The organism is Psychrobacter sp. DAB_AL62B, assembly GCF_028895345.1.
Lineage (GTDB): Bacteria > Pseudomonadota > Gammaproteobacteria > Pseudomonadales > Moraxellaceae > Psychrobacter.
On record NZ_SAXC01000003.1, the window covers coordinates 173,015 to 288,357 of the forward strand.

Below are 115,343 nucleotides of genomic sequence, written 5' to 3' on the forward strand. Positions count from 1 at the left end.
TTGCACCATTGCTGGCTTGGCAGGATTAAAAATGGTGGCAGTGTCTTTTGGCATAGAAGCTGTTGACATAGAAGCTGGCTGTGAGGTAGTGATAGTCGTGTTAACGGACTCGGTAGAAGTTTTGGGCATGGCTGACCTTGCTAGAGATAAATTGGCTGTGCGCATTGTACGTTTTTTTTGTGATAATCACCAGTTTTGCCGCTCTATAGTGTTGATTTATGGTTAAATATTATATCGAGTATCTCGCTATCCTAGGCATCACTAATGACAGCTGATTTTGTAAGCGCAAAACCGACCCCTGACCTAGCATTTATATCACAGCATTTGTTTACGGCTATCTTATGGGTCAATGATGAGCTGTCTATTACTTGGCTAAACGCTCAAGCTGAGCAACTACTCGCTATCAGTAGTGGACGATTACTCAATCAATCTATATTGACACTGCTTGCACCCGATGAGTTAACGTTAAAAGAAAGCCCTAACATTGATAACAGCGATGGCGATGAGCAAATTCGCCCTTTAACGGAAAGATTTAATCAGGCGCAGCATTATCAACAACCCTTTATCGATCATGACCACCTCATAAACACCCCATTAAATGGTCATTCACCCCTCTCAGTCGACTATAGCGTCACGCCTGTCGTTTATCAGCAGCGAAGCTATTTTATTATCGAGATGTGGGGCAAAGATCGCCAAAGTCGTATTTCAGAGGAGCAGCGCCAGCAGCAGCAATATAGCGTTGCCCGTCATATGCTGCGCTCAGTCGCCCATGAAATTAAAAATCCGCTCGCTGGCATACGCGGCGCGGCGCAATTATTACAGCGGCAATTTATTAAATTCAGTGACACTTCTATTGTTAACAGCAAGCCTGCTACTCTTAATAGCAATTTTCCTGCTGTTATTAATAATGTAAACTCTGTTTTAAATCCTCTTTCAAACGCTAATAACGACTTGCAAAAAACTGCATCAAAACTACGTAGCTATACCGATATCATCATCTCGGAGACCGATCGCTTAACCCAACTTATCGGGCAATTCCTTGGCCCCAGTCAATTACCAAATTGGCAAACACTAAATATCCACGAGCCACTAGAGCATGTTTTGGCATTGATTATCCATCAGTATCCACGAGTGACGCTACAGCGTGATTATGACTTGTCGTTGCCTGAATTATGTGCCGATAAAGACCAGTTGATTCAAGTGTTTTTAAACCTGATTAATAACGCTTGTGAATCGATGACCGAATTTGAACAAGTACTTCAGCAGAATGCCTCTACTGAATTGAGCCACTTACCATCAAATATCACGCCATTGAGTACTAACGGTAACTATGGTAGCTATCAACCCAAACTACATATTCAAACACGAGTTGTCTTTCAGCATACGATTGGTGGACAGCAGCACAAACAAGTCCTGCAAGTCACTATCACCGATAACGGCTCAGGGATTGATCCAGCATTGATCAGACAAATATTTTTCCCCATGGTGACCAGCCGTGCTACAGGGACTGGTCTTGGCTTATCGATTGTGCAAGATATCATCAGCCGTCATCATGGTATGATTGATGTCAGCTCTAACCAATCACAAAACCCTAACTATAGTCGTCAGAATAACCATAACAATTATCATAACAATACCAATAGTCAGACGTGTTTTACACTTTACCTGCCTTTTCGTCAGCCCATAATTGATGCGTAAGTGACATTGCTATTTAACACTGCTCACTCGCAAAATGCTGAATCATAAATTGAACCAATACATTGCTCATTAGGCCTGATAAATGACTAAATATAACGACAACCATACACCTAAAAGCGATAATCAAACGTCAAACGATCAAATAATGAGTGACCAAGCTATTAATAATAAAACAATAAAAGTAACGGTCAATAATGCCACTGATGATAATACGGCGACTTTATGGTTGATCGATGACGATCCAGCACTGCGTTTGGTATTGGCGGACACTTTTGAAGATGCGGGTCTTATCGTTATCAGCTTTACCCAAGCGCAGGCAGCATGGACACGTCTCAATGATATATTGCAACAGCGAGAGTCAGCCGCGCAGTTACCTGATGTGATATTGACTGATATTCGTATGCCTCTAATGGATGGCTTGTCCTTTAGTGATTGGGTGAATCAACATTTTCCTAAGCTGCCAATTGTTATTATGACGGCACACTCAGACCTTACTTCTGCCATTAATAGCTATCAGACAGGCGCATTTGAATATCTGCCGAAGCCCTTTGATTTGGATGATGCCGTCGCAACGATTTATAAAGCGATTAATTATCAACCCAATATGGTTGTAGAAAATCATACAATTGGGTCTAATACTCATACAAAACCCGATGCCAAAACTAAGCATCAAAACCGTACTAACAAAGAAGCTGAAAATAAAGTTGAGGTTAAAACTGATACCAAAGCTAACGACAATCCCAGCGGTATCATTGGTCAATCGCAAGCGATGCAGACGGTATTTCGCGCCATTGGCAGATTGGCGCACTCGCCTATTACTGTCTTAATCACGGGTGAATCAGGTACGGGTAAAGAATTGGTCGCTGGCGCTTTGCATCAGCATTCACCGCGTCAGCAGCAGCCTTTTATTGCCCTCAATATGGCGGCAATTCCACATGATTTAATTGAGTCTGAGCTTTTTGGTCACGAAAAAGGGGCGTTTACTGGCGCGACGACGATGCGCCAAGGTCGTTTTGAGCAGGCGGATGGCGGCACGTTATTTTTGGATGAAATCGGTGATATGCCGTTTAGCACCCAAACACGGCTGCTAAGAGTACTGGCCAATGGAGAGTTTTATCGCGTGGGTGGGCAGCAGCCTGTCAAAGTAAATGTACGTATCATCGCCGCTACTCACCAAAATTTAGAAGCGCTGGTAAAACAAGGCAGATTTCGTGAGGATTTATTTTATCGGCTTAATGTCATACGTTTACCGCTGCCACCACTACGAACACGGCGCGAGGACATTCCAGCGTTAGCGACTTATTTTATGCAGCGCGCTGCTGAACAGATGAATACAGCACCAAAGCAGCTACATCCTACGGCACTAGAGATTATGCAGTTTTTTGAATGGCGCGGTAATATCCGTCAACTTGAAAATGTTTGCCTATGGTTGACGGTGATGACAACTGGCGATACGGTCATGATTGACGACTTACCACCAGAGCTGCTCGAAAATACCTCCTCTACTCTAGAGCCGCATCAAGAACAAAGCTTAGCGTCATTGCAACTTGCTCAAAACCATCAAATTCATGAAAGCCCAAGTTGGCAGCAAGCCTTGGCTGACTGGGCTGAGCAATCGCTAAAAACTGGAGAAACCGACATTTTGCAGACGGCAACACCTGAGTTTGAGCGTGTCTTAATTACGGCAGCGCTCAATCATAGTGGCGGAAAAAAGATAGCAGCAGCCAACTTGCTCGGTTGGGGGCGCAATACACTGACACGTAAGTTGCAGCAATTAGATATCTCTTCATTAGAACAACAAAGCAAATAAGAATTAAAGACGCAAAAATATCAAATGAAAATCATAGCAATATCAGCTATTTATAATAAATAGTAAAATTAATTGTTAAATAACTCAAAATAGTTGCAAATAGGGGTTGCCAAACTACTCAAACTCTATATAATAGCCAACCACTGAGACGCACTACCGAATCAGTTAACTGTCTAGATAGCATTTGAATTTAACTGCTTTTGATGATAGAGTAACGAAAATGGGGCTGTGGCGGAATTGGTAGACGCACTAGATTTAGGTTCTAGCGCCGCAAGGTGTGAGAGTTCGAGTCTCTCCAGCCCCACCATTTTCGGATAGTACATCTTAGATCAAATATCAAAACCTGCTTTTTAGCAGGTTTTTTTGTGTTTGGGGTTTATGTAAAATTCCTATTAGAGGCATAAAATGACTGGTTTAAAACGATGAATAAAGGATTTTGGCTAACGGTAGGTCTACTGGTGCTATTAGCAGCTAGTCTTTTTGGGCTTCGCAGCCTATATAAACCCGCTATTTCAGCTGACGTTTCAGCTGGTGCAGGTACAGACTCGAATACCAAGGTTATGATGAGCTTAGATAAATTTAGTGGCTTTCACCATGATGCAGAAATACTGTTAGAAAAACTAACCATTCTAAAGACAGGGATGGAAAGCGCGATTGCTACCCAAGATAGCAAACTATTAACAAGCACTATCAGCAACACTTATAGAATCATAGATAATGTGAATGTCAATCGTCTGCCAACCATTGCACCTTTTGAGGTTTGTGATGAGGCATTAAACACATTGAGCCTCTATGCTATTAGCGCCAAGACTTACTACTCTGGTACTAACAAAACGAATATAGATCAGGTTAATGAATTGAGAGATACGTTTAATATTCAGTTTGCTCAGTGTCAAAGCATCGTTAATGATAAGTCTGTTGAAGCGCTCTATCAAGACTATCAGTAGTACGCTTTACTTATTTTTCAATAATGTTAAATCCCTCAAAATCTCCTTCATATTTTGATATCGCCTTGCCATTTTCTTCGCCAATGCCTTATCAATAATACATTGATAACGACTGTATTCTGATGGCAATTTTGGTACAGGCTGTTGGCAATGCTGAGTTGCCCAATCAGTCATTAGTTCGCTACTTTCAACATTTACCTTAAATGGGCGCTTTCCCATTAATATCTCATACATCATTATTCCAAACGCATAGATATCACTTTGCAGTGTTGCACCCTGTCCTTGCCAGCGCTCAGGTGCAAGATAGGCGGGCGTACCGGCAAGATTTACCGCCATTGATTTATTAATTGACGCGGCTAAGGCAAAATCGGTCAATAATAAATTAGGCATGATGCTGCTATTATCAGCATCATTCGTCAAGAAACCATCGAGTAAAATATTACTCGGTTTAATATCATTATATAGCCAGCCCGCTTTATGTAGATTGGCTATCAGATGTGCAGTCTGCACGATGAAATGATGCTTTATTTTATCGGTTAATAATAAATGCTTTTGAGCGCTAAGCTGATTCGCCAAGCTACCGTTTGGATAATAAGGCATGACAATGATAGTCAGCTGCTGAGACTGCTCTAATATTTGAACTGTTAGGTTTTCATAAGCTAACATTAGCGGTGCGATAGCGGCATGGTTATTTTGATTTTGTGATAAAGCATTTAAAGATTTTAAAACGTCGGCTTCATGAATTAAATCAGATGCGCCTTGACTGACATCAGCACTTAACTGCCACTTAATCATCATGCAACCAAACTGCGGATGCTGAGCACGCGTTAACCCTTGATAAACGATTGATATCTTAGCGTCGATTTGGTTTTTTTGCTGACTATCTTGCTGACTAATACGCTGATGCGTTATTTCACGATACTGTAATGCTGACAGCGCTTGAGTAATGGCTGGCAATAGCAGCTGAGATTGCGCTTGTAACGCTTGTATAATAGACGGATTACTGGCACTATTTTTCATGGTACAGTGAAGCTCCTATTAAACAGCTATCGCCTAACTTAAACACAACCTTAACTGCTAGAGTCATTATGTCGCAACCATCTAATTCATCTCAGAATCCTGCTAATTATGCCCTGCCTGACCATTTATTGGATTTGCTCAGTCAATATTTGCAAGCGCAGGTCACGCCAACGATTGAGATTGATCCTACACAGTTGGCTTATCGCTGGGTCGGTGGTCACAACGGACATTTAGAGCCGCTGGTGGTCAACCTATTTTTAAGTTTAGATGACTTACATGGTATTGATACCCAAAAGTCAAAACTGGTACAAAACACGCGCCAATTCCTAAAAGGCTATCCAGCCAATCATGTCCTGATGACAGGAACACGCGGCGCTGGTAAGTCTTCATTGATTCGAGCATTGCTACAAGCCTATCATAATCAAGGTTTACGCATTATTGAAATTGCCCGTGATGATCTAAAAGTGCTGGATAAAATACGTGCAGCGATAAAGGCGCTACCAGCTGATTGTAAATGCCGCTACGTGGTGTACTGTGATGATTTGGCATTTAACGGTCAAGATGAAAGCTACCGTACGCTAAAAAGTGTCTTGGATGGTGCCCTTGATTCAGAGCAAGACAAATTATTGGTCTATGCCACTAGTAACCGCCGCCACTTATTGCCACAATTGATGAAAGACAACGTCAATATTTATAATGGTCAGACTGATGAGGTCAATCCTTACGAGACTATTGATGAGACGGTGTCGTTATCTGATCGCTTTGGCCTCTGGCTATCCTTTCATCCGATGGATCAAACGACTTATTTACAAATAGTTCACCATTACTTATCTATCCAGCAAACGCACACCATAGATGCTGCTAATGATGATAGCAATCTTGAAACACAGGACGTTGAAATAGCTAACATCGAGGTAACTAATAAAGCACTCCCTGATAATATTAGAGCAGCGGCACTACGCTGGGCAGCAGAGCGTGGTGGTCGCTCTGGTCGAGTGGCTTATCAGTTTAGCCGTTACTGGATAGGACAATCAAAGCTGGCTGCTGAAGACAGTCTTAACGTTTAATTATTTCTCATTTAGTTATTTCTCATTGTCGCGTGCAGATCCTACATACTGCACGCGGTTATTCTCTTTACCGTCTCCCAAATCAGCGGCACCATTGACCGCATATTGTGCAAAGTCTGCCGCTAGCCATAAATTACCTTTATAAGCACTCTCGGCATCTATACGGATATGCGCCATGTTTGGCGTACGGCTATTCGCATTATCAAAGCTCTGATAGCGAGCGCTAAAATGGGTCAAAATCAAATTTTTGAGTCCGACATTCTGAGCAAACTTGCCCAGCAATTGCGCACTGCTGTGCATGGGATCAAAGTCTGGGTTTTTACCCTGAATCTTAAGTAACACTTCATGAGTATAAGTGGCTTCATGCACCAATAAATCAGCATCTTTGACAACGTCGAATAGTAAATTTGGGCTGTCATTATCTCCAGCTATTACTACCCGTGTACGCTGTACATCATTATCAACGTAGTCTGCTGAAAGGATTTTACGTCCATCATCGGTCATCACATCTTCACCGTGTTGCAGCTTGCCCCACAGTGCGCTTGCTGGAATGCCATCTGCTGTCAACTTATCTTTATTAAGCGTGCGACGATTAATAGTTTGAGTAATACCAAAGCCATAAGAGGCGACTCGATGAGATAATGCCGTGATATCAATATCCAGCTGATGCTGTGAGTCCAGACAGAAACTAATCTTGCCATCTTGCTGAGACAATAAACCTTCTATCGCCATAAAGTTGATGGCAAAGGGTAAGTGTAATTCTGTGGTTAAAATAATAGCATCAAGCAGCGTAGCAATTGCTTTTGGCGCAATGAGTGTTAGCGGTGCGTGGCGGCCTGACATCGCCGCACTCGCCAGCAGCCCTGGCAGACCATAACAATGGTCGCCATGTACGTGGGTGATGCAAATCACGGCTAATTGATGTAAAGATAACTTGCTATGTAATAGCTGATGCTGGGTGCCTTCACCGCAATCAATCAATAACCACGGTCGTGACTTTTTATTTTGGCTAGCATTTTGGCTAGCATTTTGGCTGGTATGTTGGTTGTTATCCTGATCCTGCTGTCGACTCGAGCCAACCAAATATGGATTAAGACACTCAATCGCCAACGCCGTCACGTTACGCTGCTTGGTTGGCACACCTGCCGAGGTACCCAAAAAGGTTAACTTTAGCATCGACTATCTTCCTTACTTATTAATCTCACTATTTATGACAATTGACATAGCATGGTTCTTTGCCCTTCAACCATTTGCCCGCCATTAGCAGTGCACTCATTAATCATATTGGACTCATAGGATTTCCAACCGCCATAAAAGCTGGCCAGGCACAGCAAAACCACCAGTAATTTTTGTGACCATGCTTTGACAGATACCTGCTGACTCTTGGCATGTACAGCATCAATTTGTTGTTCAGCAGCACTATCTGTATGGATATTTTCGGAATTAGATTTATTAAGGTCTGTCATTACTTTATCCTAAAAAAGGTTTTGCTTAAGAATAAACAAAACCTTTTATTTTAATATTAAACTCAGTGTTTATCACTGATATGGTTAATTATATGCTAGTACTTAAAACTTAACACGACCACCTTTATCTTCTGCTCGCTTAAAGGCATCACGTTCTTCACAGCGTTTGAGCCAATTTAAGATATTGGCATATTTACTGCTATTTAAGCCTGAACCTGCATTGGCACCGACAACTGCAAGGTGCATCTGAATATCAGCGGCGCTAAATTCTGTACCAGCAAACCAATGATTATCTTGTAAATGCTGCTCCATCATCGTCAATATAGCATCCAAGCTATTGCTTATCATGCTTTTTTCGACTTGATTTCTAATGCTTTTACTCACAGGCTTGATGAGCATAGGCGACTGCTCAACCACTTTAGTAAAGACCAAACGCATGACCAATGGCGGCATCACTGACGCTTCAGCAAAGTGTAGCCAAAAAGTATAAGCTTCCCACGCAGCCTCATTGTCATCAGCTGGCTTAAATTGCTTTTCTGTATCATAGTGCTTTAATAAATACTCGATGATAAATCCTGATTCAATCAGCACACGGTCGTCTACTTCTAACATTGGTGCATGACCGAGCGGATGGATTTGCTTCAAACTGTCAGGTGCACGATACGCCTTATTGCGCTCATAACAAGTCAATTTATAATCGATGTTAAGCTCTTCTAACAGCCATAAGATGCGGAATGAGCGTGAGTTTGCTAAATGATGAAGGTGTAACATAAACAATCCTTGTAATAAGTTTTTGTAGTTCGCTATTATACTTTATAGATAGCTTTTAAACAGAAAATCCCGATTTAAGTCAATTATAACAGTGATTGATAATAATGTACTTAATTGCTGTTTTATCGCCTTGCCATATAGCCATATAGCCATATAGCCATATAGCCATATAGCCTTGTAGCTTAGTAGTTAGTAGCTTAGTAGCTTAGTAATAAAAAACAGTCATAAAAGCAGCGAGGGAAGATAATAACGAAAAGTGATGATAAACAATATTTCTTAAGTGAAGTTTAAATATTAATACCATATACAATTAACACTGATCTCAATACTTATTTTGAATCTAACGCTTCAATTTTACGAGTAATCTTATCTATTTTTTGTTGATACTTTCTGATTTTACGGAAACGACGCGCCTTTAATATACCCTCTATACGATAATTTTTTAAACGACGACGCGGTGGAAATCCGCCCACTTGCGGCTCTCGGTAGCCATGTAAATGATTGTCACGACGACGAATAAGATAGCCTTTGATACTATCAATAATCATGATACATAATGCCAAAGTAATCATGCCATACATAAATAAAGAACCACCTTCATCCAAACTTTGATTTAAGATGGTAATGGATAATACAAATAACAGCATGGGCTCTACATAGCTGAGCGCCCCAAATAGCGAAACAGGTAGCTTACTACTGGCAATCATGGTCAGCGACATGGCAAGCGCACTAAAAGCACCGAGCAGTGGCAATAAATACCAAAACTTGCTGGCTTGTGCCGCCATGCTAAAGCCGCCACTAACGTAAAGCATAATCAGTACCACAGGCGTGAGCAAGGTCAAATCTGATAACAAACCCGTAATTGGCGGTACAGCAAGCTTACGTCGTAAAAGATAATAAGGCGGATAACCCAAGCACACAAACAAAGTCACCCAAGATACGCTACCGTATTGAAATATATCATAGCCAATACCAAGCGCTGCACAGAGCGCTGCGAGCCACTGTAGTGTACTCATATCCTCATGATAAAAAAAACGTCCGACTATTATCATCACCAGCGGCAATAAAAAATAGCCCAACGTGACATCAAGACCGAAACCATTCACCGGTCCCCACATAAACAGCCAAATCTGCCCACCCAAAATCGGTGTTGGTAATATAAAGATAATCCACTCTTTTACGGACTTTAATGTTTTTAGATAATCAAAGACATGTTGCCACTGCTTGGTGAAGCTGACCAATATCACTAAGCTCAAGAGCATCATTAATATGCGCCATGAAGCTACTTGCGTACCCGATAACGGCAGCATAAATAGCCCAAATAAGAACATTAATGAGAATAAAAAACTTGATGATATCGAAGCTAAAGTTCCCTGAAAGGTTTGGTTGGTCGTAAGCATAACAACAGCCTTAATAAATAGAAAAAAACAAAAGCCTCCAACGATAACGTCAGAGGCTTTTTCTAGAACAGTGATGCAAAAACCAGATCAAAAAGCTAACTAATGAAAGCGTTATTCGTCAGTGTCAGTTTCTGAATGACTAGATTCATTGACATCTGTTTCTGCAGCATCAATATTTGCCGCATCAATATCGATCTGCTCTTGACCTTCTACATCAAACGTACCGTCTTCTCTCATCGCATCGATTAGCTCGTTGTCGCCTTCTTCGTGTTCAACACGCGCCATAGCGACCAGCTTCTCATCTTTTGACAGACGAATTAAGGTAACACCTTGAGTATTACGACCCGAACTGGCGACATGTTGCACTGGCGTACGGACTAGTGTGCCTTTATCTGATATTAAGATAATATCGTCTTCAGGCTCGACCTTGGTCGCACGAACTAGCGCACCATTACGCTCACTAGTTTTAATCGCGATAACACCGCCACCGCCACGTCCTTGCTTATTAAATTCTTCAATAAAGGTACGTTTACCAAAACCGTTTTCACAAGCGATTAGGATTTCGCGTACGTCATCTTCGATAACCACCAATGACTTAATAAACTCATCATTAACCAGACGCATACCACGAACGCCTTTTGCCGTACGACCCATAGCGCGCGCATCATTTTCATCAAAACGGATGGCTTTACCACTTGAGGCAAATAACATCACCTCTTGGCTACCATCAGTGATACGAGCGCTTACCAATTTATCGCCTTCTTCTAGACCAACGGCAATAAGACCGTTTGAGCGAATATTGGCAAACTGCTTGAGCTCTACACGCTTCACCGTACCATTGGCTGTCGCAAAGAATACAAACGGTGGCTGTGCTTCATTGCTGCTTTCTAATGAATCATCATCACTATCGCTATCTGTACGATCGGTAGCATCCACTATTGACATCTCGTCTTTTGCAGATAACTCTTCCACTATTTTTGGAATGGGCAATATCGTCGTGACTGTCTCATCAGCATTCAAGCCAATAAGATTGACTAATGGACGACCACGGGCGCCGCGACTGGCAATAGGTACTTCAAAACCGCGTAAGCTAAACACACGACCCGTATCTGTGAAGCACAGTACCGTCGAGTGAGTAGAGGTTACGACTAAATGGTCAATCACATCGTCTTCTTTCATGGCGGTCGCAGATTTACCTTTACCGCCACGTTTTTGCGCCACATAATCGTCGATAGGCTGCGTTTTAGCATAACCCGTACGCGATACGGTCATCACAACGGTTTGTTCAGGAATCAAATCTTCGCGGCTAAAGTCAGTACGCGAATCAACGATATCCGTACGGCGCTCATCACCAAAGTTGTCACGAATCTCAATCATCTCGTTAGAAATAATGGTCATTAGCTTCTCAAAGTCGCCAAGAATAGACTCTAAATTCGCGATTTCACGTAATAGATCCTGATATTCTTCAGTTAATTTATCTTGCTCAAGACCCGTTAGACGATGTAATTGCATGTCTAAAATCGCATTGACCTGCTCAAGTGATAAACGATAGCGCTGCTCACCTGCATTTTGATCATCAATGAGACCAAACGGTGCTTTTGGATCTTCACCTTCGATATAATCAGGTCGTACTGACTGGCTACCAGCCGCCTCTAGCATGGCGACTACACTGCCTGAGCCCCAGGTATTATCTAGTAAGTTTTCACGGGCCATAGCGCGACTAGCGGACGCTTTAATAGCCGCAATAATCTCGTCAATATTCGCCAGTGCAACGGTTAAGCCTTCGAGCAAATGACCACGAACGCGCGCTTTATTAAGCTCGTAAATAGTACGGCGGGTCACCACTTCTTGGCGATGGCGTACAAAGGCAGCAATCAGCTGACGTAAAGTTAGTAGCTTTGGCTGACCATTATCGAGCGCCACCATATTGATACTAAAGCTGGACTCAAGTGGCGTTTGCAAGAACAAGTTATTAACAATAACTTCGGCTGTTTCGCCGCGGCGCAAGTCAATAGCAATACGCATACCGTCTTTATCAGACTCATCACGTATTTCGCTAATGCCTTCAATTTTTTTATCGCGTACGAGTTCAGCAATACGTTCAATCATCTTAGCTTTATTAGATTGGTACGGTACTTCGGTGAAGACAATACGCTCACGATCACGGTTGACACCGGTGTCTGTCATTGGCTCAATATGATAGCGACCGCGAATATGTAAACGACCTTTACCCGTACGATAGGCGTCTAAAATACCCGCGCGACCATAAATAATACCGCCTGTAGGAAAGTCAGGACCTGAGATATGAGTCATCAGCTCTTCAGCAGAGATTTGCGGATTGTTGGCATAAGCCAAACACGCATTAATCACTTCGGTGAGGTTGTGCGGTGCCATATTGGTCGCCATGCCAACAGCAATACCGGTTGCACCATTGACCAGCAAGTTAGGAACACGTGCCGGCATGACGCTAGGCATACGCTCAGAACCATCGTAGTTATCTTCCCAATCGACGGTGTCTTTATCCAAATCTGCCAGCATTTGATGGGTCAACTTGGTCATACGCACTTCGGTATAACGCATTGCTGCCGGTGGATCATCATCGATCGAGCCAAAGTTACCTTGACCATCAACCATAGGATAACGCAAGCTAAAATCCTGCGCCATCCGCACAATCGCATCATAAACCGCACTATCGCCATGCGGGTGATATTTACCGATGACGTCCCCGACCACACGGGCTGATTTTTTGTATGGCTTGTTGTAGTCGTTAGATAGCACGTGCATAGCGTACATCACACGGCGGTGTACAGGCTTGAAGCCATCACGCACATCAGGCAGCGCACGTGAGACGATCACGCTCATCGCATAATCCAGATAGGATTGCTTTAGTTCATCTACGATGCCAATAGGACTGACCGATTCGCTCATATACACTCCCTCACTCATATTTTTTTCTAATGTTGACACTTTTTCTAGAGACTCTTTTTCTAGAGACACTTATAACTTATACAAAAATATAGCGACATAAATGCGCAGCTACTATCAAAATATAAACCATAAAAAAAGCACTGTTAAGCGTGCAAAACAATAGGAAAATGGCGATAGTTTTAATGTTTAATAAAAGAAGCTATTTTAGCACAAATTTGTTGATTTAGGGGCATCTAGATGCCATTAAAATCAAGCAAAACAGCTCATTAGCGGTCTTTTTTTAATCTAATCACAACTGTTAAAACGACTTTAACGCCATACTCGTTTGGACTGGCTGATTTTGCTATTTCTACAAGCAAATTGACCCTCTTTTAAACCGTTGAATACCTCGAGTATGGTGTAATAGCAAACATGCTGTATCTCTCAACCAACCCTAGCTTAGCCCCATGCTTTATTGTACGATACGCCACAATATGCAACTTGATAAAATATCACACTCTAAGACAGATAAACCTTATGCAAAATCACAATCAAGATATTAACCATAGCCAAAAAGTAGATGCAGAAGAAACTGCGCGCACCGATCGTAGCTTTGATGCGATTGCTGATCATTTTGAAAAAAAGGTCTATGGTGGCTTAAAAGGGGATATTCGGCTGGCAGTATTGCGCCGTGATATTTTTGAATATAGTGCGCAAATGAGTCAAACGCTTGGACGACCCTTACGTATTTTGGATGTAGGCGCAGGGCTTGCACAGATTGCGATTGAGCTTGCCACTCAAGGACATACGCTGGTTATTAATGATATCTCAGCCAATATGCTGGAAAAAGCAAAAGTAAGTGTCGATCAAAATAAGGGGAAATTGGATATCACTTGGTATGTTTGCCCGTATCAAGAACTCGAAGAGAAGCTTGCTGATAAAACGGAGAAATTCGACTTAATCATGTGCCACGCCCTGCTCGAATGGTTAGCAGAACCAGCAGCGGTGATGGATTTTTTTGACCGCCATCTGACTGAGAATGGTGCCATTTCACTGTGTTTTTATAATCCAGCCAGCTTTGATTATCGCAATCTTATTATGGGTAACTTTAACCTATTAGATAACACTGAATATAAAGCGGACAACAAAAAAAGCCTGACGCCAAATCATCCGGTCGCAAAAGAAGAAGTGGAATCTTGGTTAGAGGCGCATCATTATCATACGGTACTTACCAGTGGTCTGCGCGTATTTCATGATTATTCGCCGCTTAAACGTGGCGGTCATAACGATCCTGAAGCGGTGATACGCATGGAGCTACGCTACTCACAATTAGAGCCGTATAAATGGCTTGGTCGTTACTTACATATATTGGCAACTCGGCACAATTAACGGTGACAATGCTTTTTAATAATAGCTTTTAATAAGAACTGTTAAGAATAATTTTTGATAACCGCTATCTTATTTCTTCAATTCTCTCTGATCTATCATATTCTGACCAAGTCGTGGCATTGATATCTTTTTCATCAAACACCACGACATGCTCTAGTATGGGTAAGAGGCCAATTTGTGAGCCAATTTCGTGATTATGATGACTGGCCACTAATGACAAGACGGTTTGACCATCAGCGAGTTGCAAACGATACAAATAATTGGCACCACGAAATACCCGCCCAACTACTAATGCGGTTTGTATACTCTCGTCATCATGGACGATATCATCAGGGCGTACCAGTACTTTAATCGGCGTACCATTAGGATAATCATACTCGCAATATAGCGGCTGCCCTGATTCATCATAGACTTCCATACGTCGATAAATATCTCCAAGCGCCGTTTCAACGTGACCTTCTTTGATAATGCCATCTATCATCGCCCCTTCACCGACGAACTCAGCGACAAACGGACTGACCGGCTCATGATATAGCTCGCTTGGTGTCGCCCACTGTACCAGTTTGCCTTTATTCATCACCCCGACTTTATCTGCTAAGGCAAACGCTTCATTTTGATCATGAGTCACCAAAATAGCAGTGGTATTGGTACGTTTGAGAATATCACGGACGTTCATTGCCAGTGATTCACGCAGGACCACATCCAAATTAGAAAAGGGTTCATCGAGTAGCAAGAGTTTGGGCTTCGGTGCCAATGCACGGGCCAATGCTACCCGCTGCTGCTGGCCACCGGATAGCTCATTTGGACGCTTATCCGCATGTTCAGACAATTCAACAAGATCTAGCATCTCAGCGACACGCGCTTTTTTGTCGGCAGCAGACCATTTATTCAGACCAAAAGCAATATTTTTTGCCACGCTTAAATGCCCAAACAGCGCATAGTCTTGAAACACCATACCCATGCCACGTTTGGCTGGAACTACCGCAAATGAGGTACGCGCTGTCTGCTCGGTTAGACGCTGACCATTTAAGCTGATTTTTCCACCACGACTCTGCTCTAATCCGGCAATAGCTCTTAAAGCCGTGGTTTTTCCGCAGCCGCTATAACCTAAAAAGCAGCCAATCTCACCTTGCTGTAAGTCTAACGATAACCCATTGACGATTATCGTATCGCCATAACCGACAACCAAATCTTGTACACTAAAATAAGGCTGAATGGCTGCGGTCTCATTATATTGAGTGGAGGGGCTATCTGAATTGAGCGTCCCTTGTTGTAAGTCTCTATCCGCTAAAGCTTGCGACATTTGCGCCTTTGTTATGATGGTGACGGGTGACTTTTCCAAATGATGTTGTCGTGCGTTGCTCTGAGTCTTTACGGACTTAGAGTCTACTGGATTTATTGAATCGTTGATCAAGTCAGTATACATAAACGGTACCAGTGAGCTATTAGTGAATAAAACCCATAATTAAAACGCTAAAAATGACGATGGACATCAATTATCTAACTATTAGAAACCAGCGGGTTATTTAAAAAAATACCGCTTTTAATAAAAACATATTAACCTTGCTTGTCACTTTGACGCAGCAATATCCAAACAGGAATAAGACCTACCAGCACAATAAACAAACTTGGCAATGCTGCTCGTCCCCACATGCCTTCGCTGGTCATCTCAAACACGCGGACGGCTAGCGTATCCCAGCCTTGCCGCCGTGTCATCAAAGTAATCGGCATCTCTTTCATCACTTCGACAAAGCCCATCAATAACCCAGTCAGTATACCAGGGCTAAGAACTGGCAACATCACTTGCCGCCAACGCTGAAAAGGACTATCGCTAAGCAATTTAGCGGCCGCTTCTTGATTCGCCGTCAAGCGCTGTAGTTGACGGTCTACCGGCTGGAAGCTCACAGTCATAAAGCGTGTCGATAAGGCAAGGAGCATGACAATCACACTACCTGACAAAAACTGCGTGGAGGTAATACCAAAAGCAATCAGCTGATTATCAAGCCAAGCAATAGGAATAAAGATGCCGACTGCCAAGACTGTGCCCGGAACCACATAACCTAAATTGGCTAAAGTGGTCATTAGCTTGGTGGACTTATCAGGATATTGGCGCTTAACCCACGCAATAATAATCGCTAAAAAGGCGATAAATGCCGTGGTCATACTAGCAATCATGAGGCTATTGGTCACAAAATCAATATAGCGCGCATCAAAATCTTGTTGAAAATTTAATGCGGTCCAATAAATCAGCTGTAAAAACGGTATCAAAAACGCGATTAAAAACACCAATGTGCAGAGTAGTGTCATTGCCCATTTAGCGGGCTTACTGGCTTCAAAACGCTGATTACTCCCTTGAGTAACCGTATTGCCACGCTTTGCCTGCCAATACTGCTCAAACAAGACGACGATAAATATCACACCGATTAGCAAAGCTGCCAACTGAGCGGCAGTCGTCAAACTAAAAAAGCCAAACCATGCTTTATAAATGGCAGTGGTAAAGGTATCGACATTAAATACCGAAACCGCGCCAAAGTCCGCTAGCGTTTCCATAGTTGCCAGCAACAATCCACCGATAACCCACGGCAATGCCTGCGGTAACGCCAGCCGAAAAAACACTCGACTACGACTCAGACCAAGCATCTGCCCTGCTTCAATCGCCCGTCGACCCTGAGATAAAAAAGCTTGGCGCGCCAGCAAATATACATAAGGATAAAACGCCAACGATAATACCAAACCTGCGCCCCAAACATTACGCACCGATGGGATGGCAGCCGTAATTCCAAAATCCCTTAAAGCAGTTTGCAGTGGTCCACTAAAATCAACGATGCCGACTGTGACAAACGCCAGCACATAAGCTGGCATCGCCAGTGGTAACATCAATGCCCACGAAAAAAACCGCTGTCCAGGGAAGCGGTACATACTGGTGACCCAAGCCATTGCGGTGCCAATAGTGCCAGAAATTACCGTCACCATCATTAGTAGAATGGCGGTATTTTTGAGGACTTGTGGCAGCACGTACTCACGCATGTGCGTCCAAATATCGGCTACTGGCTGCGTCCACGACAATAATACTATTAAAATCGGTACCAGCATAAACAACGAAATCAGTCCTAAGACTGATTTCGAGATGATACGTTTACGGACGGCATGGTCTTGGCTAATAGCCCTATTGTCACTATTATCTTCGTTGACAGTATTGTCCTGATTAGCAGACGCTTCTGGCATTGTTATCATAGATTATTACCGTGTCATACGCATAATGACCCCATCAAATAACTGACCGCTAAATGACGGGTAGCCTTTTATTTATAACCTGCTTTATCCATCATTTGAATGGCTTGGGTTTGTCGTTCGCCAAATTTCTGTACACTGATATCGTCTTGTTTAAATGGACCCCATGATCTGAGCAGCTCTGACTCATCGATACCTACTTTTACCGGATATTCTTTATCAGAACTGGCGTAAATACCTTGCGCCTCATCAGATGACAACCATTCCATCAATTTAAGCGCGCCATCTGGGTTGTCTGAATTTGTTACTACACCGGCACCAGAGATGTTCACGTGCGTTCCTGTCGTACCTTGGTTTGCCCAAAATATCTTCACTGGGAAGTCAGGTTTTTCATCAAAGAGACGACCATAGTAATAGCTGTTGGCAACACCCACTTCACATTGACCTGCGGCGATAGCTTCTAGCATGCTGGTATCGTCACTGAACACATCGGTGGCTAAATTAGCAACCCAGCCGCGAATAACTGCTTCTGTTTTCTCTTCGCCCAAGTTTTCAATCATACTGGCAACCAGTGATTGATTATAAACTGCTTTCGAGGTACGTAGACACAGTTTGCCTTTCCATTTTGGATCAGCTAAATCTTCATAGGTGGACAACTGATCGGCTGTTACTTTACTCGGGTCATAAAAGATAGTGCGTGCACGCAGTGACAAACCAGTCCATTGACCTTTTGGATCACGATATTTAGCAGGCACATTTGCCTCTAAAACAGTCGACGCGACCGGTTGTAGTAACCCTTGTTCTGCTGCTTGCCATAAGTTACCAGCATCAACTGTTAACAGCATATCGGCTGGGGTATTTTTACCTTCAGCTTGCAGACGCGCCATAAGTGGACCGGTCTTATCGGTTACCAGCTCAATCTTGACACCCGTCTGTTCTGTATAGCGGTCTAACAAAGGTTTGATTAACTGCTCATTACGTGATGAGTAGATCGTCACCGTTTGTCCAGCAGCAGTAGTAGCGCCATCATTAGCCGCCTTTTGCTCAGTGCTAGGCGCTGGCGTTTCAGCATCAACGCTCTCTTCTGGAGTAGATGAGTTACTACAGCCAGCAAGCCCTAACATGATGCCAAATACAGTAACCGGTAAAGTAAGCTTAGTAGAAGATAAAGTTGCACTGATAGCAGTTAATGACATGGCTTTCCCCATAAGAGCGCGACGGATAAGTAGTATAAAACGACATTAAAAATCATGGATTGGTAGGATTAATAAGACCTTAATGTCTGGAAACCATATACTAATGGAAATGAGATTAATTATCAATACATTTGTTTAACTCAGTCATTCAGCCAAATAATGACGTATTAATGCTATTTAACAAGCTATTTTTGAGCCAATTTCCACGCCTAATAATATTAATTCAGCCTTGATTTGGCGTTGATTTTTTAACTATTATTTTATAACAGCCATTGACCCAACATGGCATTAACCGCCGCTTCCGTACGCAATATACGCGGGCCTATATGTACGGCTTGGCAACCTTGGGTGGCAAGTAACTCAATTTCATAATCAATCCAGCCACCTTCTGCACCGATGAATACCATACTTGGCAATATCGTTTTATTTGATGACTCAGACTCTGCAAGCAAACCCTCATTTTTTTCAGGGGTTACTAAGGTTTGCTGTTGTAGATATTGTGAAAATGACAAAGCACCATAAGGGTGCGCAACGATGGCACGATTGGTGATTAGATGTGCTAATTCGTCTTCGACAAAAGGTTTAAAGCGTTTTTGCAGACTAATACGCGGCGCGATAGTATCAACGCCTTGTTGCAACCCTTCTAGTACAAATTCATTAAGCCGACTAAGCATTGGGCTTTGCCAATAGCTCTTTTGGGTGCGATAGCTATTGATAAGAATAATATCGTGGACGCCAAGCGCGGTCATATCCATAATAAGACGGCGCAATACTTTTGGGCGTGGCAATGCTAATACTACAGTGATACCTAGCTTAGGCGGTGGCTTTATAGCCAGCTGTACATTACGCAGCTGAATACTTTCAGGCGTGATATGTTCAATGATAGCAGTGCCAAGATTGCCGCCAAGCTGTCCGATCTTTAAGGTATCACCCATTTTTGCTGCTAATACCTTATTGATATGAGCAATTTGCGCTACTGAGTTGATTTGGGCAGAGTCGTTTGAAAAATGAGCAGCCGGTAATAGAATACAGTTCATAGCGTCTCTTAGTTTAAATATTAGTTTAAATCTTGGCTTAAGGATTGGCTCAAAGTTTGCATCGAATGCTGCTCAATAATATCTTCAATCATCGATAACTGACGACTTAATACTGCCTGTTGCTGCTCTGTCATCTGTGCGCCCGCTTGCCCTGCTTGTTTGGCTAATGATGGATGGCTCAACCAGTGTTTTAGCTGTTGATAAAGAAGCGTCTCGCCATCTAAAGACTTTTTATCCGTCTCAGAGGGGTGCGGTTGCGCGCTTTGCTCATCATCACCAATGGGACAATAAAACTCGTTCTTTGGTTGATATAACGCCCCTACGCTAGCCAATTTATCCACGACATTTTGACAAGATTGCGTATAAATACCCATCAATACTGGCGTTGCCACACTCGCCGGCTCAACCGGATTATGTCCACCAATATTTACTAGTGAGCCACCGACAAGCGCCACATCCGCCAGCGCAAACCAATCCATCAGCTCGCCCATACTATCTGCCAGATAAACTTGTGTCTGCGCTGTGATGGTTTCATTGATACTGCGCCGCGCCATTACAAATCCTGACTTTTGGATAAGCTCTGCCACTTCATCGAAGCGTTCTGGATGTCTAGGAACGATAATGAGTAGCGCATCTGTCAGTGTAGGGTTTGACAGTATTTGCTGCTGCCACGCCAATGCCACTTCTTCCTCACCGCTATGAGTACTTGCTGCCACCCAAATCGGACGATTCATTATGCCTAAATCTGCGGCGATATTGCTCGTATGTGCTTGTATATTCGCACGCTCATCGTCTATATCGCCATCTATATCAGACACTTTATCCTTCAGTTTAGGCGTATTAATCACCCACTTCAGCGAGCCTGCCACACGGATTTGCGCACTATGCGCACCCAACTGCCGAAAGCGTTTGGCAGAGTCATTATCCTGCGCAATAATCAAGCTCAGGTTTTTCATCATACTGGCGCTCACCGCACCAATTTTTTGATAGCTCTTAAAAGAAGATGCTGACAATCGCCCATTGACCAAGATACTTGGAATATGATGCTCAGACAATTTGGTCAAGATATTTGCCCATAGCTCTGTTTCCACAAATAAAGCGGCCACAGGTTGCACATGAGCTAAAAACGTTTCAATCACAGCCGGACTGTCAACAGGCACATAACTATGACTCAATCGACCTTGAGCAATGTCTTCGGCAAACCGACTGGCTCCGCGTGCAAACCCTGTCTGCGTCGTATTGGTCAACCATATCCGATAACCACGAGCCAATAATGCATCTAATAATGGCGCGACTGTGTTGGTTTCACCTAAAGAGACGGCATGGCACCATATGACTTTTTTGCCATTGCCACTCACATCTGCTTTAGCATTTAGCGTATTCGCTGCCTCCACTACAGGAGGTAATGGATAACGCTTACCAAAACGCTGCTCAACTTCTTGTTGATAATTATCACGCTTGTGTGAGCGTCGCCATACTTGCAGGCGATATAGCGGCTTTAGTAAGCCAATGCTCAGTTGATAATACACAGGTGGCTTATGAACTGTTCGGCTCTGCATGGGCTGAACGGTTTTGGTAGAATATTTTGCTGAGGTATCAGAAGATGGCATGGAGAAACCCAGATTATTAATGGATCAGATAGTAGGATGCGCTCATGAAAAACGCGCCAATTCTACCTCAATTAAGCGCTTAACGATAAGCTTTTAAACGTAAATTTTGAGACAGAATTTTTTTAGACAAGAACGATGATGAGTAATGCGACAACGATAATCACTGCAAACAATATCTGATAGCGTTTGAGACTATGCTGCTCTTGTTTTTGCGTCGCGATTAACGCTTGTGCTTGCTGCCATTGATTTGCCAAACTGGCGGCTTCTGCATGACCGTTTTCTGCGGCTTGCGCGAGCCAATACTTACCAATATTTATGTCTTGCGGGAGACCTACCCCTTGGTAATACATCTTACTCAATAGGCGCTGGGCGCGACTGTCGTTCTTGCTGGCTGCTTGCTTAACCCATTCAACCCCAGACTCTGTGCTAGCAGCTTTATCCGCTTTTAGGCCTTCAGCAAGTAACTCATACATCGCTAAACGCAGCATCGCAGCAGTGTTACCAGCATTCGCAGCGTCTTGTAATATCAGCAGCGCTTGTTGTTTTGAATGTAAATGGGTCTCTGAGAATATGATTTTTGCGCGTGGTTTCTGTTGCTTAGCGATATGTTGTTCAAATTGATCTAGGATATTACGTGCTTGCTGATATTCACTGTTGCCAGCCGCTTGCAGTACCTCTATCTCATCTAGTTCTATTAGCAGTTGGCTAAAAATCTCTGGTGTAGGTGATATTTTTGCTGGGGTTTTTAAAGCTGCAACTGGGTTGGGTTTTGCCAATGCTATCGTTGATGCGACTGGCGACTCTGTTTTAGAAACCGCAGATTCAGAGAGTATCGATTTTGTTTGAATCTCAGTAGGAGGTAGATCCGTTTCAACCGGCTTATTTAAAATAGCGCGTTGAGAGGTTTCATCATTCAAAACCACAGTAGCTGTCGATGCGTCTTCCGTAGACTTATTTAATAACGGGTCGATACTACCAGTAATTTGGCTTGTATTAATAGACCTAGCTGAATCAGCACTTGGATGCATATTTTGACTGATGCTTGGAGTCGTCGTTACTAATGAGGCTTCATCATCAATAGAACTTGGCAGCTTTGCACTGACCGCTTGGTATAAACCACTGGCAACTTGCTCATCTTGTACCGATATAAACTGCCGGTCGATATGACCAAATAGACGCAACCCTATTGGTTCTAACGCAAAAAATAGAGGGGCTTTTACATTATCATTACTATTTTGATCGTTTTCATAGACAGTATTATCAGAGCCATAAAATACCGCCATGTGCTGATAAAAATCATCGGTTATCAGCGGTAATTGCGGATAACGCTTACGTAGCTCAAACCGACCAAGCCACTGCGGCGTATGCTGCCACTGCTGTGCCAATACTCGTCCTGCATAAAACGCCAAAAACACCATAAAATTACGGTAGCGCTCGTCCGTTAATAACGTCGCCTCATCCCACATGCCAGCCTTGATCATATCGCGGCGTATCTGCGACAATAAAGTGTCTACTCGTTGCAAACTTGCCAGCGATTCATCCAATGTGCAGTGGCGCAACTCTGCTTCATAGGCAATACCGCCAGCGATAGGACGTCCAGCTAAAAAATCTTGCCAATAGCCTGCTGCAATATAATCAAGTGGCGTTAAGGGCGATGCAGACATAATAAAAGCCTATCCTTTAAAAATATACAGTGATAATAGAAATGAGCAAGCAAACACGATAATAAAAAATGCGTCGTTACCTTAACCTAAAATCCAAATTGCTACAATCCGAACCCCTACAATAACGGACTAAATAAGCGTACCACATTATCAAACAACCGCTCAGCCCCATGTCGCTGTTGCCACTCATCTAAGCTTAAAAAACGACAGTTCTGTAGATATGACTCTTGACAGTCAGCCACTTGTGCGACCATTTCTGGGGTATAGATAGCCAAGCTGACCTCCATATTTAAATAAAAGCTGCGCATATCAATATTAACAGTACCAAATAAACAATAATCATCGTCAATGACCACGGTTTTGGCATGTAACAGACCGCCTTTAAACAAGGCAATGGTCACGCCAGCCTCCAACAATTCTTGATAATAAGCTTGCGAGGCGTGCTGAACTAGGAACGAATCGACCTTTTCAGGAATGATTAGCGTGACTTCAACCCCGCGCTTAGCTGCCGTTACCAACGCCCCTGACAATGCCTCATCAGGTACAAAGTATGGCGTCGTGATACGAATGCGCTGATTCGCCCGATGCAAAATAGTCACTAAGGTATTATAAATGACATGTGCCGTCACTTGCGGTGCTGAAGGAATCAGCTGTGCGACCACACCTTTTACCACGGGCATCTGTGGAATCACCGTTGACACTGCCCCAGTGCTAGGCTGTTCCAAAGGTTCTACCTCATCATCCAATACTTTTATCCGGCTATTGATATCATTGATAGTCGGATGGCGCACATACAATTTACGCGTATAGCTATTCACTCGTTGATGCAACGCATCTAAGTTATCGCTGTTTTCAGCGCCAATATCGGTGACCACTACCTTTGCCATCGCAGTGGCAATACTGATCTCGTTGTCACTGACACTGCGTATGGCCACATCAATCCATTCCCCGACCGCTTTATCTTGCTTAAAAAACTTAGGATCGACCAAGTTAAAGCTACCGATATAACCAATGTACTCATCAATAACCACGATTTTGCGATGATTGCGCAAATCTGAACGCTTAAATAACGTCTTAAAAAGCCCCACCGGCAGCGATTGGTGTACAAAAACCCCAGAGCGCTCTAACTTCTTATGTTCAGCACTATTAAAAAAGCTAAAACTACCCACACTATCGATCAGAATGTGGCACTCCACACCGCGCTGAGCAGCTGCCATCAACGCCTCTATCACATCTATCACTTGCCCTTTAGGGTAAATAATATAAAACTCCATCAAAATAGTGCGTTGAGCAGCATCAATATCATCAATCAAACGTTTAAAAATAATATTAGGATGCGTCAGTAGTTGCATGTCATGGTCTGAAAACACACCGAACCCTGTCCAGCGCGTCCCAATTTGACTGACACCACGGTAATGCTCAGCTAGTACCTCTTGACCTTTATCAAAAACCAAACGCTCACGCTGTGCCATCTCATTCATAAGCAGCCGTGCCTGATCCATGCGATTGCGATAACGGCGACCAATCATAGGCTCACCTACCAACACATAAGCAATCAACCCAAACAAAGGCAGCGTAAACAAAATGGCTATCCACGCAATGGTCACACCAATGTTTCGCTGCACCGAGACAATACGCAAAGTCATCACTATCATGAGAATAATATGGAATATCAGACCCAGTCCAGCAAAATCAGTCCATGACCATGCCGCAATCTGCTGCTCAGTAGTAGCTAAAGCTTCTATATTCGCCTCCAATCTTTAATAGTACAATACAATCAAATATAACCAATCAAGTATAGAGGCTTTTATCCGCCACGCAATAGGTAACTATGTAGTTGCTATATGGGCTGTCACATCATCTAGCTATACTCTCCAAAACTCTTTTCGCTATCATTTTATAAAAAATGTGAAATAGTATTTGACAGCCATGTGTAAATCTATATAATACACACCCACAGCAAGGGGCTTTAAAGAGCTTTGAGTTGTTAGAATTCTCAGTAAGAGATTTCGATTATTAATTAAAGTGTGACATCTTTAATTAATAAAGCTTTAGAAAATTCTATTTAAAGAATTTTCTCTTGCGAAGCTAAAATTGCAATGCAATTTTTTAACGCTTCTCAGGGTGATTAGCTCAGTTGGTAGAGCGTCTGCCTTACACGCAGAATGTCGGCGGTTCGAATCCGTCATCACCCACCACTCTTTTAGCGAAGTGGGCTCTATTTATAAGGGCAAGACGCTAAAAACGACCTAAGCAGCGGTAGTTCAGTTGGTTAGAATACCGGCCTGTCACGCCGGGGGTCGCGGGTTCGAGTCCCGTCCGCTGCGCCATATTTAAAACGAATTTAAACTTTCGAGTTTAAGCAAGTTTCGCCTCAAACATTAGATTGTTTGAGGTTTTTTTGTGTCTGTTAGTTTATCTAAGTGTTTGATTTATATCTGTTTAATTTTTTCATTTATATATGAAGTCTGAGTAGCCTATTCTTTTCTACGGCATCAGTAACGAGTTTATGCGCAGACAGTCTACCTTTTAGAAATCCGTGACCAAGTGCTCAGTGACCAAACAGTGACCATTTTGTGACAAAGGTTGTTAAATGTCGGAACTGAAGTCGGTCATGTTTGACAATATTTATAAAGTAGTCTAATTTCAAGAACAGCAATAATAATCGGTACTTTACAGAGCCTAGCAAAACTTTTAATTGATATGACGATCGTTAAACCTTTGCAGGAGTTCAAATTTTTCACCCGGATAAGTAGTATAAGCTACTAAACACACTGTCCTAAAATTAGGAAGAACCACCTATGTTAAAGAATGTCTATCTTAGCCTTGTGCTACCCTTACTTTTAATTGGATGCACACAGCAATTTGTTGGCGAGCAAGAGCCAATCAAAAATGAAGTTAAAACAGTATCTTGGGATACGCTTGTATCTACTGTCAATACAGGCGCTTATCAATCTGTTGGGCAGCAGCATGATAAAACGGTGAGGTTAGTACTCAATAACGGACAAGTGCTTCAGGCGAAAGAGCCTAATATTGATGATATCTATGAGGTCGTAAAAAACTGCAAAAAATGCGCGAATAAACCATTTCTAACAGAATAATAGCAGTCATCATCTTCCCAAGAGAACTTTATGCTCAACATAGCCAAAAATAATTTTTATAATGGTCAAACATCGCCTCTATTCACTGTAGAAATTGCAAAGCAAGTCCGTGAATTTCATCGTCAAATTGAGGGCCATCAACCGACACCTTTGGTCTCGTTACCATTATTGGCAAAAAGACTGGGTGTAAAATCAATTTTGATTAAGGATGAATCTCACCGCTTTGGACTCAATGCCTATAAGGCGCTCGGCGGCTCTTATGCCTTAGGACGTTTATTGGCAAAATATCTTAAAACTGATATGACAGACATCGATTTAACAACCGTTTCTGCTAAGCTAGATAAGCCTCTAGTATTTACTACGGCCACTGCGGGTAATCATGGTACTGGCGTGGCATGGGCGTCTTATAAAATGGGACAAAAAGCGGTTGTTTATATGCCAAAAGGGACTTCATTAGCGAGTGCTGAACGTATTCGCAGACTGGGCGCAGAATGCATCATAACGGATGTCAATTACGATGACACCGTGCGCCTAGCAAATAAAACCGCAGAAGAAAGTGGCTGGATGCTAGTGCAAGATACTGCTTGGGATGGCTACGAAGAAATACCCACTTGGATATCTCAAGGCTATATGACTATGCCAGATGAAGCGATTGAACAAGCCACTGCTCTAGGTAAAGGCATGCCAACCCATATAATGTTGCAAGCAGGTGTCGGTTCTATGGCTGGTGGCGTATTGGGTTATTTGGTAGACAAGCTTGGCGCGGGCAGCTTTCAGACGATTATTGCAGAGCCTACTGCTGCCGATTGTATTTTTCGCTCAGGTACGAGTGTGCAAGGCGATATAGTGAATGTCACAGGCGAGCTAAACACTATTATGGCAGGACTTGCTTGCGGTGAACCAAACCCAGTAACTTGGCCCGTATTAAAAGACAGCAGCAATTACTTTGCTCGCGTTGATGACAGTGTTTCGGCAGTCGGTATGCGAGTATTAGGCAACCCTCTATTAGGCGATACTCGGATTATTAGTGGTGAGTCGGGCGCAATCACACTAGGTTTGATTTATAAGGTTTGTAGCGATACCTCTAACCATGATGTACGTGAAAAACTGGGATTAAATCAAGATTCAGTAGTCATGATATTCAACACCGAAGGCGATACCAATCCGGCTAGATATAGAAATATCGTATGGGATTGCCAGAATCACTAAAGCCATCAAAGTCCTGTACGGAATAACGTACCGACCACCACAAACGTGACTGATAACAACGTCACCAAAATAATATTAATAGCAAATCCATTGAGATTGTTTGCTGTAAGTCGTGGTATTGCCCAAAAGCGTGCATGCATAGCAACAGCAGCCGTCATCAGCAAGAGTATTAACTTTATCCCAATCAAAATATTAATATCATTATCAAAAGTAAACCAAGCGCTCACATTGGGCAAAATGTTATGTGCCATCCATAAGCCTGTGATAATCTGAATGGCTAAAGCTGGCATTCCAATCTTTTCAAACTGCTGCTCAAATTGTAACAATGCGTCTAGGTTACGTGAAGATAGCACTTTAGGCAGTATCACTAATGCTAAGATTAAATGCCCGCCTGTCCAAATTGCTGCCCCAAGTAAATGCAGGATTAGTAGATAGTTGAACATACAGCATCCTTCCAAATAATTAACAAATCATGATTTCTCGAATCATTAAGGTATTGTATTATGAAGCGCGCCAATCAATTACAGCCATTATCACGCCAGCACCATCTTGGGCTTAACCTGTCTCGTCATGCTAAAGAATGCACTGATGAGCCTGAAGAAATTGCCAAACACTGGCTTAACCTCAGCTCTTATATCAGCGATATGCAACATCACTTCCAGATTGAAGACAATTTAATCGCTCATGCTTTAGAGCCTTACCGCACCTCGCACTCTGACGTTGCTTCGGTACTTGATACGCTTGATGGTCAGCATAAGCAGTTACATCAACTGATGGATGAAGTCGAGCAATCACAAAAAACTGCTGGCAAGAACATGACCGCTGCGCAAGTTCAAGAATTAGGTACTCTATTATACGACCATATTCGTTTCGAAGAGCGAGAGTTATACCCGACGGTAGAAAAATATCTAACAGAAGCTGAACTGGACGCTGTTTATGCAGCAAGTCCAGACAGTATTAAGCGTGCCGATGAAAATCGCTAGCTGCAATAATAAGATAGAACGTTGATAATATAGTCAGTCCCAAATAAAATAAGTACAAATATTATAACGCGCTACTGGTATAACTTTTCCTTGCTTGCTGTGCCTATGCAGACAGAGGCTGCGCAAAACTTATACCAGTAGCACTGTGTTTATTTTATAGTGGATTGATTATATCTTACTTTTAATTAATTCAAAAAAAGTCCTCAGACAAACCAGCCAAATATTGGCGCTCGGTTCATCTGAAGACTTTTTTCTTATCATGCTACAGGCTAGCTTATATTCTAAGGTATCAACTTAAAGAAATGCTGACGATAGTGTTTTAGCTCACGAATTGAATCACGAATATCATCTAACGCTAAATGACTACCGCCTTTTTCAAAGTTTTTAAGAATGTCAGGACGCCAGCGGAAGCACAGCTCTTTAACTGACGACACATCAAGATTACGATAATGGAAGAATCTTTCTAATTCTGGCATTTGACGCGCCATAAAGCGGCGGTCTTGGCAAATTGAATTACCACACATCGGTGACTTGCCGCTATCGACCCATTTATTTAAAAACTTAATCGTTTCAGCTTCGGCTTCAGCCAAGGTCACGGTGCTACGGCGCACACGATCGACCAATCCCGACTGTCCATGCTGCTTGGTATTCCAGTCATCCATTCCGTTTAGTTTACGGTCAGATACCTTAATGGCAAAAACAGGGCCTTCAGCAAGGACGTTTAAATCCTCATCGGTGACGACAGTCGCTATCTCGATAATCTCATCGTTTAAGGTATCGAGTCCGGTCATTTCTAAATCAATCCATACCAGCCCTTTTTTACCTTGATTTTTAATTTTAATCTTATTGGGATGGTCGCTGGTGCTCATAAAGTATCCTATATTTAATATGGTCAATCAATGTTGAGTAAATAAATCAAACAGGTTATAAACAATCATATAAATGGTCTAAGGTTTGCATCCACCACGATTAGAGCGTTACAAAACCACTGTCTAGCGCAGGCGCTTTAAGCTGTATGTTAGCAAATTTTCACGCTACACTGAGCAATATTTTTTTAATAGGTCACAAACCCATGGCATTAATCCGGCAACGCAAACTGACTAAACAACAGATTCGTCGCATCGACAAACAACAGCTGATCAGTCAAGACAGCATCGATGACAGTTTGATGAATGGCGTGGTCATGGCGCATTATGGCAAGCAATTAGAGGTGCAAGTGACCAGTTTGCCATCTGTCATCCCTGAGCAGCCTGAGTTTGCCCCTGATGATCCTGAGCCATTTTGGCAAACACTAGCATTGGGCGACATTTGGCGCTGTCATGTGCGTACTAACTTGCCGATGCTAGCCGCTGGCGATCAAGTACGTTGGAGCGCCGACTCAAATACGGGCTTTGGACGTATCGAATCGGTCAAACCACGTACCTCCCTTGTTTCACGTCCTGACCGTTATCATAAACTTAAGCCTGTCGCCGCCAATGTCGATATTTTGGCCATTGTGTTTGCGCCACTGCCTGCTGCTGCCCCGACGCTAATCGATCGCTATTTAGTCGTTTGCCATCATGCTGGCGTCAAGCCACTATTGGTGCTCAATAAAGCCGATTTACTGGCACAAGAAAACGGCGTCGATACCAATGAATTATTGGCACAGTATGCCTCGCTTGGTTATGAGAATGTATTAACCTCAGTCGATTGCCCTGAAAACGTCGCTGATAGCGATGAGCAAGAAGGACTTGATGAGTTAAAGCGCTACATAGATAAAAAGCTGGTTATTTTTGCAGGTCAATCTGGTGTCGGTAAAAGTAGCTTAATTAATGCCCTACTACCTGAATCGGCACAAAGCGTCAATGTTATCTCTGATAACTCAAAACTCGGTCAACATACCACCACGACCAGCCGCTTATTGCCCTTTAATCCTGATGACTTGACCCAAGGCGGCATCGTCGATACACCGGGTATTCGTGAGTACGGCATTTGGCATTTGACACCTGATGATATCATTTCAGGCTTTGTCGAGCTTGCACCGCTTGCTGGCGACTGCCAGTTCCGCGACTGCCGCCACACTCATAACAGTAAAGGCTGCGCGTTGTGGGAGGCCGTTGCTGATGGTAAGGTATTGCAGCGCCGCGTCGAAAACCTTATCACGCTAAGAGAAGAGGCTGACACTAAACCTTATTAAGTTTTATTCATTGTTAATCGCTAGGTTGACCATCACACGTTTACTATAGATGACCTTATCGGTATAATAACGCCTTGTTCAATTCGTTAGGCTGTTTTCTCAGCTTAATAGAACACTAATTTTTTGGAGGTATGGTTTGGATCGTGCGCTGGAATTTGTGGGCAACCACCCGTTTTTATTTGGTATATTAGCCGTACTTGCCGTGCTATTTTTTGCTATTGAAAACAAACGTAGTGGCAGAAAAATATCGCCCAATACCCTGGGTATGATGGTTAACTCGCAAAATGCGCAGCTTATCGATATTCGAGCCAAAAAGAAGTTTGCCACCGGTTATATACAAGGCAGCCGCAACATCCCTTTCACAGAGCTTAAAGACCGCATAGAAGAAATCCGTGCGATTGAGCAGCCAGTGATTATCATCTGTGATATGGGCGTACAAGCAGGCGCTGCGATACAAATGATCGGTAAAGACGACGTCTATCGTTTAGAAGGCGGTATTGGCGGCTGGCAAGGCGCTGGTATGCCGCTCGTTGGGCTAAAAGATGCCAAGCCCAAAACTAAAGTCAAAGCAAAACCGAGCTTGCATAAATAGTTTGATAAAGCGCTTTATCAAACGATGACTTGCTATCTATCGATAGTGAATAAAAAAGACACCTTTTAATAGGGTGTCTTTTTTTATGGGGCAATTCTGCGACGGCCAAGACTTTTCGACGGAAATAGCTTGAATTTATCCTACCTATCCCCACTTTATAGTGAGCATAATAGAATATAGGCTTGTGATTTACTTGATTGCAGCCTCTATGAGCACATTTTATAATATTATTCTCTATCCTATAACGATTGCTCTATAAATTTATAAATAAGGATTTACCATGACTGTATCTGTTAAAGTTTACACCACCCCTATCTGCCCATATTGCTCAAATGCTAAGCAACTGCTGAAATCTAAAGGCGTTGAATATGAAGAAATCGGCATGCATGACATGAGCAGCGATGATCGCCGTGCTTTAATGCAAAAAACCAATAACTATCGCACCGTGCCACAAATTTTCGTTGGCGAAACCTTTGTCGGTGGTTTTGATGAACTCAACCAAATGAACCAACAAGGTAAACTTGACGAGCTATTAGCGGGTTAATTTGTTATCTTGCTTTACTGCTTGTCTTTATCTATGTAAATAATGTCTGTAAGTCACGATAAAGACAGCAATAAAGAGTATTGCTAAAAAATATCGAGATTGAGTCTCGATTTATATTACAATCTTATTTTATTACAATGACAGTTTGCCCAATCATTTGATTAACTTTTAGAGGAATTATCATGGCTGAAGAACAAGTACAACCACAATTGGCACTAGAACGCATTTATGTAAAAGATATGTCACTTGAAGTCCCAGGCGCTGGCGTATTCACTAAAGAGTGGAACCCTGAGCTTGATATCAATTTATCTAGCAATGCCGAAAAACTTGATGACGATCACTATCAAGTCGTATTGACTGTTAGTGTCACGGCGAAAAATGCAGAAGAAGCGGCATTTATTGCGGAAGTTCATCAAGCGGGTATTTTCTTATTAAAAGATATCCCAGAGGATCAGATCGGTCAAATCTTAGGCGCATATTGCCCTAACGTTTTGTTCCCATATGCGCGTGAGGTCATCAGCGACATCGTGACACGTGGTAGCTTCCCGCAATTATTGCTAGCTCCAGTCAACTTTGATCAAGCCTATGCGCAAAGCCAACAGCAAGCTCAAGTCGATGCTGAAGGTAATGCGTAAGTATTAATTTAAACGCTACTGGCTTTATCAGTAGCACATTTTAATAAAAAAGCCGTTTACTTATGATAAGTGAACGGCTTTTTTACACCTACATTTTGCAGTATTTTTATACTAATAATTAACTATTAAGTATTAAAAAACCCTGCTGATTGGCAGGGTCTTCAATCACAATAATCAGTAAACAAATTCAACAAAATAACATTAGCCTTTTAGGGCTGATAATATTTGCTGCTTAACATCATCAATCCCTTGCGTACCATCAAATTTGTCATATTTAGGGGCATCGCCGCCTTCTTTGGCTTTATCTTGATAGAAACCAACCAAGGTTGATGTCTGCTCATGATAAGTGGCTAAACGGTCGCGAATGGTGGATTCTTTGTCGTCTTCACGCTGAATAAGCGCTTCACCAGTCACATCATCAATACCTTCTTGCTTTGGTGGATTATGATCAATGTGATACACGCGACCAGAACCCGCATGTTGGCGACGACCAGATAGACGCTTAACGATTTCATCATCAGGCACACTAATTTCAATTACATGGTCAATCGCAACATTCGCATCGGCAAGCGCTTGGGCTTGCGGAATGGTACGTGGGAAACCATCTAAAATACAGCCATTAATACAATCAGGCTTAGCGATGCGTTCTTGCACTAGGTTAATAATGAGGTCATCAGAAACCAAACCACCAGCATTCATCACGTCTTTGGCTTGTTTGCCAAGCTCGCTGCCTTCCTTGATTGCTGCACGCAGCATATCGCCCGTTGAGATCTGCGGAATATCATATTCTTTAGAAATGAACTGAGCTTGGGTGCCTTTACCGGCGCCTGGTGGACCTAGCAAAATAATACGCATCATTACACGACTCTCCTTAATAGATAGGATTTTGGGACTAGTAAAACTTAGGGATTGGTGGTTTGCAGAGCTTACCTTACCTTGTGGCTTTCAAAAGCTCAAGTATTTTTAGTCTTGATGCGGAAAGTTATGATGACTTATCTGTTCATGGGACAGGGTTGCGCGCCATAGAAAAGACGATGGCGCGCATTTATTACATACTGATATTTTTATATTTTGATATTGACTCATTAAGGAACTTGTTGATTAATCTCAACATTGACCTGATTTTGGTCTGCACTAATCACCACAGGATTACCTGATAGATCTCCTGATTCTGCCGTAGCAGTGCCGCTATGACTAATGCGAGCAATAACTGCTAATTGTACTTTTTCAGTACGAGCAGATGCCAGCGTACGCTCAGGCATCATGGCATCTAGATCGCTTAGGCTAATACTGGCTTCACCTTGTTTAATGACGCTAATCGGTAAACGCTTGGCGGCAAATGGTGGACCACCTTTCACATCACGTATCGCCACAAACAACACGTCATCAGCTTTTACTAACGGTAGCAGGCTCGCATTAATAGATACGGTCACGTCAATACCTTCAGAGGCTTGCTGCTGCTGAGCCGTTACGTTCGTGCTCAGCTCATCAAGACTGGCCAGCGCTTGGGTATGATCACCTGGTTTGGCGGCAATACTATCACGTAAACGCTTAATCCAACCTTGTGCTTCTTCAAAGTTATTACCACGCGCCTCACCCATTGCCATCAGCATCTGTGCACCTTCATGCTGCGGATTTTTAGCCAACACATCTTGGAGGACACGGCGACTATTGGCATCCAACTGACCTTTATTGGCAAAAAAGCTAATCTGCGCATAGGTGGTTGCAATCTCTTCGTTATCTGGCGATAAGCGATAAGCACGCGACAAGGCTTCGATTGCTGAGTCCGTGGCTTCTAATGATAAGAATAACTCCGATAGACGCATCCAACGATCAGGGTCATCGGCGTGACGATAGACGTTGGTCTGCATAGCACTGATTAATTGCGTCCCATCTTCAATCGCCCAAGCTGGTGGCTGATCAATCTTACCGGTCAATAAATCATCCGCCACTTGAGCAACTTTATCTTCTGCTGTCCACAGATTAAATACGGGTGTACGGTCGCTGACTAAGAAATAAGCCAATGCTGCGAGTACTGGTACCCATACTACGATAATCAGGCGACTTTTGATACCAGGCGCCACCATTGGCGTTACTGTACGCTGAGCATCCAATAACTGACGCTCAAGCTCAATCTTTTGATTTTGATAATGAGTGTCATCAATCGTGCCACTGTCTTTATCCGTTTGCAGTTCTGCTAGACGTTCACGAAATACCCCAATATTGATATCTAATAGTTGATTGTCAACTGGATTTTCTCGTAAGCGTGACGCTCGTAACCATGGCATGATAACGATGAGCGCCAATATGAGTGCAATCAGTAAGCTTAGGGCAATAAATAAGCCAAAAGTAGAAAATAGGGTCATTTTTTATCCTCGAGGCTTGTGATGTCATGATCGTTATTGTCATTACTATTACTATTGGCACGCGATAACAGACGATCAAGTTCAGCTTTTTCTACCGTTGTTAACGCTGCAGCGCTATCTACTGTGACGCCGCTTTGACCGCGGGCAACCCGTTGACTGCGTCTACTTTGCCAAAACCAACCAATTATTAGAGAAATCAGCAGTAATGGTGGAAAAAACCATAGTATCCATGTTGAAGGACGCAGCGGTGGCTTATAAGTGATAAAGTCGCCATAGCGCTCTTGCATATAAGCGCGTATCTCTCCATCACTACGACCTTCTTTAATCAAGTCATAGGTTTTTTGTTTTAAATCTTGGGCAATGGGCGCATCAGAACCCGCGAGGTTTTGGTTTTGACATTTTGGGCAGCGTAGCTCTTCGATAAGACCGCGATACTGGGCCTCTTGCTGTACTGAATCAAAGTCATAAACATCAATCGCTGCATAGACACTAATACTAAGCAGGCAGGCTATTATCAAGCTTACTAACTTCATAGTGATTGCTTTCATTTGAATCGCCATCATTTGCACGCCTCCTTGACCTGATTAGGGTCTGGACTAACATTGCCTTTATCGGCATCATTGAGCACCATTAAGCAAGGCGTAATACGACTTTGCCAATTGCTCTCATTAATCTCACCGACAATATGCTGGCGAATAATACCTTCACCATCAACCACGAAAGTCTCAGGCGCACCCGTTAGGCCTAGATCTAGCGCAAACTGGCCCGACAAATCCTGAATAGACATCGAAAATGGATCACCGCCACGGTTTAAATAACCTAGCGCATCGCCAATATCATCTTTATAGTTAACCCCAACCAGCTTGACACCACGCTCTTCTAATTGCATTAAAAAAGGATGTTCAATAATACAAGTTGGACACCAAGAGCCCCAAATATTCATCAAAAATGGCTGATCTGGTAGATTATCATTGGTCATTATACGGCTGGTATCTGACAATAATGGCAGCTCAAAAGTCGGCACTGGGCGCTCAAGAGCGGTATTGGTCACGATTTCAGTCGGCTGACCCAAACGCAGATACAACATAATTATGAAACCTGCAAAGACGATCAGCGGTATCAAAAACCATATCTTAATTTGGCTTTTTTTCATCGTTTGACTGCTGTTTTTCTTAGGACTTTTTTGAGGAGAATTATCTGACTGAGTCATGTTATTTCTCCCCGATTGTTGCACGTGTTTCTATATCAGCAGCGGTCGTAAAACCTGCTTTATTCGCCGCAATTTGTGCAGGCGTCTTTGGTTTCTTAATTCGGTAGCGCTTATCAAGCATACTTAGTAAACCACCGAAAGCCATAATAAGAGCACCAAGCCATATCCAGCGAATTAACGGCTTCACATAAATACGTACTGCCCATTGATCGCTACCCTGAGCGATAGGTTCACCAAGTGCGACATACAAATCACGCATTAGGCTGGCATTAATTGCTGCCTCAGTCGTCGGCATCGTACTAATGATGTAAGTGCGTTTTTCAGGATGAAGTACCGCTACTTCGTTACCCTTCTTAGTGACTGTGACTTCGGCTTGTGTTGCATCAAAGTTACTGCCTCTAGTCTCTCTTAAATCAGTTAATGCAAAGTCATAGCCTTGAACATTGACCGTTTCACCAAGCCTTAATGCCACATCGCGCTCGATACTTAGAGTACTGGTAAAAGCAACACCGATGACAGCTATTAGCACCCCAATATGAGCGGTCTGTTGACCCCAATAACTCAAATGTAATTGACCCAAACCTTTAAAGAAATTCGGTGCATTTTTAGTTTTGTCTTTAAAGTCGACAGCCATCCAAAACAATACCCAAAAACTCACCGCTAACGTCACGCCGATATTGAGCATGGCAGAAGGGCTAACGAAGTAAGTAATGATTGCTGCTAAGACAAGGCTGCTCACAGCAATGACCATACCAACGCCTAACAATGGACGCTTATCTTGTTTCCAGCGGATATTGGAGCCCATACCCATTGCGACTAGTAATAGCCACGTTAAAGGTACAAATAGCGCATTAAAGTATGGAGGACCTACCGATACTTGACCTAAATTAAAGGAATCAGCAATGATAGGATATAGCGTACCAAGCAGTACCACTAAGGTTGCAATTAAAATAATAACGTTGTTAATAACTAAAAACGACTCACGCGAAACCAGTTGATACTGACTCTCAACCGTTAAACGCCAACCACGGACGGCAAACATCAACAAACCACCGCCAACGATAATGCCAAGAATCGCTAAAATAACCAGACCACGTGTAGGGTCGGCTGCAAATGAATGCACCGAGGTAATGACCCCTGAGCGCACTAAGAAAGTACCAAGTAAACTCAGCGCAAAAGCAAAGATCGCCAGCATAATCGTCCATGCTTTAAAAACCCCGCGCTTTTCAGTGACCGCAAGCGAATGCAGTAGTGCCAAACCTGCCAGCCAAGGCATTAGCGAGGCGTTTTCTACCGGATCCCAAAACCACCAACCACCCCAACCAAGCTCGTAATACGCCCACCACGAACCCAAAGCGATACCAACTGTTAAGAAACCCCATGCTGCCAGCGCCCATGGACGTGACCAGCGTGTCCATACCGCATCCAAGCGTCCTTCCCACAAGGCTGCCATACAAAAAGCAAATGGCACGACCATACCCACATAGCCCATATATAGCATCGGTGGGTGAATAATAAGACCAAAATCCTGTAGAACAGGATTTAAATCGGCGCCATCGACTGGCAAGTTTGGCAATGTGCGGTCAAACGGTGATGAGGTAAAGATTAACATCGCCAGCATCATCATCTGTACGCCTGCTAATATTACTAATACTCGCGCGCGCATCGACAATGGCAGACCACGACTAAAGTAAGATACCAGCGCACACCACGTTGCCATGATAGTCATCCATAGCAATAGCGAGCCTTCATGCCCGCCCCAAGTTGCTGATAACTTATAATACCAAGGCAACAAAGTATTCGAGTGCTGCGACACGTAGACAAGACTAAAATCATTATAATAAAAGCCTGCCATCAATGCGCCAAACGAGGTAATCATGGCGGCAAACTGCGCCCATGCCAAGCTCGGTGCCAAACGCTGCCAAGCAACATGGTCACGCATAACGCCTATCGTTGGTAATACTACCTGCAAAATCGCCAACATAAAGGCGGCCAGCAAGGCAAAATAACCCAATTCTGTGATTAACATACGGTCTAACCTTGTTTACCTTAATACGGTCATTGTTTATTTTAGGGATTGGTATTTCAGGATATTCGAAAATATCCCATATTCGTTACTGCTGGTATTTTCTACTGTGATCATTATCTAATTATCCCCATCAGCCATTGCAGCTTAGGGCACTTACAGCATGGTACATTAGCGTCAACTTGTCACGTTTCTGTATCCACAGTGTATGCGATGTGTATAAACAGTATGAAAAGCTGCCTATCATTGCATCGCTGGAAAAAACACCAATACCAGATGTAACCAACCTGCCAAAAACCCAGTCAAGCCGCCAAGCACAATCAGCGTCAATTCATCTTCACGAAAGGCGGGACGTAATAAGTTTTGAAACTCATCGGGTGACAGTGCGCGAATACGGTCACGAAATAGTCCAAATATTTTACTAGCACGGCTTTCATTGAGCTCAGGGTCGCGCAGCGGTACCATCGTTGCGACGATCGATTTATCAATGATGGTATTTTTTAATTGTCCAAACTCGCGGCGACCCAGTCCTACTCGTAAAGTCGTACTGATTACTGGTGACTCTAATACTTTATAAAGATGCGACTTCATCAACTCACGCGTCTCGGCGGCGCGGTCACCATACATCATCTCATTCATGATGTTCTCTAACGTCACTAAATCCTTAACGACAATCTCGGCAAAAACCTCAGAAACCTCCTCTTGGCGCTTCATAAAGCCACCTTGAAAACGGTATTGAGCGATATGCGGTAATTGCGGTCTAATAAATGGAAAACGACTCTGCAAAGCAAAAAACTTCACATAAGGAATAAAATGTGGCTCCACGGGGTTAAAGACCATCCAGATCGCAATCCAGTTGGTGAGACAACCCCAAACAGCGGCAAAAAACGGTACTGTCCAGTGCTGCGGTACCACTAAAAATATAAACATTTGGATAATGCCGAAAATCAATCCTATTAGAGCACTAATATGCCAAATAAAATCGATCTCTTTTTGTCCAACTTTTAAGAACATATTGACCATCAAACGCCGATCACTTTCCATTTTATTGACAATCATCTTGCGCATATCGACTAAATCTTCGACATGATAAGTCAAGTCAGTCACCAAAGATTGCATAATACTCGGCAGCTCTTGGTGTGCTTGGGCATACACACGGCGCTTGAGTGCATAAGGAAGATTGCCCCACAGCGCGGGTGAATGATCGAGCATAATCTCATCAATCAAGTTTTCGAGATTTCCATCAACCGTATCAGTGATAAATACCGCCATCTGCTCCGGCTCCATCGCTTTAAAAAACTCATCAAGCGAGCCAAGCTTAGAGAGCGTCTGATCAACGATAACCCCTGATATCTTGCCCGCTTTTCTTGGGACAATACCTTGCCAACCGATTCCCGGTAGCCCAAAAAATGGGAAGTTCGGAATACGAATACCCCAGAACTTAATCGGATAGAACAGCATTTTCAGTGCCATCCACACATGGATCCAAGTCACAAATGCTGTCACCGGTGGAATGGTCAGCATAGCAAAAAACTCGGGGTGCTCAGCTATCGTCTGCCACAATGAAGTTACATCCATGACTTTATTTATCCTTGCCGTGATGATGGTCGATGCTAACCAAATATCCTTAGCAGATTAAGAACGCTCAGCAAAAAGAGGCTCTATCTCTAATAGTTATTATAAAATAAATCGCCTGATTTTAGCATACTTGCCACCCATTAGCACAGTTAGACCCTAGGCAAGTTGTGACTAGAGATGATACGTTTTGCACGCGCCCCTCACTCATAAAACCCTTAAGATAATCTGCCAGTGCTGTCAATGACAGCAGCCTCAATGCTCGCAATAGTGTCAGCGACAAAATAAATGACTGGGTACTGCGCCATAGCATTTGTTCTGTTATAATTTACGGTTAAATTTCGCTGAATAACAGCAAATAAATGAATGCAAATAAACTGACATTATATTATCGTCATATCGCGCTATGTTATTGAAATTCTTTAGCTTATCCTTTATGCTCACCTCGCTTTGGCTTAACGAGACTTGACCTTAAGCAGACTTAATATAGCAGGCTTTTATTTAATCCATATCTCCTTTAATCCCTCTCCTTCTGATTTATCGATTCACCGACCGTCTGGGTACTGACTTTATATGAAAAAACCGCTAACTCCCGATACCGAACAGGTCAACAGTATTTTTACCAGTCGAATTGTTATCCTTGGATTATTGATGTTTTTGGGTTTGATGGGTTTAATAATGCGTTATGGTTATTTACAAGTGTATGCCCACGATAAATACACCACCCAAGCGGATAATAATCGCATTAAGCTGATTTCTGCCCCGCCAAGCCGTGGCTATATTTATGATCGTAATGGAATCATTCTTGCGGACAATCAGCCTGTCTTTACCGCCATGCTAAGTCCTGATGAGGTTGAAAACCCAGAGCGCACCTTAAATTTACTGGCACCTATTTTTGATCTGACGGATGAAAATATTACCGACATTCTAGCGCGGCTAAGTAAAAGTAAAAATGATCCAGTGACGATCAAGATTGACTTAACCGATGCGCAATTGGCGCAGTTTAGTGAACGCAAACCTTTCTTTCGCGGAGTCAGTATCCAAAGTAAGCTGACGCGCTCTTACCCTTATGATGAACTGTTCGCACACGTTATCGGCTATGTGGGACGCATTAACGACAAAGAGTCTAAGCAAATAAATAAGGATCGCTATGCCGGTACCGATCTTATCGGCAAGATTGGTATCGAAGATTTTTATGAAGATATTTTACTTGGGCAACCAGGTTATCAGTCGGTAGAAACCGATGCGTATGGCAATATCCTACGTCAACTCGATACCAAGCCACCGATCGCCGGTAATGATATTACCCTAAGCTTAGACTATGGCTTACAGACTGTGGCCCAGCAGCAGCTTGACGGTCGTCGCGGCGCGATTGTGGCGATAGATCCAAAAAACGGCGACGTATTAGCGTTTGTTAGTAACCCAAGCTATGACCCCAACCCTTTTATCTCTGGCATCTCTTTTAAAGACTATGGCAATCTGCGCGAAGACCTTGATCAGCCACTATATAATCGCGCCCTACAAGGTACTTATCCTCCTGGCTCGACCATCAAACCCTTTGAAGCCTTAGGTGGTATTCATTACGGTTTACGTAATTGGGAAACCACTATTTATGATCCTGGTTATTTTAGCTTGCCTGGAGATTCACACCGTTTTCGCGATTGGAAAAAAGGCGGTCACGGTACCGTCGATCTAAAAAAATCTATCGTGATGTCGGTAGATACTTATTATTATAAACTGGCTTATGAGATGGGCATTCAGCGCTTGCATGACTGGATGGTGCGTTTTGGTTTCGGTGAAGAAACCGGTATTGACTTGCCCAATGAAAAACCTGGGATTATGCCATCACCAAAATGGAAAAAAGACACCTACGATAAAGGCTGGTTACCAGGTGAAACTATCTCGGTTAGTATCGGTCAAGGTTATTTCTTAGCGACGCCCCTACAGATCGCTAATGCAACTGCCATGACCGCGAATCAAGGTAATCATATTACCCCGCATTTATTAAAAAGTAGCGACGGTGCAGCGGCAGTCGACGTCATCACCAAACCGGATGGCAAGATTGATTATAATGGCAAACCATCTGACTGGCTACGCATGCATGATGCCATGGAACAAACGGTCAAAGCAGGTACTGGACGTGGCATCTATACGCCGCGCTATCGTATCGCCGGCAAAACGGGTACCGCACAGGTAAAATCAATTGCTCAGGGTAAAAGCTATAATAAATCCGCGCTGGATAAGCGCCACTGGGATCACGCATGGTTCAATGGTTTTGCACCAGTAGAAGACCCCGAAATTGCCCTAGCGGTATTGGTCGAAAATGGTGGTGGTGGTAGTGTCGTTGCTGCCCCTATTGGACGCGCTTTATTTGACTATTGGGTATTACAACGCAAATCTAACCCTATCTTGCCGCCAACTGCTGATCAGTTAAAAATTATCAAACGCCAAAAATCCTTTGAAAAATTGATGCGTGACGCCATACGTGATAAAGAAGACAAAGCATTAGAAGCAGAAAAAGCAAAGCAAGAAGAAAAACAGAAAGAACAAATTCAAGCCGCTACGACCACAGCAAGCGCTGAGTAAAATATTGAGTATCAATTAGGCAGCTAAGAAAAAATGATGAAAAAGACCTCAAGCACGCGTAAGCCTAACCAAAACCATAAAGCGAAACACGCTGCTGCTGGTGATGTGCGTATCATTGGCGGTCAGTTTAAGCGCCGTACTGTGAATTTTATTGATGCTGATGGCTTACGACCAACCCCAGATCGCCTACGTGAGACCTTGTTTAACTGGTTAATTGCCGATATGCACAGCGCTCACGTACTCGATAGCTGCGCAGGTAGCGGCGTCTTAGGTTTCGAATCCTTATCACGTGGGGCGGCACATTGCACTTTTATAGAAATGAGCGCCGCTCAAAGTCAAATGCTACGTCAAAGTGCCGAACAATTACGCCTTGACCCAACTACTTATCAAATCATTCAAGGTGCAGCCGAGCAAGTTTTGACTCAAAACCCGCTAAATCAGCGCCATTTTGATGTGGTATTTATCGATCCGCCTTATGCAGAAGAGTTGTGGCAACCTATTTTGACCACCCTTATTACGCAGGCATTAATCAATACAGAAACGCTGATTTATTTGGAAGCAGATAAAGCGTTAGAGGAACAATTGAGCGAGCTGGCTGCTAAGCTTAACGAAAACTCGTTCGCTCAAAAAAGCATTACCCAAGGAGTATTGGGTTTTGAGTGTCTGAAACAGACTAAGGTTGGACAAGTTGTTGCTGGACTTTATCGACTATCATCGTCATAATTGTCTGGTTAAAGAAATCGATTAATAAATGTAAAAAATGTTTAAAACCGCTGAAAAACTGGCCCAACGCTGCAGTTTAATGTATATAAGGCGAAAATAAACCCCAATGCAGCTTGCAAGCGTAGGCGCTACTGCTTATAATGTGCAGTCTGTTTTTTGAGAGCCCCGTTCCCAAGCTAAACTCTCAACGAATTTTAATTTTAAGGTTTTATCATGAAAACACTTAGTGCAAAACCAGCTGAAGTGACCCATGACTGGTTTGTCGTAGATGCTGACGGCAAAACTCTTGGTCGCTTAGCCACGCAAATTGCTAGTCGCTTACGCGGTAAGCATAAGACTTGTTATACCCCGCACGTTGACACTGGTGACTTCATTGTCGTCATCAATGCCGAAAAAATCGCGGTAACGGGTAAAAAAGCGCAAGATAAAAAATACTATCGTCACAGTGGTTACCCAGGCGGTATCAAAGAAACCAACTTCACAAAGCTGATTGCACGTAAGCCTGAAGATGTTCTACACAAAGCGGTTAAGGGTATGCTCCCAAAGGGTCCTCTTGGTTATGCGATGATCAAGAAGCTGAAACTATATGCGGGTACTGAACATCCACATGAAGCTCAGCAACCTAAAGAACTAGACATCTAAGGATATACTTATGGAACGCAATTACGGAACTGGTCGCCGCAAGACGTCTACTGCTCGTGTCTTTTTAGCTAAAGGTACTGGTAGCATTATCGTTAACGGTAAGCCACTTGATGAATATTTCAGCCGTGAAACTTCACGCATGGTTGTTCGTCAGCCATTAGAGCTACTTGACTCGCCTACTGCTTATGACTTATACGTCACTGTAAAAGGTGGTGGTATCAGTGGTCAAGCGGGCGCTATTCGCCACGGTATTACTCGTGCGTTAGTTGAGCTCGATGAGACTAACAAGCCTGCACTAAAAGCTGCTGGTTTTGTTACTCGTGACTCACGTCAAGTTGAACGTAAGAAATTGGGCCTACGTAAAGCACGTAAACGTCCACAATTCTCAAAACGTTAATCAAAGCTATCTCTTATTTTCTTGCTGCTGTTGTCTTTATCTCAGAGCATCAGTAAAAGCATTAAAAGAAAGAGTAGATTTGCAAAACCTTATAAGCTGGTCACAGCTTGTAAGGTTTTTTTATGGGTGATACTTTTATTTATGATACTTTTTTATGTATCATGATTATTTATACATAAATGCTTTTTATAAAAAACCACCTTGTCAATTAGCCTCTAATGACAGTGCGTAAATTACCTTGCAAAGTAAAGCTTACTACCCCATCATAATCATAACTTTTCATCATTAGTAACGATCTTATGAAAGCGCCTGAACAGTTTGATCCCAGTAAGTCTGATTCAAAAATAAGCATGCCACCATCTGAGGCGGCAATGCATGGCAAACCTGCTAAATCACCCGCCATTCCTGATGGCATGCCAACGATTAAGCAAAACCATAAACGAATCGGGCAAATAGATAAAAAACCCTTTGAATGGCAGTTTTTATTGCCTAAATACTGGGGCATATGGCTACTAATGGCCATCATTGTGCCATTAGCCTATCTGCCATTACGTTGGCAATTTTGGCTGGGTCGTAAGCTTGGTATTTTAATCTATAAAGTAGCAGGTACACGGCGGCGTGATACGCTGATTAATCTCAGGTTGGCATTTCCTGACAAGCCAGAAGCTGAGCGTGAGCTAATGGCGAAGCAAGTTTTTGTTAACCAAGGTATCGGCGTATTTGAAACTCTATGCACCTGGTTCCGTCCTAATATATTTACCCGTACGGTATCTATCTCTGGGCTACAGCATGTGATCAATGCTCAAAACGATGGCCGTCCCGTTATTTTACTGGGGGCGCATTATACGATGCTCGATCTAGGCGCCATGCTATGCACCCAGTTTTTCCCTATGGATGGTATGTATCGACCACAGAACAATGCGCTACTTGATTGGTTTATTTATAACGGCCGCGCTCCCGTATTTGGCAAGCTGATTTCTAGCCGTAATATGCGTGGTTTAGTCAATATTATTAAAGAGGGACATATCGTTTGGTATTCGCCTGACCAAGATTATGGTCTTAAACACGGCGTTATGGCGCCATTTTTTGGCGTACCAGCAGCGACTATTACCGCAACACGGCGACTGGCTACAGTAGTCAGTAATGATAACAAGCTACCAGCGATAATGGCCTTACATACTTACCGGCAGACGCCAGATAATTTGCCAAGTGGCAAACGTCCGCATTATCATCTGACCATTACGCCAGAGTTGGATAACTATCCAAGCAATGATGAAATCGCGGATGCTACCCGTGTCAATGAGATTTTAGAAGGTCTGATTCGTATTGATCCAACCCAGTGGATGTGGTTCCATCGCCGCTTCAAGAATGGTCCTGATGGTCGTACTGATATCTATAAGTAAGCTCTTATTGCCAAGAAAATTACTGGGAAAATTTGCTATACTTTGCGGTTAATATTTTGTGCTACTACCAACACATAAATAGCCACATCAATAACCATACAGTTATAATAATTTGATAAACAAAAATTTTATAAATAAATAACGGATTTTTCATGAGTAATAACAATACCTCTTCTAACTCGCAAACCTCTGATACACCAGCCACCGTTAAGCGTGTTTTAACTGGCATCAAACCAACCGGTACTCTACATTTGGGTAATTACGTTGGCGCGATTCGTCCAGCGATTGAATCAATCAAAAATAGCGATGATGAAGCTTTTTTCTTTTTGGCAGACTATCATGGCATTATCGGCTGCTATGACCCTGCTATTATCCATGAATCTACCAAAGCCATTGCGGCTACTTGGATTGCCTGTGGTCTTGATCCTGAGCGTGTGACTTTTTATCGTCAATCCGATGTACCTGAGATACCAGAGCTTGCTTGGGTTTTAAACTGCTCATGCGCCAAAGGTTTGATGAATCGTGCCCATGCCTATAAAGCCGCTGTCGATATCAATATGGAAAAGGAAGATGTCGATCCTGACCAAGGTATCAACATGGGTCTGTTTGGCTATCCAGTGCTCATGGCAGCAGATATATTGATGTTTAACGCCACTCACGTGCCTGTTGGGCGTGACCAAATTCAGCATATCGAGATGGCACGTGATATTGCGGGTACTTTTAACCATCGATACAAACCACTCTTTACCATGCCAAATGCAGTAGTAGATGACGATATCCCATTACTAACGGGTCTTGATGGCCGTAAGATGAGTAAAAGCTATAGCAATACAATCCCCCTATTTGGTGAGTCTAATCCACAAGTAAGCCCCGAAAAACAGATGCATAAAGCCATCATGAAAATTGTCACCAACTCACAATTACCTGATGAGCCAAAAGATCCTGACGATTCAGCTATTTTTGAGATTTATAAAGCTTTTGCTACGCCGGAAGAAATCGCCGACATGCGTGCACAGTTTGCTGCTGGTATTGGCTGGGGCGATGCCAAGCAAGCCTTATTTGATAAAATCAATGCAGAAGTTGCCCCATTTCGCGCGCGTTACGAAGAACTCATGGCCAATCCGAAAGAGTTGGAAGAAATTCTGCAAATGGGGGCAGACAAAGCCCGTCGCCATAGCCGTAAGCAACTAGACAAAACGCGCCGCGCTATTGGTATCCGTCCCCTTGCCAAACTTAAATGATCGTTTGTTCATGGTAATCAAGATAGATTTTAACTTATGCAAGTAACCTCATACCAACGGGCTGAATCGCAAACTTCAGTAATGAGCATCAGCCCCAAATCGGTTGAGGCTGATATTCATGATATGTCGCTGCGCATTTATCAAACGCCGGTACAGCATTTGCCAGAAGATCTGTATGTGCCGCCGCAAGCGTTTGCCATTTGGCTAGAGCAGTTTGCCGGACCATTAGATTTCTTGCTATATTTGGTCAAAAAAAATAATGTTGATTTGACTCAGATGCCGATACTGCCGATTACCGAGCAGTATTTGGCTTATATTAGTGAATTGGATACCGAGCATTTTGAATTAGCCGGTGATTATCTGCTGATGGCGTCGACGTTAATTGCGATCAAAACCGAGCTGCTATTACCCAAGCCAGAAACGCCTACCGATGAGCGTGATCCAAAAGCCGAACTGATTGAGCGCCTTGAGGAATATGCCCAAATCAAAGCTGCCAGTCAGCGTTTGGACAATTTAGTCCGACTTGAGCGTGATGTGTTTTTAGCGATGGTTAGCATGCCTAGCCAAGATATTATGAACGCTGAACTGCCAAGCTACTCACCGACTCTATTGATTGATAGCTTATTTAAAATGCAGCTACAACCAGACTATCAGATGCATACCATTAAGGTTGACGCTGTGCCCCTTGCTGATCGTATTGCCAGTATTAGTCGGCAGCTAAGTACGGATGGTGCCCGCTCCTTTTATGAGCTAGTAGATAAAGCCCAAGGTAAAATAGGCGTGGTCGTCAGCTTTGTCGCGGTGCTTGAACTAATGAAGCGTCAACTGATTGGTGTGGTCAATACTGATGTCGATAGTAGCACTAACACTAACACAGCAAATAACGCTGATGGCACTGTATCTAATACTGACAACCACCTCGGAAAATTAACGTTACAGTGGTTAGTTTAATTTGCATTGGCTTAATCAAAGTTATCTCAATAAAGTGACCCTAATAAAGAAAAAACAATGAAAGACATAGCTCCACAATCAGCAACCTCATCTTCTTCGGTAGATAAAGAGCTACAGCAGCTCAACATAGTCAGCAAACATATTGAAGTGCTATTACATGCCTCAGAATCTCCATTGACCGCTAACACCCTAAAAAAACACCTTTCACTGTCTACTAAGACGTTAAATCAGGCACTAGAGTTACTACAACAGCGCTTAGACACTGGTGTACTAAGTTTACATGAAACGGCCAGTGGTTATCGCTTGCAAATCGCTGATAGCTATAGTGCCTTAATCCAGAGCGTCTTTCCACAACGTCAAGAACGCCTAAGCCAAGCGTTACTTGAGACATTGAGCGTGATTGCCTACAAGCAACCTGTGACACGCAGCGACATAGAACATGTGCGCGGTGTCACGCTTTCAAGCAATATCTTACGCCAACTATTTGATAAAGGTTGGATCGAAGAAAACGGCTATAAAGATACGTTGGGGCGCCCTGCTTTGTTGCATACTACAGCACAATTCTTAGATGCCTTTGGTCTGAGCCATTTAGATGAGCTACCACCGATGCCAGATATAGACGCCATTAAATCTATGTCTTAGGTTATGGAAACCTAGCCTTTTGAAGCTTAGCCTTTTGAAGCTTAACATCTGGAAAATCAGCAGCTATAATTTTAAAAGTTGAATAGGAATATCTTAGTAAAAAAATTATTTGAAATTTAATAGCCTATTTATACCCAAAAAAAGACAGACCCTGTAGGATCTGTCTTTTTTATAGATTAAATATCACTTAGCGATACTTATAATTGATTAACTTTTATTGATTAATGATATCAACACCTTTTGGTGGTGTGAACTTAAACTGACTGCTGCTGATGCTCGGGTTCAATTTAATGCTGCTAAACTTGATAGAAGTGGTTTGTCCCAAACTGTCATTTAATACCATCATCACTGGCTTACCACCGCTAAAGCTCATTGATAAACTCTTAAAGCTGGCGCTGTCAGACTTCGGATACAGCACATAGTAGTTTTTATTGGCGTATGGCTGCGTGATTTTAAAGTTCTTATCAATTTTACTTGGGTCACCTGATAATAGTAGTGCCGGTGTATTGCCTACTTGGCTATCTACGTTCTGTTTGGTTGCTTGCTCTAAATCCTTATCATAAACCCACATTGAACTACCATTAGCCACAATCAGCTGCTCTGATGGTGATTTGGTTTCCCAACGGAAATTATTTGGTCGTTGCACACTCATCGTACCAGTGAAAGTACCACTGTTAGCACCCTTAGTGGTTTGGCTAAAATTAGCAGTCATGCTCTTGGTATTGGTTAAAAGCTTATTTAAATTCTTGGCTGCTGTTAAATTACTAGCAGGCGCAGCATGGGCAGATTGTGTTAATGCCATCATAGGTGCTGCAACGCCAAGCGTGGTCATCAAAATACCAGCTAGAGCACCGCCCATTACTTTTTGTTTTAGAGTTGTTGTCTGTTTAATCGATTGATTGGTCAATAAAGTCATTATAAATCCTCTCTCAAAATGCAAAATAGCATAAAAAATAAAACGTTTTATTAAATTTTTGTTTTCGGTAAATGTTTATCTCACAAGTATAAAATCGGTGTGATAAAACAATGAAGACAGTGTGCCAGTTTTTTTATTACGCGCCTAGTCATGATTTGCAATCTTTACTACCGCTGCCATACACGCTTGTAACCATTGCAATTACACTGTAAGAAACAGTATTTACCGTATTTTTGAATGCTTTTCATATAAATGGCATTCATAAATTTTTAGCTTTTACTTATAATATAGTCAGTCCTAAATAAAAGAAGTGCAAATATTATAACGCGCTATTGGGATAAATTTTTCTTGCTTGCTGTGCCTACGCAGACAGAGGCTACAAAAAACTGATCCCAGCAGCACTGTATTCTTTTAAAATTCGATCAACTATAGTTTATAGAATAAAAAAGCCCTTACTACCAACTGGTAATAAGGGCTTTTTTTAGTCATCAAGTTATTTTATCCAAAAGATAAAACAACCTAGATGGGCAACTATGCGCTTTCAACCATCACATAACGACGGTTGAATTTACCTTTAGTCGCAAACTTTACCACACCGTCATTTAGTGCAAATAAAGTATGATCACGACCCATGCCAACACCTTCGCCGGCGTGGAATTCTGTACCACGTTGACGAACGATGATGTTACCAGCGACGATGGCTTGACCGCCAAAGATTTTTACGCCGAGCATTTTTGGGTTTGAATCACGACCATTACGGCTTGAACCGGCAGCTTTTTTATGTGCCATGAGAAAATCTCCTTGTTAATGTGACTTATCGCTAATGCGACAACTCTTAAGCTTTTAGTGCGTTATTAATTATCAATAAACTGATAATCGTTAATTAAGCATTAATCGCTTTGATTTTTAACAAGGTATACCATTGGCGGTGACCTTGCTCTTTGTGATAATGCTTACGACGGTTGTGCTTGACGATACGGATTTTTTCGCCGCGACCATGCTCAACAACTTCAACTTCAACGCTAGCACCTTCAACGATAGGTTGACCGATTTTGACAGTTTCACCGTCAACAATCATCAACACGTCTTCGAATTTGATCGTTGCGCCTGTTTCTGCTTTAAGTAGTTCAACTTTAAGCAACTCATCGACGACTACACGGTGCTGTTTACCACCAGTTTTGATTACTGCGTACATTGTATGACTCCGTTTAACCCGTGTGCCGTGGCTGATATCATACCAACACTTCGACGACGAACACGACAGGGAAAAATTAAAGGCAAGATTTTACGGCTTTTTGCTCATAAAAGCAAGCCGCGTCTCTTGTTTTTGTGTGGTGGTAATACCAACAGTCTACGCTCATATCAAACGCAATGTCATTGATTAACCAGCGTAATGTATATTGCTATTAATACAGACCGCCTAATAACAAGCAAGAATATTGGTTAAAATCCAACAGCGGCTATTATAACTTATCTAATCAGATACTTACAGTTTTTTATAGGCAAGCGCTCATTGTTAATAAATTATTGTTTATTCAACTCATAGATTAATGCATTCTAATCAGTTGTATTTTATCTTGTGCCCTTATAAATCAAGCAATATTAGCTAGAATCTAAAGCTATACCCTTCATTCTGCTATACTTAAATCAACAATTTATATAGACAGCTATGCTATTATGCATAAAACGATAGCTTGACCATAAATAGCTATTAAAACATTCTTTATTTTCATTGGTATGATTATTCACTATGACCCGTACTTCTCTATCTAACGCTGCAGCTCCACTATCCACTACGCCATCGATCAATTTATCAACAGCACCAAGCTATGCTGATATTCAAAGCATTGTTGCTGATGATTTTGAAATTATGGATAAACAAGTCTTTGGTAGTCTTAATTCCAAAGTTAAGTTGGTGATGAATGTGTCACAGCATGTGATTAATGCGGGCGGCAAACGTATGCGCCCCTTAATTACTCTGTTGTGTGCACGGATGTTCAATGACGAGCCATCACAGCAAGCCATGCATTTGGCGGCGATTACCGAGATGTTACATACGGCAACGTTGGTACATGATGATGTCATTGATGAATCAGGACAGCGCCGTGGTAAACCAACCGCCAATGCCACTTGGGATAATGCGACTGCGGTGCTGGTCGGCGACTATCTGATTGCCCGCGCCTTTAACTTGTTGGTGGGTTTTCAAAGCTTGCCATTATTACAGGTGTTCTCAGATGGCACTTGTGATATTGCTGAGGGCGAAGTATTGCAGCTTCAACATCAGCACAACCCTGAAGCAACTGAAGAAGATTATCTAAACATTATTGATGGTAAGACTTCACGGTTATTCATGATGGCGACTCAAGGCGCAGCAATTTTGCAAGATCAAACGCAGCACTTGCAAGCGCTAGCTGATTTCGGTCAGCACTTTGGTAATGCCTTTCAGATCGTTGATGATGTGCTCGATTATAGTGGCGATAGTGAATTGATGGGTAAAAACCTCGGCGATGATTTGGCCGAAGGTAAACCTACTTTGCCTACTATTAAAGCACTTGAGTTATTAAAAGATAGTAATAAAGCAGGTTATGAGCAATTACGTATTGCAGTGCAAACGGGTAAAACCCCAAATGCAGAACAATTGATTGCGCTAGTACGTCATTCAGGCTCGCTTGATTACTGTAAACAACGTGCTTTAGAAGAAACCAAACTTGCGCAACAAGCACTGAGTAGCTTACCTGACAATCGCTATCGTCAAGGACTGTATCAATTGACTGAACTTGCCAGCGCACGTTTATTATAATGAGCCGCTATTTATGGTTAAAACCACAAAGACAATTGTGCGCTTAAGTTATTACCTTTAAGTACAGCACAGGTTTATCATAAACAAGTATGATAACAACGCTGTCATCCTACTTTTTGTGATTGTCATTAATACTAAAACTAATCTAATTCGATTTATCATTCACTAGTATTTCAGGGTTCATAATTAAGTATTGCTAAAGCCAGTTTTTTCTGAACAGCTGATGCTTTGGGATGATTTTTCTACTAATATTCCTCAATCTCATCAAAAAAAACAAAAATTAACAATATTGTATTTCATCAACCACGATGAATTTTGTAATGTAATTTTGATGTTGTGCTTGTGTTTTCGATATGTCACGGGCATTTATCATACTAAAAGATGGTTATATGAGGTGCAATTGGTTTTTTGTGCCTTGACTGTGGGGTATACCCTATAGTTTATAATAATTCATTAAATTAAATTTACTTATCCGGTTATTGCGCATTTAACGGCCGATATACTTTGGCGGCGGTAAATGCATATTATTTTCTATATCTCATACGTTAAGATTTATCCATAAACTTTTTATACTGTCACTATTTATTATTATGTAATACTTATATTGTCGAGGACATTGATGAAGCATTCTTATCTTGCGCTTGTAATAGCAACTGTACTATCTGGAGCTGTACTGGTTGGCTGTGACAAAAAAGAGGACGCCGATGGTGCAGCGGCCGCACAGCAACAAATGCCGCCCTCCGTCGTCAACGTCCAAACTGTGACCTTTGTTACCGTACCACAAGTACAGACTTTTGCTGGACGCACAACGGCATACCAAACCGCAGACGTTCGCCCCCAAGTAAACGGAATTATCGACGAAGTGTTGTTCCGTGAGGGCAGCAACGTCAAAAAAGACCAACCTTTATATCGTATTAATACTGATAACTACGCAACGTCTATCACCAGTGGTCAGGCGGCGATAGCACAAGCCGAAGCCAACTATCAGACAGCTTTGGCTAATAATGCCAATGCAAAAGCGGAGTTAGCCAGCCGTCAAGCGTCGCTATCACAAGCACAAAACGACTTACAACGTCTGCAAGGGTTGGTTGCTATCGATGCCATCTCAAAGCAGCAATACGACCAAGCACAAACCGCCGTACGTACTGCACAGGCCGCTGTACAAAGCGCTAATGCTGCTATCGGTCAATCGCAAGCGGGTATTGAAAGCGCAAAAGCAGGTATCCAAACGGCTAAGGCCAGCCTACAAGCCAGTACCTTAGATCTGAATCGTACGATCGTACGCGCACCTATCTCAGGTCGTACTGATCGCTCTAGCGTTACCGCTGGTACATTGGTCAGCTCTGGTCAACCTACTCCTTTGGTTACTATCTCACGCCTAGATCCTATCTATGTTGATATCAGTCAATCCTCTTCTGAGCTACTAAAATTGCGTCAGCAAATTTCTGCTGGCAAAGCTCAAGCAGGAATGAGCTCGGTTGAATTGGTGTTAGAGGATGGCTCAACGTATCCTGTACGCGGCGAGTTGGCGTTATCAGAAGCGAAAGTTGATGAGTCTACAGGGGCAGTGACATTACGTGCGGTATTCCCGAATAACAGCAATATCTTATTGCCAGGTATGTATGTTAGCGCCCGCTTGACCCAAAGTGTGATTACCAATGCAGCACTCGTACCACAAAGCGCAGTGATGCGCTCGACCAAGAGTGAAACGCAAGTTTATATCGTTGATGAAAATAATAAAATCCAAGTTCGTCCTGTCACGATTAATGGTACCTATAAAGGGCAATGGGTGATCACTGACGGTCTTCAAGCTGGCGATAAAGTAGTCGTTATCGGTGGTGCAAAAGTCAAGCCTGAACAAGAGGTCGTTGCGAAACCATTAGAAAATCCAAACCCTGAGCCTTCTGCAAAAGGGGCTGCTGCTAAAACACCACAGCAAGCTGCAAAAAATATGGATAAGTCTACCGATGGTAAAACTGCCAACAAACCGGCACAACCAGCCGCCAAATAATTCCATTCAAAGCTAGGAAGACTTAGGGATTTACTATGTCACGTTTTTTTATTGATCGCCCTATCTTTGCATGGGTGATAGCTATTTTAGTCATGCTCATCGGGATAATATCGGTTATCAACCTACCGATTGAGCAGTATCCGGCGATTGCGCCACCAACCGTCACGGTCAGCGCTAGCTACCCTGGTGCTAACGCTGAAACCGTTGAAAACTCAGTAGTACAGATTATTGAGCAGCGCATGAAAGGGCTTGATGGCTTGATGTACATGAAGTCGTCGAGTGCCTCAAATGGTAGTGCCTCTGTACAGCTGTTCTTTGAGAACGGTACAGATTCTGATACCGCACAGGTTCAGGTACAGAACAAATTACAGGCCGCAATGAGCTCGTTGCCCGAGCAAGTACAGCGTCAAGGCGTTAACGTTAACAAAGCCTCTGAAGGCTTTTTAGCCGTGTTTGGCTTTGTGTCTGAAGATGGCAGTATGGATCCTGCTGATATCGGTGATTATATCAACTCTAATGTCGTCGATCAGCTCAGCCGTGTTGAAGGCGTTGGTCAAGTCCAAGCGTTCGGTGCATCTTACGCTATGCGTATTTGGCTCGATCCTGAACGTTTACGTGGCTATAGCTTGGTGCCATCCGATGTGGTCAACGCGGTACGTGCGCAAAACGCACAAGTATCAGCCGGTCAGTTAGGTCAAGCACCTGCTGATACTGATGAACAAGTTATTAATGCAACCGTCACCGTACAAAGCTATCTAAAAACGCCTGATGAGTTCAAAAACATCCTACTAAAAACCGATACCTCTGGCGCGCAAGTACGCTTAGGCGATGTTGCAAAGGTTGAAATTGGTAGTGAAAGTTATAGTACGATTGCCTTGTTTAATGGCCAACAAGCCGCTGGCCTTGCTGTCTCACTAGCGAGTGGTGCTAACGCGCTTGCAACTCGCGAATTGGTCGGTGATCGAGTTGCCGAGCTAGAAGCAAACTTCCCTGCAGGCCTAAAGTCAGTCATTCCTTATGACACTACCCCATTTGTACGCTTGTCTATTGAACAAGTGGTCAAGACCTTAATCGAAGCGATTATATTAGTATTTATCGTCATGTTTATCTTCTTGCAGAACTGGCGCGCGACTATTATTCCGACGCTTGCTGTACCTGTGGTACTGCTTGGTACTTTTGCAGTACTGTATATTGCAGGGTTCAGTATCAACGTACTGACTATGTTTGCCATGGTACTGTCCATCGGCCTACTGGTCGATGATGCTATTGTCGTCGTAGAGAACGTCGAGCGGCTATTGGAAGAAGACCAAAATATCTCTATCAAAGACGCTACGATACAATCGATGGGTGAGATTAGTAAAATCGTTGTTGGTATCGCGCTTATCTTATCGGCTGTATTCGTACCGATGGCCTTCTTTGGTGGCTCAACTGGGGTAATCTATCGTCAGTTCGCCATTACTCTTATTACCAGTATGGTGCTGTCAGCTCTAGTTGCTCTTATTTTCACCCCTGCCCTATGTGTGACCTTGCTCAAACGTAGTAAGAGCCATGAAAAAGGTAATTCTGAGAATCAAAAAGGCTTCTTTGGTTGGTTTAACCGCTCTTTCACCAAAACCAGTCGCTCTTATGAAAACTTCGTCGGTAAAAGCTTCCGCCTTAAATGGGTATATCTGATTGTCTATGCGGCGATTATCGGTATTATGGCAGTGGTATTCTTACGTATCCCTGGCTCATTTTTACCGGAAGAAGACCAGGGTATTATGTTTACCGCAGTACAGCTGCCCGCTGGTTCGACACTGAATGAGACGCAAGCGGTTCTAGATAAAGTGAGCGCTTATTATAGCGGCCAAGAACCAGATAATGTGGAATCAGCGTTTACCATCGCTGGCTTTAGTTTCGTAGGACAAGGACAAAACGTCGGTATCGCCTTCGTAAAACTCAGCGACTGGGCAGATCGTAAAGGTGAAGACAATACAGCACGGGCAGTCTCTGATCGTGCACAGGGTTATTTCTTTACCCAAATTAACGAAGCGACTGTTTTTAATATTATCCCACCAGCAATTAGTGGACTTGGTAACTCTAGTGGTTTTGACTTGATGCTGCAGGATTCTGGCAACGTCGGACACGACGGTCTGTTAGAAGCACGTAATATGTTACTTGGCATGGCAGCTCAAAATGAGCAAGTAGCCGGCGTACGTCCAAACGGACAAGAAGATGCGCCGCAGCTTAAAGTTGATATCAACCAAGAACAAGCCGCTGCTTATGGTCTATCCATGGCAAATATTAACAGTGTCATCTCAACCGCGTGGGGCTCAAGCTATATTAATGACTTCGTTGATCGTGGTCGTGTCAAACGCGTGTTTGTACAAGGTGAGCCTAGTAGCCGTACCAATCCTGATGATATCGGTAAATGGTATGTCCGTAACGACAGCAACGAGATGATCTCATTTGACGCTTTCTCTAGTAGTAAATGGGAAACCGGTTCACCGGGTCTCACGCGCTATAATAGTTTGGCGTCAATGAATATCCAAGGTAGCGCTGCTCCTGGTCTAAGTACTGGTGAAGCAATGGATGCCATGGAAGCGATGGTCGAACAGCTACCAGACGGCATCAGTTACGAATGGACAGGTCTATCATTAGAAGAGAAGAAGTCAGGTGCTCAAGCGCCGATGCTGTATGCAGTTTCTATCTTAGTGGTATTCTTATGTCTTGCTGCCTTGTATGAGAGTTGGTCAATTCCATTCTCAGTACTATTGGTGATTCCACTTGGGGTATTGGGGGCGGTGCTGTTTACTTGGTTCCGTGGCTTATCCAATGATATTTACTTACAAGTTGGTCTACTCACGGTGGTTGGGCTATCGGCCAAAAACGCCATCTTGATTATCGAGTTTGCGAGGGATCACCAAGAGGAAGGCTATACTCTTAAAGAGGCAGTGATGACCGCGGCGCGGCAACGTCTGCGTCCTATTATTATGACCTCACTTGCCTTTGGTCTTGGTGTTGTGCCATTATTCATCGCGACAGGTGCTGGTTCTGGTAGCCAAAACGCCATTGGTACCAGTGTGGTTGGCGGTGTTGTCACCGCAACTTTCTTAGGTATCTTCTTTATTCCGATGTTCTATATTTGGATACGTAGCTTGTTTCCGTACAAATATGACACGCCGCCAAATGATGGTGGGAATACGCCTGACAGCTCTAACCCTGATAATCCAGACAATCCAGTTGGACCAACAGAGTATAATGAGCCACCGATCATACATGTTGACGACGATATGCAAAACATGACGCTCTCTAAGAGCTCTCAGCCTGCAAGCTTTGGAGATAATACACAATGAGTGCTCAAAAAATATTTACCACCAACTCAGCAGCGGTAGCGATTTCTGCTACCCCTGCGCAACCAGCTCTATCACGGATACGCAAAAATAGCGGTCGCCTAATAGGCTTAACTGCCTTAGCGATGAGCATGGCTGCTTGTAATACCATTCCAAAAGCGGATATGCGTCCTGTCCTTGCTGAGCCTAATATCCCTATCGGACAAACCTATGGGGCGTTCGATAAGGAGACCGTCAGTACGGCTGAGCAACCAAGCATTGCCAATCAACGCTGGCAGAACTTCTATAGCGACGAGCGTTTAAAAGGTCTGATTGCTTTAGGTCTTGAAAATAACAAAGACTTTGAAAGTGCGCGCTTAGCCATTGAGAAAGCACGTGCTCAATATCAAATTAGTGATATTCGCGACTTGCCAAGTATCGATGGTCAAGCCGGTTATTCTCGTCAGCGCCAAAGAGGTGTGACGGGTGATGGCTATAACGTCAACCTCGGTCTGGCTAACTATGAGTTAGATTTCTGGGGTAAAATCTCTAGTTTAAAAGACCAAGCGTTGCAGAATTTCTTAGCCACCACGGCTGCAAAAGACGCTACCCAAATTAGCTTAATTAGTAACATTGCCCAAAGCTATGCCAATTTAAGCTACAGTTTAGCGCAGTTGAAACTGGCGGAAGCAACGGTTGAGAGTCGTGAGAAATCACTGTTTATCGCTGATAAACGTTTTGAAGCCGGCATTGATCCTAAGTTGCCTTCGTTACAGTCTAGTGCCTCACTTGAAAATGCGAGACTTGCCGTCTTACGTGCGCAAAGCAGTATTTTGAAATCACGTAATGCACTGCAGTTTTTGGTCGGTGGACCGATTCCAACCAATCTGATTCCAACCCCAGCTGTCAGTAATATCACTAGCCAAAAGATATTTAGTGCTGGCTTGCCCAGTGAGTTGCTGCGCTATCGCCCAGATGTGTTGCAAGCGGAATACAACCTAAAGGCCGCTGGTGCTAATATCGAAGTAGCACGCGCGTCTTATTATCCTTCTATAAGCCTCGCAAGTAGCATTGGCGTCAGTAGTGGTAGTTTGGACGACTTATTCAAAAGTGGTGCCGTTGGCTGGTCATTTGGTCCAAGTATTAGCGTGCCTATCTTTGATGCAGGCCGCTTAGATGCCAACTACGATGTCGCTAAAATTGAGCGTGAACAAACCCTTGCTGGCTATGAGCGCTCAATTCAAACCGCTTTCCGCGAGGTCTCTGATGTCTTGGCAACGCGTGCTACCTTAGGCGAGCAGCTCGAAGCCCAGTACCGTCTGCAAGACAACTTTGAACAAACCTATCAGATTGCAGATGCGCGCTTTAAAGCGGGCATTGCGAACTATCTAGACGTTCTTGATGCACAGCGTTCACTGTTCTCAACGCAGCAAGGTATTTTAGATTTAGAGCTACAAAAAATCGTTAGCCAAGTCGAGCTCTACCAAGCGCTTGGTGGTGGTGCCAACCTTGATGTGCCAACAGTGATTCCTACGCCGCAACATAGAAACTTAGTGCAAGTGGCTAACGTAGCTGGTAATAAAGCAAAAGCGGTCCATGCTATCGATACAGCTAGCTCAGCGCGTGTTGCTTCTGTCCAAGAAGCTCAAGCGATTAAGCAAGCGCAACCAGTAGAAAAAGCCACCTTTAAACCTACTGCTGTGGTTGACGTCAATAATGACGGTAAAACCGATGCTGCTGTAGGCATCTTAACTGAAGAGGCTACTCTGAAAGAAACCAGCGTTGAGCAAGTACCTGTCACGCAGATTGTTGAACCTTAAGTGATCAGAGCGCTATAATCTCGTGAAGGTGCTTTATCCTCACGTTGATAGTCGATAAGTACAAAAAGCCCTACCGACTTGGTAGGGCTTTTTGCTTTCGTCAGCTACTATTGGTTATAGTAGTCGTATTATATTAATACCAAAACAAAAGTTGTTGATACTAAAAAAAGGAAGCATTATGACTTATACTTTTAACCGCCAATTCCCTGAAACTCGCCTTCGTCGTCTGCGTTATAACGACAATGTACGCGCCATGATTCGTGAAGTTGAGCTGCATCCCAAGCACTTTATCGCGCCCGTTTTTGTGTTAGAAGGTAGTAACCAACGCCAATCAATCGCGAGTATGCCGGGTGTTGAGCGCTTATCGATTGACCTGCTCATTAAACATGCCAAAGAGTTATTAGCAGAAGGTGTCACAACTATCGATATCTTCCCAGTGATTGATAACTCACTAAAAACGCCTGACGGTAAATCGGCTTATGACGAAAATGGCTTGAGCGCACGCGCGGTCAAAGCTGTCAAAGATGCTATTCCAGAGATGGTGGTGATGACTGATGTGGCATTAGATCCTTATACTTCACACGGTCAAGACGGCTTACTTGATGACAGTGGTTATGTCGTTAACGATGCCACGGTTGAAGTACTGGTCAAGCAGGCATTGGTACACGCCCGCGCCGGTGCCGACATCATCTCCCCTAGTGACATGATGGATGGTCGTATCAAAGCCATGCGAGATGCATTTGAGGCAGAAGGTTTTGTCAATACCGCTATCATGGCTTACTCAGCCAAATACGCCTCTGCTTACTATGGTCCTTTCCGTGATGCAGTCGGTAGTGCTGGCAACTTAAAAGGTGGTCATAAGAAGCAGTATCAGATGGACTTTGGTAACCGTGCTGAAGCGCTACATGAAGTGGCCATGGACATCAATGAAGGCGCTGATATGGTCATGATTAAACCCGGTCAGCCGTATTTAGACCTTATCCGTGAAGTTAAAAACACCTTTGGGGTACCGACCTTTGCCTATCAAGTGTCTGGCGAATATGCCATGCATATGGCGGCTATTCAAAACGGTTGGCTGACTGATGCGGTTATTTTAGAGTCTCTGATTGGCTTCCGCCGTGCTGGTGCTGATGGTATTTTGACGTACTTTGCATTAGAAGCAGCAAGACAGTTGAATAATGCTTAATTTTAGCTAATGTTCTTATTTATATTTTTGCTTATTCATATTGTGGCTTACACTGCAAACCTATCACGCCAGCTGCTATGAATCAGCTGTCGTGATTTTTTTATATTGTAATAAATAAACCTATAAACGTGCACGCTCATGTGGCTCATTAAAGTCAATAACCGGACCAACAGGCACAATACGAGTGGGATTAATATTGGCATGGCTGATGTAATAATGGGCCTTTATATGTTGCATAGTTACTGTCTCTGCGATACCTGATACTTGATACAAGTCGCGTAGATAGCCCCAAAGGTTCGGATAATCAACGATACGACGTATATTACATTTAAAATGACCGACATAAACCGCATCAAAACGTACTAAGGTCGTAAATAAACGCCAATCCGCCTCAGTTATCGTGCTGCCTATTAGGTAACGTTGGTCTGCCAAACGCGCCTCCAACGTATCTAGCGCATCGAATAGTTTAACTACTGCTTCTTTATACGCCGCTTCTGTAGTGGCAAAGCCAGCTTTATAAACTCCGTTATTGACCGCATCATAAACAAATGCATTGATCGCATCGATTTCTGCTATGGATTCTGCAGGTAAAAAATTGCCAGCTATCGCCCCAATCTCATCAAAGGCTGAGTTAAACATCCGAATAATCTCAGAGGATTCATTGCTGACGATGCTATTGGTTTTTTTATCCCATAATATTGGTACTGTCACCCGTCCTGTATAGTCTAATTTGGCTGCAGTATAAATCTCATATAGATAACTCGCATTTACAATAGGATCAGCAATAACGCCTGAACCCTCTGCAAACGTCCAACCTTTATCACCCATAAATGGATGAACCACAGATATCGAAATGATGTCTTCCAAGCCTTTTAACTTGCGGTAAATCATGGTGCGGTGTGCCCAAGGACAGGCTAATGACACATATAAATGGTAACGATTAACTTCGGCTTTAAAGCCGCCCTGACCGGAGGAACCTGCGCTACCATCTGCTGTTACCCAGTTTCTAAAACCCGCATCTTCACGCTCAAAGCGTCCACCGCTTGATTCTGTGTCATACCATTTGTCTTGCCATTGCCCGTCGACCAATAGACCCATATCACCCTCCTCAATATTTTATTTTGATATATTTTTTGCGAAGCACGAATACTATGAAATTATTATCAAAATACCCACTCTATTTTTAGAATTATGATAGCAGTTATATATTACTTAGCCATTAGGCTTTGTTGTTTCACTGACAATAAAATATAAACCCATTTTACTTACTATTTAGCAAAACTACACAAAAAATATTCCATATCACTCGATATCAAGATTAACACTCAATATAATAATAATAAGTTAATATTGTTATAGAAAAGACTTGCAAAGTCCTCAGAATTTGCTAAAATGCTCAACCTAAATAGGCGTATAGCTCAGTTGGTTAGAGCGCTACCTTGACATGGTAGAGGTCAGCAGTTCGAGTCTGCTTATGCCTACCAAATATTTAGAAAGCCCCGGTCTAACGACTGGGGCTTTTTTTGTCCGTAAAATATGGGTTGTGGCGAAAAATATTTACTTATAGCACTCTGTAATCACCACTACTTAGGCTCTTTTAAACTGCTCAAAAAAACGACGGTGACCAAATGGTGACCAAAACGTGACTAGCTTCCAAAAACCCTTCAACTAAAAACTCGCTTTTTGACCTCTACTTCAAATTTTAGATTAATGTCTATTTCTTTCTATCCTCTGCCTCAATCTCTGTTACATATTCAAAAAGATCTCCTACCCCTACTTCTAAATATTCACAAAGCTTATCTATCGTATCGAAATCAATTCTTGATGACTGATCATTATATATCTTATGCAAAGTTGTTTTGCTAACACCTGTCGCTCGCACTGCATCCGCTACTTTTAGTCTTCTTTCAGCTAACAAAGTGGGAAGATGGTTAACTATCATCCTAAAAACTCCAATTATAGTTATAAAAAGTACTTGCATAGTTATAAATATATGTTAAATTACAACTATGGTATTTAAAAGTACCATCATGATTAAACTTTATATAAGGAACTCATTATGTCACATACTTACCTAACTACCCAAGAGCTTTCTGAGCTTATCAAATACAACCCTCGTACGATACGTAATGAGCTCAAAGATACTGTGCTCATCGAAGGAATTCATTATATACGCCCATTCGGGGGTCGTAAGATCTTATATGTATGGGAAGAAATCGAAAAAGATATGCGTACTGGTATAGCCGGTAGCATCAACGCTATGGCACTACAATAAGGAGAAATATCATGGCTAGTATCAGAAGTAGATATAACAAGTTGGTGGTCGACTTTCGTTATATGAATAAGCGTTGTAGGGAGACGACAAACCTCATAGACACCCCATCGAATCGCAAGAAGCTTGAGAAGGTAATTGAACAGATGGAGGCAGAAATCACCCTAGGCATATTTAGCTATGCTAAGTATTTCCCCAAAAGTGATAAAGCAGATGAAATGATGGCTTTAAACGATCGTAAGGAATGTATTAATACTAACGTTCCTTCTTTTAAGCAGTTTGCAACACTATGGTTTTCTGAAAAAGAAATTGAGTGGCGCGATACCTACAAACGTAAAATACAGGAGATTATTGATATGTATTTACTTCCTGAGTTTGGGACTAGACCCATTCATCTCATAAAAAAGACAGATGTATTAGCCTTCCGTTCATCGCTCGCCAAAGTAACGTACGGAAAAGCTAACAAACATCTGTCAGCGGCACGCATCAATTCGATAATGGTACCTTTAGGTATGATACTAAAAGAAGCCGCTAAACGCTATAAGTTTGATAACCCTTATGATGACATTAAGTCGCTCAAAGAGCCCAAGACCGATATCCAACCACTGACCTTGAAGGAGGTTTGGAAGTTCATTAATGGCGTTAGAGAAGACTATCGTAATTATTATTTGGTGCGTTTTTTGACAGGTATGCGTACTAGTGAGATCGATGGCTTGACTTGGGAAAATATCGATTTTAATCGTCGCGAAATTGTGATTAAGCAGGCGCTGGTTAAAGGAAAAATGGTTCCTCCTAAGACGCAAGAGTCTTATCGAGCGATTCAAATGTCACCTTGGGTTTTTGATGCTTTAAAAGAGCAACAAGCAATCACTTATAAGCGCTCAGATTATGTGTTTTGCGCGCATACAGGTGAGCCTTTAGATTACAACAATGTGAATAAGCGGGTTTGGCACCCCACTCTTAAGGTTTTGGGGCTTAAGAAGCGCAATGCCTATCAGACGCGTCATACGGCAGCCACGCTCTGGCTAGCTGCTGGTGAGAGCCCTGAGTGGATAGCCAGCCAAATGGGACACTCTACTACTAAGATGCTATTCAATACTTATAGCCGGTATGTGCCAAATATGATCCGTCAAGATGGTAGCGCTTTTGAGGCATTGGTTAATCGTAGTCAGATTGCTCTATTACCTACTGATAAGGAGGCATCAGAATGAAACTGATTAATTACAATGAGCTATTGGCGAAATTCAAACCCAGTGGTTACGTCAGTGAAGATGCCAATAGTATTGCAAATACTTTAATTTGTGAGCTCTATATTCAACCAGGTAATGGTTTGGCTCGGTTCTTAAGTGTGGATAGTTGCTTTGATAATCATATGGCAATACGGATCTGGGTACAAAAGCGACTGGATGCTAATAATGGCTATATGTTTGATGAAATGTGTCATCAGTTAGAAAGTGAGCTTTATAGCCTTTTACCACAAATTGGCTATGGTTACTGAGGAGGATATTATGAGTGTAAAGCTTCAGCCTAATATGACGCAGAACGCACGTGATCTAAAAATCTGTGGTGATTACTGGGCATACGATAATGAGAGTGGCTTCATTGAGCATGTAAAAGCGGATTGTCAGAAGTACAATATCAGTCCTCATATCATGTTTGATACCGTAGGTCAGTGTTTTGCTTATTTAGATGATGTGCGCTGTGAATACTGTGGTTATGTTTGTCCTTTAGAGATACCAGCAGACATTTCTTTTATGCGATCAAAAGAGAGTTGGTGTTGTGAAGTATGCGAGCATGCTTTGTGGCGTAACAATTAACGTAAGGCAATAACTGACTTTATAAAATATTCGAATAATGACCAGATAACTTAAGTTGTCTGGTCATTATTATATCCAAACCTTTAACGACATCTGTTGTCGCAGAAGAAATACTATCCATTGTTTTGCGAACATAATTCCAGTAGAGTAAATCTTATCTTAAATATGGTTTTATATTACTGGAATTATTATGGCCAAATCAACCAACCCCTATACTAACAACAGCTTTGATTCGTCCGACCTAAAAACCATTCTACACTCTAAACGTGCCAATATTTACTACTTATCGCATTGCCGCGTCATGCAAAAAGTGACTTAGAAAATGTCGTCAAAGCCACCGCACGCGCTTAGCACCTTCATCACCGCATAGGTGACTTAGAAAAACCCCTTCCTATTTCAAGGTAGGGATCGTGACTTCATCACCGCATAGGTGACTTAGAAAGATATAAATCTGACCTTTATCTAGTGGGCGACCTTCATCACCGCTCAGGTGACTTAGAAAATTGAGGTTTTGTGCGACATCGATGCCGAGAGCTTCATCACCGCTCAGGTGACTTAGAAAGTGTAGCTCAATGCGTCTTAACATAATGATCGCTTCATCACCGCTCAGGTGACTTAGAAATCATTCAATCGCTCTTTGCGTAACTGCTCACTCTTCATCACCGCTCAGGTGACTTAGAAATGAGCTGGCACGACTGATGGCGCGCATGGTATCTTCATCACCGCTCAGGTGACTTAGAAACACCTTTAGTATTAGACGTAACTAATTATTAGCTTCATCACCGCTCAGGTGACTTAGAAACAACGAGCTTAATTATCGGCGCTTGTATGGCACTTCATCACCGCTCAGGTGACTTAGAAAAGCTCATTATACTCGGCTGGCACATGAATCACCTTCATCACCGCTCAGGTGACTTAGAAATCTGTATCAAAACGTCCAAGCGTCAATGACTACTTCATCACCGCTCAGGTGACTTAGAAATATCAATGTCAGCGCCTCAATTGCTAGCGAATCTTCATCACCGCTCAGGTGACTTAAAAAATAGCCCCTGCTGTGCTTGGTGTTGCAAATCTCTTCATCACAGCATAGATTGCAGTTAGCCAATTGCATCCCCAACCCATTGTCCTAAATTACTTCTCTACCCACCTACCCCGCCCACCAACTCTAGCTTATTCCTAAAGCGCTTTAAATAGAATTGTCATAAACACTCTCCAACAAATACTCAAAATACGATAGGCGTCACGTACTGTCGTGTATTTCATGATTCTGCTTCAATCCTTAGTAAAGTGGGTTTTAATTATTAGCTACTCATGTAAGGTGGGAGTGAAGGTCAACATACAGCGCGTAACGACCAAGTCACCGAAACATTATCTTAGTGGGATGTTTATGAAGTCACATAAATCACTATCGATTGCCAAGTTGCAGACAACATCGGTTCTCATATTTCAAGACGCCCTTGATCTATTCAACATTTATACTTGTTATATCAGACCGTTTATTGCTGAAAGCTTTAAGCTTGAGCATAGCGCTGTTTGGACTGAAACTACATCGTTCATCAAAGAAGATAAAAAGTGGTTTCAGGTTAATAACTTTGAGCTTTTCCACCTGATCAAAAGCCCTAGTATTGATTTTAATGCACTAAGACAAGAAGTGCCTGTGAAATACATCTTAAAAGATGATTTTAGTCTCAACCTTTGTTTTCATGAGCTTATTGAATTGATTGCTCTTCATAACAAGAAGCTGGATATCAAACTCATTTATAGACAACTTAAAACTATCTTAGATAAACAGATGAATCAGCAGTTATTTGGCAAAAATATATTTGCCGTCACCAAATTTTGTGAGCTTATAAAAATAAATGAGCAAACTTATCATAAACGTCGTCCTACTGGAGTATCGTGATGGCTCAAGATAATGACACCTCGCCCAATCAGGAACAATGGCTATCTGCAAAGACCATTGATCACTTAAAGAGTGATCAATCGTTTGTTTACCCCGAATCTGTTGTAGAGGCTATCTCTACCATCGTTATCGCAGTACATGACACTTATGAGCGCAATGATAATGCAATTAAGTATTTATCAGAAACTATTGTGCAAACACTACAAGATAGACCAGTTGCCGATCAGTATATGCAGATCAATCGGACGAACTTAGCACAAAAACCACTGATGATGCAGCTGCTTATCCTAATGCAGGATATCGTCATCAAACAGCAGTTAGGTCAATCAGTGCAACAGCTAGTTTGGTTATCCATAGCGGTGCACACCGCAGCTTTACTTATCATTCAGGATAAAAAAACCCATACCAATAATATACTCATGCAATTTAAGATGGCACAGTTCTCAGCATCTCCTAGGCGCAAATGGCTTTGGCAGGCACTTCCTGATATCGCCCAAACTGAGATAAATATAGAGCGTATATTATCGGTATTTAATGAAATATTAAAAAAGCAACAAGCCGCGCTTGTAGAGCTAAACAATAACCAAGCTACTGATACTGAGGAAGTAGCAAAGGCTAAATCTGACGCAAAAGCAAAACTGAGCCAAATAGAGAAAATAACGACCGTCTATCAACATGCGCACGTATTACAGAAGCCAAGACCTAAGCGTAAGAAGCCACCTAAAAACATTAAAATTAAAGCTATCAACTTAGCAGACAATACATCGACAATACCCTTAGACTCTACTGCAACGAGCCATAACTGGAATACTTCGCCCGGTAATGATGCATGGGGTAGCACACGTGATGATATAGAACACACTGCTACCGCCGTAGATCTCGCATTTTTAGAAGCTAATACCGAGATCTATGAAGGGTTAACTACCAGCTTTGAAGAGCGCATTGACCACTATGAGGCGCCCTATGTCAGCTATGGCGAATATCCAAACCCGTTAATCAAAAATTCAATACCGCTGCAAACTATTGATTTATCGCTACAACAAAACTATATGTCTCAGCGCGATCTTGCGCTTAATTCCAACACGCGATTACTCTCCCTTGTCGGCTACCAAGCGCTATTTGCTGCGCTCAACCAAGATGCAAGCACCTTACCAGAATCAGAGATTCATAAAACCTGTGCGGGTATTTTACTGTTATCTATGATTACCGGACTGCCAGTTAAGTCCTTACTAATACCCGGCTATATCGGTCATCCTAGTATTTTCAGCATCCATGATAAAAGAACTTACATCAAACACAGTCTTGGTATTACTAAGCGCTCTGTTAGTCAAACATTAACGAAGGAAAATTACGAAAACCAATCTGATACTATCAAAACCCCACTACCATTATGGTCGGTTGATAATCTGCTTGCTTGCGAGTTACCGGTAAAAGAGGATTTTACATCATATATTGCCGATTTGCGCAGCAGCCTTGGACTACCGTACCTGTCAGTCAATCGAATAGAAACTGCGCTACATGTCGTGCTCTCTCGTTATACACCTGATTGTCATGCGCACATCGCCAATATCATTTGCCGCACGCCAGCGTCTCATGCTCCGGCAATGTATTACAGCAGTCACACTAGTGAGGCGCTCATTGCTCACTATAAATCAGCGCTAAGCGTATTAAATAATACAGGTAATTTTGACTTATCCTATATTACCCCTTGGCATAAATATACCGTAGGCTCAGGGTTTGCACTTAAGCTCGAAACCGTTCGCAGCATCATAGATAAGCTCAAAGTCTGGGTAGATCAAAGTAAAAATGATGAGGATCACTTTAATAGAGCCAGTATTTTTGTATGGTTCGTATTTTGCCTCTTAACCGGCGTGCGACCGAATAACGGTCTTGGCAAAATGTACAATATCGATCTTGATATGGGTTGGCTGGAAATCAACGATAAGCCAGTTAAAAAAGTAAAAAGTGATCGTCTGATACCGCTATGCCCTACTCTTGTAAGACATTTAATAGATTATAGAAATTATTTGATTGACTATCAGGCTAAGCATCAATCAAATCATGTCATCAGCGCCACCATTGACGATATTCGCTTAGGTAACGATGAAGCATTATTGAAGCTTTTGTCAGAGAGTACCCTTATATTAAAGGATGTCAAGCGCGGCGATGCCTACCATATGACTAAAGATATTATTGACGCCAACCCCTATTGGACACGCCACTTTGTGCGTACTCAGCTTGAAAGGCTTGGCGTCCAGCTCTCGTTAATCAACACGGTTATCGGTCATGAAAAAGCCCGTCAAGAAGTGTTGGGGCGCTTCTCATCAAGTAGTAAAGCGGATATCAAGCGTGTTGCATCTATATTTGAGCAGATCGCAGAACAGCTAGGGTTACGTCATATCAAAATAGATAACTACTCTAATCTCAGCCATATTGAGATAAGTTCAATTGAGGTAGATCATGCTAATAAATAATATCCATCTGCCAAAAATCATCGATGATTTGGCAAAGTTTAATGGCAGAAAAAAATGCTACGTGCCTTATCCTTCGGTAATTAAAGAAAGTAGCCCTGCTAGAGTACGTGAACTAAAGCTACTGGCTGACTTACAGACTCAGTGGGAATCTCTGCAAAAAAAACACCCTGGTAATATTAAGTTTATTAAGTGTTTTGATAAACATTATAAACAAGTGCTTTGGCCAGATGATCATATCTTTTTTGCTGTACCTGCACTAACCAGTTGTTATGATGAGTTATGGTTACCACCAAGCCAAGTGGTGAGTCGATTTAACCGTGTCTTTTATGAGCAGCTACGACCTTTATCTAACCAAGGGTTCGATGAATTCCAAGCTATCGTTCAGAATAGGATCGCTCAAGCATATACATCAACCAAAACACTAAAACAAGCATGGCAAATCGTTAATCAGTTTATTGACTATCAAAATCAGCACTATATGCTCGCTGAGCATCATTATACTAAGACAATCGCGCCGCAACCTACCAAAACCAATCCACTGATTATAAATGCAGGTTGGGTCAAAAACGGCAAGTTACTGGTCAAAACTATTCGTGCAGTACAGCATCACTGGAATCAAACAGCCGAATATAGCCAAGAGCAGATATTAGGTTGGCTGGTATTCTCAGGTATTGTATATGGCGGCATCAATGAGGTACAGATGCTTCAAGGGTGGCTTGCTTCTTTACTTACTAAGGAATATCAGCCGTTTATCAATGAAAGAATAGTGGTCTCGCCACGCTTTGTGCAAAAACGCTATGGTAACGAACGCGTAGAAGGTAGTGAAAAGCTGTATAACACCAAGCAAATCGTCGTAGATGTGGTCAGTCAATGCTGGCTGATGCGTTACCATAAAAACAGCTCTCAAGAAGAGATAAAACATACGCTAGCCAATCTTTCTGAAGATAGCCTTAAGCAGTATCTGACAAACACTCTAGCGGACGTAACAGAACCTTTATCTATTAAGCCTCTTCCCCTATCACGATTTTTGTATTACGCCAGTTATTATTGGGAGATGCTGGATGGTGCTGATATTGATCATGCTTCAGTGGGAGTTATGCGAGGCATACACAACACCACCGGACTCATGACTCAAGATTTTGATCGGTTTTTGAACCAAAAATATCAGCTTAAAGATGAGCCGTATAATCTAGAGCAGATTTTAGCGTTGTCTATCAGCAAAAATTCTATTGCTCAAAAAGAGACGGCTAGGAGTTCTACCAAAAAGATAGAGGTTAGAAAGTCTGATTTGATTATGAATCTCACTAAAGACTTCAAAAGAGTCGAAGAGCAGAAAAAGAAAAAACTCAGCTATACCCCGGCTACGCTTATCGAAATAGTACAAAAGCGCTATGAGCAATATGATGACTTAAGTGAAAAGATTTTATTAGACTGGGTACTAGGTTTGCTAAGTCGAAAAGAACCAAAACCACCTAGTAATGAATCTATTTTGAAATATATTAAAACCATAGGCTATGAATGGCTATATTTCACAACGGCGCAGCCGCTTGATATTTGGTCAGAGGAAGAGTTTGAGGCACTTTATGAAGACATTTTAGAATACAAAGTGGTCGTGCGTAACAATACTGACATTGGATACTCTGCTAATTTATTCCAGAGTATGCACGACTTTTCTCAGAGCAAGTACAACCTACCCTCGATGAGTATTCAACAGTCCAAAAACGGTCGGCGTGTACGTGCGGAGCTGATATCACCGCAAGCTTATCAAGCCATTATTACGCAGATACTGGGGTCTGTAGATATATTGGAGCGAGAGATGTTCGCGCTTTTATTTATCTTAGTCTATCGTACTGGCATGCGCAAAAAAGAGCTGTTAGGACTTAAGTATAATGACATCGAAGGTTTGAAGGCAGCCATACCTTCAGTGGTGATTAGGCCCAATAGCTACCGTCCAACCAAGACTCAAAGTAGTATCCGCCGCGTGGCCCTATTTGCACTCCTAAATCCTGATGAGCTGAATTTCTTTATTAATTTTGTGCAGAGTAATATCGGCGTCAACCCAAACAAGTTTATCTTTACTTTATCATCAGATCAGCGCCCCATTGATGATCACGTCCCTTTACAATTACTCAAACGAACCTTAAAAGACATCTCAGTAGATGATGACGTGGCACAGCATACCTTCCACGGATTTAGGCATACGGCAGTGAGTAACTTATCGTTAGTACTATTGGGTCATCCCGATCTAGTAGAGGCCTTAACCGATTATGATAAAAGCGATATTTTGCGCATCAAACATGGCTTATTAGGTGAGCATATCGATGCACAAGATCGCTGGTATGCGTTATCCGGTATGATGGGACACTTATCGCCTGAGCGTAGCTTTGAGTATTACAACCATTTTTGCACTTTGATGGCGACCTATGCGCTTAGTGAAGCAAATATAAAATTGCCAGATCAAACGCTGTTCAATGTAACAGGTTTTACCAATAAAAAGATTAAAGAAAACAATGCCGTTGTTAGTAATAATAGCGTCAGCATACCTAGCATTCGTACACTTTTATTTAAAAGTATTATAGAGGGCAAACGCAAGTCACCAAAACTTACGATCGAAAATTTGGATGACCAAATTGTATTGAATGCTAAGCCAGCAGCTACTGATGAGCTATTTGGTCGCTATGGTCTAAACCGAATACAGCTGTTACTAAAGACTCTTGATAAAAAGACACAACTAGATAAAGCGGCACAGCTGGCAAACATTCCCATTCAAGATTCACAGTTATTAGTCAAGCGAGCCTATGATGTTGCCACTATCACAACTAAACGCGGCAAACCTCGCTTTGTAAAGCTCATAGATTCAGAAACTACTGCCCTCAGTCCACTAAATATTCAATATCAAAGTGATCTAAGACTGCTATCGCCTTTATTAAATAACGCATATCGCCTACGAGAAAAATCAGAGATTGACTGGGCTTGGTTCATTAAGATATGTCGTCAAAAACTGTCTAATAGCACAGCATACATACCATTTAGGAAAAGAGAGGAAAAAGAGTTGCAGCGTTTCATTTATATTGCTGAAAAACTACTGCCTTTGAAACGTTGGCTGATAAGTAGCAACGAAGCCCTATTGATGAAAAATATTTCATCAACAGGTCATCAAGACATTAAGCAACAATCTAATGACTCGATAGACGCTATCCATATCGGTATTGCTAGCCGAGATCCTAGAGATCAAACGAACAAATGGCAATACTCGCCGCTACTAAGGTTTTTTGTACATTTGATGCTTGTCACTGACGAAACCCTGCCTATTATTGATAAGGAGTCTTAGAAAATTTGCTGATTATAATTATCAAGTAAAATAGATTATCTCAGCTTAATTCTATGCTCGGTAGCGACCCCATGTATTTTAAATTCGATAAACCGGCTATCGGTAGTTGGATAGTCGGGATTGAGCGCTATCAGCTGAGTGTACTCCTGACCCAACATTTCATCAAAGCCACAGTCTCGCCATTTGCGTAGCATCACTTAATCGGCATCGTCAGTTGCAATCACATAGTCACCTGGCGCGGGAGTCAAACTTGGATTGAGGAGAATCAAGTTTTTTGGCTGAAATGCAGGTTGCATGCTGTCGTCTTCTATAATAATCCAATAAGCATTTTCGTCGCTTCTTTTTACTGATGGCTCAAAAGCATCAGTTGTAACTTGCTCGCCCTTCAACACTTTCTCTATTTGTTCGTAACGATATATAGTGAACCGCCCCGGGATTGTCGGAGACTTAATATTCTGAGAGAATACGACAATGAAAAGACAAACCTCCACTCCCGAGATTAAAGAGCGCGCCGTTCGCATGCTTATTGAAGCAACAAGCGACTATCCCTCCACCTGGTCAGCCATTCAAGCCATTGCCCCTAAGATTGGCTGCACGCCTGAAACGCTACGATCATGGCATAAAAAGCATATCGAGCAAACTATTCCTGCCTCGGTACAAGCTCAAAGCCAAGATCAACGCATAAAGGAGCTTGAACGCGAAAATAGAGAGCTCAAACAAGCCAACGAGATTATACGCAAGGCTGCCGCTTTTTTCGCCCAGGCGGAGCTCGACCGCTAACTGAAACAATGGTGCCGTTTATCGACGAAAATAAACATCTTTACGGGGTCGAGCTAATCTGTCAAGTACTACCTATTGCCCCATCAACCTATCACCGTGAAAAATATTTAGCTAATAATCCAGAAAAGCGCTCACTGCGCAGTCAACATAACGACTTTTATATTAGCGAAATCAGATGCATCTGGCAGGACAGAAAATGCCGCTATGGTGCGCGTAAAGTCTGGCAACAGATTAAAGCGAACGGTTTAGAGGTTGCTCGCTGCACCGTAGAGCGGTTAATGGGACAGTATGAGCTGCAAGGCGTTTGGCGCGGTAAAAACAAGGTCACGACTAACTCTCTCGACGACCAGCTGCGAGCGAATAACCTAGTCAATCGTAACTTTAATGCTCATCGCCCTAACCAGGTATGGGTTGCACACTTCACCTATATTAAGACTATCAGTGGCTGGATTTATACCGCGTTTATTATTGATGTGTTTGCCCGCGCCATCGTAGGCTGGAAAGTATCTAATCGTATGAATATGAATACGGATATGGTGATGGCGGCTTTAAAGCAAGCGATAGTAGACAAAAACAAGCCTAAGGATGTGATTCATCACAGCGATAGAGGAGTTCAGTACTTATCCATCCGCTACACTACTAGTATGGCTGACTCTGGCATTATCGCTTCTGTTGGTGCTACGGGTGATTCATACGACAATGCCTTGGCTGAAACGGTCAACGGGCTTTTTTAGTCAACACTGCTAGTTATGTGAGTAAAGATAAAAGGCTTGATTGCAGGATAGGATACCGCAGCCAAAAATGGAATACTTTGAGATAGCAATTAATAGTCAAAGCCATTCAAAATGATAATGACCTTACAGAAACCCTTTAGTATCTAAACAACTGGAACATAAGTGAGAGTAATAGCTGTCTCATTTATATCGTATTGAGGCGTTAATATTTAATGGACACCATAGCCTTCCCTGTAATTATTGTAATCCGTCTGCTGATGTTTGATCTAAGTTCGAGTTATTTTCATTGACAGTATCCGTATCATCAGCCTTTTGCTCATTTTCTGTACTGCCATTACTAGAATAGTATGCCGTACCGCCTGCCCCTTCTGTGCCCTCTGTAGAAGCAGTCATTGGATCTTCAGCTTCGCTCTCTGTTTGCACAGGTGTCATTTCGCTAGACTCCGTATTAGTAGCTGACTCTTCTGTTTCACTACTGCAAGCGCTCAGACCAACGAAACTCACCAAAAATGCTATCCATAATTTGCCTTGAATAAATTCAGTTAATACTGATTTTTTCATTTCAACATCCTTATCGTAGTTAAGACAAAAAAACAAAAAAGCGACTTTAAAAACTATCCAAAGTCAGCTTTAAAGAGCGACCATACGATAATTGAACTGAGCTAATTTCAGCGCCAGCGCAGCCCATTATCATTTTTATTGTTCATTGTTTTTTAAAACTGAAATTACTATCAACTAACAAGTTAAACATAACAAAAAAATTAATATTTTCAGGTAAAGAAAGGTAAGAGTTCGTTAGCTTGTGTACTACATGTTCTTTAAAAGGATGTGTGAGTTATTGATATTAAAAATATTAACAAAGGTTAGCAGATAACAGTGCACTTGGGAGTGTACACAAGATACATAATTCGAGGTTCTTACAGTAAGAAAGGAGTAAGGTATATATATACTAAAATAAATATTAAGTATCAGTTATCAGTTATCAGTTATCAGTTATCAATAATATAAAATTTATTTTAAAGTCATTCGCAGGGAACCAAACTAGCGTCCTTATGCTTTTCTGATAGTGACTTTCAGTAATTGGCTTGTCGAATATACCGTAAAATGACAAGGTGACTTGTTTTGAAATTGCAGTGTGACTCCTATACTAGAACATAAATAATGCTCTACAGCCCCAGTTTTTGAGACTTTCCTAAAAAGTGTGTAACTGCTTATAATCCACTAACCATAGTACTAACAACCACTATTTATTTTCTCTGATTGCTGTCTGTTTTATTGTGTTACCCCTACTCTGTTAGGAATGGTTTTCCTGTGCATTCCGAGCAATCCCTAATGACTTGAAGTACATCATCTATTTTTGGCTCTTTAGCTTGAAATACTTGTCCATTATTAAGAACTAATCTCACGGTTTTATCATGCTGTTGCCCAACAGATTGATAGTTCCCAGTATTAATCATAGAAACTAGATTTTGCCATGTTGTCGTAGTAACGCTTGAATTTATCTTTTCATTGCTTGTTAGGTTGGAAGTACAGCCAGCAAGTAATGTGACTACGGTGATAAAAAGCATTCTTTTAAAGTAAAACATAATATTGTCTCTTCAAAAATAACAATTATTCTATAGTCTTAGCCAGACTGACAATTAAAATATTTGTTCCTAAAATATATCATTAAACCCTGTTCAGTGCGCTATACAGGCATCGAACTGCTAGTGTTAGATACGGATTTAATGATTATGGAATCGCCAGGATGGATGATTCTCATTAAGCTTTCTTATTAAAACCTCCCAAGTTGGTTTCTACAGGATTGTCAGCTTAGCTCATTATTCTTCATGGTCTCAATTCTGTAATGGTTCATAGGTAAGTGCTAGTTCGAAGTGTGTAGCGATTTCCTTTGCTTTCATTTTTTAGCAGAACCCTCTCTTCATATACCAAACTCATCCTCACCTATCCAATCAGGTCCTATTTCAACCTTAATATCCCGTGCATTAATTGGTTCATGGCATTCTGAACATACCGTTACGGGATGCATTATTTGGCCACATTCTTTATGCCTATGTAGCAACGGCGCACCACGTTCATCAGCCATGTGTTTGTCTCCCCAGCTAACCAGTGCCAAAACGATTGGATGCAAATCTAAACCACGCTCTGTCAATCGGTATTCCTCACGCAGTGGTTGCTGTTGATAGGCTATTTTTTTCAGAACGTCATATTCAACCAGCTTACGAAGCCGATCAGACAATACATGACGTGTGATACCTAAGCGTTGCTCAAATATATCAAAACGTCTGACACCTAAAAAACAGTCACGTAAGATCATTAGCGTCCAACGATCACCAATGACTGCCAAAGTGCGAGCTACTGAGCAAGGCTGTTTATCAAGTTCATCCCAGCGCATATGTTACCTCCTACATGTGTGAGTAATAGATTAGCTTGACAGACTCTGAAAAGAAAGCTATATTTTTGTCAGTTCTAAAAAGGAACCTATAAGGAAATAGACATGTATAGAGCACCCGTAGCAGTTGTAATTGGCGCAGGCGATGCCACCGGCAGCGCTGTTGCGAGACATTTTGCAAGAGAAGGTTTTACCTTATGCGTGACCAGAAGGAGTGTCGACAAACTTAGCTCGCTAGTCAGTGATATTGAAGCCGCTGGTGGAATAGCAAAGCCATTTGGTTGTGATGCGCGTGTAGAGCAAGAGATGGTTGAGCTGTTTACCCATATTGAACAAGACATTGGGCCGATTGAAGTTGTGGTATTTAACATTGGTGCGAACGTCCATTTTTCCATTGTAGACACCACGGAAAGAGTCTACCGAAAAGTATGGGAAATGGCAGCGCTATCTGGATTTCTCACAGGTAGAGAGGCGGCAAAAGCAATGATCCCCCGTGGAAAGGGAACGATTATTTTCACCGGCGCGACGGCTTCTTTACGAGGTAGTAAAGGTTTTTCTGCTTTTGCTGGCGCTAAATTTGCTTTACGTGCTTTGGCGCAAAGCATGGCTCGAGAGTTGGGGCCAAAAGGTATACATGTGGCTCACCCTATTATTGATGGTGCCATTGATACCGCCTTTATTCGTGACAACTTTCCTGAGCGTTATGCGCTTAAAGATCAAGACGGGATCTTAAATCCAGAGCATATCGCTGAGCAGTATTGGCAATTACATTGTCAACCGCGTGATAGCTGGACACATGAGCTTGATCTACGCCCATGGCTAGAGACCTTTTAGAAACTTTCTAATATATTTTGTCAGGAGTACTTTGAGATGAGCAAAAAAGTAGAGTTTTTCTTTGATGTAGGCAGCCCAGCCAGTTATTTGGCATGGACACAATTAGAGAGTATGGCACAGCGCACCAACGCTAAAATCATTTGGCGACCTATGCTGCTTGGTGCTGTTTTTCAAGCCACTGGTAATGCGTCACCAGCTGCGGTTCCTGCTAAAGGCCCTTATATGTTGAAGGATCTTCAGCGTTTTTCAAATATTTATGGGGTGCCGTTTAACTTCAATCCATTTTTCCCGTTGAATACGATGCATTTAATGAGAGGTGCGACCGCTTACTTGGAGGAACCTGAGTTCCTGACTTATTTAGCAGCCATTTTTAACGCTTTATGGTCTGAAAAGCTGAACATGGAGTCACCCGAGGTTGTGGCTGAAGTTTTGACTAAAGCAGGCATTGACGTGACTGATTTTATGGCACGTATTAGTGAGACTGAGGTTAAGGAGCGTTTGAAAGATACCACTGAAGAAGCTGTGGCGCGAGGTGTTTTTGGTGCGCCGAGTTTCTTCGTGAACGGTGAGATGTTTTTTGGTCAAGATCGCTTAAGTTTCGTTGAAACTGCTTTAAAAGAGTAGCCTTAACTAGCAACGGTATAGCATGAGTTGAAAGCGTTTAGACTGTGCTCTTTCCTAATGATGACAAAGACCAATAACGTAATGTCTCTATCACAAAACTGCTGCCACGCATTAGCAATGATTTATCACTCTTCAGCTACCCTATTTTCGGATTTAAATACTACTGATTCATCGCAAATAATAGTCAATCTTTGCTAATGAAGTGGGTCAATAAAAACACACGCAGCTTAATTTTATTTATTAAGTGTCTTATACTTGGGATGATTGCCGATGGTTACCGATTAAATTTTGTGCCAATCTTCAATCGCTTTGTATCCAGTTTCTAGTCCCACATCATAGCTATAACGGATTTTAGCTTTATCTTTAGATAATCGACTTGCCATATTTTTTAAGTCGGGTGGGCAAACTTCTAAAAATTTCTGTGATGATGAAGAATGTAAAAGTTGCACGGCAGCATTATAACGTTGTGTTCGTGTTAATAAGCTTTGGGCAAAACCATGTCGTTGCTTAAAAAAATATTTAGCCAATAACTGATCGCCTTTACGACTTGTTTTATAGTAATCTTGAGGGCGAGTACGTATTACCATCAGCTTAGCAACACGATCTTGTTGAGCTGCCCAATGCACAGGCAAAGCATCAGCTACACCACCATCAAAATAAGGTTCGCCAAATATTTCAACCGCTTGCCGAGTCAGCACTGGGATAGAACTCGATGCTCTTAAACCATCCAAAATATTGTCTTTACAGGCTTTTATATAGGTAGCTTCACCTGAAACAGCATGTGTTAGCACCATGTAAAGCTCAGCATGATTGGCAAATAATTGTGCTTGATTCAGTGGATATTCTTGTTCCACCACGTCCCACATCCACTTTAAATCCAGTAAGTCACCGCCTTTAAGGAAACGACCATAATGGATAAATTCAGATCGCAGTGAATGATCTAAGTAAATGTGCAGGGTGCGACCTTGTTGTGCCGCTAAATAGTTAGCAACGTTAGTTGAGCCTGAGGACACCCCCACACAAAGATCAAAAGGATTAAATTGTTGTTGTAAAAAGGTGTCTAAGACACCACTGGTAAATGCGCCACGCATTCCCCCACCTTCAACTACTAGTGCTTGTCGATGTTGTTTAAGCATTGAAAACCTCGAATTTTGTAAATACCCCATTCTTAACACAACCACTGCATGGAATAATTAAGCCCTCTGTTTATACTCAGTAGGTGTCAACTAAGTGACGTACAACCGATCAGCGCACTTGCTCCTTGTTTAATGACTCACCGTCTTCAATCTCAGACCTTTTAACAACCTCTAAAGTGACTGCGTCTAGCTGAGCTGGAACATTTAGTTCGAACTCTACTGTTAGTAGCTTGCCAAGTAAACGGGCTTGTAGTATCCGCACACGACTGACCGATGGCAATCATTTTTTATCTGACCATTGCCACTTAATCCAGTCTTTTTATCCGTATATGTGACTCTACTCAACTTTTAAAATGATAGCTTAGAAGATTGAAAATTTATAAACCTATCTGAGCGCTATAAATTAAGATTTAATGCGTGTTAAAAAGTTAAGGACACGATCGGCAAAATTACCGTATGGCGGTGCCAGAAGCTTCAAACTTGAAAAATGTGCTTGATAAAATACTGGTCGCAGCTTTGAAAAGGTTAAAAACCCTTCATAACCATGGTAGTGCCCCATACCACTTGCACCAACACCGCCAAACGGTAGATCATGCTGTCCCACATGGAATAAGGCGTCATTTACAGATACCCCGCCAGACATCACACTATCAATGTAATAGTTGACTAAAGCTTTTTTTTGACTAAAAGGATAAAACGCCAATGGACGATCACGCTGCGCAATATATGTCACTACTTCTTCAGGCTCACGGTAGGTTTTGACCATCAGAATGGGACCAAAGATTTCTCGGGTGTCAATTTCCATCTGATCCGTACTATTAAAAATCAGTGTTAATGGAAATTTGCGGCTTACCTCATCAGCTTTTTGCTGATTTAAATTGATCACCGTGGCGCCTTTATCCTGTGCTTCACTGACACAGTGGCTTAAGCGTTGAAACGAGCGGTCATCAATGATGGATGTATAATCTTTACTATGGATATCAGGGACATGCTGTTTTACCCACTCCTCTACCGTTTGGATGAATTTTTCTTTTTGTGATTCGTGTACAAATAAATAGTCAATATTCGTGCATATTTGTCCCGCATTAAACTGCTTTACGAACATGATGCGCTCAACCGCTTTTTCTAGCGGGTAGTTTGGATCAATCACTGCAGGTGACTTCCCTCCCAACTCTAGCGTCACGGCCGTTAAATTCTCCGCGGCTGCTGCCATGACTTTTTTGCCAGTAGCACCAGAACCCGTAAATATTAAATGGTCTAAAGGTAATTTTGAAAAAGCGATACCTACCTCACCCGTCTCATCAAAAACCTGTAACTTTTCAGGCTCAAAATACTGCGGAATTAATTGAATTAATAAAGCCGCCAGATGACGTGAATTCTCTGATAGTTTTACCATCGCTTTATTACCTGCTGCAAAGACAGCAGAAAGCTGGGTAAACATTAAATTGATGGGAAAGTTCCACGGTACAATCAATCCTATGACACCCAAAGGTTGTGGAATCAGACGGTTTTTTGCGCCAAAGTAGCTAATCAAGTCTACTTTGCGTTTTTGAATTTTAGTCCATTTTTTTAGATACTTAATACTACTATTGATATCATCTGTCGCAATAACAATTTCAGCCAACAAGGTTTCATGTCTTGAACGATTACCATAATCACAATGGACGGCATCAATCAATGCTTCACGATGATCATTAATTAATGCTTTTAAATTTTGTAAGTGCTTTTTTCTTACAGCAATGCTTTCAATACCTTCTTTTTGTGCATGGTTTTTTTGCAGTTGTAGGCAGTCTTGTAATTGCCTTTCTATGTCTAAATGTTCGAATTCGACTTGCATAAACTTTCCCTATTACAGCGAACCTAGTTATGACCCAATGATATAGTTGATCCGCTTTAAAAAAATACAGCACTGCTGGGATGCTTGCTTTTAAATATAGGTTGCAAAGCCTCTGTCTGAATAGGCACAGCAAGCCAGAACAATTTATCCCAATAGTGCGTTATGATATCTGTACTTCTTTTATTTAGGACCGACTATATTTCCCATCCTCTTATTAAGTCTTTATAGTCTTCTTTATTTTGGTAGTACGATACCAAAAGAGGGGTTAGGATTTTCAAATAAACTGAAGAATTTCAGTACACTTGGTTGGCTGCCATCAATACTCATGGCACCAGATGACAACATGTCTTTGAAACCCACCTCGCCAATCAACAAATCCACAAACAACGGATGAGGCAGATTCATTGTGGCTTGAACTTCTTGTTCTAGCGGTGCTGTCTCATTTAATAAACGATAGTGTAGAACAGAGTTTTCAACCCATAATAAATAGCTTTCATTTAAATCAGTAAAGTGGATTTTTATAGTTGCATTTACAGTGGTCGCTTCCTCAGATTTCAGGCGCACGCTTAAGGTATCGAAGAAGTTTGATACGGGTGTTTGCAAGAACAAATCTTTCATAGCTCCCATCTCAGCACTGGTATCTGGTGTGCCTTCACGTAGTTCCAACGCACCTGTTAAGTAAACGTCGCGCCATGGGCCAGATTCTGCCTGATACCCTAGCTGATCATAAGTACGGGCCAGTAATTCTCTTGCCGCCATATTATTAGGTTCAGCAAATACCAGATGGTTTAACAGCTCAGCATTCCAACGGTACTCACCGTTATCAAATGCGGTTTGAGCTTTTTCTAGTACCTTCTCACCGCCACCAGCAAGCTTCACATAAGCAGTCGCGCGCTGTGGGTCGGGCAACGGATCTAAGTGGGCAGGGTTGGCATCGTACCAGCCCAGATAGTTCTGATAAACCGCTCGCGCATTGTGCTTAATAGTGCCGTAATATTCACGGTTGGAGAATACCTGAGACAGATTAGGAGGCAACGTCATATCTTCGGCAATCTCGCCCGGTGTCATACCTTTGTTCATACGGCGCACACTTTGGTCGTGAATAAACTTATAGGTATCCCGCTGTTGTTTTAAAAACGTTTGAATCTGCTCTTGACCCCACATAGGCCAATGATGGCTTGCAAAATAAATATCGGCATCCCCAAATAAGTTGCGCGCCTCTTCGATGTAATCACTCCATTTCAATGCATCACGAACCTTGGCACCGCGCAAGGTATAGAGGTTATGCATATTACGTGAAACCAACTCCGCACCACCAAAAGCTTTGTATTTTGGCAGATAAAAGGTGAACTCTGCTGGAGCCTCTGATTCTGGTGTGTACTGGAATTGGAAGTCTATACCGTCTATCTTAAGGTCAGTCGGTGTGCCGCTGATTAACTGCGTGGGCGTCGCAATGCTGAATTCGCCAAAGGCGGGGCCTTTGCCTAAACCCGTATCGACATGGCCGAACCTGTCACGCGCTAGGTCTTTACCGAACATATAAGTTGCTCGACGCAACATCGCATTCCCAGCAATAATATTCTCACTAGTCGCTTCTTCCATGAAGCCAGCGGGGGCAATGACTGGAATGTTTTTCTGTGCAATGTCTTGCTGACTGACAATGCCTAATACCCCGCCAAAGTGGTCAATATGACTGTGCGTAAATAAAACAGCACTGATATTGGTGGTATTCGGATAACGCTTAGCCAGATGCTCCATGGCAAAATCAAACGCGTAACGGGCGGTCTCTTTTGAGGTTAAGGGATCAACGACAATCCAGCCGCTGTCACCTTTAATCAGAGTCATGTTGGATAAATCAAAACCACGCAGCTGATAGATGCCCGGTGTGACCTCAAATAACCCTTGGATATTATTTAGCTTACTTTGACGCCACAGGCTAGGGTTGACCGTGTCGGGTGCCTCGCCTTGAATAAAGTCATAGGCTTTCATGTCCCAGACGTTTTTAGTTGGATCAGCCAAAGAAGGAATCTGTAAATCCTTTGGACTGGCAATCAGGCCACGCCTTGCATCTTTAAAGTCCTGCTGGTCGGCTAAGTTTAATTGGCTTGCAACTTGGCGATTGGCGTTTATGGTGGCGGTGGTAGGCGCACGTGAATCATTACTGACATTTATTAGTGCAGACGATGAGTTGCAAGCCATGAGCAGCATACTGCTACAGAGTAGCAAAAGTCGGCTTGAACTGAGAATGCTAATACGAGAAGTGTTTGTAAAGGTAGTTCTTATCATGATAAATTCCTTTTTTTCAATGAACTGCAAAGAAGAGTAGTTACTTCATTATCAACAGGATTCAAAAAGTAGATCCCTGGCTACCGCACCGCTCCAACCATATCAGGAGCTGTTTTTTTTAAGTGAGTAAAGTCGGTTACAATGCTGTTCTTATCTGTTGAATGGCTACGTTTAGCCTTTATCTGGTCAGCTATTTTTTCGGCAATAGCGATGGTTGGTGCATTAGTATTGGCACTAATTAGCGTAGGCATGATCGAAGCATCGACCACACGTAATCCCTCAACACCTCTGACTTTAAGATCTACATCAACGACAGAAAGACTGTCTGAACCCATGCGGCACGTGCCTACTGGATGATAAACGGTGTCCGCTTTGTTTCGTATATAACCTAATAAACCGTCCTTCTCGATATAAGGAGCAGCGTAGTCCTCGGTAATATATTTTGCCATCGGGCCTTCTTGCATAATCGCGCGTGTGCGCTCTGCACCTGCCACCATATAATCAATATCTTTTGGATGAGATAAATAATTAGGATCAATTAGTGGCGGTGTGTTTGGGTCAGTAGATGCCAGTTTGACCGTTCCCCGACTTTCAGGTCGCAAGTAACAAGAATGGATAGAAGCGGCATAGCCCCACTTAATCTTACGTCCATGGTCAATCACTCGAGAAATGATAAAATGTAGCTGGGTATCTGGCCACTCTTTTGGAGTTTCTTCTTTAGCACTGAAAAACGCACCAGCTTCAGCAAAGTTGGTTGATAACTGCCCAGTACCGTCTTTTCTCCAATCGTTAGAGGCCTTTATCAACTTACCAACTGCATCAAAGCCAATTCCAAACACGTCCTTGGTATTTACCTCGTAATCAAAAATAACATCTAGATGATCTTGTAAGTTTTCGCCTACATTCGGCGAATCATAAATTACCTCAATGCCGTGCTCTTGTAAGTGATCTTTAGGACCAATACCTGACAGCATTAATATCTTAGGTGAGCCAAAGGCCCCCGCACATAAGATCACTTCTGAACGGGCTTTGATTGTGTATTCTTTTCCGCTCTTACAGTAGACCATGCCTGTTGCGCGCTTATCTTCTATTAGGATACGCGATGCCATTGCACCTGTGATAATGGTAAGGTTGGATCGGTCTTCAACAGGATGTAAATAGGCAGCCGCCGCTGAGCAGCGTTGCCCTTGTTTTTCGCCATGGAAATGGCTGACTTGATATAGACTGGCACCGTCTTGTTTGGCACCATTAAAGTCGTCATTATAGTCAAGCCCATTTGCTACGCACGCATCAACGAAGTCATGAGATATAGGACGAGGATTGAGTAATTCAGTGACGTGCAACGGCCCGCTATCGCCGTGATACTCATCGGCGCCCCGGCTGTTGTTCTCTGCTTTTTTAAAATAAGGTAATAATTGTTCGTACTCCCAACCGTCACAACCTAGTTCGGCCCATCGGTCATAATCTTTTGGACTACCACGGGTATAGATCATTGCATTAATAGCCGACGAGCCGCCTAAGCAATGCCCACGGGGTTGATATCCAATGCGATTATTGAGATGAGTTTGTGGTACGGTATTAAAGCACCAATTGTTTATTTTTAAGGGCTTGTCACGCATCATCATAATAACTGCAGCAGGGACACGCACTGGAAGACCTTTGCCATCACCACCAGATTCTAGTAAACACACATTGATGTTAGGATCTTCTGATAAGCGTCCTGCCATCACACATCCTGCAGATCCACCACCAACGATAATATAATCAAATTCCATAAATAGCTCCTTGCTTATGGCGAATAGTCCCGACTATATCGGTGACTGTTTTATTAGGGTCAGGCCGCTAAGCCTGACAGGGTAAAACTATTGTTATACATCGCTTCTAGATTAGAAGGCGGTGATCACTGTTCAGTCGCTTTCATTAAGTCTATCGACTCTATCTTTAATGGCTAAATAAGCTTAGACCGCTCATAATAACCATCTCAGATAACCACATACCTAAATAACAAATGATAAATATGACAGATAAACAATTTAGTGTTCATAAAAGCATGGTTCTTTCTAATCGAAAAGCTTTGGCTTTGTATTTATTTAAGATCGATCGTGCTCATGATGTTCCCCAAATCATGGCGCAATTAGTTGACTTGGATGAATTTCAGGGCACCCGCATTTCTTTAGAGGTTGTGACGAATGAGATCAGTTTATTGGCACACCTCTTACAGGAAGACTACTTAGGATTAAAAGTAATTAATCTCATCAATGTCGATTTTTTACCACTATATCAAGGCATAAAACTGTGTCTTGACCCTTTACTAAAAGCTAATATAAAGATTCCATTTATTGTGATTTGTCGTTTGGTTGCTCGCTATTTTAAAGTGATCACTGAGTCCATACAGGTACGCCTCATTGAAGAAAAAAATCTATTACGGTTAGAATTCAGCCCAAGTATGCCAGAGCAGGTTAATCATCATCAGATTGACGGCGTTATACTTGCGGTGCATAAGATTCTAGCCGCCTTTAGCTCAGTGAAACCTACAAAATTAACGCTATCCTATCGGCAGTCTTCTCACGGTATCGAAATTTATAAACAATTATTCGGGATATCTGCTGAACTTTCTAGCGCGACTAATAGTTTGTATTACGCTCTAAAAACGAATCGTAATTTTCAGTCTAATTCTATATCGGTCGATGAGCTTGCAATGGTACTAGATAAGAATTTTTTTATTGGTCCATTGCATAACATGCTAGATAAAGAATTCCCTGATTTAAGCTATGCAGCACGCTGTCAGCACATATTAATCACAATCATGGGGTTGAGCGAACCTACTCGTGAACAAGTCGCGCAAGTATTAAATATGAGCGTCAGTAGCTTGCAACGGCGTTTACGAGAAGAGGGTATTTCATTTCAGCAAATATTGTTAACTACCCGAAAAATGATGGCTGATAGGTATCTAATACAACAAAACCTTTCAGCTACCGATGTTGCTTTCTTATTAGGGTATCAATCTAGCAGTCACTTTTTTAAGGCATTTAAGGGTTGGTATTCAATGACCCCGATGGTTTATCAAAAGCTACATCGGGGCGACTCCTAACTCGATAAAACGAGCAGTTTAAAAACTAATAATGATAGTTGCTTATAAAATACTGCTTTTTATTAAGCATAAATATTCTTGTTAATTACTTTTTATTAGTGAACGTAATAACTGTAACGTAGTAAGTATTTATGTAATATCTGGATTCGGGTCAGTCGTTATCGATACTGTGCGTATTAGGGTCATATTTGTTCAAGGCGGTCTTGAAAGTTGAGAGTGGCGTATAGCTTGGCTTATACTGATTACGCTCTATAAATAGAGCAATTCTTACGGATAAGTACTACTGGATAAGCACAGTAAAATTAATATAAGGACATTCAAATGCTAGGAAAAATGATGTACCAGCCATTGCTAATTAGTAGTTTGATTGAGCATGCAGCTAAATATCATGGTGATACTGCTATCTTATCGAAAGAAGTGGACGGGCAAATTACGACTAGTGATTGGCTTACAGTTTCAAATAACTCAAAACGTTTGGCGAATGCATTAAAAGCACTAGGCTTAAACTCTTCAGAACGGATTGCAACACTGGCATGGAATAATCGCCGTCATCTGGAAGCTTGGTACGCGATTTCAGGTAGTGGCATGATCTGCCATACCATCAATCCTCGTCTATTCCCTGAACAGCTGAGTTATATTATTAATGATGCTGATGACCAAGTATTATTTTTTGATATCACGTTTTTACCCCTTATTACTACTATTAAAAGTAGCATTAAAGGGATCAAACATTTTATTTGCTTAGGTGATCGAGATGATAGCGTTTTAGAACAGTTACCCGAAACGTTGTTTTTTGATGAATTATTAGCACAGCATACTTCTGATTTTGACTGGCCTCAGTTTGATGAGACCACAGCCAGTTCACTATGCTATACCTCAGGGACAACAGGTCATCCCAAAGGAATATTGTATTCCCACCGATCTTCAGTACTTCATGCCATGGCATTATGCATGCCTGATGTTGCCGCATTATCCGCTCAAGATATCTTGCTACCTGTAGTACCGATGTTCCATGTTAACGCTTGGGGTACACCTTACGCCGCTGCCTTGACGGGCTGCTCTTTAATACTTCCAGGTCCTAATCTTGATGGCGATAGCTTAGTGTCTTTGATCGATGACTATCAAGTTACGCTGGCTTTAGGGGTGCCAACCATCTGGCAGAGCCTACTGACAGCTGCCAAAAATAAAGGCAGTAAGCTTACGAGCATGACGCGCACTATTGTAGGCGGCGCAGCGTGTCCACCCTCAGTTATCAAAACGTTCAGAGAAGATTTTGACTGTGATGCTATACATGGTTGGGGCATGACTGAAACCAGCCCATTAGGAACAATGAACCAGATAAAAGCCAAGCATAAAACACTTAGTGAAGCTGAAATGAACAAGCTACGCAACTCTCAAGGTCGCCCTCCTTATGGGGTCGAGTTACGTATTATCGATACTGAGCAGCTAGATAAGGATGTCGCTGAGGATGGACTGTCTCAAGGTAATTTGCAGATCCGGGGACATTGGATCATTAACGATTATTTTACTGAAAACTTAGACGCCATTACTGAGGATGGTTGGTTTGATACCGGTGATATTGCAACGATTGATACTGATGGTTATATGAATATTTGTGATCGCTCTAAAGATTTGATTAAGTCGGGTGGAGAATGGATATCTTCTGTCGAGCTTGAAAATATCGCTGTGGAGCATCCACAAATTAAGATGGCAGCTGCTATCGCTGCTACTCATTCACAATGGGGCGAGCGTCCGGTATTAATTGTCGTTAAAGAGCAAGATTCAGCAGTAGATGAAACACAAGTCTTAGATTTCTACAAAGGCCGCGTTGCCAATTGGCAGATACCTGACAAAGTCATCTTTGTAGACAATATATTGCTAAACGGAGCAGGAAAGATGATGAAGAATAACTTACGTGATGAGCATGGCGATGTTCTGCTAAGCCTATAATTTATTTTTAATAAGGTCTAAGTAAGAATATATTAGGACGTGAACTGCCCCAACTGTTCGGAGACTAATTTACTTGAAGTAGGCAGCAATACCTGATAGAGCGGAACTATCATAATAGCGTTTTTCAAACTCAACATTTCTCTACAAGTTTTGCCACCACTACGTTTTAAAACTTAATATTCAAAATAATCTCTAATTGGGCGCTTCTTAAATTGAGAAGCGTCTTTTTTAAGGCGATTAATAGACCTCTTGAAAAAGCACCATTTTATTGACTTCCAACAACTAAGCTCCAACGCATAGCGCCAACTTATGCAAGAGGTCTATTTTTTAGACGTATCAAAACTCCCCTAAACTACTATCTTTCAATAGTAAATATCTAGATATTTAGTCATATCAATCAATGACCCCTGACGTCAATTCAGTAGAAATTAACTTGGGAGATTTTAATCAGACAAAATTCTAAAACATTAAACCACGATTTGTAGTGGTTTTTTCGTTTCTTGGACTTATACAATCAAGTAGAAACTTAGGTTATCGATTGTTACATTGGCAGTCAAACCGGTTTTATATGAATAGTTTCACTGGGGTACACCCTAACGGAACCACCTAATAAGACTAATTGCTCAGTTAATAGATCACTTAAAATAGACCGCTATAATGGAACCACTTATAACAGACTGCTGAACTAGCTCATCTATTGCGTTACGCTTCATAAAAACACACGATATTTATCACAAAACCACCTCATAACTCGTACTACGCCCCGAAGCCTCAGATTTTTTCAGCACCCCCTTCTCTATCAAATCATTGATATCCCGTAGTGCTGTGTCTATAGAACACTTAGTCATCACTGCCCATTTCTTAGTAGTCAGCTTGCCATAAAAATCTGTCAGTAAAGTATTCAGCATAGTGACTTGCCTAGTGTTCAAAGCATGCTGTCGATGGGTCTGCCAAAAACTCGCTTTATGAATGATTTTATCTGTAGTCGTTTGAGCAGCGATGAGGGCTTGCTCTAGCGTTTGTAGAAACCAGCACAGCCAAGCAGTGATATCAGTATCACCCTTTTGCGTTCGCTCCAGTACTTTATAATAGTCATTACGTTTTTTAAGAATCTGTGCTGACATACTATAAAAACGTTGGGCGCTATCATCGCTTTGCGCCAGCACTCTCTCCGTAATAGCACGGGTCAATCGCCCATTGCCATCATCAAAGGGATGAATCGTCACAAACCATAAATGAGCGATACCTGCCTTGATGACCAGATCCATATTCTCCTGCTCATTTGGTGACGTGTTAAACCAGGATAAAAACTTGTCTAACTCATCTGCTAGCCTATCCGCACTAGGTGCAATAAAATGAACCTGCTCGCGACCATAACCACCAGAAACTACCTGCATAGGTCCTTGACTGTCATCACGGATACTGCCCGCTTTAATACGATAAAGTCCACTATATTCATTTGGAAATAATGCTCTGTGCCATCCCAGTAAATCATCTAGCAATAATGGTTGTTGATAATGATAGGTCGCATTTAGCATCATTTCCACCACTGCATCGATCTCACGAGTAGCAGTTGGCATACTGCCATCATCTACTCCTAAATGTCGCGCGACAGAAGACCTTACTTGCTCATTATTTAATGACTCACCCTCAATCTCGGATGTTTTAACGATCTCTAGAGTCACGGCATCTAACTGTGCCTCAACGTTAAGATCGAAGCCTAGCATTAGCAACTGTCCAAGCAAACGGCCTTGTAATATCCGCACACGACTGACCAATGGCAGCAATTTTTTATCTGACCATTGCCATTCAGTCCAGTCTGGATGTTCATGGATATAGGTAATATGCTTCATATTTTTCTCAATTATATGCAGAGATTAAAACCTTAATCTCCTTATATTATGCAGAGAAAAAACACGTAAGGCAATGCATGCCAATTAAAATAAGAACAAATTAGCTTGAAAAACAGGATTGAAGAAAGGTATTTTGGACAGAAAATGCACTGATTTTGGCATAATCGAAGCTAGAGCGGAGGTAAAAAGACTATAAAATTATAGTGCCCAAATACGTGCTAAACTTTATCTTACATTCATTGACCTTGCCTTTTTTCAATTATAGAATAGCTATAAGTCAATAGAATCAATACATGTATGATAACGTCATATTATGATATTTGGTCGACCTACCTTGACATGGTAGAGGTCAGCAGTTCGAGTCTGCTTATGCCTACCAAATATTTAGAAAGCCCCAGTCTAACGACTGGGGCTTTTTTTGTCCGTAAAATATGGGCTGTAGTGGAAAATATTTAATTGAAGAATGAGCTGGTATATCACCAAGACTACAAAACAAGATTCAAAGCCATCAACGACATCAACGACATCACTAAATATATTGAGCTTGAATACAATGAGAAGCGATTAGCAAAGCACTGCTTTGTAGCGACGCAAGACAAGAGCTCTGCTCGCAGTGGCACTAAGATTCAAAAGGGTTTAGGATATAAAATGCCAAGGCAGATGCAGTTTGATTATTATCGTCTGGCTGCGTAAATAAAATCTCCCAAGTTAATGTCTACGGATTTGACAACATAGGTCATTGAATACGCTGGGTTATAAACCGCTGAAGTTGCTCAAGAGTAATCACTGGCTTTATACTCACTGATATTAATACTATGCAAAATTAGCGTTACTGAGCTTAAAATAGCCACTTAACGTATTTAAGATTCTCAATATCTATGAACTAGCCAGCCATTAGCTCACTATGCTTTCTAATGCTGCTCTGTCTTCTATGACAAACTGTTCTACCAAAGCAGCAAATGCAGGATAAACATCTGTTTTTACGTTGATTTTTTGACAGTATTTAGTGAACTGCGGTAGCCAATTGAGTAAAGCACTATCAAGAAAGTCGATTTGTTCTTGTGCCGTGTTGACCATATCAAGCTGTTGCTCAATACTTTTATTAATCCATAAGCTCATAACGATAAAATATACACTTAAATGGTCATTTGGCTCACGAAACTCAGGATGTAAGCTTAGCTGCTGGCTATCAAGAAAACGCATCATATGCGCCGCAGGTTTGCCATAAAGATGTTTATCGCTACTCAGATAATAAGAAGCATAAGGCGGTGCACTATCATCACCACTCAGTAAAAAAATCTGCGCAAAATCTGCGGCAAGCTCAATGGCACGATGCTCTTTAGGGAATTGCTGCAAATTATCAATGGCGACTTTCACGCGATTACTGTATTGCTCAAGTCCGAGACTAACAAATACCTCGTGAATACTATCGTAAGCTTGATTCTGTTGCCATTCATCTAAGGTCGCTGAGGTAAGCTCACGCGCGAAAATATCTGCAAACCAACGATAAAGTGCAGAACGTGCCGGATTAGCAGCTTGCCATTCTTCATTAATGTTGATTTTATCTTCAGTTATGTTCATTTGAGATCCAATTTAAGCTATTTTTTATGTGTTATTGGTGGCTACTTTTATTAAATAACACATTTATTAAATAGCGGTTTTATTTTTATTAAATACTGGCATTGAGTACTACATTAGAACAGATCGTCTATATAAATAAATGCCTTTGTAAATCACACATGCTATTTACGTCGCATACGGCTTACAAAGGCATTTTTTATCACTTATTGTCCTAAATGATATTAACCCATTTGGGATGATACAGCAGAGCTACCATCTGGATTGACATACTTTGGACCACCGAACGAAGTCACTGCTGGTGCTTTACCAACGAATTTCTCCATCTCGACGATACAAGTATTGGCACTAGGCGCTTGCGCAAGGCTTGAAGTACCAATATCAATGGTTAACGTGTTAGGGTCACCATAGGTATCTAGCGCACCGATTTCAGGGCCAGTAGGTCCATACCATGCACCCTCTTGGATACGAATGATACCCGGTGGAAAGTTATCAGAAACAACTGCACCAGCCAATAACTGACCACGATCATTAAAGACGCGCACAATGTCACCATCTTTGATACCACGAGCTTTTGCATCCTCAGGACCCATATAGCAAGGTTCCCGACCTTGTACCGTATAGGTTGCACGGCGCTCTTCAGACTCACAAGTTTGTGAGTGCAGACGGGTATCTGGATGCACTGATTGTAGCCATAGTGGATGCTTATCTGAACCAGGACCACCATGCGAGCGCTCAATTTTCTCCATCCAGGTAGGATGGCCTTTACAATCATCATAACCATAACTGGCAATTTTGCGGCTACTTATCTCAATAAAGCCTGATGGTGTGCCAAGGGCGTTGACTTCAGGATCTTCAAGGAAATCAGCATGTCTTGTCCAGTTTTTACCCTCTGGGAATAGCACGTAGCCTTTTTTCCAGAATTCAGCAAATTCAGGCATAAAAAACTCTTTTTTCAAGTTGTCCGCACGGCACTCTTCGTAGATTTGCTCGATCCACTGCATCTCATTCATATTACGACTGTATTCAATTTCACGATTCATGCGCTTGGTCAATTCATACCAAATATCAAAGTCTGATTTAGAATGGTAAAGCGGGTCAATTAGCTTGTGCATGGCAATAACGCCACGGTTACTATAGGTACCGTAAGCATCAATATCATTACGCTCATAAGGCGTACATGCTGGCAGTACAATGTCAGCAAAACGACAGGTTGCCGTCCAGTTATAGTCGACCGCAACGACTGTCTCAACTTTGCGGTACGCCTCTTTCATACGGTTGCGCTGCTGATGGCGATGCCATTGGTTACAGCCTGAAAAAATACCCATTTTATAAGGCGGAAGGGTAACTTTGTGACCATTAAAGTCAATCACTTTACCCGGCTCAAGTAAGCAATCAATAGCGCGCGCGACTGGTATAACAGAGCTATACCCATTAAAGTCTTCGTTATCGTGCTTAGGCTTACGGCCCGTATCAAGGTTTAGCGGAAAAGCACCCGGCATAGAAGCACCTGAAGCTGGTACACCCGATGAGCTATAGTGATGCGAATAACTAATGCCCCCACCCGGCTGACCAAACTGACCAAGCATAGCAGCGATAATCGCTCCCATCCAATAAGGTTGCTCACCATGTTGTTGACGCTGAATCGCCCAGCCGAAAATAAGCTGGGTACGGTTCTTCGCCATTTTGCGGGTAAGCTCACGGATACGGTCCGCTTTGATACCACAAATCTTTTCTGCCCACTCTGGGGTTCTCTCGATTTTATCTTCAGTTTTACCCATCACATAAGGAATAAATGCTTCGAAGCCGAGAGTATAGACATCAATGAATTTTTCATCATAAAGCTTTTCGGTATATAGCGTATGCACAATAGCCAGCATAAACGCCACATCAGTATGTGGGTTAACATATTGATGATCACACTCTAGATAGTTCTGGGTTTTACTTTTGACCGGATCAATACAGATGACCTCAATCTCTTTATTTCGAACTTTGGTACGTAATTGCTCTAAGTACTCGTAAGATTCGTGAGTTTCTGTATTCCAGCCAACTTGCAAGTTTTTGACGGGATCATTCGCCCACATAACGATGACTTTTGAATTTTCTAAAATCAACGGCCATGATGTACCTTGTGAATACACCTCAGTCGAACCTAACACGTAAGGCATAATGACTTGACCAGCACCGGTTGAATAATCTCCTGCTGTACCAACACTGCGGCCGTGCATCGCCACGGCGCGTAGCATATGGTTACCACAACTGTGGATCTGTCCTACTGACCGCCAGCCAACGTTAGCCGTATGCAACGCCCAAGGACCGTAATCTTTTTGGATACGCTCAAGCTCTTCATAGACCATGTCTAGAGCAGCATCCCAACCGACGCGTACGAAACGGTTATCACCGCGCTGTGTCGTGTCACTTTTATGACGGTTTTTATACCAGTCAACCCGAATCATAGGATAACGTACCCGTGATGGGCTATAAATAATGCCAGGCACACCCTGCAAAATATCGGTCGGGAACTGATCAAACTCAAAAGGTTGCACTTCAACGAGTTTGTCACCCTGAACATTGGCACGGAAGGCACCCCAGTGTGCACCGGACATTTTCCAGCCACTCAAATCAGGTTTTTTCCCAGTCTTACTAGTAACGATACTGTTATCGGCAAGTAGTGATGTCGGTAACAACGCGGTACCCGTTAAAGCAGCTAGTGACTTGAGAAAGTGTCTGCGATTGATGTTTTTCATAAGTTATCTCTCTAATTGTTTTCTCTAGTTACGGTCTAGCACCTTGGAACGTGTTTTCAGGCGACCCACTACCTTGAGGGTTCTTTCTAAAATCTGATGAATGCAGTTGTAGATATTTTAAGACCATAGCTGCACTATCATTGTCTAAGTTAGTGAACCCTACCATGCCACTAAATAAGCCTGGCCATTGGTTGGCATCGTGTCCACTTGGGTCTGGTTGACGGTGACAAGTACTACAGCTATCACTATAAGTCTGGCTAGCAATGTCCCAAGCTGGCTCGATACTCTCCATGAGGCCTCCTTCGGCAACCCAGAACTGAGCCTTCACTTTTTGCCATTCAAGACCAGTCAGTGGATCTTCTTTAGCTTCGCCTGCTGTGATGAGACTCTTATCACTAGCTAAGTCTTTTTCGATAACGGCATCAGGAATATTTAAACCAAAGTTGGTATACCATACACGACCGAAGCCTTTGTTTTTGCGCCACATATCGAGCTCAATTTGTACCCCACCATCTTTGTGCGCCAACACTTTAACAGGTGCAGCAATTTCTATACTACCTGCTTTAGTCTTTCTATCATCTGAGGTATATAAATCTTGCGGTACAATGTTGTAATAGTTTTGACCATCTTTAATTTTGGTACTTCTGGCTTCAGACAATAGCGAATCAAATGCTGGATTGTGCATACCTTCAGTATTTGGTAACTCGTGCGCAATCCCTTTGTGGCAATCAAGACAGCTGGCATCACGTTCAGCCGCACTACGCATAATCATTTGTGAGGTGACGCGCATTTTATCAAAATCCATGCTGTCGTAATCATGGCAAGTGCGACACTCTTTAGAATCGTTGGCTTTAAAACGGCCCCACTCACGTTGCGCTAATACCACACGATGATCAAGAAATTTTTCTCGAGTACCAATATCACCCATCAACTGTGACAGTACCTCACGTGAGGCTTGCATTTTACGCGCAACTTTCGCCGTAAAATCATGGGGTACGTGACAATCTGAACACTCTGCCCTAACACCAGTACGGTTTTTGAAATGTACGGTTTTCTTTAGCTCGGGTAGCATGTTGTCACCCATCGTATGACAAGAAGTACAAAACTCTTCGGTATTGGTTGCTTGCATGCCAGCATTAAACCCTGCCCAGAACCAAACTCCACCCGCAAAGCCGATGATGATAAGTATTCCAAGTCCGATCTTTGCGGAAGGTTTAAACAGAAGACGACGCAGCCAGTTAAATAGGCTTTTGATTGCACTCATGATTGCTTTCATGATGATTCCTTACTGTATTTCATAGCCATTTGAATTTCATACAATTTGGGCGGTTATTTGTCCATTTTTTGCGTGAAAATAATAGAGGTTAGCGATTGGACAATATCAGTTACTGACGGGACGCTAGTTAACAGGTTAAGAAGGTGGTCCCCAGAACCACATTTGACCGAACCAAATAATGAAACCATAAGCACAAATGAATAACAGCGCTATAAATGGTAAGGCAATAAAAGCCATGACTAGGGCACTGAGCCATTCGCGTCTGACTGGTTGCTGCTGGTTTTTTAGTTGCTGTTCAGGTTGCATAGTTCACCTCTAAATATATTCACGCTGGCTAACAAGTAGTAAAACAGTAATATTTAAAGCTTTTATTTCAAATAAGAATGCTAAATAAACGATTTCTTGTATCTTTATCTTTGTTTTAAATGGTCGTTATATTTTTATTGTTTAGTTTATTTTAAGTTGGATATTGTTTAGTTTAGATTTTATAAAACACTAAACAACTTAATACCTTACTAACTGTAATGATAACATGGATACTCAATATTCTGTAACTAATCTGCAACATTACACCCTAAAACTTATGAGTTGAGTGCTCATTTAATTAGCATAAAACAAGCCGCATAAGGCAGGATGAGCTCTATGGCTATACGCTATTGAAACTGCTCATTTTTACAAAGAAACGCCCCGAAATTATCGAGGCGCTTCTGATCTAGGCTTTTATACTAACTACTCTCTAATTAATGAATAGCTCTGTCGTTAAAATCTTGTTATTAAAACTCATATAATACTGAACATTAAACATTAAACATTGAACATTGAACATTGAAAACCACTTAACATTTTTCATCTAACACTCCCGACGAATATTTAAGGCACCTGCTGATTGATTTCAATATTTACTTGTTGCTGGTCACTTTTTAGCACGACTGGATTAGAAGATAAATCACCAGATACGGAAATAGCATTACCAGAATGGCTAATGCGCGCGGTCACAACCAGCTGCTCACCTGATGCGCGTGCAGGTTGTAGCGTTCTATCAGCCATCATTGCGTCTAGATTGCTTAGGCTTAAACTGATACTGCCCTGCCTTAAACTGCTAATCGGTATTCGTTTTGCCGCATAGGGAGGCCCACCTTCAGCGGCGCGAATAGCAACAAATAATACATCGTCAGCGGTTATTAACGGTAGTAATTTAGCATTCACAGTGATAGATATATCTACACCTTCATTAGCTTGCGCCTGTTGCCTGACAATATCGGCCGTTAACTCATCCAAGCCAGTAAGCGCATGCCTATCATCGCTCGGATTTTTTTCCATACGCTGACGCATTTTAGCTATCCAGCCTTGTGCCTGCTCATAGTTACCTGCTTTCGCCTCGCCCCTTGCCATTAACATCTGTGCTGACTCATTATCAGGATCACCTTTCAGGATGTCCTCCAAGACTCGGCGAGTCTCGATATCAAGACTACCTCCATTCGCTAAAAAGCTTAACTGCGCATACTCTGCTGCAATATTTTTGTCATCAGGGGACAGTCTATAAGCTCTCGATAGGGCTTCTAAAGCCGATTCTGGCTCTTCAAAAGATAAGAATATTTCCGACAATACCATCCAGCGGTAAGAATCATCAGCATTACGATGGACATTGGTTTGAATGGTCGAGAAAAGTCCTGCACCATCTTCAAAAGCCCACTCTGGTAGCACGTCAATCTTGCCGGAAAGCAGCTCCTCTGATACTTCACCCACTCTATCCTGCGCGCGCCATAAGTCAAACACGTCGCTACGATCGCTGAAAAGCACATAAGCACATATCGCCAATACTGGCACACAGACTATCAGTGCCAACTGACCTTTTAGACTAGGCAATTGCATAGGCGTTGCGATTTGTTCAGCATCTAATAACTGGCGCTCAAGTTCTGTTTTTTGGGCTATATATTGAGCATCATCTATAGTACCTATTGCTTTATCAGCAGCAAGCTCACGCAATCTGGACTTGTACACATCGACATTTAGATCAATTAGCCGATTGTCTACAGGGTCAGGCGCATCTCTGCTTGAGCGCAACCACGGTACGATGACTATCAATGCGGCTAATAGCGCAACCAATAGGCTAAAAATAATGAATATGACAAGAGTAGAAAACACAGTCATAAGGAATCTCCTTTATCGCGTGTTTGCCCATTAAATTTGGGTTTCGTCGTTTTAAGATTAGAGGGCTTAGTCTTAGTCTTAGTCTTAGTCTCAGTTAGGTTAGCTTCGTCTATCGTTGCCTCTGTCGTTGTCTTACCTGTTTCTTCCCGACTTGCTAACAGTCTATCTAACGCGGCTTGCTCTTTAACTGTAAGTGAACTACTTATATCTGTATTCGGCATAATAGGGCGTTTATTAGGAGCTTTACTACGAGTATGATTGCGCCAAAACCAGCCGCCCAGTATTAAGATTAATAATAGTGGTGGAAAGAACCAAAGTATCCATGTAGATGGACGTACTGGTGGACTATAACTAATAAAATCGCCATAGCGCTCTTGCATATACTGACGAATCTCAGCGTCCGAGCGACCATCTTTTACCATATCATAAGTTTTTTGCTTTAAATCTTGGGCGATAGGTGCATCAGAACCTGCCAGATTTTGATTTTGGCATTTCGGGCAACGAAACTCATCAATTAGGCCGCGGTACTGCGCTTCTTGCCGTTTTGAATCAAAGTCGTAAACTTCGATAGCCGCATGACTCAGGTTTGTCGCTCCTATTAATAAGGTAAAAAGCACAAAAACTGGGATTAATAATAGTCTGTAAAATAATGAGGTGTTAGCGTTCATTGGCAGACCTCTTCAACTTGGGTAGATGCTATCTTTTCACCAGTAGCCTCTTGTTGTAGAAGTTTTAAACAAGGATTAATCCGGCTTTGCCAATTTTCTTCGTTTACTTCACCAACGATATGCTGACGAATAATGCCTTTGCTATCGACAACGAAAGTCTCAGGGGCACCAGTCAAACCTAAATCCAAGGCGAACTGACCAGAGTAGTCTTGCACAGACATCAAATACGGATCGCCAAGCTCATTAAGATAATTAAGCGCATCACCAATCTCGTCTTTATAGTTCACACCGACCGTATGGACACCACGCTTCTTTAATTCTAAAAAGAAAGGATGCTCATACACACAAGTCGGACACCATGAACCCCAAATATTGATTAAATAAGGAGATGTTGGCATTTGTGAGTCTGTCACCATGAGACTGGTATCAGACAATAGTGGCAACTCAAAAGTTGGTACTGGACGTTCGAGTGCTGTGTTGGTCACGATCTCCGTTGGCTTACCCAGTCTAAAAAAAAGCATAATAATGAAACCAATAAACACGATAAGCGGAATCAAAAACCACAGTTTAAGTTGTTTACTTTTCATAACCTTAGCGCTCCTCTACTGATTGAGTAACTGAACTATTAACTGATTTGACTCCAGCCTTTATATACTCAGACTTTATATCTATAGGCCTGTCTTCATAGATACCATAGTCAAGGTCATCTTCCAGAATTTTGTAACGCTTCCTAGGTTTGATACGATAACGAGGATCTAACATCGATATCACTACACCAAGTACCATGATAATAGAACCCAGCCAAATCCAGCGAATAAGGGGTTTGACATAGATGCGGATTGCCCACTGATTACTGTCTTCAGCAATAGGTTCACCTAACGCGACATACAGATCTCGGCTTAGTCGGTCATCAATTGCAGCTTCGGTCATCGGCATCATACTCACCACGTAAGTACGTTTTTGTGGCCGCAATGTTGTAACCGATTGACCATCTTTACTGACGAAGACTTCGGCTTCGGTCGCATCATAGTTACTGCCTTTGACCTCTGTAAAACCTTTAACCTCAAAATCATAACCTTGAACATGAACACTGTCGCCGACACCCATAGCCACATCAGTTTCAATACTCATACTAGAGGTAAATGCCACACCTATCGCGGCGATTAATACGCCTACGTGGGCGGTCTGCATGCCCCAATAACTACTTTTCAGACGTTTAATACCAGCCAGTCGAGTTTTAGCATTTTTGGTCTTATCTTTAATATCGACGAACATCCATGCCAATACCCATAGACTCAACGCGACAGTCACCGCGATATTAAACATTGCTACTGGATAGACGAAATAGCTGATAATTGCACCCAAAACGGCACTGCTAATACCGATAATCAATGCCGGTCCAAGTAAAGGTCGACTGTCCTTCTTCCAACGAATATTCGAGCCCATACCCATCGCGAGCATTAATAACCACGTTAGCGGTACAAATAAAGCATTAAAATAAGGCGCACCAACGGAGACTTGGCCTAAATTAAAGGCATCAGCAATGATAGGATACAAGGTACCAAGCAGGACGACTAAAGTCGCTATTAAGATAATGGCGTTATTGATGACTAGAAAAGACTCACGAGAGATCGCACGATATTGACTTTCAACAGTCAACTGCCAGCCACGCAGGGCAAACATAATTAATCCACCGCCGATGACTATCGCTAAAATAACTAAAATAACGAGGCCTCGGGTTGGATCAGCTGCAAATGAATGCACAGAAGTAATAACGCCAGAACGCACAAGGAAGGTACCTAGCAAACTTAGCGCAAAGGTAAAGATGGCCAGCATAATGGTCCATGCCTTAAAGACGCCACGCTTCTCAGTAACAGCCAATGAATGCAATAATGCCGTACCCGCCAGCCATGGCATCAAAGAAGCATTCTCCACTGGATCCCAAAACCACCAGCCACCCCAGCCAAGCTCATAATAAGCCCACCAAGAACCCAGAGCGATTCCTAACGTTAAAAACCCCCAAGCCGCTTGAGTCCAAGGCCGTGACCAGCGTGCCCATACTGCATCCAGCCTCCCTGCCCACAATGCTGCCATACAAAAAGCAAAAGGCACGACCATGCCAACATAACCCATATATAGCATTGGCGGGTGAATGATTAAGCCAGGATCTTGTAGTACTGGATTTAGATCTACACCATCGACCATTAGATAAGGCAAGGTGCGATTAAACGGCGATGAGGTGAAAATAAGCATCGCCAACATCATCGTCTGCACGCCAGCCATAATAACCAATACCCGCGCGCGCATAGATAATGGCAAACCGCGACTAAACAAGGAGACTAATGCTGCCCAAGTCGCCAGAATCGTCATCCATAACAATAACGAGCCTTCGTGACCACCCCAAGTCGCTGATACTCGGTAATACCACGGTAGCAAGCTGTTAGAGTGCTGGGTCACATATTCCAGACTGAAGTCATTGTAATAAAACCCTGCCATCAATCCCACGAATGACAGCATCATCATAGAAAACTGTGCCCAAGCTAGACTCGGCGCTAACCGTTGCATAGCAACATTGTGTTTTAAAATACCCCATGTAGGTAATATCACTTGCAATATGGCGAGCACAAAGGCTACCAGCAAAGCAAAATATCCCAGCTCTGTGATTAGCATATATCTGACCTTATTTGATCGGCTTCGGTCATCATTAAGAGTGACCTAAAATTTAAAGTAGACTGATTGAAGTAGAGCTTAAAACCATTCTAACATTAATGATTTTTTTTTGATATTTACGTCTCAACTCTTAGCCAAATTTATGCCGGTTTATCGAGACTAATAATGACTTCAAGCCAGCATTTATGCGGAATGTTTGCATGTAACCATCTTCTTATGAAGCAGTAGGTTAAGACCTCAGAGTGCGTTAAGTGCGGAAGCCTAATCAATAAATCATCATTTACGCTATTACTTTATTTATTTTAGGTAATCAGCGCCTACTTATATTCAACCAACCATAAAACATAGCTCATTGACAGGTAGTTACGAATTTTTAACACAACTGTGCTGTAACTAATAAGGTAGCTATACTTAATTGTTAGTATAGTTATATGATATTAATTAAACTTTATTGATTAGCATTTTATCTAACAGCATAACTTTAAAAATTACTAACAACTAATTAGGCTAGAGAGCTGAGAGCATTATGAATATGATAAATAAAACTCTAAAAACTGCTACCATAATCCAACTATCCCCTGACAATAAGCAATCAAACACCACCCGTAAAAAATGGCTATTTGTCATACTAGCAACATCGGCATTAACATTAAGTGCTTGTGATAAAAAAGACGAATCAACGATGGAAGGTTCAGCTCTAGAGGTTGACTCACAAACATCAGAGCAAGAAGCAGCAGCTGAGATAGCTATTGCCAGTGAGCCCATGCATAGTAACCGAGAGGAAAGTGCTATTCTGCCAAGTAACGATATGCCTGAGAATACTGGGGCAGTTTCCGAGGATGGTGCGATAGTCAGCGAAGATATGTCAAATGACGAGGTAGGTATTAACCGTAGTAATGATTCTGAAGTGTTAAATAGTGGTGAAACAGAAGAACCCGTCTCGACTTATTAAGATTTAAATTCTCGGGAGATATCAGAGACCAATATATTTGAATCAGAGAGCTAGATAATAAAATCTAAGCCCCACTACCAGCGAGTGTCCATTAAACAAGTATTTTTAGTAAACTTGCATAATCTACTGAAAGTCTAGAGTAAGCACCTAAAGAATAGTAAGTTTGGTGTCGTCCATTTAATTTGCTTATCTTAGCCAGTGAGTCAGCTATCAAAGAGAGGTACTTGGCGTGTTTAAGGTATTGCTAGCTACTTTCTATTGCTAGCTATTTTCTAATGTTTCATTCCCTGAGGCTAAAACGGTAATTCCTTCATCTCTAATTAATATTTTTGCTAAAAACAAACCCAACTCAAACAAGAGCCACATAGGAATCGCTAGTAACAGCATTGATACGCCATCAGGCGGTGTCACTACCGCGGCGACCCCAAAACAGCCGACAATGATATAACGACGTTTATCTTCTAAACTTTTAGTAGAAACGATTCCGACCATTACCAATAATAAGGTGGCCACTGGAATCTCAAAAGTCAGTCCAAACACCATAAATAGCTTGAGGGCAAAGCTCAGGTAACTGTCAATATCGGTCATTGGTATAACGTTCTGCGGAGCGAACAGGATAAAAAACTTCAATACACCTTTGAGTACGATAAAGTAGGCGAAAGCAACACCAGCATAAAATAGAAATATCGAAGACAGTAGTAAGGGAATAGCGATTTTTTTCTCTTTTTCATACAAGCCGGAAGCCACAAACGACCAAATTTGATACAGGATATAAGGCATGGCTAAAAATGCGGCGACAAAGACCGTTAAGCGAATGGGTGCCATAAAGTTTGACGTTATGTCGGTGGCAATCATAGTCGAATTGATGGGCAACTGCGCTACCAATGGATCTGATAAAAGATTATAAAGCTCGCGTGAAAACCCTACCAATGCTAAAAATATAATTAAAACGGCAACGCATATTTTTATTAAGTGCGTGCGCAGCTCGATTAAATGTTCAGTGATAGGCATATCGCCAAGAGTACCTAACGTATCTTCTGACTCATTATTCTGTGTTGTATCTGTTGTCGCTTCAAACTCTGAATCTGCTATCTTTTCTTGTCGACTTTTTTGCCGTTTCAATAGGCTCACTGATCCACCTCCTGTTTAATTAACGAGGAAGAAGTATCTAGTTGATGGTCTTTATCATAAGAGGTGATTGGCTGATGTGAAGCGTCTAAGCTTTGGTTCTGTGAATGCTCAAATTTTTGCATACTGCCGCGCATTTCTGCTATTTCACGCTTCATATCCGACTCAGTCTGACGGATTTTCGCAAGTTCATTTTGCATTTGTTGGCGCGTTTCAGCTAGATCAAGCTCAGCCTCTATTTCAGACTGTAGTGTTGATACTATACGACGCATTTTGGCATACCATTGCCCAGCTGTACGTGCGGCCTGTGGCAGCTTCTCTGGGCCCAATACGATTAAAGCAATGACGCCAAACAAGAGTAATTCGGAAAACCCGATATCAAACATAACAGTCACACATATTAATAGACTACTTAGTACCGCTATTTATAAGCGGCGCGCTTCATACTTTGTGCTTATCATAAGTGGTGACGGGGCTGATTTCCATATCATCAACCTGACTGCCTGCTTGTGTATCATTTTCATGGCTAAGCACACGTTTCTTGTGAGTATGCTCAGTTTCTTCATCTTTCACTGCTTCTTTAAAACCCTTTACTGCACCACCTAAGTCTTTGCCAGCATTTTTAAGCTTAGCGGTACCAAATACGATTACCACTACCACCAATAAAATTAGCCAATGTGTAATGGAAAAACTACCCATAACGGTATCCTTATATTTTGAGATCTTGTTTAGACCAGTATTTGTAAGTGTGCTTTAGAAACCCCTTCCTCATACTAACATCACAGCTTCAAGCAGCGCAATCACAGTGGCTCTTTCTTTAAACCAAGCATCTGTTTCTCTGATATATAAAGCAGCTACGATAAGTTTACGACCTGAAGGTCAAAATACTACTTGATTAAATATTAAAAGGTTTCTGTCAGGTTATTATCAGTTTCAATTGCTCTGACTGTTAACCACTATCCAAATTTACTTTGCTATTTTTAATTATAAAATAGCTATAAGCTAATAGAATAAATACATATAAGATAACGTTATATTATAAGATTTGGTCGACCGACTTTGACATGGTAGAGGTTATTGCACAAACTAAAGTAGCGGCGCCAAAGATTAGACCACAAAAAAAGCACCGAGCCTTCATGGCTTGGTGCTTTTTATTTTTAGCTCAGAGCTTTTTTGTTTCTGGTTCAGAGCTAGTGTTTACAGCAGTTCTTTACGCAGCTGCGCCGGTGTCTTAGGCGATAATAAACCAGGTGCGACGTCAAGTACGGTTTTCGCACCAGTTTCGCCAGCCATGTTCATCTTATAGGTAGCGCGGGCGTAGGCCACTAGCACGCTAGAGGTGAACTCAGGGTTACTGCCGAGCTTTAATGAAAACTCCAACACTTGGTTGTTGCTGTCTTGCTCAGTGCCGCTGACACCGCTGCGAATAACGAAGCCGCCGTGGGGCATCTTGCGGTGCTCACGCTCAAAAGTTTGTTGGTCGATAAAGTGTACTGCGGTGTCGTAGTCGGCAAAGTAATCCGGCATGGTTACTATGGTATTACGTACCATATCGGCATCGGCGCCATCTGCCAGTACGATATAGCATTCGCGGGTGTGCTTCTCGCGTGTGCTTAGCGTTGGCTGCTCACCGTTACGTACCCGTGCCATGGCAGGTTCTGAGGGAATGGTATATTGCACGCCTGACTTAACACCATCCACGCGGCGTACTGCATCTGAGTGTCCTTGGCTTAAGCCTTTGCCCCAAAAGGTATAGGTTTCTCCGACCGGTAAAATGGCTTCACCGTATAAGCGGTTGATGGAAAACAGACCGGGATCCCAACCTACGGACAACATGGCAACTTTTCCAGCTTCCTTAGCAGGCACATCAAGCGCTGCAAAGTACTCAGGGATTTTAGCGTGAGTATCGAAGCTGTCGACGATATTAAATAAGCTGGCGAACGCTGGGCCTTGCTCAGGCAAATCAGACTTGGAGCCGCCACATAAGATCAGCACGTCTATGTCATCTTTGTATTGTGCAATATCGTCCATGGCGTACACAGGCACGCTTTCGTCAATTAGGGTGACGGAGGCGGGATCTCGGCGGCTGAATACACAGATTAACTGCATGTCAGAACTTTGCTTGATAGCGGCTTGGGCGCCGCGGCCGAGGTTGCCGTAACCGGCGATGGCGACTCTAATTACTGGGGTCATTATGATTAACCTTACGTTGGTGTAGCGGACAGTCAGTTACTGCTGGTGTGATATGTATCAAGTGATACATGTTGTGCAATAAGGGTCTGCAAAAATAGCACGTATTTTAGATCATTACTATTACGAGTGATAGCTTACTTTGCATATTTGAATCCATCTGTACGACCCATCTGTACAAAGCTACTGATTTAAGCAACCTATAAATCACTTGTTAGTATTATTATTGGTATAACATAAAATCGGAATAGACAAAGTAAACCGCCCTGGGATTGTCGGAGGCTCAACATTCTGAGAGAATATGCTAATGAAAAAGTGAAACCCTATTCCTAAAATTGGGAACAGAGCTATTTTAATACTCATTGAAGTATTAAACGATTATCAAAACATCTATCAGAATGGATAAGTAACTCTATAATGAAAAAATCAGTTCAAACTACGTTAAATCGAGTGGGACTTACCGCTTTAGTGGTAGTGTCATTGACATCTGGAGCGGTACAAGCGGCAGACAGTCATGATCGTCTAAAGAGTGCAGTTGATCAGCAAGCCAAACTCTTAATGGATGAGCATAATATTCCAGGGATGTCCTTTGGCGTCATTATTGATGGTAAATCGTATTTTTATCATTATGGTTTGGCTGACAAAAAAGCCCGCAAACCTGTATCAGAAAACACTATCTTTGAATTGGGATCTATCAGTAAAACTTTCACTGCAACCGCTGCCAGTTATGCGGAACTCAATGGCCAGCTGTCAATAAATGATAGCGTGGATAAATATATCCCTTACCTCACAGATAGCCCCATCGGCAATACCAAGCTTATAAACCTAGCCACTTATACGGCTGGTGGTCTACCGCTTCAAGTGCCTGATGAGGTTAAAAACAATAAAGAGTTGCTCCGCTATTATAAATCGTGGCAGCCTGTCTTCCCTGTAAACTCAAAGCGTCTGTATTCCAACGCCAGCATAGGGCTGTTTGGTTATATCTCTGCACTAAGTATGGGCTCTGATTACACATCGCTAATGGAAAATAAAATACTGCCGTCACTCAGCATGCCAAATACCTTTGTTAATGTTCCTAGCGATAGAATGGCGGATTATGCGTTTGGCTATAACGCTGCTGGAGAACCGATAAGAGTCAATCCCGGCATATTGGACGCCGAAGCCTATGGTATTAAATCAACCAGTGCAGATATGACGCATTTCATGGCGGCGAATATGGGGCTAGTGCCGTTGGATAAAGATATTCAACAAGCGTTAGATAATAATAGAAAAGGCTATTATCAAGCGAGCACTTTTATACAGGGATTAGCGTGGGAGATGTATCAGTTTCCAACAAAGCTAGAGACACTGCTTGAAGGCAATTCAGCGGAGGTGGTGCTTAAGCCTCAGACAATTACGACAGATAATCATCCAATACCTATTTTAAATAACGTATGGGTCAATAAGACTGGCGCTACCAATGGTTTTGGCGGCTATATCGCTTATATTCCTACTAAAAAGACAGGTATTGTCATCTTAGCAAATAAAAACTATCCTAATGCAGATAGAATCAAAGCAGCGTATACCATCTTAGAAAGTGCGATGACTCATTAATTGAACATGAGTGATAAAATAGCATTATAAATCATTAAGAACCCAGCTAGATGCTGGGTTCTTTACGTTTACCTCTTAAGAGCAGCCTTCGACAAGATAGATTGCGGCTGGGATACCGATATCAATGCTTTCCACCTCACCTTTTAACAGTCTCTTATTATCTGCTGTCCACTCAGTCGTTTTAATCTTATAGTCATTAAGCTTTTGACCACCCTTGATATGATATTCAATTTGTAGAGGCAATTTGTCCTCTTTATTATCAAGCTCAATATTTTCGGCTGTTAATAACTCGCCGAGTTGGCTATCTTTTATTACCTTGAAATTAACATTAGCAATCAGACTATAGTAATCACCATCGACCGCATATTTATCGACCTCGTAAGTAAGGGCGTCATTATGCGCCTTCATAACGTCTGTGGCTGAATCACCGACATTGATACCTTTATAAAACGCTATGTTTGGATCCTGAATACTGATCAGCGCAACTTTATTATCTATAATCTGATACAGCACAGAGGCACGTTTACCATACTCTTTATCCACATAGCTCAGTGTTGGATTAATGACGTAATAGCACTGTTCGTTATCGCCCTCTGCTCTGGTCAGTCCTAGGTCACTTAACAGCTCTGGTGTAATGACCTGTCCAAAGCTGAGCTTCTCGTAACCTGACGGGCTTACGGTTTGCTCATCGAATAGACTTACTGCTTCTATAGCCTGTGTTTTATCCGTAGTGGTAGCATCTATTATAGGCGCTGGATTTATAGACGTCTCATCTTTCTTAGCCATACCTTTATCTGTAACATCAGTTTGCGCAATGGCGTCATTATTTGAAGATGAAGGTTGTGAGTCGCAGCCTGTTAATAATTGCGCAGTACCAATTAATAAAGTGGTGATTATTGCCATTTTAATTATCGGTAAGGGCGGTTTTTCATGAAAAGCTAGCATGGCTAAACTCCTAAATATAGACTATGCATACTAATATACGCCTCAATGGGAATACTCTAAACCGGCTTTTCTGTGTTTATTTTCGAGCAGCTGTGTCAGATTGAAACTGACGCCATAAAACGCATTAAATAGTCCGTTAATGATAGTCCGTTAAAAATAAAAGCGGTACGCTAAAAACAGCCTTCCACTGGTATAAATCTATTAATGCACAACCGGCGTACCTTCCGTGCTAAATGCAAAACCTTTGTTACTGAAGTTACCAATCATTACCGCTTCAATGACTGGTCTGACCGTTTCATCTATACCTTCGACTTCAATAATAAAATTCGCGCCCGAACCGCCTTTGTCTTCTTCTTTTTCGACAATATAATTTAAAGTTGCCATCGCTGGTAACTCAATGGTTTCTGTTAAGTATGACTTTACAAGCTCGCCATCAGTACCGTAATAATCTATCTTGTTAATATATAGCGATTTTTTTAAGGTCGTGTTGCGCACACTCAAGGTCGCTGACAGTAAAACCTTTCGATTGTCTCTATCGGTATAAATATCTGAATAAATCGGCACATAAAAAGTTTGTTTATAGCCAAATTGGCTGTGATCAATATTTTTTGAGGTTTTTTCAAGCTCTTTAATTGGGTCTTGATGCTTCTCTGAAAACATGACATTTGGGTCTTGTTTAGACTCATCACAGCCGCTAAACAGTAGCAAGCCAGCAATACATAGCACGGATATGCGGCACTTATTCATAACGTTATCCTCTATCGATTAGTGTACTTTAACCCCAACACTACGCAAAAACTGATTGATATGTTTGTTAGCACCGTAGACCACTAGCACATCGTCTGCTTCCAGCACTTGCTCGGGCGTTGCTAAACCCTGAATATCGGGCTTGCGTTGGGGGCGACCAAAGCTGTCTTCATAATGCTCATAGCGCATGGTACTTAGCAGTTTAAGATTAAATTTCTGTTCCATTTGTAAAGCCGCAATGGTTTTACCGATTAGAATATCTGGGATACTAATCTCAACGATACTAAAGTGTTCCGTTAAACTAAACGAGTCGACGAAATAACGTAGCGATAGCCGTTTTGCCCAGCGCATCGCTGATTCTTTTTCGGGATGAAAAATATCATCAACCCCAATCGCTTGTAAGACTTTTTCGTGCAGGGGGTTGATACTACGACTGATTAAACGCTTGGCTTTCAAGGTTTTAAACAGTGCCGTCGCCATCACATTTGCCCCTTGGTCTTCACCAATCGCCACCACGACGATATCTGTATCCATAATCGGTAGACCATTGACCGTATACTCATCGGTAGCATCCATGCAAATGGTATGGGTGATAAGCTCTTTATAAGCTTCGACCTTTTGCATGCTGCTATCGATAGCAATGACCTCATGACCTTGGCTGGTCAGCGCCATACCGAGCGAGGAGCCAAAACTTCCTAAACCTGCGATGATATATTTCATAATATTCCTTGTCACTTATGCAATCGTAAATGCAGCAATTGTGGCGATGCGTCATGATTAGTTAATAGTAATCTCTTCGGTTGGATAACGATAGTTACGTTGATGCCTGTTTTTAAGTAGGGCAACAAAAATAGTCAACATGCCGACGCGCCCAACAAACATAATCACTGAGACCACAAGCTTGCTAAAGGTCGATAAATCAGCGGTTAAGTTTAAGCTGAGACCTACGGTGCTGTATGCCGAAAAACATTCAAAAATAACTTTAATCAAATCAAGCTCGGGCTGATCGTAACTGATGAGCGTCACGCCCAGTCCAATGACCAATAACGACAACCACATAATCGAGAATGCCCGACGAATAGAGATGTCGGCGATCTCACGTTGGAATACTTCAACTTTGGTCTGACCGCGCGCTAAGCTCAAGGTATTTAAGACCGCAATAGCAAAGGTGCTGGTTTTGATGCCGCCGCCTGTTGAGTTCGGGGACGCCCCAATCCACATCAAAAAAATGGTCAGCATAATGGTCGGGAATGCCAGCGCGTCCATATCCGCAATATTAAATCCTGCCGTACGCGGGGTCGCAGCCGTAAATAACCCCGTGATGACCTTGCCATAAAAACTGCTATGCTCAGCCAGTATGCCGTTATATTCAAACATCAACACCCCAATCAGCCCGATCAGCAATAAAACACCAGAGGTAATCAAAGTGATACGGCTATTAATACTTAGCAGCCACGGCTGATAGCCATAACGCGGATCATGAGGATGGAGCGCCCTTTGGGCACGATGACGTAAATAGCGCAGTAGGTTGACGACAATGATAAAACCCATGCCACCAAATAAGAAGGTAGTACTGATAATCAGCTGTAACGGATAATTAAAGCGTAGCGAATCATCATATAAGCCGGCACTAAAGGTAGAGAAGCCTGCATTACAAAAGGCGGAGATGGCATGAAAGACTGAAAAAAATAGTCGTTCAGAGAAGTTCATACCGGGTAAATCATAAATGCTGATATAAATCAAAATGGCTGCCAGCGCCTCAACGCCAAAGGTGACATATAAAATAGACTTTAAGGTCGTGACCATATCGCCTAAGCGCCGTGAGAAAGTCATTTCACTGATACTGAGCTGGGTCTCATAACTGACGCCACCTTTAAAAAAGTAGCTAAAATAAGTCACAAAGGTCAGAATGCCAAGCCCGCCAATTTGAATCAGCCCTATGATAATCACTTGCCCAAAAGTAGTGAAACGCGTTGCCGTATCTACCACAATTAGCCCGGTGACGCAGACCGCGCTGGTAGCAGTAAATAGCGCATCAACAAAGGATATAGGCTCAGTGGTCGCGTTGGGCATCATCAATAGTAAAGCCCCAACCAATACCACTGATAAAAAACTCAAGATGAAAAACTGACCGGGATTTAAAAAGGCACGATTAAGACTAAAGTTATTGTCGGATATTTCACGAATGAAAGTGACAAACACGGCAATCTTAATAGCAATAAAACCATCAACCGGCATCGATAGCCCTGAACGCGCTAATTCAGTGAAATGTACTGCTAGTAAAACCAAAATGGCCACACTGGTTACTAAATCAAAAACGGCCACTTTATTTACAGACAGCCGTGTCTTTGCGCGCACATAGCGCCAAACCGTGGCGACAAACCCTAATAAAATGATGGTTAAGTAGAAAAGGTGAAAAATATGCTGTAGCCAAGTTGATAGTGTAAAGCCACTATCGATTAGGGCAACCCCGACTCCGATTAGACTAATAAAAATAGTGAGCTTATTCAATAACCGGTACGGTAGGGCTGGATGCATAGCCTAATTCCATGAAAGGAGTAACGATAATACTTATACTCCTTTTTTTAGCCATGCACTAAGATTGGTTTTAAATAATCGTAACCAGTCATGACAACTGACTTCTGCCGTCAAATCTGTACAAACAAACTTGGGAGATTTTAATCAAGCAGCTTGACGATAATAAACAAACCATATCTGTCTTGGCGATTTATAGCACTGTAGTGGCATAATAAATTCGGACAGCTAATAAAAGCTCAACGATTAAAGTTTGTGCCAATCTTCAATCGCTTTGTATCCGGTTTCTAGTCCAACATCAGTAGTGCCCGCAGTGACAGTTCGTGAAGTACGCTTTTATAAAAACCAATCATTTTAACGTCATACATGATGAGATAATAGTTCGGTTTAATCTTTGTACATAGCTGTCCTTTGCGTCCCCTCTTCTGTGACAATATTAGCATCGACAGCAGACTGACATGTCATCGTATTGTCATCTTGCCTTAATCAAAGTGTCATAATTGCTAGCTACACTACCGACCTATGCAAGACAAGTAATTAAATTGTTAATTATAAGTGATTGGATTGGTTGATATGTTAGAGCTCAGAGGTGTGACTAAAAAATATGATGGCAAAGTTATCTTTGAAGATATTTCACTCAAAATTAATAAGGGCGAGATCGTCTCGATACTAGGACCTTCTGGATGCGGTAAGACGACTTTATTACATATTATTTTAGGTTTGACTGATATTAATGACGGTCGGCTGGCCTATAACGGCGAGGATATTACTCGTGTACCGATGAGGCAAAGAGGCTTTAATATCGTCTTTCAGGATTATGCTTTATTCCCAAATCTCAATATCAAACAAAACATCGAATACGGTCTACGTAACAATCCCAATGTCAGCACGCAACAAGAAGTCGATGAACTGGTCGACTTACTTGATATCAAAGCCCATCTCAATAAGCGTATCAGTCAACTGTCCGGCGGTCAAAAGCAGCGAGTAGCACTCGCGCGCACCTTGGTTATGAAGCCTAAAATCCTACTATTAGATGAGCCATTATCTGCGCTAGATGGCGTCATTAAAGAAACCATCAAAGAACGTATTCGTGAGATTTCAATACGCTATCAGCTGACCACATTAATCGTCACACACGATCCCGAAGAGGCTATGACGCTGTCTGATCGCATCCTACTGCTATCGGATGGCAAAGTGGCGCAATTCGCCAAACCTACTGAGATTATTCGTAATCCTGCCAATGACTTCGTCAAAAATTTCATTCTTAATCAGCTCAATATTAAGCGTCGAAATATCTTAAGTTTATTTGCAGACGATACCACGCAAGTCGATCCTTTAAGTAAATACACCCAAAGCCAGCACTACGGTCAGGATGATGCCGTTGTGGGTCATCGCTATGCCAATGCTAGTAGTAGTAATGCTAGTGCTATCAGCGACAGCAATAAGAAAAAAGAAAAAGATGCCGCTATCAGTTAATGCTAACTAGAAATACCGTGAATGAGAGCCTTTGACCATTTGATCGTCTTGGATAATTATGAAACTCAGCAATCCACCACTCGTAAAAGTAATTTGGCTATTTGTTAGTATTTTATTTATCGCCTTTATGTTTGTGCCATTAGTCAAAATGTTGGCACTGTCCTTTAATGTCGGCGATGGGCTTGGACTAGAGAACTATACCAGCATTATTAGTACGGATAGCTTTAAGCAAATCATGCTCAATAGCTTCTCTGTCGCGACGATTAGCGCGCTCAGTGCCACACTACTTGCTTTTGTTTTGGCGTATACCGTGCATTGGACCAACCTGCCCAAAGGTTTTAAACAGTTCATTAAGCTTGCCGCTTTATTCCCTATGCTACTGCCAACGGTGACTTACGGCTTTGCCATTATCTACACCTTTGGTAAACAAGGGTTACTGACTCAGATTATTGGCTTTCAGCTGTTTGAAGAAATATACGGTTTTTATGGGATGTGGCTTGGTTATACCATCTACACCTTGCCCATTGCCTTTTTATTACTCAATAATACCTTTCAGTATTTGGATAAAAAGTTCGTCATTGTCTCAGAACTAATGGGGGATTCTCATCTTCGCCAATTTGATATAACCGTAATTCGGCCTTTGATTGGCACCTTCGCAGCAGCATTAATTCAATGTTTCTTTTTAGCCTTTACTGACTTTGGTATTCCGGCATCAATAGGCGGTCAATATAACGTTATTGCCACTGAGCTCTATACCCAGATACTCGGGGCGTCTCCTTCCTTTGAAAAAGGAGCGGTAGTCGCGCTATTTATGCTTATTCCATCGGTATTGAGTATCGCCATATTGTGGTATGTCGCACGCTTTAACATCCGCTACGATTCGGTTGAAAAAATTGATTTGCCTAGCTCAAAAATAAAAGACCGAGTTTTAGCGGTGATATCTAGTGTTATTTTAGCTTCACTATTATTGGTGTTTGCCGTGATATTTATCATCCCATGGATTAAGTCATGGCCTTATCAGATGGAGTTTAGTACTGAGATCGTCAGCAAGGCTTTAGAGTCTGCCAATCTGATGCGAGTCTATAAGAACTCATTACTTGTGGCGGTATTGACAGCGGTTTTTGGTACCTTAATTACTTACTTTTCGGCTTTATTATACGAGCGCTCAAACTTATTCAAACTTGGCAAATTCAGTATTGAGAGCTCAGCATTGGTGACCAATACAGTGCCTGGGATGGTCGTTGGTATCGCCTACCTCATGGTATTTTCAGGCTCAGCGGTCGCCAACACTATCTTTATTATCGTGATAAGCAACATCATTCACTATTTCTCTACTCCTTATCTTATGAGTAAAAACGCGTTGTCGAAAATGAACTTAGGCTGGGAGACGACCGCTGGTTTATTGGGTGATTCATGGTTTACGTCACTACGCCGCATTGTCATTCCCAATTCATTTTTTACCTTGATTGAAGTGGCTTCGTTTTACTTTATCAGCGCTATGGTCACGATCAGTGCCGTCATCTTTATCTCTGGTGCCAAAACCATGGTGTTAACCACCAAGATTGTCGAATTGCAGCATTTTGCACGTTTTAATGAGATTTTTATCTTATCGCTTATGATATTGGTGACCAATATTTGCGCACTGATTCTATTTGCCATTATCCGTCACATTCATAGCAAACGGTTTTATGGTACAACGAAAATAACTGCCGAAACGACTGTTACAGCAACGGCTGCTTAATCTATCGATAACTTTTATATCAGCCGTTTTTCAATAACTAACTTTTTAATAATTTAAATCTCAACAAAATATATAGGATAAATGATGTTTTTATTTAAGACGTTAATGGTGAGTCTTGCCTGCGGGATCATGTTGGCTGGTTGTAGCTCGCCGTCTATAGAGGGAAATAGTAGCAGTAATGTAGAAGAAGTGGTCATTTATAGCAATGCCGACCAAGAGGCGGTAGCGGTCATTCAAGATGTCTTAAATGAAGCAGGATATGAAGGTCAATATGTCTTTCAATCGTTTGGCACCGGCGAGCTGGGTGGTCGTTTATTGGCTGAAGGTAATAATATTGAGGCGGATATGGTCACTATGAGCTCGTTTTATTTAGAGAGCGCTCAAGCCAAGCAGCCGATGTTTAAAGAGTTAACCTTTGAAGTAAAGCCGCAAGTAGCTGTCCCAAAGTACTATGCGCCAATATTAGGCTTCACTGGTGCCATCATCTTAAATACTAAAGAGATGGCAGCGCAAAATCTGCCTAGACCGACCAGTGCCAAAGATTTGGCAAAGCCTATCTATAAAAATAAAATTGCGATGGTTGATCCAAATGGCTCATCAACTGGTTGGTTATTTATTCAGGACATTACTGCTACGTATGGCATGGGTGCTGAAGGGCAGCAAATCATGAACCGTATCCGCGAAAACGCGGGGCCAAACTTAGAGCTATCAGGGTCAGGGCCAATCAAAAAAGTCATGGCGGGTGAAGTACCCATTGGTTTCGGTTTGCGTCATCAAGCAATCGCCAACAAAGATAAAGGCTTACCCATTGATTTTGTCGATCCTAGTGAAGGTAACTACACTTTGACTGAGTCGCTCGCGGTGATTGATAAAGGCGCTAACACCAATCCAAATGCGATGAAAATGGCCGAAATTATCGTTAAAAATGCACGACCCAATCTGCTAAAAATATATCCAAACGTGGTCTATGAGGGCGAAATGGTTCCATCTGAGAATCAAATAAAAAATAGCAAGATTTACAGTGAACCGCTAACGGCTGAGCTACTGGACAAGCATCGGGGGTTTTTTCATGGGCAAGCCAGTCAGTAGAACCTGCTAGTAGAAACTACTGTTTAAGTAAGCTATCTACTCATATTTTTATATCATATATAAGCACTTTCTAAATAAACTTTACACTTCAAACATAACTTTTAAGAAGAATAATTATTATGAAATTAATGACTGAGTTATCTGACAAACCATATGATGTGGTCGTCGTCGGTGGCGGTATTGTTGGTCTTGCCAGTGCCTATGCGGCGGTTAAAAAAGGTCTGAGCGTGGCGCTGGTAGAGCGTGAGTCGCAGAATAAGGATGCATCCGTTCGCAACTTTGGC

94 protein-coding genes, 4 tRNA genes, 3 pseudogenes, 1 CRISPR repeat array and 1 other annotated feature (2 of these 103 running past the window's edge) are annotated in these 115,343 nt (G+C 42.2%); of the genes and pseudogenes, 49 read left to right on the forward strand and 52 right to left on the reverse strand.

From position 1 onward, the window contains the following. Positions 1-129, reverse strand: partial view of a 30S ribosomal protein S12 methylthiotransferase RimO gene (gene rimO, locus EPB74_RS05835; RefSeq protein WP_274903297.1) — the 5' portion only. Its footprint begins 1,473 nt before the window's first position; only the first 129 of its 1,602 coding nucleotides appear in the window; its start codon is at positions 127-129; its stop codon lies off the left edge, out of view. A gap of 135 nt (positions 130-264) precedes the next feature. On the opposite strand from rimO, the gene EPB74_RS05840 reads away from it, so the two are divergent. The 4 genes from EPB74_RS05840 (at position 265) to EPB74_RS05855 (ending at position 4,455) form a co-directional block, all read left to right on the forward strand. After that, a complete protein-coding gene (locus EPB74_RS05840; RefSeq protein ID WP_274903298.1) occupies positions 265-1,698 on the forward strand; it encodes a two-component system sensor histidine kinase NtrB in 1,434 nt (477 codons plus the stop codon). A gap of 82 nt (positions 1,699-1,780) precedes the next feature. Beyond that, positions 1,781-3,508 carry a sigma 54-interacting transcriptional regulator gene (locus tag EPB74_RS05845; RefSeq protein WP_274903299.1) on the forward strand — a complete coding sequence of 576 codons (1,728 nt, stop codon included), beginning with the start codon at positions 1,781-1,783 and terminating at the stop codon, positions 3,506-3,508. Between the two features lie 222 nt (positions 3,509-3,730). Next, a tRNA-Leu gene (locus tag EPB74_RS05850) sits at positions 3,731-3,815 on the forward strand. 115 nt (positions 3,816-3,930) lie between these two features. Further along, on the forward strand, positions 3,931-4,455 hold the full coding sequence (locus tag EPB74_RS05855; RefSeq protein ID WP_274903300.1) for a hypothetical protein: 525 nt from the start codon (positions 3,931-3,933) through the stop codon (positions 4,453-4,455). 6 nt (positions 4,456-4,461) lie between these two features. Here EPB74_RS05855 and EPB74_RS05860 read toward each other — a convergent pair whose 3' ends face one another. Next, positions 4,462-5,475, reverse strand: a complete 1,014-nt coding sequence (locus EPB74_RS05860; RefSeq protein ID WP_274903301.1) for a serine/threonine protein kinase — start codon at positions 5,473-5,475, stop codon at positions 4,462-4,464. 68 nt (positions 5,476-5,543) lie between these two features. On the opposite strand from EPB74_RS05860, the gene EPB74_RS05865 reads away from it, so the two are divergent. Beyond that, positions 5,544-6,542: an ATP-binding protein gene (locus EPB74_RS05865; RefSeq protein WP_274903302.1), complete on the forward strand. Its 999-nt coding sequence runs from the start codon at positions 5,544-5,546 to the stop codon at positions 6,540-6,542. 15 nt (positions 6,543-6,557) lie between these two features. On the opposite strand, the gene EPB74_RS05870 is transcribed toward EPB74_RS05865, so the two are convergent. From EPB74_RS05870 to gyrA, 5 genes are all read right to left on the reverse strand, one after another. Further along, on the reverse strand, positions 6,558-7,718 hold the full coding sequence (locus EPB74_RS05870) for a ribonuclease Z (RefSeq protein ID WP_274903304.1): 1,161 nt from the start codon (positions 7,716-7,718) through the stop codon (positions 6,558-6,560). A gap of 32 nt (positions 7,719-7,750) precedes the next feature. Then, complete coding sequence (locus tag EPB74_RS05875; protein ID WP_274903305.1) at positions 7,751-8,008, reverse strand: hypothetical protein; 258 nt, start codon at positions 8,006-8,008, stop codon at positions 7,751-7,753. Between the two features lie 102 nt (positions 8,009-8,110). Continuing rightward, positions 8,111-8,779 (reverse strand): glutathione S-transferase, encoded by a 669-nt coding sequence (locus EPB74_RS05880; protein WP_079692235.1) that lies wholly within the window; start codon positions 8,777-8,779, stop codon positions 8,111-8,113. A gap of 329 nt (positions 8,780-9,108) precedes the next feature. Further along, positions 9,109-10,179, reverse strand: a complete 1,071-nt coding sequence (gene rarD, locus EPB74_RS05885) for an EamA family transporter RarD (protein ID WP_274903306.1) — start codon at positions 10,177-10,179, stop codon at positions 9,109-9,111. A gap of 111 nt (positions 10,180-10,290) precedes the next feature. Then, a complete protein-coding gene (gyrA, locus tag EPB74_RS05890) occupies positions 10,291-13,107 on the reverse strand; it encodes a DNA gyrase subunit A (protein WP_274903308.1) in 2,817 nt (938 codons plus the stop codon). Positions 13,108-13,623: 516 nt separating this feature from the next. Here gyrA and EPB74_RS05895 point away from each other — a divergent pair. Beyond that, positions 13,624-14,475: a methyltransferase domain-containing protein gene (locus EPB74_RS05895; RefSeq protein WP_274903310.1), complete on the forward strand. Its 852-nt coding sequence runs from the start codon at positions 13,624-13,626 to the stop codon at positions 14,473-14,475. Positions 14,476-14,539: 64 nt separating this feature from the next. Here EPB74_RS05895 and EPB74_RS05900 read toward each other — a convergent pair whose 3' ends face one another. The 7 genes from EPB74_RS05900 to EPB74_RS05930 form a co-directional block, all read right to left on the reverse strand. Further along, entirely contained in the window at positions 14,540-15,778 is a 1,239-nt protein-coding gene (locus EPB74_RS05900; RefSeq protein ID WP_254423031.1) for an ABC transporter ATP-binding protein, read from the reverse strand. Positions 15,779-16,032: 254 nt separating this feature from the next. After that, positions 16,033-17,709, reverse strand: coding sequence for an ABC transporter permease (locus EPB74_RS05905; RefSeq protein ID WP_274903312.1), 1,677 nt, complete (start codon positions 17,707-17,709; stop codon positions 16,033-16,035). Positions 17,710-17,777: 68 nt separating this feature from the next. After that, positions 17,778-18,902: an extracellular solute-binding protein gene (locus EPB74_RS05910; RefSeq protein WP_079692240.1), complete on the reverse strand. Its 1,125-nt coding sequence runs from the start codon at positions 18,900-18,902 to the stop codon at positions 17,778-17,780. Between the two features lie 260 nt (positions 18,903-19,162). Beyond that, positions 19,163-19,939 carry a 16S rRNA (uracil(1498)-N(3))-methyltransferase gene (locus tag EPB74_RS05915; RefSeq protein ID WP_274903313.1) on the reverse strand — a complete coding sequence of 259 codons (777 nt, stop codon included), beginning with the start codon at positions 19,937-19,939 and terminating at the stop codon, positions 19,163-19,165. A gap of 20 nt (positions 19,940-19,959) precedes the next feature. Continuing rightward, the gene (locus tag EPB74_RS05920) at positions 19,960-21,549 is read right to left on the reverse strand and encodes a 3-deoxy-D-manno-octulosonic acid transferase (RefSeq protein ID WP_274903315.1); all 1,590 of its coding nucleotides are present in this window, start codon (positions 21,547-21,549) and stop codon (positions 19,960-19,962) included. A gap of 122 nt (positions 21,550-21,671) precedes the next feature. Continuing rightward, entirely contained in the window at positions 21,672-23,213 is a 1,542-nt protein-coding gene (locus tag EPB74_RS05925) for a tetratricopeptide repeat protein (RefSeq protein WP_274903316.1), read from the reverse strand. A 116-nt stretch (positions 23,214-23,329) separates the two neighbouring features. After that, positions 23,330-24,970: a cardiolipin synthase gene (locus EPB74_RS05930; RefSeq protein ID WP_274903317.1), complete on the reverse strand. Its 1,641-nt coding sequence runs from the start codon at positions 24,968-24,970 to the stop codon at positions 23,330-23,332. A gap of 365 nt (positions 24,971-25,335) precedes the next feature. Here EPB74_RS05930 and EPB74_RS05935 point away from each other — a divergent pair. The 4 genes from EPB74_RS05935 to dpaL all read left to right on the forward strand — a co-directional run bounded on the left by EPB74_RS05935 (position 25,336) and on the right by dpaL (position 27,523). Continuing rightward, positions 25,336-25,411, forward strand: a tRNA-Val gene (locus tag EPB74_RS05935). A gap of 55 nt (positions 25,412-25,466) precedes the next feature. Beyond that, positions 25,467-25,543, forward strand: a tRNA-Asp gene (locus EPB74_RS05940). Between the two features lie 471 nt (positions 25,544-26,014). Further along, positions 26,015-26,314, forward strand: a complete 300-nt coding sequence (locus EPB74_RS05945) for a hypothetical protein (RefSeq protein ID WP_079692263.1) — start codon at positions 26,015-26,017, stop codon at positions 26,312-26,314. Positions 26,315-26,344: 30 nt separating this feature from the next. Beyond that, positions 26,345-27,523, forward strand: coding sequence for a diaminopropionate ammonia-lyase (gene dpaL, locus EPB74_RS05950; RefSeq protein ID WP_274903318.1), 1,179 nt, complete (start codon positions 26,345-26,347; stop codon positions 27,521-27,523). Between the two features lie 5 nt (positions 27,524-27,528). Here dpaL and EPB74_RS05955 read toward each other — a convergent pair whose 3' ends face one another. Continuing rightward, positions 27,529-27,966 (reverse strand): CopD family protein, encoded by a 438-nt coding sequence (locus tag EPB74_RS05955; protein WP_274903319.1) that lies wholly within the window; start codon positions 27,964-27,966, stop codon positions 27,529-27,531. A gap of 60 nt (positions 27,967-28,026) precedes the next feature. Here EPB74_RS05955 and EPB74_RS05960 point away from each other — a divergent pair, with 60 nt between their 5' ends. Then, the gene (locus tag EPB74_RS05960) at positions 28,027-28,506 is read left to right on the forward strand and encodes a hemerythrin domain-containing protein (RefSeq protein WP_274903321.1); all 480 of its coding nucleotides are present in this window, start codon (positions 28,027-28,029) and stop codon (positions 28,504-28,506) included. A gap of 281 nt (positions 28,507-28,787) precedes the next feature. Here the strand turns inward: EPB74_RS05960 and orn are convergent, their stop codons facing one another. Next, the gene (orn, locus tag EPB74_RS05965; protein WP_089553964.1) at positions 28,788-29,375 is read right to left on the reverse strand and encodes an oligoribonuclease; all 588 of its coding nucleotides are present in this window, start codon (positions 29,373-29,375) and stop codon (positions 28,788-28,790) included. 203 nt (positions 29,376-29,578) lie between these two features. Between orn and rsgA the strand changes: the two genes are divergently transcribed. The 4 genes from rsgA (at position 29,579) to secB (ending at position 32,453) form a co-directional block, all read left to right on the forward strand. Further along, positions 29,579-30,682, forward strand: coding sequence for a ribosome small subunit-dependent GTPase A (gene rsgA / locus EPB74_RS05970; RefSeq protein ID WP_274903323.1), 1,104 nt, complete (start codon positions 29,579-29,581; stop codon positions 30,680-30,682). A 136-nt stretch (positions 30,683-30,818) separates the two neighbouring features. Further along, a complete protein-coding gene (locus EPB74_RS05975) occupies positions 30,819-31,274 on the forward strand; it encodes a rhodanese-like domain-containing protein (RefSeq protein ID WP_079692269.1) in 456 nt (151 codons plus the stop codon). A 280-nt stretch (positions 31,275-31,554) separates the two neighbouring features. After that, positions 31,555-31,818 (forward strand): glutaredoxin 3, encoded by a 264-nt coding sequence (gene grxC, locus EPB74_RS05980; protein ID WP_079692270.1) that lies wholly within the window; start codon positions 31,555-31,557, stop codon positions 31,816-31,818. Between the two features lie 182 nt (positions 31,819-32,000). Beyond that, a complete protein-coding gene (secB, locus tag EPB74_RS05985; RefSeq protein WP_079692271.1) occupies positions 32,001-32,453 on the forward strand; it encodes a protein-export chaperone SecB in 453 nt (150 codons plus the stop codon). A gap of 201 nt (positions 32,454-32,654) precedes the next feature. Here the strand turns inward: secB and adk are convergent, their stop codons facing one another. From adk to EPB74_RS06015, 6 genes are all read right to left on the reverse strand, one after another. Then, entirely contained in the window at positions 32,655-33,311 is a 657-nt protein-coding gene (gene adk, locus EPB74_RS05990) for an adenylate kinase (RefSeq protein WP_089553961.1), read from the reverse strand. Positions 33,312-33,538: 227 nt separating this feature from the next. Then, positions 33,539-34,819 (reverse strand): c-type cytochrome biogenesis protein CcmI, encoded by a 1,281-nt coding sequence (gene ccmI, locus EPB74_RS05995; protein ID WP_274903324.1) that lies wholly within the window; start codon positions 34,817-34,819, stop codon positions 33,539-33,541. Continuing rightward, positions 34,816-35,382 carry a cytochrome c-type biogenesis protein gene (locus EPB74_RS06000; protein WP_274903325.1) on the reverse strand — a complete coding sequence of 189 codons (567 nt, stop codon included), beginning with the start codon at positions 35,380-35,382 and terminating at the stop codon, positions 34,816-34,818. The genes ccmI (EPB74_RS05995) and EPB74_RS06000 overlap by 4 nt, the downstream gene beginning before the upstream one ends. Continuing rightward, positions 35,379-36,029 carry a DsbE family thiol:disulfide interchange protein gene (locus EPB74_RS06005; RefSeq protein WP_274903327.1) on the reverse strand — a complete coding sequence of 217 codons (651 nt, stop codon included), beginning with the start codon at positions 36,027-36,029 and terminating at the stop codon, positions 35,379-35,381. Before EPB74_RS06005 ends, EPB74_RS06000 begins: the two co-directional genes overlap by 4 nt. 1 nt (position 36,030) lies before the next feature. Next, complete coding sequence (locus EPB74_RS06010) at positions 36,031-38,058, reverse strand: heme lyase CcmF/NrfE family subunit (protein WP_274903328.1); 2,028 nt, start codon at positions 38,056-38,058, stop codon at positions 36,031-36,033. Positions 38,059-38,298: 240 nt separating this feature from the next. Next, a complete protein-coding gene (locus EPB74_RS06015; protein WP_079692277.1) occupies positions 38,299-39,633 on the reverse strand; it encodes a hypothetical protein in 1,335 nt (444 codons plus the stop codon). 570 nt (positions 39,634-40,203) lie between these two features. Between EPB74_RS06015 and mrdA the strand changes: the two genes are divergently transcribed. The 8 genes from mrdA (at position 40,204) to scpB (ending at position 48,215) form a co-directional block, all read left to right on the forward strand. Next, positions 40,204-42,216 (forward strand): penicillin-binding protein 2, encoded by a 2,013-nt coding sequence (gene mrdA / locus EPB74_RS06020; protein ID WP_274903330.1) that lies wholly within the window; start codon positions 40,204-40,206, stop codon positions 42,214-42,216. A 36-nt stretch (positions 42,217-42,252) separates the two neighbouring features. Then, a complete protein-coding gene (gene rsmD, locus EPB74_RS06025; RefSeq protein ID WP_274903331.1) occupies positions 42,253-42,939 on the forward strand; it encodes a 16S rRNA (guanine(966)-N(2))-methyltransferase RsmD in 687 nt (228 codons plus the stop codon). Positions 42,940-43,152: 213 nt separating this feature from the next. Continuing rightward, complete coding sequence (gene rplM / locus EPB74_RS06030) at positions 43,153-43,581, forward strand: 50S ribosomal protein L13 (protein ID WP_079692280.1); 429 nt, start codon at positions 43,153-43,155, stop codon at positions 43,579-43,581. A 10-nt stretch (positions 43,582-43,591) separates the two neighbouring features. Beyond that, entirely contained in the window at positions 43,592-43,978 is a 387-nt protein-coding gene (gene rpsI, locus EPB74_RS06035) for a 30S ribosomal protein S9 (protein WP_079692281.1), read from the forward strand. 299 nt (positions 43,979-44,277) lie between these two features. Beyond that, positions 44,278-45,381, forward strand: coding sequence for an LpxL/LpxP family acyltransferase (locus tag EPB74_RS06040; RefSeq protein WP_274903332.1), 1,104 nt, complete (start codon positions 44,278-44,280; stop codon positions 45,379-45,381). 152 nt (positions 45,382-45,533) lie between these two features. After that, positions 45,534-46,622, forward strand: a complete 1,089-nt coding sequence (gene trpS / locus EPB74_RS06045) for a tryptophan--tRNA ligase (protein WP_274903333.1) — start codon at positions 45,534-45,536, stop codon at positions 46,620-46,622. An 81-nt stretch (positions 46,623-46,703) separates the two neighbouring features. Further along, positions 46,704-47,573, forward strand: coding sequence for a segregation and condensation protein A (locus tag EPB74_RS06050; RefSeq protein WP_274903571.1), 870 nt, complete (start codon positions 46,704-46,706; stop codon positions 47,571-47,573). A gap of 57 nt (positions 47,574-47,630) precedes the next feature. After that, complete coding sequence (gene scpB / locus EPB74_RS06055; RefSeq protein ID WP_274903334.1) at positions 47,631-48,215, forward strand: SMC-Scp complex subunit ScpB; 585 nt, start codon at positions 47,631-47,633, stop codon at positions 48,213-48,215. 214 nt (positions 48,216-48,429) lie between these two features. On the opposite strand, the gene lolA is transcribed toward scpB, so the two are convergent. From lolA to rplU, 3 genes are all read right to left on the reverse strand, one after another. Next, the gene (lolA, locus tag EPB74_RS06060; protein WP_089553951.1) at positions 48,430-49,131 is read right to left on the reverse strand and encodes an outer membrane lipoprotein chaperone LolA; all 702 of its coding nucleotides are present in this window, start codon (positions 49,129-49,131) and stop codon (positions 48,430-48,432) included. Positions 49,132-49,662: 531 nt separating this feature from the next. Further along, positions 49,663-49,920, reverse strand: coding sequence for a 50S ribosomal protein L27 (gene rpmA, locus EPB74_RS06065; protein ID WP_010199200.1), 258 nt, complete (start codon positions 49,918-49,920; stop codon positions 49,663-49,665). Positions 49,921-50,014: 94 nt separating this feature from the next. Next, a complete protein-coding gene (gene rplU / locus EPB74_RS06070; RefSeq protein ID WP_010199185.1) occupies positions 50,015-50,326 on the reverse strand; it encodes a 50S ribosomal protein L21 in 312 nt (103 codons plus the stop codon). Positions 50,327-51,001: 675 nt separating this feature from the next. Here rplU and EPB74_RS06075 point away from each other — a divergent pair. From EPB74_RS06075 to hemB, 5 genes are all read left to right on the forward strand, one after another. Further along, positions 51,002-51,931 (forward strand): polyprenyl synthetase family protein, encoded by a 930-nt coding sequence (locus tag EPB74_RS06075; RefSeq protein ID WP_274903572.1) that lies wholly within the window; start codon positions 51,002-51,004, stop codon positions 51,929-51,931. Positions 51,932-52,550: 619 nt separating this feature from the next. Continuing rightward, positions 52,551-53,942, forward strand: coding sequence for an efflux RND transporter periplasmic adaptor subunit (locus tag EPB74_RS06080; protein WP_089553949.1), 1,392 nt, complete (start codon positions 52,551-52,553; stop codon positions 53,940-53,942). A gap of 35 nt (positions 53,943-53,977) precedes the next feature. Then, positions 53,978-57,277, forward strand: coding sequence for an efflux RND transporter permease subunit (locus EPB74_RS06085; protein WP_274903337.1), 3,300 nt, complete (start codon positions 53,978-53,980; stop codon positions 57,275-57,277). Beyond that, positions 57,274-59,073 carry an efflux transporter outer membrane subunit gene (locus EPB74_RS06090; RefSeq protein WP_274903338.1) on the forward strand — a complete coding sequence of 600 codons (1,800 nt, stop codon included), beginning with the start codon at positions 57,274-57,276 and terminating at the stop codon, positions 59,071-59,073. The genes EPB74_RS06085 and EPB74_RS06090 overlap by 4 nt, the downstream gene beginning before the upstream one ends. Before the next feature lie 178 nt (positions 59,074-59,251). After that, on the forward strand, positions 59,252-60,259 hold the full coding sequence (hemB, locus tag EPB74_RS06095; protein WP_079692289.1) for a porphobilinogen synthase: 1,008 nt from the start codon (positions 59,252-59,254) through the stop codon (positions 60,257-60,259). A gap of 120 nt (positions 60,260-60,379) precedes the next feature. Here hemB and EPB74_RS06100 read toward each other — a convergent pair whose 3' ends face one another. Then, positions 60,380-61,357 (reverse strand): glutathione S-transferase family protein, encoded by a 978-nt coding sequence (locus EPB74_RS06100; protein ID WP_274903339.1) that lies wholly within the window; start codon positions 61,355-61,357, stop codon positions 60,380-60,382. Positions 61,358-61,666: 309 nt separating this feature from the next. Between EPB74_RS06100 and EPB74_RS06105 the strand changes: the two genes are divergently transcribed. After that, positions 61,667-61,743, forward strand: a tRNA-Val gene (locus EPB74_RS06105). Between the two features lie 230 nt (positions 61,744-61,973). On the opposite strand, the gene EPB74_RS06110 is transcribed toward EPB74_RS06105, so the two are convergent. Continuing rightward, a complete protein-coding gene (locus tag EPB74_RS06110) occupies positions 61,974-62,201 on the reverse strand; it encodes a helix-turn-helix domain-containing protein (RefSeq protein ID WP_274903340.1) in 228 nt (75 codons plus the stop codon). 117 nt (positions 62,202-62,318) lie between these two features. Here EPB74_RS06110 and EPB74_RS06115 point away from each other — a divergent pair, with 117 nt between their 5' ends. The 8 genes and pseudogenes from EPB74_RS06115 (at position 62,319) to EPB74_RS06145 (ending at position 72,056) form a co-directional block, all read left to right on the forward strand. Continuing rightward, positions 62,319-62,534, forward strand: coding sequence for a hypothetical protein (locus tag EPB74_RS06115; protein ID WP_101211220.1), 216 nt, complete (start codon positions 62,319-62,321; stop codon positions 62,532-62,534). A gap of 11 nt (positions 62,535-62,545) precedes the next feature. Further along, complete coding sequence (locus EPB74_RS06120; RefSeq protein WP_274903342.1) at positions 62,546-63,742, forward strand: site-specific integrase; 1,197 nt, start codon at positions 62,546-62,548, stop codon at positions 63,740-63,742. Continuing rightward, positions 63,739-64,029: a hypothetical protein gene (locus EPB74_RS06125; RefSeq protein WP_274903343.1), complete on the forward strand. Its 291-nt coding sequence runs from the start codon at positions 63,739-63,741 to the stop codon at positions 64,027-64,029. The genes EPB74_RS06120 and EPB74_RS06125 overlap by 4 nt, the downstream gene beginning before the upstream one ends. 10 nt (positions 64,030-64,039) lie before the next feature. Further along, positions 64,040-64,348 carry a hypothetical protein gene (locus EPB74_RS06130; RefSeq protein ID WP_274903344.1) on the forward strand — a complete coding sequence of 103 codons (309 nt, stop codon included), beginning with the start codon at positions 64,040-64,042 and terminating at the stop codon, positions 64,346-64,348. A 190-nt stretch (positions 64,349-64,538) separates the two neighbouring features. After that, positions 64,539-64,658, forward strand: a pseudogene (locus EPB74_RS13440) (type I-F CRISPR-associated endonuclease Cas1f); the annotation flags it as partial. Positions 64,659-64,702: 44 nt separating this feature from the next. Beyond that, positions 64,703-65,390: direct repeats of the CRISPR family, unit length 28 nt; unit sequence CTTCATCACCGCTCAGGTGACTTAGAAA. Positions 65,391-65,735: 345 nt separating this feature from the next. Next, entirely contained in the window at positions 65,736-66,251 is a 516-nt protein-coding gene (locus EPB74_RS06135; protein ID WP_274903345.1) for a hypothetical protein, read from the forward strand. Next, a complete protein-coding gene (locus tag EPB74_RS06140) occupies positions 66,251-68,725 on the forward strand; it encodes a hypothetical protein (RefSeq protein WP_274903347.1) in 2,475 nt (824 codons plus the stop codon). Before EPB74_RS06135 ends, EPB74_RS06140 begins: the two co-directional genes overlap by 1 nt. Continuing rightward, positions 68,712-72,056: a tyrosine-type recombinase/integrase gene (locus EPB74_RS06145; protein ID WP_274903349.1), complete on the forward strand. Its 3,345-nt coding sequence runs from the start codon at positions 68,712-68,714 to the stop codon at positions 72,054-72,056. Before EPB74_RS06140 ends, EPB74_RS06145 begins: the two co-directional genes overlap by 14 nt. A 197-nt stretch (positions 72,057-72,253) precedes the next feature. On the opposite strand, the gene EPB74_RS06150 is transcribed toward EPB74_RS06145, so the two are convergent. Further along, a complete protein-coding gene (locus EPB74_RS06150; RefSeq protein ID WP_274903350.1) occupies positions 72,254-72,577 on the reverse strand; it encodes a S24 family peptidase in 324 nt (107 codons plus the stop codon). Here EPB74_RS06150 and EPB74_RS06155 point away from each other — a divergent pair. Continuing rightward, positions 72,528-73,567 (forward strand): annotated as a pseudogene (locus EPB74_RS06155) (IS3 family transposase); the annotation flags it as partial. The gene EPB74_RS06150 and the pseudogene EPB74_RS06155 overlap by 50 nt on opposite strands. Then, positions 72,803-72,919, forward strand: a sequence feature (AL1L pseudoknot). (Overlaps the previous pseudogene by 117 nt.) A gap of 240 nt (positions 73,568-73,807) precedes the next feature. Here EPB74_RS06155 and EPB74_RS06160 read toward each other — a convergent pair. Then, entirely contained in the window at positions 73,808-74,131 is a 324-nt protein-coding gene (locus EPB74_RS06160) for a hypothetical protein (protein WP_274903351.1), read from the reverse strand. A gap of 1,360 nt (positions 74,132-75,491) precedes the next feature. Then, positions 75,492-75,965: a winged helix-turn-helix transcriptional regulator gene (locus EPB74_RS06165; protein WP_274903353.1), complete on the reverse strand. Its 474-nt coding sequence runs from the start codon at positions 75,963-75,965 to the stop codon at positions 75,492-75,494. Positions 75,966-76,067: 102 nt separating this feature from the next. Here EPB74_RS06165 and EPB74_RS06170 point away from each other — a divergent pair, with 102 nt between their 5' ends. After that, positions 76,068-76,796 carry an SDR family oxidoreductase gene (locus EPB74_RS06170; RefSeq protein ID WP_274903354.1) on the forward strand — a complete coding sequence of 243 codons (729 nt, stop codon included), beginning with the start codon at positions 76,068-76,070 and terminating at the stop codon, positions 76,794-76,796. A 36-nt stretch (positions 76,797-76,832) separates the two neighbouring features. Continuing rightward, on the forward strand, positions 76,833-77,420 hold the full coding sequence (locus EPB74_RS06175; protein ID WP_274903355.1) for a 2-hydroxychromene-2-carboxylate isomerase: 588 nt from the start codon (positions 76,833-76,835) through the stop codon (positions 77,418-77,420). A gap of 281 nt (positions 77,421-77,701) precedes the next feature. Here EPB74_RS06175 and EPB74_RS06180 read toward each other — a convergent pair whose 3' ends face one another. The 5 genes from EPB74_RS06180 to EPB74_RS06200 all read right to left on the reverse strand — a co-directional run bounded on the left by EPB74_RS06180 (position 77,702) and on the right by EPB74_RS06200 (position 84,454). Continuing rightward, positions 77,702-78,556, reverse strand: coding sequence for a patatin-like phospholipase family protein (locus EPB74_RS06180; RefSeq protein WP_274903356.1), 855 nt, complete (start codon positions 78,554-78,556; stop codon positions 77,702-77,704). Positions 78,557-78,665: 109 nt separating this feature from the next. Next, entirely contained in the window at positions 78,666-78,818 is a 153-nt protein-coding gene (locus EPB74_RS06185) for a DUF4172 domain-containing protein (protein ID WP_274903357.1), read from the reverse strand. 141 nt (positions 78,819-78,959) lie between these two features. Next, on the reverse strand, positions 78,960-80,393 hold the full coding sequence (locus EPB74_RS06190) for a coniferyl aldehyde dehydrogenase (RefSeq protein WP_274903359.1): 1,434 nt from the start codon (positions 80,391-80,393) through the stop codon (positions 78,960-78,962). A 234-nt stretch (positions 80,394-80,627) separates the two neighbouring features. Continuing rightward, entirely contained in the window at positions 80,628-82,679 is a 2,052-nt protein-coding gene (locus EPB74_RS06195; RefSeq protein ID WP_274903360.1) for an alkyl/aryl-sulfatase, read from the reverse strand. A gap of 80 nt (positions 82,680-82,759) precedes the next feature. Further along, the gene (locus tag EPB74_RS06200; RefSeq protein WP_274903362.1) at positions 82,760-84,454 is read right to left on the reverse strand and encodes a GMC family oxidoreductase; all 1,695 of its coding nucleotides are present in this window, start codon (positions 84,452-84,454) and stop codon (positions 82,760-82,762) included. Between the two features lie 242 nt (positions 84,455-84,696). On the opposite strand from EPB74_RS06200, the gene EPB74_RS06205 reads away from it, so the two are divergent. Together EPB74_RS06205 and EPB74_RS06210 are read left to right on the forward strand one after the other, a co-directional pair. Then, on the forward strand, positions 84,697-85,770 hold the full coding sequence (locus tag EPB74_RS06205; RefSeq protein WP_274903363.1) for a helix-turn-helix transcriptional regulator: 1,074 nt from the start codon (positions 84,697-84,699) through the stop codon (positions 85,768-85,770). 321 nt (positions 85,771-86,091) lie between these two features. Beyond that, a complete protein-coding gene (locus tag EPB74_RS06210; protein ID WP_274903364.1) occupies positions 86,092-87,720 on the forward strand; it encodes a long-chain-fatty-acid--CoA ligase in 1,629 nt (542 codons plus the stop codon). Between the two features lie 731 nt (positions 87,721-88,451). Here EPB74_RS06210 and EPB74_RS06215 read toward each other — a convergent pair. Continuing rightward, positions 88,452-89,573 (reverse strand): Fic family protein, encoded by a 1,122-nt coding sequence (locus tag EPB74_RS06215; RefSeq protein ID WP_274903365.1) that lies wholly within the window; start codon positions 89,571-89,573, stop codon positions 88,452-88,454. 456 nt (positions 89,574-90,029) lie between these two features. Between EPB74_RS06215 and EPB74_RS06220 the strand changes: the two are divergent. After that, positions 90,030-90,266 (forward strand): annotated as a pseudogene (locus tag EPB74_RS06220) (hypothetical protein); the annotation flags it as partial. Positions 90,267-90,467: 201 nt separating this feature from the next. On the opposite strand, the gene torD reads toward EPB74_RS06220, so the two are convergent. The 8 genes from torD to EPB74_RS06260 all read right to left on the reverse strand — a co-directional run bounded on the left by torD (position 90,468) and on the right by EPB74_RS06260 (position 100,663). Further along, positions 90,468-91,154 carry a molecular chaperone TorD gene (gene torD, locus EPB74_RS06225; protein ID WP_274903366.1) on the reverse strand — a complete coding sequence of 229 codons (687 nt, stop codon included), beginning with the start codon at positions 91,152-91,154 and terminating at the stop codon, positions 90,468-90,470. Positions 91,155-91,375: 221 nt separating this feature from the next. Beyond that, on the reverse strand, positions 91,376-93,898 hold the full coding sequence (gene torA / locus EPB74_RS06230; RefSeq protein ID WP_274903367.1) for a trimethylamine-N-oxide reductase TorA: 2,523 nt from the start codon (positions 93,896-93,898) through the stop codon (positions 91,376-91,378). A 28-nt stretch (positions 93,899-93,926) separates the two neighbouring features. Then, positions 93,927-95,174: a pentaheme c-type cytochrome TorC gene (torC, locus tag EPB74_RS06235; RefSeq protein WP_274903369.1), complete on the reverse strand. Its 1,248-nt coding sequence runs from the start codon at positions 95,172-95,174 to the stop codon at positions 93,927-93,929. A gap of 135 nt (positions 95,175-95,309) precedes the next feature. Next, positions 95,310-95,480, reverse strand: coding sequence for a periplasmic nitrate reductase, NapE protein (locus tag EPB74_RS06240; protein WP_121509207.1), 171 nt, complete (start codon positions 95,478-95,480; stop codon positions 95,310-95,312). A gap of 564 nt (positions 95,481-96,044) precedes the next feature. Beyond that, entirely contained in the window at positions 96,045-97,325 is a 1,281-nt protein-coding gene (gene ccmI, locus EPB74_RS06245; protein ID WP_274903372.1) for a c-type cytochrome biogenesis protein CcmI, read from the reverse strand. Then, positions 97,322-97,993 (reverse strand): cytochrome c-type biogenesis protein, encoded by a 672-nt coding sequence (locus EPB74_RS06250; protein WP_274903374.1) that lies wholly within the window; start codon positions 97,991-97,993, stop codon positions 97,322-97,324. The genes ccmI (EPB74_RS06245) and EPB74_RS06250 overlap by 4 nt, the downstream gene beginning before the upstream one ends. Then, entirely contained in the window at positions 97,990-98,580 is a 591-nt protein-coding gene (locus EPB74_RS06255) for a DsbE family thiol:disulfide interchange protein (protein WP_274903375.1), read from the reverse strand. Before EPB74_RS06255 ends, EPB74_RS06250 begins: the two co-directional genes overlap by 4 nt. A gap of 4 nt (positions 98,581-98,584) precedes the next feature. Next, entirely contained in the window at positions 98,585-100,663 is a 2,079-nt protein-coding gene (locus EPB74_RS06260) for a heme lyase CcmF/NrfE family subunit (RefSeq protein ID WP_274903376.1), read from the reverse strand. A 532-nt stretch (positions 100,664-101,195) separates the two neighbouring features. Here EPB74_RS06260 and EPB74_RS06265 point away from each other — a divergent pair. Next, the gene (locus EPB74_RS06265) at positions 101,196-101,615 is read left to right on the forward strand and encodes a hypothetical protein (protein WP_274903377.1); all 420 of its coding nucleotides are present in this window, start codon (positions 101,196-101,198) and stop codon (positions 101,613-101,615) included. 261 nt (positions 101,616-101,876) lie between these two features. On the opposite strand, the gene tatC is transcribed toward EPB74_RS06265, so the two are convergent. The 4 genes from tatC to EPB74_RS06285 all read right to left on the reverse strand — a co-directional run bounded on the left by tatC (position 101,877) and on the right by EPB74_RS06285 (position 104,936). Beyond that, positions 101,877-102,746 carry a twin-arginine translocase subunit TatC gene (tatC, locus tag EPB74_RS06270; RefSeq protein WP_274903379.1) on the reverse strand — a complete coding sequence of 290 codons (870 nt, stop codon included), beginning with the start codon at positions 102,744-102,746 and terminating at the stop codon, positions 101,877-101,879. Then, positions 102,743-103,129: a Sec-independent protein translocase protein TatB gene (tatB, locus tag EPB74_RS06275; RefSeq protein ID WP_274903380.1), complete on the reverse strand. Its 387-nt coding sequence runs from the start codon at positions 103,127-103,129 to the stop codon at positions 102,743-102,745. The genes tatC and tatB overlap by 4 nt, the downstream gene beginning before the upstream one ends. 55 nt (positions 103,130-103,184) lie before the next feature. Next, the gene (gene tatA, locus EPB74_RS06280; protein ID WP_274903381.1) at positions 103,185-103,442 is read right to left on the reverse strand and encodes a Sec-independent protein translocase subunit TatA; all 258 of its coding nucleotides are present in this window, start codon (positions 103,440-103,442) and stop codon (positions 103,185-103,187) included. A 498-nt stretch (positions 103,443-103,940) separates the two neighbouring features. Further along, positions 103,941-104,936 (reverse strand): diaminopimelate dehydrogenase, encoded by a 996-nt coding sequence (locus EPB74_RS06285; protein WP_274903382.1) that lies wholly within the window; start codon positions 104,934-104,936, stop codon positions 103,941-103,943. 414 nt (positions 104,937-105,350) lie between these two features. On the opposite strand from EPB74_RS06285, the gene ampC reads away from it, so the two are divergent. After that, on the forward strand, positions 105,351-106,526 hold the full coding sequence (gene ampC, locus EPB74_RS06290) for a class C beta-lactamase (RefSeq protein ID WP_274903383.1): 1,176 nt from the start codon (positions 105,351-105,353) through the stop codon (positions 106,524-106,526). 75 nt (positions 106,527-106,601) lie between these two features. Here the strand turns inward: ampC and EPB74_RS06295 are convergent, their stop codons facing one another. From EPB74_RS06295 to EPB74_RS06310, 4 genes are all read right to left on the reverse strand, one after another. Further along, positions 106,602-107,471, reverse strand: a complete 870-nt coding sequence (locus tag EPB74_RS06295) for a hypothetical protein (protein WP_274903385.1) — start codon at positions 107,469-107,471, stop codon at positions 106,602-106,604. Between the two features lie 201 nt (positions 107,472-107,672). Continuing rightward, entirely contained in the window at positions 107,673-108,218 is a 546-nt protein-coding gene (locus EPB74_RS06300; RefSeq protein WP_089553924.1) for a DUF3124 domain-containing protein, read from the reverse strand. A gap of 18 nt (positions 108,219-108,236) precedes the next feature. After that, entirely contained in the window at positions 108,237-108,938 is a 702-nt protein-coding gene (locus EPB74_RS06305) for a potassium channel family protein (protein ID WP_274903387.1), read from the reverse strand. A 57-nt stretch (positions 108,939-108,995) separates the two neighbouring features. Beyond that, entirely contained in the window at positions 108,996-110,756 is a 1,761-nt protein-coding gene (locus EPB74_RS06310) for a TrkH family potassium uptake protein (RefSeq protein WP_274903388.1), read from the reverse strand. A gap of 570 nt (positions 110,757-111,326) precedes the next feature. On the opposite strand from EPB74_RS06310, the gene EPB74_RS06315 reads away from it, so the two are divergent. From EPB74_RS06315 to EPB74_RS06330, 4 genes are all read left to right on the forward strand, one after another. Then, complete coding sequence (locus EPB74_RS06315) at positions 111,327-112,229, forward strand: ABC transporter ATP-binding protein (RefSeq protein ID WP_274903390.1); 903 nt, start codon at positions 111,327-111,329, stop codon at positions 112,227-112,229. Positions 112,230-112,287: 58 nt separating this feature from the next. Then, positions 112,288-113,970: an ABC transporter permease subunit gene (locus EPB74_RS06320; RefSeq protein WP_274903391.1), complete on the forward strand. Its 1,683-nt coding sequence runs from the start codon at positions 112,288-112,290 to the stop codon at positions 113,968-113,970. An 84-nt stretch (positions 113,971-114,054) separates the two neighbouring features. Further along, a complete protein-coding gene (locus tag EPB74_RS06325; RefSeq protein WP_274903393.1) occupies positions 114,055-115,059 on the forward strand; it encodes an ABC transporter substrate-binding protein in 1,005 nt (334 codons plus the stop codon). A 119-nt stretch (positions 115,060-115,178) separates the two neighbouring features. Continuing rightward, positions 115,179-115,343: the 5' end (the start) of a TIGR03364 family FAD-dependent oxidoreductase gene (locus tag EPB74_RS06330; RefSeq protein WP_274903394.1), read on the forward strand. Its footprint extends 978 nt past the window's final position; 165 of the gene's 1,143 nt are visible here — the first part of the coding sequence; it begins with the start codon at positions 115,179-115,181; its stop codon lies off the right edge, out of view.

Excerpts from the sequence above, each read along its gene's own strand:
- EPB74_RS05840 (WP_274903298.1), top strand. The coding sequence starts at position 265 with ATGACAGCTGATTTTGTAAGCGCAAAACCGACCCCTGACCTAGCATTT.
- EPB74_RS05845 (WP_274903299.1), top strand. The coding sequence starts at position 1,781 with ATGACTAAATATAACGACAACCATACACCTAAAAGCGATAATCAAACG.
- EPB74_RS05855 (WP_274903300.1), top strand. The coding sequence starts at position 3,931 with ATGAATAAAGGATTTTGGCTAACGGTAGGTCTACTGGTGCTATTAGCA.
- EPB74_RS05860 (WP_274903301.1), bottom strand. The coding sequence starts at position 5,475 with ATGAAAAATAGTGCCAGTAATCCGTCTATTATACAAGCGTTACAAGCG.
- EPB74_RS05865 (WP_274903302.1), top strand. The coding sequence starts at position 5,544 with ATGTCGCAACCATCTAATTCATCTCAGAATCCTGCTAATTATGCCCTG.
- EPB74_RS05870 (WP_274903304.1), bottom strand. The coding sequence starts at position 7,718 with ATGCTAAAGTTAACCTTTTTGGGTACCTCGGCAGGTGTGCCAACCAAG.
- EPB74_RS05875 (WP_274903305.1), bottom strand. The coding sequence starts at position 8,008 with ATGACAGACCTTAATAAATCTAATTCCGAAAATATCCATACAGATAGT.
- EPB74_RS05880 (WP_079692235.1), bottom strand. The coding sequence starts at position 8,779 with ATGTTACACCTTCATCATTTAGCAAACTCACGCTCATTCCGCATCTTA.
- rarD (WP_274903306.1), bottom strand. The coding sequence starts at position 10,179 with ATGCTTACGACCAACCAAACCTTTCAGGGAACTTTAGCTTCGATATCA.
- gyrA (WP_274903308.1), bottom strand. The coding sequence starts at position 13,107 with ATGAGCGAATCGGTCAGTCCTATTGGCATCGTAGATGAACTAAAGCAA.
- EPB74_RS05895 (WP_274903310.1), top strand. The coding sequence starts at position 13,624 with ATGCAAAATCACAATCAAGATATTAACCATAGCCAAAAAGTAGATGCA.
- EPB74_RS05900 (WP_254423031.1), bottom strand. The coding sequence starts at position 15,778 with ATGTCGCAAGCTTTAGCGGATAGAGACTTACAACAAGGGACGCTCAAT.
- EPB74_RS05905 (WP_274903312.1), bottom strand. The coding sequence starts at position 17,709 with ATGATAACAATGCCAGAAGCGTCTGCTAATCAGGACAATACTGTCAAC.
- EPB74_RS05910 (WP_079692240.1), bottom strand. The coding sequence starts at position 18,902 with ATGTCATTAACTGCTATCAGTGCAACTTTATCTTCTACTAAGCTTACT.
- EPB74_RS05915 (WP_274903313.1), bottom strand. The coding sequence starts at position 19,939 with ATGAACTGTATTCTATTACCGGCTGCTCATTTTTCAAACGACTCTGCC.
- EPB74_RS05920 (WP_274903315.1), bottom strand. The coding sequence starts at position 21,549 with ATGCCATCTTCTGATACCTCAGCAAAATATTCTACCAAAACCGTTCAG.
- EPB74_RS05925 (WP_274903316.1), bottom strand. The coding sequence starts at position 23,213 with ATGTCTGCATCGCCCTTAACGCCACTTGATTATATTGCAGCAGGCTAT.
- EPB74_RS05945 (WP_079692263.1), top strand. The coding sequence starts at position 26,015 with ATGTTAAAGAATGTCTATCTTAGCCTTGTGCTACCCTTACTTTTAATT.
- dpaL (WP_274903318.1), top strand. The coding sequence starts at position 26,345 with ATGCTCAACATAGCCAAAAATAATTTTTATAATGGTCAAACATCGCCT.
- EPB74_RS05955 (WP_274903319.1), bottom strand. The coding sequence starts at position 27,966 with ATGTTCAACTATCTACTAATCCTGCATTTACTTGGGGCAGCAATTTGG.
- EPB74_RS05960 (WP_274903321.1), top strand. The coding sequence starts at position 28,027 with ATGAAGCGCGCCAATCAATTACAGCCATTATCACGCCAGCACCATCTT.
- orn (WP_089553964.1), bottom strand. The coding sequence starts at position 29,375 with ATGAGCACCAGCGACCATCCCAATAAGATTAAAATTAAAAATCAAGGT.
- rsgA (WP_274903323.1), top strand. The coding sequence starts at position 29,579 with ATGGCATTAATCCGGCAACGCAAACTGACTAAACAACAGATTCGTCGC.
- grxC (WP_079692270.1), top strand. The coding sequence starts at position 31,555 with ATGACTGTATCTGTTAAAGTTTACACCACCCCTATCTGCCCATATTGC.
- secB (WP_079692271.1), top strand. The coding sequence starts at position 32,001 with ATGGCTGAAGAACAAGTACAACCACAATTGGCACTAGAACGCATTTAT.
- adk (WP_089553961.1), bottom strand. The coding sequence starts at position 33,311 with ATGATGCGTATTATTTTGCTAGGTCCACCAGGCGCCGGTAAAGGCACC.
- ccmI (WP_274903324.1), bottom strand. The coding sequence starts at position 34,819 with ATGACCCTATTTTCTACTTTTGGCTTATTTATTGCCCTAAGCTTACTG.
- EPB74_RS06000 (WP_274903325.1), bottom strand. The coding sequence starts at position 35,382 with ATGATGGCGATTCAAATGAAAGCAATCACTATGAAGTTAGTAAGCTTG.
- EPB74_RS06005 (WP_274903327.1), bottom strand. The coding sequence starts at position 36,029 with ATGACTCAGTCAGATAATTCTCCTCAAAAAAGTCCTAAGAAAAACAGC.
- EPB74_RS06010 (WP_274903328.1), bottom strand. The coding sequence starts at position 38,058 with ATGTTAATCACAGAATTGGGTTATTTTGCCTTGCTGGCCGCCTTTATG.
- EPB74_RS06015 (WP_079692277.1), bottom strand. The coding sequence starts at position 39,633 with ATGGATGTAACTTCATTGTGGCAGACGATAGCTGAGCACCCCGAGTTT.
- mrdA (WP_274903330.1), top strand. The coding sequence starts at position 40,204 with ATGAAAAAACCGCTAACTCCCGATACCGAACAGGTCAACAGTATTTTT.
- rsmD (WP_274903331.1), top strand. The coding sequence starts at position 42,253 with ATGAAAAAGACCTCAAGCACGCGTAAGCCTAACCAAAACCATAAAGCG.
- rplM (WP_079692280.1), top strand. The coding sequence starts at position 43,153 with ATGAAAACACTTAGTGCAAAACCAGCTGAAGTGACCCATGACTGGTTT.
- rpsI (WP_079692281.1), top strand. The coding sequence starts at position 43,592 with ATGGAACGCAATTACGGAACTGGTCGCCGCAAGACGTCTACTGCTCGT.
- EPB74_RS06040 (WP_274903332.1), top strand. The coding sequence starts at position 44,278 with ATGAAAGCGCCTGAACAGTTTGATCCCAGTAAGTCTGATTCAAAAATA.
- trpS (WP_274903333.1), top strand. The coding sequence starts at position 45,534 with ATGAGTAATAACAATACCTCTTCTAACTCGCAAACCTCTGATACACCA.
- EPB74_RS06050 (WP_274903571.1), top strand. The coding sequence starts at position 46,704 with ATGAGCATCAGCCCCAAATCGGTTGAGGCTGATATTCATGATATGTCG.
- scpB (WP_274903334.1), top strand. The coding sequence starts at position 47,631 with ATGAAAGACATAGCTCCACAATCAGCAACCTCATCTTCTTCGGTAGAT.
- lolA (WP_089553951.1), bottom strand. The coding sequence starts at position 49,131 with ATGACTTTATTGACCAATCAATCGATTAAACAGACAACAACTCTAAAA.
- rpmA (WP_010199200.1), bottom strand. The coding sequence starts at position 49,920 with ATGGCACATAAAAAAGCTGCCGGTTCAAGCCGTAATGGTCGTGATTCA.
- rplU (WP_010199185.1), bottom strand. The coding sequence starts at position 50,326 with ATGTACGCAGTAATCAAAACTGGTGGTAAACAGCACCGTGTAGTCGTC.
- EPB74_RS06075 (WP_274903572.1), top strand. The coding sequence starts at position 51,002 with ATGGATAAACAAGTCTTTGGTAGTCTTAATTCCAAAGTTAAGTTGGTG.
- EPB74_RS06080 (WP_089553949.1), top strand. The coding sequence starts at position 52,551 with ATGAAGCATTCTTATCTTGCGCTTGTAATAGCAACTGTACTATCTGGA.
- EPB74_RS06085 (WP_274903337.1), top strand. The coding sequence starts at position 53,978 with ATGTCACGTTTTTTTATTGATCGCCCTATCTTTGCATGGGTGATAGCT.
- EPB74_RS06090 (WP_274903338.1), top strand. The coding sequence starts at position 57,274 with ATGAGTGCTCAAAAAATATTTACCACCAACTCAGCAGCGGTAGCGATT.
- hemB (WP_079692289.1), top strand. The coding sequence starts at position 59,252 with ATGACTTATACTTTTAACCGCCAATTCCCTGAAACTCGCCTTCGTCGT.
- EPB74_RS06100 (WP_274903339.1), bottom strand. The coding sequence starts at position 61,357 with ATGGGTCTATTGGTCGACGGGCAATGGCAAGACAAATGGTATGACACA.
- EPB74_RS06110 (WP_274903340.1), bottom strand. The coding sequence starts at position 62,201 with ATGATAGTTAACCATCTTCCCACTTTGTTAGCTGAAAGAAGACTAAAA.
- EPB74_RS06115 (WP_101211220.1), top strand. The coding sequence starts at position 62,319 with ATGTCACATACTTACCTAACTACCCAAGAGCTTTCTGAGCTTATCAAA.
- EPB74_RS06120 (WP_274903342.1), top strand. The coding sequence starts at position 62,546 with ATGGCTAGTATCAGAAGTAGATATAACAAGTTGGTGGTCGACTTTCGT.
- EPB74_RS06125 (WP_274903343.1), top strand. The coding sequence starts at position 63,739 with ATGAAACTGATTAATTACAATGAGCTATTGGCGAAATTCAAACCCAGT.
- EPB74_RS06130 (WP_274903344.1), top strand. The coding sequence starts at position 64,040 with ATGAGTGTAAAGCTTCAGCCTAATATGACGCAGAACGCACGTGATCTA.
- EPB74_RS06135 (WP_274903345.1), top strand. The coding sequence starts at position 65,736 with ATGAAGTCACATAAATCACTATCGATTGCCAAGTTGCAGACAACATCG.
- EPB74_RS06140 (WP_274903347.1), top strand. The coding sequence starts at position 66,251 with ATGGCTCAAGATAATGACACCTCGCCCAATCAGGAACAATGGCTATCT.
- EPB74_RS06145 (WP_274903349.1), top strand. The coding sequence starts at position 68,712 with ATGCTAATAAATAATATCCATCTGCCAAAAATCATCGATGATTTGGCA.
- EPB74_RS06150 (WP_274903350.1), bottom strand. The coding sequence starts at position 72,577 with ATGCGAACGGCGCGCTCTTTAATCTCGGGAGTGGAGGTTTGTCTTTTC.
- EPB74_RS06160 (WP_274903351.1), bottom strand. The coding sequence starts at position 74,131 with ATGAAAAAATCAGTATTAACTGAATTTATTCAAGGCAAATTATGGATA.
- EPB74_RS06165 (WP_274903353.1), bottom strand. The coding sequence starts at position 75,965 with ATGCGCTGGGATGAACTTGATAAACAGCCTTGCTCAGTAGCTCGCACT.
- EPB74_RS06170 (WP_274903354.1), top strand. The coding sequence starts at position 76,068 with ATGTATAGAGCACCCGTAGCAGTTGTAATTGGCGCAGGCGATGCCACC.
- EPB74_RS06175 (WP_274903355.1), top strand. The coding sequence starts at position 76,833 with ATGAGCAAAAAAGTAGAGTTTTTCTTTGATGTAGGCAGCCCAGCCAGT.
- EPB74_RS06180 (WP_274903356.1), bottom strand. The coding sequence starts at position 78,556 with ATGCTTAAACAACATCGACAAGCACTAGTAGTTGAAGGTGGGGGAATG.
- EPB74_RS06190 (WP_274903359.1), bottom strand. The coding sequence starts at position 80,393 with ATGCAAGTCGAATTCGAACATTTAGACATAGAAAGGCAATTACAAGAC.
- EPB74_RS06195 (WP_274903360.1), bottom strand. The coding sequence starts at position 82,679 with ATGATAAGAACTACCTTTACAAACACTTCTCGTATTAGCATTCTCAGT.
- EPB74_RS06200 (WP_274903362.1), bottom strand. The coding sequence starts at position 84,454 with ATGGAATTTGATTATATTATCGTTGGTGGTGGATCTGCAGGATGTGTG.
- EPB74_RS06205 (WP_274903363.1), top strand. The coding sequence starts at position 84,697 with ATGACAGATAAACAATTTAGTGTTCATAAAAGCATGGTTCTTTCTAAT.
- EPB74_RS06210 (WP_274903364.1), top strand. The coding sequence starts at position 86,092 with ATGCTAGGAAAAATGATGTACCAGCCATTGCTAATTAGTAGTTTGATT.
- EPB74_RS06215 (WP_274903365.1), bottom strand. The coding sequence starts at position 89,573 with ATGAAGCATATTACCTATATCCATGAACATCCAGACTGGACTGAATGG.
- torD (WP_274903366.1), bottom strand. The coding sequence starts at position 91,154 with ATGAACATAACTGAAGATAAAATCAACATTAATGAAGAATGGCAAGCT.
- torA (WP_274903367.1), bottom strand. The coding sequence starts at position 93,898 with ATGAAAAACATCAATCGCAGACACTTTCTCAAGTCACTAGCTGCTTTA.
- torC (WP_274903369.1), bottom strand. The coding sequence starts at position 95,174 with ATGAAAGCAATCATGAGTGCAATCAAAAGCCTATTTAACTGGCTGCGT.
- EPB74_RS06240 (WP_121509207.1), bottom strand. The coding sequence starts at position 95,480 with ATGCAACCTGAACAGCAACTAAAAAACCAGCAGCAACCAGTCAGACGC.
- ccmI (WP_274903372.1), bottom strand. The coding sequence starts at position 97,325 with ATGACTGTGTTTTCTACTCTTGTCATATTCATTATTTTTAGCCTATTG.
- EPB74_RS06250 (WP_274903374.1), bottom strand. The coding sequence starts at position 97,993 with ATGAACGCTAACACCTCATTATTTTACAGACTATTATTAATCCCAGTT.
- EPB74_RS06255 (WP_274903375.1), bottom strand. The coding sequence starts at position 98,580 with ATGAAAAGTAAACAACTTAAACTGTGGTTTTTGATTCCGCTTATCGTG.
- EPB74_RS06260 (WP_274903376.1), bottom strand. The coding sequence starts at position 100,663 with ATGCTAATCACAGAGCTGGGATATTTTGCTTTGCTGGTAGCCTTTGTG.
- EPB74_RS06265 (WP_274903377.1), top strand. The coding sequence starts at position 101,196 with ATGATAAATAAAACTCTAAAAACTGCTACCATAATCCAACTATCCCCT.
- tatB (WP_274903380.1), bottom strand. The coding sequence starts at position 103,129 with ATGTTTGATATCGGGTTTTCCGAATTACTCTTGTTTGGCGTCATTGCT.
- tatA (WP_274903381.1), bottom strand. The coding sequence starts at position 103,442 with ATGGGTAGTTTTTCCATTACACATTGGCTAATTTTATTGGTGGTAGTG.
- EPB74_RS06285 (WP_274903382.1), bottom strand. The coding sequence starts at position 104,936 with ATGACCCCAGTAATTAGAGTCGCCATCGCCGGTTACGGCAACCTCGGC.
- ampC (WP_274903383.1), top strand. The coding sequence starts at position 105,351 with ATGAAAAAATCAGTTCAAACTACGTTAAATCGAGTGGGACTTACCGCT.
- EPB74_RS06295 (WP_274903385.1), bottom strand. The coding sequence starts at position 107,471 with ATGCTAGCTTTTCATGAAAAACCGCCCTTACCGATAATTAAAATGGCA.
- EPB74_RS06300 (WP_089553924.1), bottom strand. The coding sequence starts at position 108,218 with ATGAATAAGTGCCGCATATCCGTGCTATGTATTGCTGGCTTGCTACTG.
- EPB74_RS06305 (WP_274903387.1), bottom strand. The coding sequence starts at position 108,938 with ATGAAATATATCATCGCAGGTTTAGGAAGTTTTGGCTCCTCGCTCGGT.
- EPB74_RS06310 (WP_274903388.1), bottom strand. The coding sequence starts at position 110,756 with ATGCATCCAGCCCTACCGTACCGGTTATTGAATAAGCTCACTATTTTT.
- EPB74_RS06315 (WP_274903390.1), top strand. The coding sequence starts at position 111,327 with ATGTTAGAGCTCAGAGGTGTGACTAAAAAATATGATGGCAAAGTTATC.
- EPB74_RS06320 (WP_274903391.1), top strand. The coding sequence starts at position 112,288 with ATGAAACTCAGCAATCCACCACTCGTAAAAGTAATTTGGCTATTTGTT.
- EPB74_RS06325 (WP_274903393.1), top strand. The coding sequence starts at position 114,055 with ATGTTTTTATTTAAGACGTTAATGGTGAGTCTTGCCTGCGGGATCATG.